The sequence below is a fragment of the Flavobacterium ardleyense genome, from assembly GCF_033547075.1.
Classification (GTDB): domain Bacteria; phylum Bacteroidota; class Bacteroidia; order Flavobacteriales; family Flavobacteriaceae; genus Flavobacterium; species Flavobacterium ardleyense_A.
In genome coordinates, this window is sequence record NZ_CP137891.1 from 2479873 (window position 1) to 2595215 (window position 115343).

88 protein-coding genes and 3 tRNA genes (2 of these 91 only partly in view) are annotated in these 115343 nt (G+C 35.2%); 45 read left to right on the forward strand and 46 right to left on the reverse strand.

Annotated elements, in window-relative coordinates:
• On the reverse strand, positions 1-1439 hold the 5' portion of the coding sequence (gene cls / locus SBO79_RS10765; RefSeq protein WP_318640403.1) for a cardiolipin synthase. 16 nt of this gene lie to the left of the window's left edge; the window shows 1439 of its 1455 coding nt (coding positions 1-1439); the start codon lies at positions 1437-1439; the stop codon falls past the left edge of the window.
• 126 nt (positions 1440-1565) lie between these two features.
• Between cls and SBO79_RS10770 the strand changes: the two genes are divergently transcribed.
• Both SBO79_RS10770 and SBO79_RS10775 read left to right on the forward strand, forming a co-directional pair.
• On the forward strand, positions 1566-2486 hold the full coding sequence (locus SBO79_RS10770) for a ketopantoate reductase family protein (protein WP_318640404.1): 921 nt from the start codon (positions 1566-1568) through the stop codon (positions 2484-2486).
• Positions 2487-2736: 250 nt separating this feature from the next.
• Positions 2737-3198, forward strand: coding sequence for a DUF6265 family protein (locus SBO79_RS10775; RefSeq protein WP_318640405.1), 462 nt, complete (start codon positions 2737-2739; stop codon positions 3196-3198).
• Between the two features lie 427 nt (positions 3199-3625).
• Here the strand turns inward: SBO79_RS10775 and SBO79_RS10780 are convergent, their stop codons facing one another.
• The 3 genes from SBO79_RS10780 to SBO79_RS10790 form a co-directional block, all read right to left on the reverse strand.
• Positions 3626-3865: a hypothetical protein gene (locus SBO79_RS10780; protein WP_318640406.1), complete on the reverse strand. Its 240-nt coding sequence runs from the start codon at positions 3863-3865 to the stop codon at positions 3626-3628.
• Between the two features lie 164 nt (positions 3866-4029).
• Entirely contained in the window at positions 4030-4614 is a 585-nt protein-coding gene (locus SBO79_RS10785; protein ID WP_318640407.1) for an RsmD family RNA methyltransferase, read from the reverse strand.
• Positions 4611-5429: a DUF3822 family protein gene (locus SBO79_RS10790; protein ID WP_318640408.1), complete on the reverse strand. Its 819-nt coding sequence runs from the start codon at positions 5427-5429 to the stop codon at positions 4611-4613. Before SBO79_RS10790 ends, SBO79_RS10785 begins: the two co-directional genes overlap by 4 nt.
• A 159-nt stretch (positions 5430-5588) precedes the next feature.
• Here SBO79_RS10790 and SBO79_RS10795 point away from each other — a divergent pair, with 159 nt between their 5' ends.
• Entirely contained in the window at positions 5589-7010 is a 1422-nt protein-coding gene (locus tag SBO79_RS10795) for an ATP-dependent DNA helicase (protein WP_318643503.1), read from the forward strand.
• 59 nt (positions 7011-7069) lie between these two features.
• A complete protein-coding gene (kdsB, locus tag SBO79_RS10800; protein ID WP_318640409.1) occupies positions 7070-7810 on the forward strand; it encodes a 3-deoxy-manno-octulosonate cytidylyltransferase in 741 nt (246 codons plus the stop codon).
• Between the two features lie 63 nt (positions 7811-7873).
• Here kdsB and pheT read toward each other — a convergent pair whose 3' ends face one another.
• From pheT to recG, 5 genes are all read right to left on the reverse strand, one after another.
• Positions 7874-10294, reverse strand: a complete 2421-nt coding sequence (gene pheT, locus SBO79_RS10805) for a phenylalanine--tRNA ligase subunit beta (protein ID WP_318640410.1) — start codon at positions 10292-10294, stop codon at positions 7874-7876.
• A gap of 100 nt (positions 10295-10394) precedes the next feature.
• The gene (locus SBO79_RS10810; protein WP_318640411.1) at positions 10395-11705 is read right to left on the reverse strand and encodes a TolC family protein; all 1311 of its coding nucleotides are present in this window, start codon (positions 11703-11705) and stop codon (positions 10395-10397) included.
• A 4-nt stretch (positions 11706-11709) separates the two neighbouring features.
• On the reverse strand, positions 11710-14796 hold the full coding sequence (locus tag SBO79_RS10815) for an efflux RND transporter permease subunit (RefSeq protein ID WP_318640412.1): 3087 nt from the start codon (positions 14794-14796) through the stop codon (positions 11710-11712).
• A 43-nt stretch (positions 14797-14839) separates the two neighbouring features.
• Positions 14840-15892, reverse strand: coding sequence for an efflux RND transporter periplasmic adaptor subunit (locus tag SBO79_RS10820; protein ID WP_318640413.1), 1053 nt, complete (start codon positions 15890-15892; stop codon positions 14840-14842).
• A 206-nt stretch (positions 15893-16098) separates the two neighbouring features.
• The gene (gene recG, locus SBO79_RS10825) at positions 16099-18201 is read right to left on the reverse strand and encodes an ATP-dependent DNA helicase RecG (RefSeq protein ID WP_318640414.1); all 2103 of its coding nucleotides are present in this window, start codon (positions 18199-18201) and stop codon (positions 16099-16101) included.
• A gap of 129 nt (positions 18202-18330) precedes the next feature.
• On the opposite strand from recG, the gene SBO79_RS10830 reads away from it, so the two are divergent.
• Entirely contained in the window at positions 18331-20388 is a 2058-nt protein-coding gene (locus SBO79_RS10830) for a M1 family metallopeptidase (RefSeq protein ID WP_318640415.1), read from the forward strand.
• Here the strand turns inward: SBO79_RS10830 and SBO79_RS10835 are convergent, their stop codons facing one another.
• Positions 20389-20913: a DUF7935 family protein gene (locus SBO79_RS10835; protein ID WP_318640416.1), complete on the reverse strand. Its 525-nt coding sequence runs from the start codon at positions 20911-20913 to the stop codon at positions 20389-20391.
• 104 nt (positions 20914-21017) lie between these two features.
• Between SBO79_RS10835 and SBO79_RS10840 the strand changes: the two genes are divergently transcribed.
• Positions 21018-23336 (forward strand): ATP-dependent helicase, encoded by a 2319-nt coding sequence (locus SBO79_RS10840; RefSeq protein ID WP_318640417.1) that lies wholly within the window; start codon positions 21018-21020, stop codon positions 23334-23336.
• Positions 23337-23355: 19 nt separating this feature from the next.
• Positions 23356-23979 carry an L-threonylcarbamoyladenylate synthase gene (locus tag SBO79_RS10845; RefSeq protein WP_318640418.1) on the forward strand — a complete coding sequence of 208 codons (624 nt, stop codon included), beginning with the start codon at positions 23356-23358 and terminating at the stop codon, positions 23977-23979.
• Positions 23980-24379: 400 nt separating this feature from the next.
• On the opposite strand, the gene SBO79_RS10850 is transcribed toward SBO79_RS10845, so the two are convergent.
• The gene (locus SBO79_RS10850; protein ID WP_318640419.1) at positions 24380-25633 is read right to left on the reverse strand and encodes an OmpA family protein; all 1254 of its coding nucleotides are present in this window, start codon (positions 25631-25633) and stop codon (positions 24380-24382) included.
• Positions 25634-25755: 122 nt separating this feature from the next.
• Here SBO79_RS10850 and SBO79_RS10855 point away from each other — a divergent pair, with 122 nt between their 5' ends.
• The gene (locus SBO79_RS10855; RefSeq protein ID WP_318640420.1) at positions 25756-26169 is read left to right on the forward strand and encodes an NUDIX domain-containing protein; all 414 of its coding nucleotides are present in this window, start codon (positions 25756-25758) and stop codon (positions 26167-26169) included.
• A gap of 55 nt (positions 26170-26224) precedes the next feature.
• Here the strand turns inward: SBO79_RS10855 and SBO79_RS10860 are convergent, their stop codons facing one another.
• On the reverse strand, positions 26225-26506 hold the full coding sequence (locus SBO79_RS10860) for a DUF3817 domain-containing protein (RefSeq protein ID WP_318640421.1): 282 nt from the start codon (positions 26504-26506) through the stop codon (positions 26225-26227).
• Between the two features lie 111 nt (positions 26507-26617).
• On the opposite strand from SBO79_RS10860, the gene SBO79_RS10865 reads away from it, so the two are divergent.
• The 6 genes from SBO79_RS10865 (at position 26618) to SBO79_RS10890 (ending at position 35285) form a co-directional block, all read left to right on the forward strand.
• Entirely contained in the window at positions 26618-27151 is a 534-nt protein-coding gene (locus SBO79_RS10865) for a DUF6155 family protein (protein WP_318640422.1), read from the forward strand.
• Positions 27152-27336: 185 nt separating this feature from the next.
• Positions 27337-28881, forward strand: coding sequence for a DEAD/DEAH box helicase (locus SBO79_RS10870; protein ID WP_318640423.1), 1545 nt, complete (start codon positions 27337-27339; stop codon positions 28879-28881).
• Between the two features lie 9 nt (positions 28882-28890).
• Positions 28891-29277, forward strand: coding sequence for a hypothetical protein (locus tag SBO79_RS10875; RefSeq protein WP_318640424.1), 387 nt, complete (start codon positions 28891-28893; stop codon positions 29275-29277).
• Positions 29278-30426: 1149 nt separating this feature from the next.
• Positions 30427-32334 (forward strand): DUF294 nucleotidyltransferase-like domain-containing protein, encoded by a 1908-nt coding sequence (locus SBO79_RS10880; protein WP_318640425.1) that lies wholly within the window; start codon positions 30427-30429, stop codon positions 32332-32334.
• 1 nt (position 32335) lies between these two features.
• The gene (locus SBO79_RS10885) at positions 32336-32932 is read left to right on the forward strand and encodes a 3'-5' exonuclease family protein (protein WP_318640426.1); all 597 of its coding nucleotides are present in this window, start codon (positions 32336-32338) and stop codon (positions 32930-32932) included.
• A 769-nt stretch (positions 32933-33701) separates the two neighbouring features.
• Complete coding sequence (locus tag SBO79_RS10890; RefSeq protein ID WP_318640427.1) at positions 33702-35285, forward strand: FMN-binding glutamate synthase family protein; 1584 nt, start codon at positions 33702-33704, stop codon at positions 35283-35285.
• A gap of 210 nt (positions 35286-35495) precedes the next feature.
• Here the strand turns inward: SBO79_RS10890 and SBO79_RS10895 are convergent, their stop codons facing one another.
• The 8 genes from SBO79_RS10895 to SBO79_RS10930 all read right to left on the reverse strand — a co-directional run bounded on the left by SBO79_RS10895 (position 35496) and on the right by SBO79_RS10930 (position 44952).
• Positions 35496-35924: a protease complex subunit PrcB family protein gene (locus SBO79_RS10895; RefSeq protein WP_318640428.1), complete on the reverse strand. Its 429-nt coding sequence runs from the start codon at positions 35922-35924 to the stop codon at positions 35496-35498.
• Complete coding sequence (gene bshA / locus SBO79_RS10900) at positions 35921-37054, reverse strand: N-acetyl-alpha-D-glucosaminyl L-malate synthase BshA (RefSeq protein ID WP_318640429.1); 1134 nt, start codon at positions 37052-37054, stop codon at positions 35921-35923. The genes SBO79_RS10895 and bshA overlap by 4 nt, the downstream gene beginning before the upstream one ends.
• Before the next feature lie 59 nt (positions 37055-37113).
• Positions 37114-40026: a serine hydrolase domain-containing protein gene (locus SBO79_RS10905; protein WP_318640430.1), complete on the reverse strand. Its 2913-nt coding sequence runs from the start codon at positions 40024-40026 to the stop codon at positions 37114-37116.
• A gap of 18 nt (positions 40027-40044) precedes the next feature.
• Complete coding sequence (locus tag SBO79_RS10910) at positions 40045-40527, reverse strand: ABC transporter ATPase (protein WP_318640431.1); 483 nt, start codon at positions 40525-40527, stop codon at positions 40045-40047.
• Positions 40528-40559: 32 nt separating this feature from the next.
• Positions 40560-41351, reverse strand: a complete 792-nt coding sequence (locus tag SBO79_RS10915; RefSeq protein WP_318640432.1) for a (Fe-S)-binding protein — start codon at positions 41349-41351, stop codon at positions 40560-40562.
• A gap of 71 nt (positions 41352-41422) precedes the next feature.
• On the reverse strand, positions 41423-42751 hold the full coding sequence (locus SBO79_RS10920) for a 4Fe-4S dicluster domain-containing protein (protein WP_318640433.1): 1329 nt from the start codon (positions 42749-42751) through the stop codon (positions 41423-41425).
• Positions 42752-42759: 8 nt separating this feature from the next.
• Positions 42760-43743, reverse strand: coding sequence for an MlaD family protein (locus SBO79_RS10925; protein WP_318640434.1), 984 nt, complete (start codon positions 43741-43743; stop codon positions 42760-42762).
• A gap of 57 nt (positions 43744-43800) precedes the next feature.
• On the reverse strand, positions 43801-44952 hold the full coding sequence (locus tag SBO79_RS10930) for an N-acetylmuramoyl-L-alanine amidase family protein (protein WP_318640435.1): 1152 nt from the start codon (positions 44950-44952) through the stop codon (positions 43801-43803).
• 134 nt (positions 44953-45086) lie between these two features.
• On the opposite strand from SBO79_RS10930, the gene SBO79_RS10935 reads away from it, so the two are divergent.
• Together SBO79_RS10935 and SBO79_RS10940 are read left to right on the forward strand one after the other, a co-directional pair.
• Complete coding sequence (locus tag SBO79_RS10935) at positions 45087-47753, forward strand: putative LPS assembly protein LptD (protein ID WP_318640436.1); 2667 nt, start codon at positions 45087-45089, stop codon at positions 47751-47753.
• A 22-nt stretch (positions 47754-47775) separates the two neighbouring features.
• On the forward strand, positions 47776-48156 hold the full coding sequence (locus SBO79_RS10940; protein WP_318640437.1) for a Rid family detoxifying hydrolase: 381 nt from the start codon (positions 47776-47778) through the stop codon (positions 48154-48156).
• 217 nt (positions 48157-48373) lie between these two features.
• Here the strand turns inward: SBO79_RS10940 and SBO79_RS10945 are convergent, their stop codons facing one another.
• From SBO79_RS10945 to SBO79_RS10960, 4 genes are all read right to left on the reverse strand, one after another.
• Positions 48374-49225: an N-acetylglucosamine kinase gene (locus SBO79_RS10945; RefSeq protein ID WP_318640438.1), complete on the reverse strand. Its 852-nt coding sequence runs from the start codon at positions 49223-49225 to the stop codon at positions 48374-48376.
• Between the two features lie 200 nt (positions 49226-49425).
• Positions 49426-50430, reverse strand: a complete 1005-nt coding sequence (gene gap, locus SBO79_RS10950) for a type I glyceraldehyde-3-phosphate dehydrogenase (RefSeq protein ID WP_318640439.1) — start codon at positions 50428-50430, stop codon at positions 49426-49428.
• A gap of 32 nt (positions 50431-50462) precedes the next feature.
• Positions 50463-51449, reverse strand: a complete 987-nt coding sequence (gene pfkA, locus SBO79_RS10955) for a 6-phosphofructokinase (RefSeq protein ID WP_318640440.1) — start codon at positions 51447-51449, stop codon at positions 50463-50465.
• Between the two features lie 114 nt (positions 51450-51563).
• Positions 51564-56168 carry a translocation/assembly module TamB domain-containing protein gene (locus tag SBO79_RS10960; RefSeq protein WP_318640441.1) on the reverse strand — a complete coding sequence of 1535 codons (4605 nt, stop codon included), beginning with the start codon at positions 56166-56168 and terminating at the stop codon, positions 51564-51566.
• Here SBO79_RS10960 and tsaD point away from each other — a divergent pair.
• The 6 genes from tsaD to SBO79_RS10990 are packed head-to-tail and all read left to right on the forward strand — an operon-like array spanning position 56116 to position 61343.
• The gene (gene tsaD, locus SBO79_RS10965) at positions 56116-57138 is read left to right on the forward strand and encodes a tRNA (adenosine(37)-N6)-threonylcarbamoyltransferase complex transferase subunit TsaD (RefSeq protein ID WP_318640442.1); all 1023 of its coding nucleotides are present in this window, start codon (positions 56116-56118) and stop codon (positions 57136-57138) included. The two genes, SBO79_RS10960 and tsaD, sit on opposite strands and share 53 nt — an antisense overlap.
• A 1-nt stretch (position 57139) precedes the next feature.
• Positions 57140-57844, forward strand: coding sequence for a 16S rRNA (uracil(1498)-N(3))-methyltransferase (locus tag SBO79_RS10970; protein ID WP_318640443.1), 705 nt, complete (start codon positions 57140-57142; stop codon positions 57842-57844).
• 7 nt (positions 57845-57851) lie between these two features.
• Positions 57852-58493, forward strand: coding sequence for a DUF4159 domain-containing protein (locus SBO79_RS10975; protein WP_318640444.1), 642 nt, complete (start codon positions 57852-57854; stop codon positions 58491-58493).
• Positions 58494-58497: 4 nt separating this feature from the next.
• On the forward strand, positions 58498-59586 hold the full coding sequence (locus tag SBO79_RS10980) for an AI-2E family transporter (protein ID WP_318640445.1): 1089 nt from the start codon (positions 58498-58500) through the stop codon (positions 59584-59586).
• 3 nt (positions 59587-59589) lie between these two features.
• Positions 59590-60774, forward strand: a complete 1185-nt coding sequence (locus SBO79_RS10985; protein ID WP_318640446.1) for a THUMP-like domain-containing protein — start codon at positions 59590-59592, stop codon at positions 60772-60774.
• Positions 60774-61343, forward strand: coding sequence for a hypothetical protein (locus SBO79_RS10990; RefSeq protein ID WP_318640447.1), 570 nt, complete (start codon positions 60774-60776; stop codon positions 61341-61343). Before SBO79_RS10985 ends, SBO79_RS10990 begins: the two co-directional genes overlap by 1 nt.
• On the opposite strand, the gene SBO79_RS10995 is transcribed toward SBO79_RS10990, so the two are convergent.
• Positions 61340-61999, reverse strand: coding sequence for a M15 family metallopeptidase (locus SBO79_RS10995; protein ID WP_318640448.1), 660 nt, complete (start codon positions 61997-61999; stop codon positions 61340-61342). The genes SBO79_RS10990 and SBO79_RS10995 overlap by 4 nt on opposite strands.
• Positions 62000-62239: 240 nt before the next feature.
• Between SBO79_RS10995 and SBO79_RS11000 the strand changes: the two genes are divergently transcribed.
• The 5 genes from SBO79_RS11000 to SBO79_RS11020 all read left to right on the forward strand — a co-directional run bounded on the left by SBO79_RS11000 (position 62240) and on the right by SBO79_RS11020 (position 64428).
• Positions 62240-62329, forward strand: a tRNA-Ser gene (locus SBO79_RS11000).
• Between the two features lie 55 nt (positions 62330-62384).
• Positions 62385-62462: transfer RNA gene (locus SBO79_RS11005), tRNA-Pro, on the forward strand.
• Between the two features lie 28 nt (positions 62463-62490).
• Positions 62491-62564 (forward strand) — tRNA-Arg (locus tag SBO79_RS11010).
• A gap of 615 nt (positions 62565-63179) precedes the next feature.
• Entirely contained in the window at positions 63180-63809 is a 630-nt protein-coding gene (locus tag SBO79_RS11015) for a YqaA family protein (protein ID WP_318640449.1), read from the forward strand.
• A 4-nt stretch (positions 63810-63813) separates the two neighbouring features.
• Positions 63814-64428: a YqaA family protein gene (locus SBO79_RS11020; protein ID WP_318640450.1), complete on the forward strand. Its 615-nt coding sequence runs from the start codon at positions 63814-63816 to the stop codon at positions 64426-64428.
• 389 nt (positions 64429-64817) lie between these two features.
• On the opposite strand, the gene SBO79_RS11025 is transcribed toward SBO79_RS11020, so the two are convergent.
• The 3 genes from SBO79_RS11025 to SBO79_RS11035 form a co-directional block, all read right to left on the reverse strand.
• Positions 64818-65225 carry an SPFH domain-containing protein gene (locus SBO79_RS11025; protein ID WP_318640451.1) on the reverse strand — a complete coding sequence of 136 codons (408 nt, stop codon included), beginning with the start codon at positions 65223-65225 and terminating at the stop codon, positions 64818-64820.
• Positions 65226-65812: 587 nt separating this feature from the next.
• Positions 65813-66892 (reverse strand): baeRF3 domain-containing protein, encoded by a 1080-nt coding sequence (locus SBO79_RS11030; protein WP_318640452.1) that lies wholly within the window; start codon positions 66890-66892, stop codon positions 65813-65815.
• Between the two features lie 480 nt (positions 66893-67372).
• Positions 67373-67843: a hypothetical protein gene (locus SBO79_RS11035; RefSeq protein ID WP_318640453.1), complete on the reverse strand. Its 471-nt coding sequence runs from the start codon at positions 67841-67843 to the stop codon at positions 67373-67375.
• A 900-nt stretch (positions 67844-68743) separates the two neighbouring features.
• Here SBO79_RS11035 and SBO79_RS11040 point away from each other — a divergent pair.
• Positions 68744-69553 carry an alpha/beta fold hydrolase gene (locus SBO79_RS11040; protein WP_318640454.1) on the forward strand — a complete coding sequence of 270 codons (810 nt, stop codon included), beginning with the start codon at positions 68744-68746 and terminating at the stop codon, positions 69551-69553.
• Between the two features lie 94 nt (positions 69554-69647).
• Positions 69648-70766 (forward strand): sensor histidine kinase, encoded by a 1119-nt coding sequence (locus SBO79_RS11045; RefSeq protein WP_318640455.1) that lies wholly within the window; start codon positions 69648-69650, stop codon positions 70764-70766.
• A gap of 103 nt (positions 70767-70869) precedes the next feature.
• Here the strand turns inward: SBO79_RS11045 and SBO79_RS11050 are convergent, their stop codons facing one another.
• The 7 genes from SBO79_RS11050 to SBO79_RS11080 form a co-directional block, all read right to left on the reverse strand.
• Positions 70870-71421: a hypothetical protein gene (locus SBO79_RS11050; RefSeq protein WP_318640456.1), complete on the reverse strand. Its 552-nt coding sequence runs from the start codon at positions 71419-71421 to the stop codon at positions 70870-70872.
• Between the two features lie 375 nt (positions 71422-71796).
• Entirely contained in the window at positions 71797-72663 is an 867-nt protein-coding gene (locus tag SBO79_RS11055; protein ID WP_318640457.1) for an aldo/keto reductase, read from the reverse strand.
• Between the two features lie 107 nt (positions 72664-72770).
• Entirely contained in the window at positions 72771-73814 is a 1044-nt protein-coding gene (locus SBO79_RS11060) for a flavin monoamine oxidase family protein (protein ID WP_318640458.1), read from the reverse strand.
• A gap of 68 nt (positions 73815-73882) precedes the next feature.
• Complete coding sequence (locus tag SBO79_RS11065) at positions 73883-77617, reverse strand: AAA family ATPase (RefSeq protein ID WP_318640459.1); 3735 nt, start codon at positions 77615-77617, stop codon at positions 73883-73885.
• Positions 77618-77701: 84 nt separating this feature from the next.
• A complete protein-coding gene (locus SBO79_RS11070; RefSeq protein ID WP_318640460.1) occupies positions 77702-78934 on the reverse strand; it encodes an exonuclease SbcCD subunit D in 1233 nt (410 codons plus the stop codon).
• A 179-nt stretch (positions 78935-79113) separates the two neighbouring features.
• Positions 79114-80301 carry a hypothetical protein gene (locus tag SBO79_RS11075; RefSeq protein WP_318640461.1) on the reverse strand — a complete coding sequence of 396 codons (1188 nt, stop codon included), beginning with the start codon at positions 80299-80301 and terminating at the stop codon, positions 79114-79116.
• A 202-nt stretch (positions 80302-80503) separates the two neighbouring features.
• Complete coding sequence (locus tag SBO79_RS11080) at positions 80504-81109, reverse strand: hypothetical protein (RefSeq protein WP_318640462.1); 606 nt, start codon at positions 81107-81109, stop codon at positions 80504-80506.
• 458 nt (positions 81110-81567) lie between these two features.
• On the opposite strand from SBO79_RS11080, the gene SBO79_RS11085 reads away from it, so the two are divergent.
• Both SBO79_RS11085 and SBO79_RS11090 read left to right on the forward strand, forming a co-directional pair.
• The gene (locus SBO79_RS11085) at positions 81568-82749 is read left to right on the forward strand and encodes an acetyl-CoA C-acyltransferase (protein ID WP_318640463.1); all 1182 of its coding nucleotides are present in this window, start codon (positions 81568-81570) and stop codon (positions 82747-82749) included.
• Positions 82750-82766: 17 nt separating this feature from the next.
• Positions 82767-83534, forward strand: a complete 768-nt coding sequence (locus SBO79_RS11090) for a C40 family peptidase (RefSeq protein ID WP_318640464.1) — start codon at positions 82767-82769, stop codon at positions 83532-83534.
• Between the two features lie 53 nt (positions 83535-83587).
• Here SBO79_RS11090 and SBO79_RS11095 read toward each other — a convergent pair whose 3' ends face one another.
• Together SBO79_RS11095 and gyrA are read right to left on the reverse strand one after the other, a co-directional pair.
• Positions 83588-84922 carry a tetratricopeptide repeat protein gene (locus SBO79_RS11095; protein ID WP_318640465.1) on the reverse strand — a complete coding sequence of 445 codons (1335 nt, stop codon included), beginning with the start codon at positions 84920-84922 and terminating at the stop codon, positions 83588-83590.
• Between the two features lie 22 nt (positions 84923-84944).
• Positions 84945-87572, reverse strand: a complete 2628-nt coding sequence (gene gyrA, locus SBO79_RS11100; RefSeq protein WP_318640466.1) for a DNA gyrase subunit A — start codon at positions 87570-87572, stop codon at positions 84945-84947.
• A gap of 715 nt (positions 87573-88287) precedes the next feature.
• Between gyrA and SBO79_RS11105 the strand changes: the two genes are divergently transcribed.
• The gene (locus SBO79_RS11105) at positions 88288-90831 is read left to right on the forward strand and encodes an ATP-dependent Clp protease ATP-binding subunit (protein ID WP_318640467.1); all 2544 of its coding nucleotides are present in this window, start codon (positions 88288-88290) and stop codon (positions 90829-90831) included.
• A gap of 131 nt (positions 90832-90962) precedes the next feature.
• Here SBO79_RS11105 and hutH read toward each other — a convergent pair whose 3' ends face one another.
• From hutH to SBO79_RS11120, 3 genes are all read right to left on the reverse strand, one after another.
• Entirely contained in the window at positions 90963-92471 is a 1509-nt protein-coding gene (hutH, locus tag SBO79_RS11110) for a histidine ammonia-lyase (RefSeq protein WP_318640468.1), read from the reverse strand.
• 102 nt (positions 92472-92573) lie between these two features.
• A complete protein-coding gene (locus SBO79_RS11115; protein ID WP_318640469.1) occupies positions 92574-92966 on the reverse strand; it encodes a DUF3037 domain-containing protein in 393 nt (130 codons plus the stop codon).
• Entirely contained in the window at positions 92944-93738 is a 795-nt protein-coding gene (locus SBO79_RS11120) for a HipA family kinase (RefSeq protein ID WP_318640470.1), read from the reverse strand. The genes SBO79_RS11115 and SBO79_RS11120 overlap by 23 nt, the downstream gene beginning before the upstream one ends.
• A gap of 241 nt (positions 93739-93979) precedes the next feature.
• On the opposite strand from SBO79_RS11120, the gene gcvT reads away from it, so the two are divergent.
• Both gcvT and SBO79_RS11130 read left to right on the forward strand, forming a co-directional pair.
• Complete coding sequence (gene gcvT / locus SBO79_RS11125; protein WP_318640471.1) at positions 93980-95062, forward strand: glycine cleavage system aminomethyltransferase GcvT; 1083 nt, start codon at positions 93980-93982, stop codon at positions 95060-95062.
• 37 nt (positions 95063-95099) lie between these two features.
• Positions 95100-95810, forward strand: coding sequence for a YebC/PmpR family DNA-binding transcriptional regulator (locus SBO79_RS11130; RefSeq protein WP_318640472.1), 711 nt, complete (start codon positions 95100-95102; stop codon positions 95808-95810).
• A 137-nt stretch (positions 95811-95947) separates the two neighbouring features.
• Here the strand turns inward: SBO79_RS11130 and SBO79_RS11135 are convergent, their stop codons facing one another.
• From SBO79_RS11135 to SBO79_RS11155, 5 genes are all read right to left on the reverse strand, one after another.
• Positions 95948-96724, reverse strand: coding sequence for an META domain-containing protein (locus SBO79_RS11135; RefSeq protein WP_318640473.1), 777 nt, complete (start codon positions 96722-96724; stop codon positions 95948-95950).
• A 72-nt stretch (positions 96725-96796) separates the two neighbouring features.
• The gene (locus SBO79_RS11140; protein WP_318640474.1) at positions 96797-98824 is read right to left on the reverse strand and encodes a hypothetical protein; all 2028 of its coding nucleotides are present in this window, start codon (positions 98822-98824) and stop codon (positions 96797-96799) included.
• Positions 98825-98876: 52 nt separating this feature from the next.
• The gene (gene fabG, locus SBO79_RS11145) at positions 98877-99623 is read right to left on the reverse strand and encodes a 3-oxoacyl-[acyl-carrier-protein] reductase (RefSeq protein WP_318640475.1); all 747 of its coding nucleotides are present in this window, start codon (positions 99621-99623) and stop codon (positions 98877-98879) included.
• 137 nt (positions 99624-99760) lie between these two features.
• Complete coding sequence (locus tag SBO79_RS11150; RefSeq protein ID WP_318640476.1) at positions 99761-100846, reverse strand: endonuclease/exonuclease/phosphatase family protein; 1086 nt, start codon at positions 100844-100846, stop codon at positions 99761-99763.
• 510 nt (positions 100847-101356) lie between these two features.
• Positions 101357-103060 carry a mechanosensitive ion channel family protein gene (locus tag SBO79_RS11155; protein ID WP_318640477.1) on the reverse strand — a complete coding sequence of 568 codons (1704 nt, stop codon included), beginning with the start codon at positions 103058-103060 and terminating at the stop codon, positions 101357-101359.
• A gap of 450 nt (positions 103061-103510) precedes the next feature.
• On the opposite strand from SBO79_RS11155, the gene SBO79_RS11160 reads away from it, so the two are divergent.
• The 11 genes from SBO79_RS11160 to trpA all read left to right on the forward strand — a co-directional run bounded on the left by SBO79_RS11160 (position 103511) and on the right by trpA (position 115226).
• Positions 103511-104155 (forward strand): hypothetical protein, encoded by a 645-nt coding sequence (locus SBO79_RS11160; protein WP_318640478.1) that lies wholly within the window; start codon positions 103511-103513, stop codon positions 104153-104155.
• Positions 104156-104727: 572 nt separating this feature from the next.
• Complete coding sequence (locus tag SBO79_RS11165; RefSeq protein WP_318640479.1) at positions 104728-106830, forward strand: outer membrane beta-barrel protein; 2103 nt, start codon at positions 104728-104730, stop codon at positions 106828-106830.
• 691 nt (positions 106831-107521) lie between these two features.
• The gene (locus tag SBO79_RS11170) at positions 107522-108922 is read left to right on the forward strand and encodes an anthranilate synthase component I family protein (RefSeq protein ID WP_318640480.1); all 1401 of its coding nucleotides are present in this window, start codon (positions 107522-107524) and stop codon (positions 108920-108922) included.
• A gap of 11 nt (positions 108923-108933) precedes the next feature.
• Positions 108934-109500, forward strand: a complete 567-nt coding sequence (locus tag SBO79_RS11175; protein ID WP_318640481.1) for an anthranilate synthase component II — start codon at positions 108934-108936, stop codon at positions 109498-109500.
• A 181-nt stretch (positions 109501-109681) separates the two neighbouring features.
• Positions 109682-110671: an anthranilate phosphoribosyltransferase gene (trpD, locus tag SBO79_RS11180; protein ID WP_318640482.1), complete on the forward strand. Its 990-nt coding sequence runs from the start codon at positions 109682-109684 to the stop codon at positions 110669-110671.
• A gap of 40 nt (positions 110672-110711) precedes the next feature.
• Positions 110712-111500: an indole-3-glycerol phosphate synthase TrpC gene (gene trpC / locus SBO79_RS11185; protein WP_318640483.1), complete on the forward strand. Its 789-nt coding sequence runs from the start codon at positions 110712-110714 to the stop codon at positions 111498-111500.
• A 9-nt stretch (positions 111501-111509) separates the two neighbouring features.
• On the forward strand, positions 111510-112154 hold the full coding sequence (locus tag SBO79_RS11190) for a phosphoribosylanthranilate isomerase (protein WP_318640484.1): 645 nt from the start codon (positions 111510-111512) through the stop codon (positions 112152-112154).
• Positions 112155-112174: 20 nt separating this feature from the next.
• The gene (trpB, locus tag SBO79_RS11195) at positions 112175-113356 is read left to right on the forward strand and encodes a tryptophan synthase subunit beta (RefSeq protein WP_318640485.1); all 1182 of its coding nucleotides are present in this window, start codon (positions 112175-112177) and stop codon (positions 113354-113356) included.
• A gap of 13 nt (positions 113357-113369) precedes the next feature.
• Complete coding sequence (locus tag SBO79_RS11200; protein ID WP_318640486.1) at positions 113370-113513, forward strand: hypothetical protein; 144 nt, start codon at positions 113370-113372, stop codon at positions 113511-113513.
• A 243-nt stretch (positions 113514-113756) separates the two neighbouring features.
• Entirely contained in the window at positions 113757-114152 is a 396-nt protein-coding gene (locus tag SBO79_RS11205) for a four helix bundle protein (protein ID WP_318640487.1), read from the forward strand.
• 309 nt (positions 114153-114461) lie between these two features.
• Positions 114462-115226 (forward strand): tryptophan synthase subunit alpha, encoded by a 765-nt coding sequence (trpA, locus tag SBO79_RS11210; protein ID WP_318640488.1) that lies wholly within the window; start codon positions 114462-114464, stop codon positions 115224-115226.
• A gap of 17 nt (positions 115227-115243) precedes the next feature.
• Here trpA and SBO79_RS11215 read toward each other — a convergent pair whose 3' ends face one another.
• Positions 115244-115343, reverse strand: the end of a protein-coding gene (locus tag SBO79_RS11215) for a YchJ family protein (protein ID WP_318640489.1). Its footprint extends 275 nt past the window's final position; 100 of the gene's 375 nt are visible here — the last part of the coding sequence; the start codon falls outside the window, past its right edge; it ends in the stop codon at positions 115244-115246.

Genomic DNA, 115343 nt, shown 5'->3' on the forward strand with positions numbered 1-115343 from the left:
AATAATCGAGCAGTTTGCTCTAATAATCCTTGCCATTTTCCTCTCTCGTTCCATCTTTGCACATCAATTTTTTCTGAATTAAGCAGATCTTGGTAAAAGATATCAGTCATTTTATTTGCTATTTCACTATCGAAAATAACTGCATTTACTTCGAAATTAAGTTCAAAACTGCGCTGATCCATATTGGCAGTTCCAACGATAGAAACCTGTTTGTCAATAACCATTGTTTTGGCATGTAGAAATCCTTTTTGATATAAATAAATTTCAACCCCGGCATCCAACAATATTCCGTAATAGGAACTAGCAGCTAAATTTACAATTTTAGAATCTGAGATTCCCGGTACTAGAAGTTTTACAGAAACTCCACTCAAAGCAGCCGTTATTAACGCATTCTTTATAGAATTTCCTGGAATAAAATAAGGACTGGCGATTAACAATTCTTCTTTGGCCAACTGAATTGTTTGCAAAAGTGAAAACATCACCGATGGTCGGTCAGAATCTGGGCCACTACCAACAATTTGAACTAATTTATTTGAATTAATTCCAACTGGAATATTCTTTGGAAAAAACTCGTCGTTTGGTTGCAATTGCTGTTTTGCACAAAAATTCCAATCACACAAAAACAAGTACTGCAAATAATGAACACCCGCCCCGCTAATTTTTAAATGCATATCTCTCCAGTAAAGTCCGGGATTATTCGAGTCATTACTATATTTATCACTAACGTTTATACCACCCACAAAACCTTTTGATCCATCAACAACGATAATTTTTCGGTGATTTCGATAATTTAATCTATTGGCTAACACCAAGATACGAACTTTAGAAAATGCAAACGCTTCTACACCGTTTTCACGAAGGTTTTTCACCATTCTTTTGCGGAGGGTGCTGCTCCCAAAATCGTCGTAAATGAAACGTACTTTTACACCCTTTGCCGCTCTTTCAATTAAAATTTCCTCAATTTGCTTTCCTATTATATCGTCTTCGTAAATGTAATATTCAATATGAATATGATATTTTGCATTTAGTAAAACATCAAGCACCGCGGGAAATTTTTGCTCACCATTTACAAGTATTTCCACCTCGTTATTCTCCGTCAATGGACTAAGAGTATCATTTAGTATTAGAGTAGAAAGAGGTTTTTTATCACCAAGTAATTCCTGATAATTACGGACAACTTTTTCTGAATAATTAAAAACTTCAATTCTTGTCTGTTCCAACAAATCCTCATCACGCGTTAGTTTTTTACTAAACATCTTTCGCTTGCTATAATTGATCCCAATGGAAAAATAAAAAATTATTCCAAAAATCGGTGCAATCAAGACTAGAAGCAAGTATGCGATTGTTTTAGTGTTATTTTGAGTATCGTAAATGATTCTCATACAAACTAATAGTAGAATAATTATGTAAATTATTTGAAGGACCAGAATCCATTCCATAGCTTAAAATTTATACTTCGTGAAGTTACTATACAGCGAGCAAAAATGAATGATTTATTTATAAAAATAAGTAAATTGCTCTCTCGATTGAATTGTATCTTTGTAAATAGCATAAAAAATTATAAGATGAAAACTAGAATAGGAATATTAGGTCTTGGTGGAGTTGGCGGTTACTTCGGTGGACTTTTAGCGAAAGCGTATAAAGACTCAGATAAAATAGAAATTATTTTTATCGCTCGTGGTGAGACCATGGAGAATATCAAAAAATCTGGCTTAGTAATCGAAACTGACAAAGATACTTTTACTGCTTTTCCAAGCGTTGTTACGGATAATCCCAAGGAAATTGGTCGATTGGATTATCTAATTTGCGCTACCAAAACATACGATATCGAGGAATCTCTGTCACCTTTACAGAAATGTATCAATGAGGATACCATGATTTTGCCACTCTATAATGGTGTTGATGCTGGCGAAAGAATTGCAGATATTTTCAAGGATAGCGAAGTCTTGATGGGTTGCGTATATATAGTTGCGTTCATTGAATCTAAAGGAAAAATAAAGAAAGTTGGCCCTAATGAGCAGCTATTTTTTGGCTCCGATGTTGCTTCGTGGAAGAAGATGCAGAAGCTTGAAAAGATTCTAAAAGATGCCGAAATTCACGCGTTTCTTACCGACGAAATTGACAATACCATTTGGATGAAGTTCATTTTCATTTCTGCCTTGGCTTCAACAACGAGCTTTCTGAACAAAAACATTGGCGAAATACTGACTTCTGATGATCATAAACAGTTTTTTGTAGATCTTGTAGAAGAAGTTGCGATGATTGCGGCGGTCAAAGGCATCGATGTACCGCTTGATATTGCTGAGAAGATGCTTGCAAAATTGGCCAAAAGTCCGCAAGATAATACATCTTCAATGCATCGAGATTATCTAAAAGGCAATCAGACAGAGTACAAGTCTCTAGTGCAAAAAGTTGTGGAAGAAGGTGAGAATTACGAAGTTGAAACTCCAAATTATAGAAAAGTTATTGAAAAGATAAATAAGTAAAATTGGCATTTTTTTTATTTGGGCGTGTCCCTGCGGGCCAGGCTTTCCGCTCCCAATCTTTCTTGTAGCTTTTGCTACGCAAAGCCACAAGAAAGGATTTGCTTCGCCAGTTCGCTTCGCTCGGGTCCACTTCAAATGAAATTCATCGAATACCTATGAAAAATATTAACCAATGAGATAATCCTTCACGCAAAAGACGTCTTCGACTGAATTTATCATTTTTAAATAACCACTTTAAAAATTGACAAATATGAAAAAATTGATGATTCTACTAGTATTTGCTTTCTGTTCCTGCATTCCAAAAGCAGAGAAAAACGATCAGCTAAATGATCAAAATTTCGATTATTTAATAGGAAGCTGGATTCGTACAAATGAAAAACCCGATAGGAATACTTTCGAAAACTGGAAAAAACTAGGTCCAACGGAATATCAAGGAATTGGATTTACAATCAAAGATAAAGACACCATTTGGCAAGAAGATGTCATTCTTTCAAAAACCAATACTGATTGGAACTTTTCTGTCAATCAAAAAGGAGAAGCATCTCAGACAGTTTTTAAACTTTCCAAAATTTCAAAAGATGGATTTACCTGCGAAAATCAAGAAAATGATTTTCCGAAAATCATCTGCTACAAAATAGATGGCGAACTGCTGAAAGCAGAAATCGAAGGTGGCGATATGAAAATTCCTTTTGAATTTGAGAAACTTAAATAGGAGTAGTCCACAATAAGCATTATTTCACAAACAGCAAAAAGCCATTTCGAAAGAAATGGCTTTTTGGGCATTATTAATTTCTCAAAAGTATTGTTGACCGTAAGATTAATTTTAAAAGCTATTGGAAGACGCAACTTAAAAAAATTTATTTAATTTTTCTGGATTTTGTCGATGTGAGAAAAGTGATATAATTTAAATCGAATCTCCTTTAACTCTATAGTATAGAGTATTGTGTTTTGCTATTACTGCACGTCTCAGGTTTTGATTAGAAATAGCAATTTGAAAAATAGTTGGGTTGTCAGTTATTAATTTAATAACTTTTTCGAGCTCTTTAGAGAATTTAGATATTTCCTTTTAACTCCAATTTTCTTCGAGATAAAAAATTATCCTTTTTAACTCAGCTAAAGCAGAATGAGACCAAAGTATTTTATAACCACTTTTCATAAATCTTTTTTACTTCTGAATGCGCTGTAAGTTTTCCATTATTAGCATCCTCAATACCTAAATCTATAGAGTTTTGTTCATTCCTTGAAATTAAAAAGTTATCTGAGTCGATTTCTTTTTCCTTTAATTCTATTAATTTGTCGATAACTGCAAAATCGTTAATTCTAGAAATCCACTCGATTAATACTAGTTTTTTACTATCTATACTCATAACATTTTTCATAGTAATTAATTTATTTTTCTAATTAAAACTTTCCAATTACCATTTCTCTTAAAGGTATTTAATTATTTTAGTTCCACAAAGAACAAAAAGCCATTTCGAGAGAAATGGCTTTTAATATTTATATAAGTAAGAGACTTTAACGCGACTCTATTTATTTCGATTATTTAGCTTTTTTCAATTTTTTCGCTTGCTTCAGCTTCTTCAATTTCTTCCTCAAAATTGAAGAAGCTGAAGATTGATCCTCCATAACTTTTCATAAACGAGAAGTGAGGCAAATGATCAAGCTTGGTAAATTTTGAATGTTCGATAACCAACATTCCTTCCTCCGAAAGGCTATTCTTTTCGAAAACTAAATTGACAATTGCTTCAAATGTTTTTTGTTCAAATCCATAAGGTGGATCAGCAAATATCAGGGAATATGAATTTGTATTGCGCTCTAAATATTTAATCACATCGCTTTTTACTGCGGCAATTGGGAAATCATATAGTTTGGCAGTTTCTTTTATAAACTTCACGCAACCCATATCTCCATCGACACAAGTAATATTTTTCACTCCACGAGATGCAAATTCATAACTGATATTTCCTGTGCCCGCAAAAAGGTCTAGAACTTTTAGATCTTCAAATTCGTAATGATTGTTCAACACATTAAAAAGTGCTTCCTTACTCATATCGGTTGTTGGACGGACAGGTAGGTTTTTGGGAGCAGTAATTCGTCTCCCTTTATATTTTCCAGAAATAATTCTCACGAGTTAAATAGAATAAAATGTTTCAAATTCTCTGCGGTAGAGTATTGTTGTTTGGTCATTCGCGCAGGCAAATCAAGTAAGCCAACATTGCGAACATAAGTGTAGGCGATTTTAAAAATTGGATCTTCTTCGTCAATCGAACCGAGGAAGTGTAAATTCACTACTTCTGGATTTAGCGAAAGCTGCTCTAAACAAAATAATAAATAGTAGCAGAAATCCTCTTTGGTTTTATAATCATAAGAATTGGCAAGCAATAACTTCTGATCTCTGCAAATTACCAGCTCAAAACTTTCAGAACCAATATGCGCAAAAACTTCGGTTTGACCCGCTGTATCTGATAATTTCAATAAATTTTCGACAAGAACGGTATTGCTGTTTTTATAAAAAAAACTTTCAAAATGATCCAATAGGAAATTATTGATATTTACATAAGGAATATAAACATTGCTAAGTTCAGCTTTCTCAATCGAATCAAAATCAATCAAATCACTCGAAAAAACTTTGGTATTATATTGCAGGTAAGATCCAGCAATTTCGGGATCAAATAGGGCAGTAGGCACAAAAGTGTTCAGATTATTATCGTGAATAACCAATACATCTTCGTAAGCCTTGCTCAGCTGAATATCTTCGACAAAAGCCTTCCAATAAAAATCTTCTGTACGAAAAGTTCTAGAAGCCGCTTCAAACGAAACTTCTTTAAGAAATAGGACTTCACCTGTCAATTTGTCAAAGCAACAGTATGAGAATCCCTTTAAGGAAACCTGCAAAACCAGCCTTTTCGAATTTTTAGATAAAGTATTTATAGTCTCAGACATTGATAAAAATTGATGTGAGCAAACTTACAATAATTTTTGCTTATTGCTAAGGCGCTTTTCAATCAAAATACCAGTAATTAGAATTTTAAAACCATAATTACAAATAGAATTTCTGCCATTTCCACGCTATCTTTACAGTTGATTTTAGAATTTATAATGATGAACTCCGCCGCTTTTTACGCCCAACTATCTAGAAATTTCCCATTTGCTCCAACCGAAAAACAAGACCTTTTTTTTAAGATGGCTGCCGTTTTCCTGACTGACAAATCAGACGACAGCATTTTTGTATTAAAAGGATACGCAGGAACCGGAAAAACTTCGGTCATTGCAACTATCGTAAATAGCTTATTAGAAATAAATAAAAAATATATTTTGCTAGCACCAACCGGACGTGCGGCGAAAGTAATCGCAAATTATTCAGAAAAGCCAGCTTCTACAATTCACAAGAAAATCTATTTCCCAAAAAAAGGGCAGGGTGGAGGCGTGAATTTTACCAATCAAATAAATAAGCATACCAATACCGTTTTTATCGTCGACGAGGCTTCGATGATTTCGGATATGTCCACAGATGGAAAAATGGACAGTTCTTCACTATTGGATGATTTGATCAGTTATATTTATAATGGAAAAAATTGCAGCCTACTATTATTAGGAGATACCGCACAGCTTCCGCCAATAAATATGGATATCAGTCCGGCGCTAAATACCGATACTCTTGGAATGCATTACAATAAGGAGGTTTTTACGATAGAACTTGACGAGGTAATGCGACAAGAAGAAGATTCGGGAATTTTATTTAATGCAACCGAGCTTCGAGAATTATTAAAATCCGATTTTATTCCAGATTTTCAGTTCTATGTAAAGAAGTTCAAAGACATCATCAGACTTCAGGATGGTTATGATATCGAAGATGCAATCAATTCGGCTTACAGTAATTATAGTATTGAAGACACCGCCTTTATCGTTCGTTCTAATAAGCGAGCAAATCAATACAACGAGCAAATCCGTACTAGAATTCTTGGTAAAGAAAGCGAACTTTCTACTGGAGATTTTTTGATGGTGGTCAAAAATAATTATTTCTGGCTTAAAGAAACTGACGAAGCTGGATTTGTAGCAAATGGTGATATTATCGAAATTCTTGAATTATTTTCGATTCAGGAACTTTACGGTTTCAAATTCGCAAAAGTCAAAATCCGAATGGTTGATTATCCAAATCAGATTCCGCTAGAAACAATTTTACTGCTCGATACTTTGACCAGCGAATCGCCATCGTTAACCTACGAACAATCGAATAAACTTTATCAAGAAGTAATGTTGGACTATGAACACGAACCTAGCAAATATAAGAAATTTCAAAAAGTAAAAGAAAATCCTTTCTTTAATGCGCTTCAAGTGAAGTTTTCTTATGCGATAACCTGTCATAAATCTCAGGGTGGACAATGGAATACGGTCTTTATCGAACAGCCTTATTTACCTGACGGAATTACAAGAGACTATATCCGATGGCTTTATACCGCGGTCACGAGAGCAAAAGATAAACTATATTTGATAGGATTTAAAGATGAAAGTTTCGCCGGTTAATTTCCCGAAAAAAATTTAAAAACCAATTATATTAGCCAATTCAAACCAAAAACATTCTAATGAAAATTATAGCAATAATCCCCGCACGATACGCATCTACAAGATTTCCCGCCAAACTAATGCACGATCTTGAAGGAAAATCAGTAATTCTTCGGACTTACGAAGCTGCGAAAAACACCAATCTTTTTGACGAAGTTTTTGTAGCAACAGATTCAGCGGAAATCTTTGACGAAATCGTGAATAATGGTGGAAAAGCGGTTATGAGTCAACTAAAGCACGAATCGGGAAGCGATCGAATTGCCGAAGCAGTTGCTGGAATCGAAGCAGACATCGTAGTAAATGTGCAAGGAGACGAGCCATTTATCGATAAAGAATCTCTTGAAAGACTTTTAGAGGTTTTTAAAAATGACGAAAAACATCATATCGATTTAGCATCATTAATGCTAGAAATAAAGGACGAAGAAAAAATCGCAAATCCTAATCACGTAAAAGTCGTGGTAGACCAAAGTGGATTTGCATTGTATTTTTCTAGATCGGTAATTCCGTACGCTAGAGAGAAAAATGTTGGTGTTAGATATTGGCAACATATTGGAGTCTATGCCTTTAGAAAAGCTGCTTTATTAGATTTCTGCAACCTTCCACAAATGTCTCTTGAAGCTTCAGAAAAGTTAGAGCAATTGCGCTATTTAGAATTTGGAAAAAGAATTAAAATGGTAGAAACTGACAAATTAAGTATCGGAATTGACACTGAGGAAGATCTTATAAATGCTAGACTTCTTTGGAAGAAACTACATTCTTAACTTTCAATTTAAAGCAAAAAAAAACCGATTTCAATTGAGATCGGTTTTTTTATAATTCTATTTTTATCGCTGAATTGCGCCTAATTCCGTCTCGAGATTTGTCATAATCTTCGACATCACTTTGTCAATTTGAACGTCAGTTAACGTTTTCGAATTGTCTTGCATTACAAAACTAACTGCGTATGATTTCTTACCTTCTGGTAACTTGTCTCCTTCATAAACATCAAAAAGATTAATGTTTTTCAGCAATGACTTCTCTGTAAGTTTCGCTACTCTGTAAACATTTTCAAAAGTTTGATCTTTGTCCAATAGAAGCGCAAGGTCTCGTCTCATTTCAGGATATTTTGCAATTTCTGCGAACTTCACTTTGTTTGAAACTAATTTATGAACCGCTTGCCAATTGAAATCTGCAAAAAGAACTTCTTGTTTTATGTCGAAATGTTTCAAGATGCTTTTCTTAACCGTTCCAAATTCAACTAAACATTCGCTTCCTATATAAAGAGCAATTCCTTCGCCAAAAATATCCGCTTTTACGGGTTGTGTTTTATGCTTTTCGATTCCTAATCTAGAAAGAACACTCTCTACATATCCTTTAAATAAGAAAAAATCAGATTTCGCAGAAGGCACCGTCCAAGATTCATCAAAGCGATTACCTGTTTCGATAAGAGTGAAATGTTTGATTTCGTCGTGTCCGCCTTCAACTTTGTGATAGGTTTTTCCGAATTCAAATAATCTTAAATCTAAGTTTCTTCGGTTGATATTAAACGACACTGCTTCAAGACTAGAAAACAAAAGTGATTGTCTCATAACCGCAAGATCTGCGCTTAAAGGATTAAGCATTTTTACAGTATTCTCTTCATTAACAGTTTCAGATAAACCTACGTAATCAGCTGTAGTTAAAGAGTTTGCCATAATCTCATTAAAACCTAATGAAACTAGTTGGTTGCTAATTATATTTTGAACTTTATAATCTTCTGTTCGAGCCGAATAACTTACAGTCGCATTAAATTTCTTTGAAAATCCAATATTGTTATATCCGTAAACTCTCAAAATTTCTTCGATTACATCAATTTCACGAGTTACATCAACGCGATATGCCGGAACAACAAGTCCTAAACCAGCATCAGACATTGTGTTTACTTTGATATCTAATGATACCAAAATTTTCTTGATAGTTTCTTTTGAAATTTCCTGCCCAATAATTTTTGCCGCTTTCGCGAAATGAAGAAAGACTGGAGAATCTTCGATCTTTCTTGGGAAGAAATCAACAATATCAGATGTGATTTCGCCACCCGCAACTTCTTGAATTAATAAAGCCGCACGTTTAAGAGCATAAGCTGTAATATTTGAATCGATACCACGCTCAAATCTAAAAGAAGCATCCGTAGATATTGAATGTCTTTTTGCACTCTTACGAATAGAAATAGGATTAAAATAAGCACTTTCTAAGAAAATAGCATTAGTAGTTTCTGAAACTCCTGAATGCTTTCCGCCTAATATTCCAGCTAAAGCAATTGGACCTTTTTCATCACAGATCATCAAATCTTCGGCATGCAAGGTGCGTTCAACATCATCAAGAGTGGTAAATTTTGTACCAGCTTCAACATTTTTTACTTTGATTTTGCCCGTAATACGGTTTGCATCAAAAGCATGTAAAGGTTGACCTAAATCGTGTAGTACATAATTTGTAGCGTCGACAATATTATTTTTTGGTGTAATTCCAATTGATTTTAATCTGTTCTGCAACCATTCTGGAGAAGGACCAACAGTAATTCCCGAAATTGTAACGCCACAATATCTTGGAGCAAGTTTCGCATCCTGAACATCCACATCAATTTTAAGTGTACGTTTGTCAACTTTAAATTTACTTACCGAAGGAGTGATAAGTTCAACCGAAATATTACGTTGTAAAAGTCCCGCTTTAAGATCCCTGGCAACACCCATATGACTCATTGCATCGGCTCTATTTGGCGTTAAGCCAATTTCAAATACCTCATCATTTTCTATATGGAAAATTTGCGCTGCTGGAGTTCCTGGTACAATACTTTCGTCAAGTACCATAATTCCGTCGTGACCTGTACCAAGACCTAATTCGTCTTCGGCGCAAATCATTCCGTGGCTTTCTTGATCACGAATTTTTCCTTTTTTAATTTGGAAACCAACACCATCTTTATCGTACAAAGTTGTCCCGATGGTTGCAACAGGAACAATTTGGCCTTGAGCCACATTATTTGCACCACAAACAATCTGAACTGGTATTCCGTTACCTAAATCAACCGTAGTTACTTTTAGTCTATCGGCATTTGGATGTTGCTCACAGGTAAGAACACGTCCGGCAACAACGCCTTCAAGACCACCTTTTACAGTTTGAAATTTTTCGACAACTTCTACTTCGAGACCTAAATCTGTCAGTAATGCAGATGTTTCAGCCGAATTTTCTTCTATTTTGATAAACTGTTTTAGCCAGTTGTAAGATATTTTCATTGTGCTAGTAAATTTTTGCAGTCGCAAAGATAAGTATTGTTAACCAAAAGCCATAAAGAATAGGTCGGTTAATCTTGACTTTTAATTAGTAACTTTTAAACTAAAGGCTAAGATTTCCAGCCAAAGCTTTAAGATCTATTTCCGACATTTTAGCTTGGTATTGCGCCTCGGCAAGACGCAATTGTGCGTTGGTATAATTGAGTTGTGCTGTCCTTAATTCCAAAGTATTGATGGTTCCGATTTTATATTTAACTAAAGTAATATCCAAATTTTCCTTCGCAATAGCTTCATTTTTTGTTTCTAATTCAATCAATCGTAGGTTGGTTAAATAAGTTTCGTACGCAGTAGTCAGAGAAGTTTCAAGATTTTTCTGTTGCTTTTTAATATTGATTTCAGCGTTGTCTATTTGCAATTCGGCAACGTGACGTTTTCGCCTTTGGTTAAAGCCATCAAATAAATTTATCGAAGCACTAAAACCGTAATTTAGTCCATCGGTTGATGATTGGGAAGTAAATCCAAGACTTGACTCTGATTCTCCAAAATTATAACCAGTGTTTACAGCAATAGTAGGGTAGTAGTTGCTCTTTACTTTACGCAATTCAAGTTCGGCAATCTGCTTGACAAGTCTTTGTGAAATAATTTCTGGATTTTCTTTTGAAGCCAAATCTAAAAGTGGCAATAATTGAAGATCTTCATCTACTTGGACCACGTCGGTTACAATAAATTCAGCTGAAACTTCTCGAGCCAGTAATTCATTAAGTCTATATCGGGTATTTTTGTAATATTCTACTTGTCGAAGTTGAGCCGAAATATCCGAATTTAAATCTACTTCGGCATTAAGCACTTCCAATTTTGCAGCTTTCCCGATAGTGAACCGATTTTTGGCAGTCGCTAGCCGCTGCTGCGAAATAACAATACTGCTATCCAAAGCTTTTACTTGCTGCTGCTGCTGTACCATTTCCATATAAAGCGTCATAACATCTGTAACCCGATTTAAAATAGTAAGTTTCAGCTGGGCTTGACCCAAATTTTCTACCGCTTTCAATTGATCGTACTGTGCAAACATATTAAATCCATCAAAAATGGTCCAACCCAAATTTACTCCATAGGTCAGATTACTACTATGAGCATTTTTCTCTCGCAAAACTGCACCTTCGCTCCGCGTTTGTTCAATATTTTGAATATTATAATTATTGGTAATTGACGCATCAACTTTTGGTAAAAAACCAGAATTTCCCCAAGTAGCATTCTCTTGATCTATTTTGAGTTCGTTGGCAGCAATTGCGATATCGTAATTATTTTTAAGGGCAATTTCCACTGCTTCTTCAATTGTCAAAATCGTTTGAGCGTAGGTGGAAATAGAGATAGAAAAAAGAATCCCTATTGTATAAATGCAATTTCTAATTTTCATAAAATTATTTTTCATATTCTTCAATATTGTCAAATTCTGGTCTGTGCTTCCTCTCTCTTGACCACATCAGGTAAATTGAAGGAATAATAAATAGGGTTAGAATTAATGAGAATATCGTTCCTCCAACAATTACAACTCCCATTCCGACACGGCTATTGGAAGCAGCGCCAAACGATAAAGCAATTGGTAGAGCTCCTAGCGCAATGGTTAAACTTGTCATCAATATTGGTCTCAAACGAGCTTCTGAAGCTTGTAAAATTGCTTCCAACTTCGGTTTTCCTTCTTCGCGAAGCTGATTGGCAAATTCGACAATTAAAATTCCATTCTTCGTCACAAGTCCTATCAACATAATAGTTCCAATTTGGCTAAAAATATTCCAACTTTGATCGAATAACCAAAGTGAAAACAGCGCTCCTGCAACGGCCATCGGCACAGTTAAAATGATAAGAAGTGGGTCTATAAAACTTTCGAATTGAGCCGAAAGCAACAAAAATATTAAAACTAAGGCCAAACCAAATGCGAATAAAGTATTGGAACTACTTTCTACAAAATCTCGAGATTCTCCACTTAAATCGGTTGTAAATGTTTCGTCCAAAACCTTCTCCTTAATTTGTTCCATTGCGTCAATACCGTCGCTAATACTACGTCCAGGTGCAAGTCCAGCAGAAACCGTTGCCGACATATATCTGTTGTTATGATAAAGCTGCGGTGGACTACTTTGTTCAGTAACTTTCACCACATTATCAAGTTGAATCAGGGCTCCTTTGTCATTCTTTACAAACATTGATTTTAGATCCATCGGTTCGCTTCGGTCTTTCTGATCAAATTGACCCATTACTTGATACTGCTTTCCATTCATCATAAAGTAACCAAAACGCTGACCACTCAACGAAAGTTGTAAAGTTTGAGCTATATCAATTACCGAAATACCTAAGCTTTCTGCTTTCTCTCTATCAATTGTAACATATAGTTCAGGCTTGTTGAATTTTAAATTCACATCAACATTGGAGAAAGTTGCATTGTTTTCGGCTTCAGCCATAAACAAAGGAATTTTCTCTTCTAATTTTTCAAAATTTTGAGCTTGAATAATATATTGAATTGGCATTCCGCCCCGTCTTCCCACCGAAATGGTTGGTGACTGAGACACAAAAGTTCGCGCGCCAGTAAAATTTCTAGTTAATCCGGTTAAGCTATTAGCAATTTCGTCTTGAGATCGCTCCCTTTCTGATGCATCTACCAAGGCGATTCGAGCACGACCACTATTTACAGAAGAAGATCCCCATCCTGGCGAGGTGATTATTAAACTTACTTTTTTCTCCGGCACCGAATCGTTAATTAACTCTGTAAGTTCAGTCATAAAACGGTCCATATAATCATATGTAGCACCTTCGGGCGCGGTAACGTTTAGACCTATAAAACTTCGGTCATCATAAGGAGCAGTTTCTTTTTTTAGCAAACTAAAAAACAAAGCAATCATCCCAAAACACACAATTAGAATTGGAAAGCTGATCCATTTTCTACGTGTAAAAGACTCTAAAGCACTAGCATATCCTTTATTTAATCTCTGGAAATAAGGTTCAGTCGCTATATAAAATTTAGATTGTTTCTGTACGCCGCCTTTCATCAAATATGCATTTAGCATTGGAGTTAAAGTCAATGATACAAAAGCCGAAATTAGTACTGCGGCTCCGATGACGACTCCAAACTCTCTAAACAATCGACCCACAAAACCTTCTAAAAAGATTACTGGTAAAAACACCGCAGCCAAGGTTACAGAAATAGAAATTACCGCAAAGAAAATTTCGTTGGATCCTTTGATGGCGGCTTCGATGGGCGTCATTCCTTCTTCAATCTTTTTATAAATATTCTCGGTGACCACAATTCCGTCATCGACCACAAGTCCTGTAGCCAATACAATTGCTAATAATGTCAATACATTAATAGAAAATCCGAAGAGATACATGATAAAGAATGTAGCAATCAGCGACACTGGAATGTCAATTAAAGGTCGGAATGCTATGGACCAATTCCTAAAAAACATAAAAATCACCAAGACCACAAGTGTAATCGAAATGAGTAATGTTTCAGCCACTTCGGTAACGGCTCGCTTTACAAATAAGGTATTGTCAATAGCGATATTTAATTTAAAATCTTTAGGTAAATCCTTTTGAAGTTGATCATACCTTTCATAAAAGGCATCAGCAATTTCCAAATAATTAGTTCCAGGTTGCGGAATAATTGCCATACCAATCATTGGCTGTCCCGAATCACTAAGTTTTGTTTCTAAATTTTCAGCTTCCAAAACAGCACGTCCAACATCGCCGAGTTTTACAACTTTTCCATTTTCAGAAAGAATAATTATATCGTTAAATTCTTCTTCGGTAGAAAGATTTCCGATTGTTTTGACAGTCAGTTCGGTATTGGCGCCGGTTAATTTGCCAGAAGGCAGTTCCACATTTTGTTTATTTAAGGCAGCGCGGACTTCGCCTACTGTAACTCCATAGGAATTTAGCTTTTGCGGATCAAGCCATAAACGCATAGCATATTTTCGCATTCCCCAAATTTGCACACTACTTACTCCAGGTATTGTTTGCAAACGCTGTGCAATCACATTATCAGCATAATCTGAAAGTTCTAAAGTATTTTTGGTATCACTCTGAACAGTCATCGTGATAATCGCATCACCATCTGCATCAGCTTTTGAAACAACGGGCGGTGCATCAATATCCTGCGGTAAACTTCTAATTGCTTGGGACACCTTGTCTCGCACGTCATTAGCCGCAGCTTCTAGATCTTTTCCTAAATTAAATTCGATCTGAATACTGCTCGAACCTTGATTACTAGACGAACTGATATTTCGAATTCCATCAATTGAGTTAATAGCTTTCTCGAGAGGTTCGGTAATTTGCGATTCGATAATATCGGCATTAGCGCCAGTGTAATTAGTACGGACCGAAATCATCGCCGGATCAATAGAGGGGAATTCTCGCACACCAAGATAGGTGTAGCCAATAATACCAAATAAAACCAAAGTTAAATTCATAACAATAGTTAATACTGGTCTTTTTATACTTAAAGTGGATAAACTCATTATATTGGGAAGTACTTAATTTTTAAATGTAAAACTGAAATTCTTAGAGTTTAACTCTCACTGGCATTCCATCCTGCAAAGTCATCACGCCACTGGTCAAAATAGTATCGCCTGCGGTCAAACCATCGGTAATAAGAATTTCCTTGGCGGTTCTAGAACCGGTTTGCACAATTACTTCTTTTGCTTTTCCGTCTTTTACAACAAACATTTTCTTACCGTTTTGAATAGGAATCAAAACTTCAGTTGGAACTAATAAAGCATCACTTACAATTTGCAGCGGCAAAGTAATACTGGCAAAACTTCCCGTTAGCAACTTACCATCTTTGTTTTCTGAAAGACCTCGAATTTTAAGCGTTCTGGTAGCAACATCAATTTCTGGCTCTTTTGCGTAAATTTTGGCGCTATACTTTCCGTCATTATTAGAAGTGGTAAAAGAAAATGTATCTCCGATTATAATTTGAGAAGCATATTTTTCTGGCACCGAAAAAGTAATTTTCACTTGACTATCATTTACCAAAGTTGCAATTGGAGTTGCAGGAGTTACATAAGTTCCTTTTGAAATATATCTTAAACCGATTTTTCCGTCAAACGGTGCTCTTACGGTTGCTTTTGCCAACTGCGCTTGTATAAGTTGGGTTCGTGACTGAGCTGATCTAAAATCGGCACTTGCAATATCATACTCTTCTTGGCTAATTGCTTCTTTTTCTAGTAGAAGTTTTGCGCGACGCTCATTTTCTGACGAAAGCCCTTGCGCAGTTTTAATTTGTGCCAACTGTGCTCTTAATTCGAGATCATTAACTCTAAATAATATTTGACCTTTTTTGACACTTTTGCCTTCTTCAAAGTTGATTGCTTCTACAATTCCAGAAATCTCACTGCGAATATCAACTTGCTCATTGGCTTCGATTGAACCAGACAAAGTAAGACTTGTAGCAAAATCTGAACCTTGAACAACCTTCCCGGCAAATTCTGCAACTGATCTTTTAGCAGGACCTTTTTGAGATTTTTCTTTTTCTGAATTAGAACTTACTCTATAGACGATTAATCCTATTAGACTCACTGCTAATAGTGCGAAAATGATGTTTCTAAACTTCATATTTTTGGGTAATGAAAATGTTTTTTTTGAATATAATGTACGAATAGCAAAACTAACGGATATAAAGAGGAAGACATAAAGCCCTTAACAGTTTTTAACTATTTATGGTGTTAAAACTTAGCTATAGACTGTGAATTAAATTTTAATTATGTCATTATCCTAAAATAAAATGCATTTCGACTAAAATTAAACTTGAAAAACTTTAATTAACTAATATAATTCCAAATGTTTTTCCTCTTCGAATGCTCCGTAAAAACCCTCAAAATCATTTGATGTTCTGGTTTCTGCAATTTGGAATCAGCTTTTAACAATGCGGTGGCATATTCTCTCGCGGTCATCAAAATATCACGGTCTTTGACTAAATCGGCAATTTGAAGATTTAGAACACCACTTTGTTGGGTTCCCATCAAGTTTCCAGGTCCTCGAAGTTTGAGATCAACCTCGGCAATTTCGAAACCGTCATTACTATTGACCATTGTTTCCATTCGGATTTTACTGTCGTTGCTCAGTTTACTTCCTGTCATCAGAATACAATAACTCTGATCAGCGCCACGACCCACGCGTCCTCTAAGTTGGTGCAATTGTGACAGTCCAAAACGTTCGGCACTTTCTATAATCATTACACTCGCATTGGGAACATTTACTCCGACTTCAATTACAGTGGTCGCAACCATAATATCGGTTTTTCCATCTACAAAACGCTTCATCTCAAAAGCCTTTTCGTCAGGTTTCAATTTTCCGTGAACCACCGAAATGGCATACTGCGGAAGTGGAAAATCTCTAGAAATGTTTTCAAATCCATCCATCAAATCTTTGTAGTCCAGAGTTTCGCTTTCGTTTATTAGCGGATAGACTACATATATTTGTCGACCAAGGGCAATTTCGTCCCGTATAAATTTCCAAACTTTTAAGCGATTACTATCAAAACGATGAACCGTTTGAATGGGTTTTCGGCCGGGCGGTAGCTCGTCAATTACCGATACATCTAGGTCCCCGTAGAGACTCATTGCTAGAGTTCTTGGAATTGGGGTGGCAGTCATTACCAAAATATGCGGGGGAATCGTATTCTTTTTCCACAATCTGGAACGTTGCTCGACGCCAAAACGGTGCTGCTCATCAATAATGGCAAGTCCAAGGTTTTTGAACTTCACTTTATCTTCGAGTAATGCGTGTGTTCCAATGATGATTTGCAGACTTCCATCTTCCAATGCCGAATGTATAATCCTTCGTTCCTTAATTTTCTTGGAGCCGGTAAGCAGCATCACTTTTATTCCCATCGGCTCGGCCAAAGCTGAAATTCCTTCAAAATGCTGCTGCGCCAGAATTTCGGTTGGTGCCATCAAACAAGCTTGAAAACCATTATCCAATGCTAGAAGCATAGTCAGAAAAGCCACAATTGTTTTTCCTGAACCCACATCTCCCTGCAACAGACGATTCATTTGCGCAGGATTGGCCAAGTCAGAGCGTATTTCTTTCAACACCTTTTTCTGCGCATTTGTTAGGTCAAAAGGCAGATGATTGTGATAAAAGTCATTGAAGTATTCACCAACTTTTTCAAAAGCAAAACCCGCAATTTTTTCTTTTCGAACTAGATTATTGGTTATTAACTGTAGCTGAATATAAAAAAGCTCCTCAAATTTTAATCGGAATCTCGCTTTAGCTAATAAATTAGAATCCTTTGGAAAATGAATATTAATCAGCGCATCCTTTTTGGAAATTAGCTTCAATTGTTCCATAATAGATGTAGGAAGAGTTTCTGAGAAATCTTGATGAACTTCAGAAAATAATTGCTGCATCAGTTTTCCCACAACTTTATTGGTAATGCCACGACCGCTCATTTTATCTGTTGATGGATAAATTGGCCTCATTGCAAAACGAACGTTTTGCTGGTGCTCTTCCAATAACTCGATTTCAGGATGTGGCATACTTACTTTTCCATTAAAGAAATTACATTTGCCAAAAATCACCATCGGCTCATTGACCTTGAGCGATTCTTTAATCCATTTATGGCCTTGAAACCAGACAAGATCCATTTGAGAAGTATCGTCGGCAAAAGTTGCAACGAGCATTTTTCGGCTCTTTTGCTCAACAGTTTTAATATGAACAATCTTGCCAACAATTTGCATTTCGGTATTACTATCAACAAGCTCATTAATTTTGTAATATCGAGAACGATCTAAATAACGAAGTGGATAAAGGTTGAGCAAATCTTGGTATTTGTGTATACCAAGCTCTTTACGAAAAATTTCGCCTTTATTAGGACCAACGCCTTTTAGATATTCGATGGGTGTTTGTAAAAGCTTGCTCATACTGCAATTATTGAAACTATAGAAGTGTTGCGAATATAGACAAATAATAAAAATCTAGAAAACGCATTTTTGCTTTCCAGCATTTTTTCGATCGAAGTAGTATCTTTGACTTTTAGTTTTCTTCAAATTATGAAATATATTCTTTTAATTTTTTCGGTAATTGCATTTGGTCAACAAACTAAATCTGTAGACTTTTTGACTGCTAATGGCAATTTGGAACTAGATTTTAATCAAAAAAGCGTCAGTGGAACGGCGATTTATACTTTTAATGTTTTTCAGAAGATAGATTCCATTAAGATAGACGCTATTTCTATGGAATTTTCAGAAGTAAAAATTAACGGAAAAAAAGTTGGATTTACTCAAAATAAAAGAAACTTAGCTTTATATGAAGGATTTAAAAAAGGAAAAAACAATTTGACTTTTACTTATAAGGCAACTCCGAAACAGACACTTTATTTCACTGGAATAGGTGAGGAGCGGCAAATTTGGACACAGGGACAAGGAAAATATACGAGTCATTGGTTTCCAAGTTTTGATGATGTGAATGAGAAAATGATTTTTGGATTGACAATTTCTACCAAAGATGATTTCGCTATTTTGTCCAACGGAATTTTGCAGCAGCGAATTGAAAAAGATGGATTATATACCGCGAAGTATCAAATGACAAAACCTATGAGCTCCTATTTACTGGCTTTGGTAATCGGAAATTTCAAGAAAACCGCTGAGAAATCCAGTAGTGGAATTTCGATTGAAAATTATTTATCGGCAGAAGATTCCGATAAATATTCGAGCACTTACGCAAATAGTAAACAGATGTTTGATTTTCTCGAAAGGGAAATTGGAGTTCCCTATCCTTGGGAAATTTACCGTCAAGTGCCAATTAAAGATTTTCTTTATGGTGGAATGGAAAACACAACCCTAACTACTTTTACCCAAGATTATGTTGTGGATAAAATAGGCCATAATGATAAGAATTATGATAATGTGAGCGCCCACGAATTGGCACATCAATGGTTTGGCGATTATGTAACTGCAGCTTCGGGCGAGCATCATTGGCTTCAGGAAGGATTTGCAACTTATTATGCTTTGCTTGCCGAAAAAGATCTTTATGGCGATGATTACTTCAATTGGGAACTTTATGAAATGGCCGAACGACTGAAGATAGCTTCCGCTAAAGACACAATTCCATTGATGAATGCTTCGGCGAGTTCACTCACTTTTTACCAAAAAGGCGCTTGGGCTCTACATATTCTAAAACGTGAAGTAGGCGATATAGCTTTCGCGAAAGCAGTAAAAAACTATCTAACAAAATATGCCTTTTCGGACGTGAAAACCGATGATTTCTTAGCTGAAATTCGAAAAGTATCTTCGTATGACACAGAGAAATTCAAAAGAGAATGGTTGCAATCTTCAGGATTTGATAGTCAAAAAGCAATAACAATTTTAAAAGAGAATGTGTTTTTGCATCAGTATTTTGATGTATTAGCTAAAACCGAAATTCCTTTTGAAGAAAAAATGAAAGAGTATTTGGAAATTTTAAATTCCAACGCAAATCCATATATCAAAGAAGAGATTCTAATGCAGTTAACAGCGATTCCATTTGAAGATAAAAAGCAATTCTTAGAAGTTGCAATGGATTCAAAAAATCTAAAAGTGCGTCAATCGGTGGCAAAATCACTAGATAAAATCACAACCATTTTCTACGACAAGTATTTGACTTTGTTAGATGATGAATCGTATATCACGCAAGAAATTGCATTGAATATGTTATGGTCGCAATTTGCTGAAAAACGAGTAGATTTATTAGAAAAAACCAGAGGAAGAATTGGTTTCAACGATAGAAATTTGGAAATTCAATGGTTAACTTTGGCATTAATAACTCCTAATTTCGAAGAAGCAAACAAAGCAGCTTTTTATGACCGACTTCAAACTCTTAGTAGATCTCCTTATGAAAGTCCGGTTCGGATAAATGCGATTACAAATTTATTATATCTCAATAAAAACGATACAAATGTGCTGAAATTATTAGTTGAGCCACTACTACATCATAAGTGGCAATTTCAGAAATTTGCTCGTGATAAGATTCGAGCTTTCAGCAAGGAAGAGAAATACAAAACGTTTTTCAACTCGCTCGTGCCTGATCTACCTTTAACGGAAGCAAAAGAACTAGAGCGAGTTTTAAACTAATTATCCTAGCAAAGTTTGTACTTCACTTCTGACATATGCCAATGCCGTACTGCTTGGAGTAGGATTGTCAAAAAGATCTTTTAACATTTGAGATCTTAAATCATTTGCATCTTTTACTTCAGGCTCAAGGTTGGTTCTTCGTAACATTTGGATAGTCGCATTCTTTGCCGTAACCACGATTGACCAACATTTTTCGGACAAATAAACTTGTTGCGTGAGATTATGCTCAAACTCTTGCTCGATTTGGGCAATTATATATTCTTCGTAATTTTTCTTATCCTCCGAAAGTGGTGCAACTCTAACCAACATTTTTGATGGGTCAATTCTCTCAAGAAATAGGGTCACTCTTTCATAAGCCTGAAGCCTTAATGGCAAAGTGTCTTTCTGAATGTCTTGGTGAAGTAAATATCTACGTCTACCTTCCTCGTTATCAGTGTGAAGTTTGAAAAAGTAATAAGCAACAGCCGCAGTTACAATTGAAGGAATCGTGTATGCGAGAATTTCGAAAATCTTGTGTAAGTCCATAATAAAAATTTAAATCTCAAAAATAGGATTAAATTGATAATTCCACCTTAAATAATTGTAATAAACTTCTAGTAGTCTTATTTTTGAACAAATAATAAATTTCGATGCAAAAATATATAAGCCAGCTAAATGAAGCGCAGCAACAGCCGGTATTACATAAAGACGGCCCAATGATTATTATCGCTGGCGCTGGATCTGGAAAAACTCGTGTACTTACCATCAGAATTGCGTATCTGATGAGTTTGGGTGTAGATCCATTTAATATCTTGGCTTTGACCTTTACAAATAAAGCGGCCAAAGAAATGAAAAAACGTATTTCTGATATCGTGGGAAGTACTGATGCCAAGAATTTATGGATGGGAACTTTTCACTCTGTGTTTGCACGAATACTTCGATCTGAGGCAGATAAAATTGGATATCCCACCAACTTTACCATTTACGACAGTCAAGATTCTGTTCGTTTGATTGGTGGAATTATCAAAGAAATGCAGCTCGATAAAGATATTTACAAACCAAAACAAATTTTTAGCCGAATTTCCTCTTTCAAAAATGGACTAATTACTGTAAAAGCTTACTTTAATAATCCTGAATTGATGGAACAAGATGCAATGAGCAAGAAACCGCGTTTGGGAGAGATTTATAAAAATTATGTCGATCGTTGTTTTAAAGCGGGAGCAATGGATTTTGATGATTTACTGCTTAAAACCAACGAACTTTTGAATATGTTTCCTGAGGTATTGGCGAAGTATCAGCAACGATTTAAATATATTTTGGTTGATGAGTATCAAGATACAAATCACTCACAGTATTTAATTGTAAGAGCACTTTCTGATAGGTTTCAGAATATTTGCGTGGTAGGAGATGACGCACAAAGTATTTACGCTTTCCGCGGTGCGAATATCAATAATATTTTGAATTTTCAGAAAGATTACGAGAACGTAAAGACATATAGATTAGAGCAAAACTACAGATCATCTAAAAATATCGTTGAAGCAGCAAATTCAATTATCGAAAAAAACAAAACTAAGCTTGACAAGATCGTGTGGACTGCAAATGATTCCGGCGCACCGATTAAAGTGCACAGAAGTTTGACCGATGCCGAAGAAGGTCGATTTGTAGCATCAACTATTTGGGAAGAAAAGATGCAAAATCAACTTAACAATGGACAGTTTGCAATTTTATACCGAACAAATGCACAATCGCGTGCAATGGAAGATGCTTTGCGTAAAAGAGATATTCCGTACAGAATTTACGGCGGCTTGTCATTTTACCAAAGAAAGGAAATTAAAGATGTGCTTTACTATCTGCGATTAATTATCAATCCAAAAGATGAAGAAGCATTATTGCGTGTGATTAATTATCCAACTAGAGGAATTGGAGATACAACGGTCGAGAAATTGACTATTGCAGCAAATCACTACAATCGCTCTATTTTTGAAGTGATGCAGAATATCGATAAAATTGATTTAAAATTGAATGCTTCAACCAGAACAAAGTTGAAGGATTTTACGATAATGATTCAGAGTTTTCAGGTTATAAATGAAAACCAGGACGCATTTTACTTAGCCGATCACGTTGCCAAAAAGACTGGATTAATTCAGGAATTAAAGAAAGACGCGACGCCCGAAGGAATTGCTAGAATAGAAAATATTGAAGAATTACTAAATGGTATTAGAGATTTTACCGAAGGTCAAAAGGAGGTTGATGGAGCGAGAGGAGCAATGTCGGAATTTATGGAAGATGTTGCGCTGGCAACCGATTTAGACAAAGATACTGGCGATGATGACCGAGTTGCTTTGATGACCATTCACTTAGCAAAAGGTCTTGAATTTCCACATGTTTTCATTGTAGGTCTTGAAGAGGATCTTTTTCCGAGTGCGATGAGTATGAGTACGAGAAGTGAACTCGAGGAAGAACGAAGATTATTTTACGTAGCATTGACCAGAGCAGAAAATCAAGCTTATCTTACGTATGCACAATCAAGATACCGTTGGGGGAAATTAACAGATTGTGAACCTTCAAGGTTTATTGATGAAATTGACAATCAATATTTAGAATATATTACTCCAAAAGAATCCAGCTACAGGTTCAAACCGTTGGTTGATAATGATATTTTTGGCGACGTTGACAAATCGAAATTCAGGCTTGCCAAACCAGCAAATACTCCACCACCAAAGAAATTTAGCGATGAGCCGACAAATGTTCGAAAGCTAAAGCCTTTGAGTAGTGGATCACCACAGGGAGCGACATTGTTTGATAATGGACTTTCGGCAGGAACAAGCGTGATGCACGAACGTTTTGGAAAAGGTCAAATTGTTAATCTTGAAGGTAGCGGAGCAGATAAGAAAGCTGAAATACGATTTGAAGTTGGAGGGTTGAAAAAATTACTGTTGCGTTTTGCAAAATTGCAAATTTTAGATTAATAATTTAAAAATTTATGTTATGGGTAAGTTTATAAAAATTTATGAAGACAAGCCAAATGAGGCTGCAATTGATAGTGTGGTGAAAGTACTTCGTGATGGCGGACTTATCATATATCCAACCGACACGGTTTACGGTCTTGGTTGTGACATTACCAACACCAAAGCATTGGAGAGGATTGCAAAAATTAAAGGAATTAAGCTCGACAAGGCAAATTTCTCTTTTGTATGTCACGATTTGAGCAATATTTCGGATTATGTTAAGCAGATTGATACACCTACTTTTAAATTATTGAAACGTCTTTTGCCGGGTCCTTATACATTCATTCTGCCGGGAAATAATAATTTGCCGAAAGAGTTTAAAAAGAAAACTACAGTTGGAATTCGGGTACCGGATAATGCGATAGCTTTAGAAATTGTAAAAAAATTAGGAAATCCAATAGTTTCTACTTCAATATATGATGAAGATGAAGTTTTAGAATATAGTACAGATCCTGAGTTAATCTTTGAAAAATGGCAGAATATTGTCGACTTAGTAATCGATGGCGGTTATGGCGACAATCAAGCCTCAACCATTGTTGATTTGTCCCAAGGTGGCGATCCAATTATTGTTCGAGAAGGAAAAGGAAGTATAGAGAATATTTAAAGTTTTATGTTTGTTTAGTCCTAAATTGGATACAAACTATTAGACAAAATTATTTAATTAATGCACCTGCAAAATTATTTGTAGGTGTTTTTTTTTAGATAAATAGTGTCAAAGTAATGCATAATTATCAAATTGTATTATTGCCTAGGCAGCGTATATTTGGATAGATGTCTGAAAATAGAACCGAACTGACGAAGTATTGATGCAGATTCTTCTATATGAATGCGCAGTACTACGAATGGAAATCATCTACAACGGACAGTCTGAAGTAAGCGAACCGAAATGTTCTATGTATACAAGAAAGATCTGGAAGCAGTCTGTCTAAAAAAATACTACGAAACCATAGGACATAAAAAAACCGCCTCGATTTGAGGCGGTTTAAGAATATTTAAACTTTGAACTAGTTGATAGTGAAAATTACTTTTCTTACAAGTTTTCTAGCCGCTGCTGAATTCTTGTCAACTGAATTATCTTCACCTTTTGGAGAGATAGTTAATCTAGAACCGTCAATACCAGCTTTAACTAATACATCTTTAACTGCCGCAGCACGTTTTTCAGATATTGTATTATTAATTGCATTAGATCCAATTTCGTCAGCGTAACCAGAAACAGTCATCGATGAATTAGGATTTAACTTCAAGTAATTTAATATAAAGTTAATGTTTCTTGTTGAAGATTCAGTTGGAGTAGATCTATTAAAATCAAAGAATACAGCGATATAACCGTCATTAATTAATTTCTTAACAACTTCATTATCTGCAGCCGCACCAGAACCATTGTTGATTCTCTGATCAATATATGTTTCTAAGTCATCTGCAATTCCATTATTATTTTGGTCAATTGCACGACCTTTAGAATCAACTACCGCTCCTGCAGTTGTATTGTTTTCTTGATCTAAGTAGTCAGGCACACCATCAGCATCGCTATCAACCAACATAGATTCTACATTTCCAAGTCTTTCCTCCAATGCTTTAAGCTTGTCATCTGCAAGATCAGCGTTTGTTGTCCAATCAGCATGTTTCGCATGTTTTCCTAAGTAGAATGCAATACCTAAAGTAGCATTATATAAAGTACCATCAAATCCGCGAATTTCTGGATTAGGTGTTGTACCGTCCCAAGTATTTTTATCCTGTCCTGTGTTATTTAGCATAGAAAAATCTGCATTTAAAGCAATTCTTTCAGATAACTTAAGTTGTCCAGTTAAACCAACTATAAAATTCATTGTATTATCAGATTTCTCAAATCGATCTCCATCTAATTGAGCATAACCAACTCCTGTATGAAACTGAACATTAAAGTTCTTAGTCCATGATTCAAAATCCATAATACGACCAAGATTTACAACTCCTTGAAGATTTGCATTCATGTATTCTGTTTCGAAAGGAATGCTTTCGTCATTACCCTTCATCTTGTCATATCCAACTTGAAGTCTTAGACCAAATTTTGGATTAAACATATATCGAACACCTAAATCAACATGCAAAGGCGCAATATCTGTATAAAATCCGTCTGCTAAAGGATTGTTCGCTTTTGTTAGTCCACCGTTAGCCTCAATAGAGAATTTGTTGTAGTCCTTTGCTGATTTCTCTTCCTCTTGCGCGTTAGCTACAAACCCTAGAGAAAGCATTGCTAATAATAGTAAATGTTTTTTCATGAAAATTAAAGTTAGTTCTTAGTACTTTTTGAGAGCAAAGATAGTATATTTTAGTTAAAATTAAAGTTTTTAATACATTATTACTATTTTTGAACCAACTTTTTTTAGCAAACAAATTACTAATGAAATATACGTCCAAAATCTTTGTGACAGTCGATGTAGTTGTCTTAGACTCCACAAAAAACACTATACTTCTCATCCAGAGAAAAAATGATCCATTTAAAGGAATGTGGGCCTTACCGGGCGGTTTTGTCGATGAAAATGAAGATTTGGAAGTTGCTGCCCATCGGGAGCTTTTGGAAGAAACCTCGGTAAAGGTGACCCAATTATTTCAAATTGGAGCATATGGCAAACCCGGACGAGACCCACGTCAACATACTGTTTCTATCGCTTTTGCAGGAATAGCTGAAGAAGCTGTTAAAGTACAAGCAGCTGATGACGCTAGCGACGCAAAATGGTTTGACAAAAACAATTTACCCGACTTGGCCTTTGATCACCTAGAAATAATAACTGATACATGCAAAATAATGGAATAAAAAAAATCGCCAAGAGTACTATATCCTAGCGATTTGGTTGTCTTAAATTAAATTTTTAAGAAGTCCTCGGAAAATATTTCCTTTCCATATAAAAGGTTCCAAAAGGAATAATCGAAGCTAATGAAATAAAGCCATACTTTTTCCAACTCCACGATTCTTCAAATTTAAGCATAGTGGCTACTATCATATAGCCTACAAACAAAACTCCGTGAGCCATACCCACATGTTTGACCAAAAAAGGGTCGCCAAACATATATTTCATAGGCATTGCTACAAATAATAAAAGTAACATTGATACACCTTCTAATAAAGCTAAAATCTTAAAAAATTTGATCATCTCAGGAAAATTTAAATATATTTTTTTTATTATAAACGCAAAAGTACAAATAAAAGGTAGGTTATTTGCAACGGATAAAGGAACTTCCTAAAACTTAACAGTTTGTATAATATGAGTAAACGAGATTTAAAGAAATATTTGGAATCGTTAGATAAGGAGCAAATTGCTGAACAATTTTTGGAACTTTATAGCAAGTTTCCTGAAGTCAAGGTGTACTATAATTTTATTTTTAACCCCAATGAGGACAAACTGCTGCAAGAAGCTAAAATTAAAATTTCGGCTGAATATTTTCCCATCAAGACAAAAAAAGCAAAATTAAGACGATCGACCGCCCAAAAAATAATCAAACATTTTTTTATGTTGGGGGTGGAACCTCATATTACGGCCGAAGTAATGTTATATAATATTACCGTAGCACAAAAATATACAGCAAAGAAAGAGATTTATTATAGTAGCTTTTATAAGAGCATTCTAAACTCATTTGAGCAATGTCTTAATTATTGCATCTCCAACGGTATTTTACCACATTTCAGAACGCAGTTATTACAGGTAGTTGAAATAGCAGAAAAACAAAAGTGGCCCAATAAGACAGAATTTAGAAATACTGTGGTTATAATCGAAGAGGAGGAGAGTACAAATTTTTAACTACTCAAACGATTTAACGCCTTTTAATAATTCAGCTTTCGTGAATAACATATATTCTTAAGATTTGTTTCTGAGGGTTAAAACCTTCATTTCTTAAGGAATAATAATATTAACGAGAAATATAGAGACAAACCCTTTTTTTCAGCGTACTTTTGCAAAATTGAAACCCCCACTAAAAATCAATTATGCCTGAATTTGAAATCGAAGAAAAGGGATTAAAATCCGTGAACGTTGTTGAGGAACGAAAAGAATTATATGATTATCAGCAATCGGATATTGACGCTATTTTTGATCGACTTGAAAATGCAAAACCAAATTTTCACTTATTATATCAACTGCCTACTGGTGGTGGAAAAACAGTTATATTTTCAGAAATTGTAAGAAGATATCTAAAAAATAACGATAAGAAAGTTGTCGTGCTCACGCACCGTATTGAACTTTGTAAGCAGACGTCAAAGATGTTGAAAGGCTTTGATGTGAAAAATAAAATCATAAATAGCAAAGTAAAAGAACTCCCTGACCAAGACGAATACTCTTGCTTTGTAGCGATGGTCGAAACTTTGAAAAATCGAATCAATGATGAGAAACTTCAACTTGACAATGTAGGTTTGGTTATTATTGATGAGGCTCATTACAATTCTTTCAGAAAACTATTAAGTTCTTTTACCAATGCATTTATCTTAGGAGTGACTGCCACGCCTTTAAGTTCGAATGTAAAACTTCCAATGAATGAAAATTATGATGAGCTAGTTGTAGGTGATACTATAAAATCTCTGATTACTAATGGTTTTTTGGCAAAAGCCACTACGTACAGCTATGATGTGGGATTGACGTCACTAAAAGTTGGTATTAATGGTGACTATACTGTTAAATCTTCGGACGAGCTGTACTCTAATATGGCAATGCAGGAAAAGCTTTTGCATGCTTATACCGAGAAGTCTCTAGGCAAGAAGACACTTATTTTTAATAATGGAATCAACACTTCACTCTATGTCTACGAAACTTTTAAGGAAGCAGGATATCCAATCAGACACTTAGATAATACAAGTACTGCCGACGAACGCAAAGATATTTTAACATGGTTTAAAAAAACGCCAGATGCCATTTTGACCTCTGTCGGGATATTAACCACCGGTTTTGACGAACCGACAGTGGAGACAATAATTCTCAATAGAGCTACTAAGTCGCTAACACTTTACTTCCAAATGATTGGTCGTGGATCAAGAAAATTGGCAAACAAAAACAACTTTACGATTATAGATTTAGGTAATAACGCGGCACGTTTTGGACTTTGGGATCAGTCAATTGACTGGCAGCATATCTTCAAGCAACCGGAATTTTATCTAGACAATCTAAGAGATGACACAGAAATAGAGACTCATTTTAAATATGTTATGCCTGCAGAACTTCGCGCAAAGTTTGCAAAAACTGCCGATGTAGATTTTGACGTCGATGAGCATCACAAAGATATCATTGCTAATAATTTACGATCAAAAGTAGTATTAGAACGTTCTCTAGAGCAGCATGCAAATATGTGTATTGACAATTCCGAAGAACTAGTTGACGCCAAAAAGCTAGCAAAAGAACTTGAAGGTGATGTTGAGTGGCGAATGAAAAAATATGCATCGTGCTTGAGCCACTGCAGTAAAAATTATAAAGAGTGGCTAATTGAAGATTATAATATCAAATTGATGCTTTTAATAGGCAAGAAGTTTAGAGCAAGTCTGTAAAAAATATTTATGCAAATAACCGAGTTTAAAAATCAGTCATTTTACTACAGCATTTTAGCGCTATTAACATGTCTTATACTTTATAATTGTTATGTGATCCTGACTTTTCAAGAAACTTGGGGATTTATACCAATTTTAATTCAAGCTGCAATCATCGGAATGATTATTACGAAACACAAGTTCGCAAAAATCATTCTGAAGATTTGGGCAATAGTATTCTTACTAATTGGATCTGCTCTGCAGATTATTTTGCAAGGAATTGAAGACGTTATGAATGAAAGCGAAATTGATCTGGTTTTTTATACTGTGGCAGCGATTAATTTAATTGTTGGCTCTGTAGTAATCTATTTTACAAATCAAACTGTGATTGTCCGAAACGCAGATTCGCAATTATAGATAGATTATTATCCTCTAATCTACTTCAGTTAATTTGAATCATAATTTATATTATGTAAAATAGAAAAAGTAAAACATGCTTCCTTCATTTAATATTTAATTCTCCAAATCGTTTTATTCTTCTCAAATGTTCGGTTTTAATCTACCGTAACTATTATTTATGTTGACAATTGTATTGTTGCATGTTCGCGAAATTTACACTGTGCAATAAAGATTTGTAGATTACCCAATACCGCATCATTCTGTGATCAAAATGTTTCCAAAATTGGTCATCATAATTATGTTTTAATATTTGTGATTAAATGCTTTCGCGAAATTTACACAATACAATAAAGATTTGTAGATTACCCATAACGCTTTATTCTGTGCTCAAAATGTTTGCAAAAATGGTTAATTATAATTACATTCTAATTTTTGAGACTTTGAACGCTTTCGCGAAATTTACACCTTACAATAAAGATTTGTAGATTACGCAATAACGCATCATTTTGTGATCAAAATGTTTGCAAAATTGGTCAATGATATTTATGTTCTAATATTTGTGTTTTTAAATGCTTTCGCGAAATTTACACAATGCAGTAAAATTTTGTAGATTACCCAATGACGTATCATTGTATGATCAGAACGGTTGCAAAATTGATCAATTAAAATTACGTTCTAATTTTTGAGACTTTGAACGCTTTCGCGAAATAGTTACAGTACCATGAACATCCAGCGTTTTTGTAAACATCTCATCCTAATTAATTCTGAAAATAGCGTAGGTTATTTTGAAACATAGTAGAAGTTTGTTTTCTCGAAGTCGTAATACTGCGCGAAGGATGGGAACGGCATCCTTTGCTGCCACCGAAAATGCGTAGGCTAACAATTACTTCTCTAGCAGCAAAGATATAGTGGACAGCCTGACCCGAGCTACCGAAATTTTCTATGTTAAAATAAAGATTCTGCGAGGGTCGCGCCCAAAAAAAGGCGTCAATAAACATTTTAATATCTAGATTTAATATACTTATTATTAGTATTTTACCATAATTTAAAATCCATCAATTACTTTAAAAGTAAAAACTTATCGTTAAATTTTTTGATGTACCTCAATCTTTATTGTTTACGTCCTATATATAGTATATTTTTACTAAGCATTTTGACAAATCAGGTATGAACACAGTTGGACTTCGCTTAGCCGAAATACTTAAAATTTATCCGCCATTTAACACGTTAACTATTGATGAGATTCGGTATATCATCAACGGAAGTTTTGTTATTAATATTGAGAAAAATAAATCCGTGTTTAACATCAATGATTTTCTTCACGACAATTTTTATATGCTTGCCTCTGGTGCTATTAACCTGAATATTCTTGTCGAGGGCGAAGAAACGATGATTAATAAAGTGGCGCCGGGAGGAATATTTGGACTTAGACCACTTTTTGAAAAAAGCAATTACCTTCTCAATGCAATTGCGCGCGAAGAAAGCATTTTGTTTGCTATTCCGGTCAGCATCTTCAGACCTTTTATGGATTCGAGTACAGATGTTATGGAGTTTGTAAAACAACGTTTTAATGCCAATACCATTTCTGTGAGCAGCAGCTCTACGCAGGGATCTGATGGCGTTGTGACAAGTAATTACGACAATCGGAAGAGTGAAATTCAATATTTTCAAAATCTCAGTTACAACAAATCGCCACTTCAATGTCCTATTAGTGCTACTGCAATTGAGGTTGCAAGAGCTATGACTGATAATATGACTGACCATATAATTGTATCTCAAAACAATTTGCCCATTGGTATTGTTACTGATGCGGATATTCGTAGTAAAATTGCGACAGGTAGATATCCTCTAGATATAGCTGTAAAAAACATTATGGCTACTGTAATAACTGTTGTCGAAAATACTTCTTTGGCTGAAGCGCAACTGTCGATAATTTCGACTTCTGCCACTCATTTATGTGTCACCAAAGATGGTTCAAATACTTCGGAAATTGTTGGAAGTATTTCGCAGCGCGACTTGATTATTGCTCAGGCCAATAATCCTGGCATTATAATTAAAGAAATAAATAAAGCTAGAGATAATCGCGAATTAAAACAGCTAAGAGGAAAGCTGGCCGATCTGATTCAGAATTCGCTGGCAAAAAATATTCCCATGTCTCACATAAATGCAATTTCTGGAGAAGTGACCATCGCACTAATTAAAAGATGTGTAGAACATGCAATTCTTGAAATGGGATCAGCTCCTACTCCATTTGCTTGGCTGAGTATTGGAAGTCAGGGCCGGAAAGAACAGTTGCTTCTAACCGATCAGAATAGCATTCTAATTTTTCAGAATGTTGGTGCAGATCAGTATCGCAGTGTAAAAGATTACTTTATACGTCTTGCTCGTAAGGTGGCAGTAAGTCTTGAAGAAATAGGTTTTCCAAAATCTCCTCATGGTTACAGTGCTAGCAATCTTTTATGGTCAAAATCTTTGGAAGAATGGCAAAAAATGTACAGTTTATGGATGTTGAATCCGGGTAAAAGTAAAGAAGCTAGTACTATTTTCTTTGACTACGAACTAGTTTTTGGCGATGCTAATTTAGAAGAGCAGCTTACAGATACAATATTTTCAAATCTAAAAAATAACAATTCGTTTTTTGATTATCTTGGCAATGATGCCCTCCGTAAGCCTCCTGCATTTGGATTTTTCAAAAAATTTAATGTTGAAGAGGAAGGTATTCATAAAGGAAAGTTTGATATTAAATCTAGAGGATTGCTGCCTTTTATAGAGGCTACGCGCCTTCTTACTTTAAGTCAAAATATTCGAGGGGTGAATAATACTTACCTTCGATTGAAAGAACTTGCTGTGGTGGATAAGAAAAACGCAGAAATTTATCATCGTTGTGCTGAAGCGTTTATTGTTATTTCGAAATTTCGGGCTCAAGAAGGATTTAAGCACGATAATAATGGGCAATACATTGACCTTGATTCTTGGTCTAAGAGTGATCGAGAAAAATTAAAAGCAGCTCTGACCACTTTTAAAGAGCTCGAAGAATTGATTAAAGACAATTTTAAACTAACGCAATTTTCATAATATGCTTGACTGGTTAAAACATATAAGTAAAGAATATCCTGAATTTTGGAAAAAGTATCTCTCGAAATTTGATACTAAACCTAGCAATTTTATCATTCTTCACACCATCAAATCAGGAAGTAACCCTTTGGAGGATGTTATTTTTTCCTTTGGAGCAATTGTAGTTTCAAAAAATCGAATCGTATTGTCAGAAACTTTTGAGAATATGATTTTACAATATAAATATACGCATGACAAAGGACTTTCTAATGACTTTTTGATTAATACAAAATTGACCAAAATGTCGGAAGAACAAGCCTTTGAAAAATTCATAGAATTTATTGGAAATGCCACAATAGTTGGCTACAAAATCCATCATGATTTTGAATTAATCAACGAGGTTCTAGAAAAGATGCACTGTGGAAGACTTAAAAATGATGCGCTTGATATCGAAATTATGTACAAAAAATGGAAAGAATCGACAGAGCGAACAGTCGCGAATGAAGATATTTTTCTAGATTTTAAAATACCAGTACCGCCATTAGATTCGGCACTTGAGCAAGCGTACGCAAATGCATTAGTATTTTTAAAATTAAAAGCAAGACTCAACATTCAGTAGATACTAAGCTTTGATCATCACCTGACATAATTTTTATTTACAATATTTTAAATGTATTAATAGAGAATTAGAGTAAATGTACAGTCTATACCGTTATCTATAAAATATTATAAATATGACTTTATATAATCAGTATTAAGCTATACTCTATCATAATTCGTATCATCAACCCGAATAACTTAGGCTAGCAATTTCTTGATTTGTAGCAGACTACCTTAAAAAATAAAATAAATTTCCCGAATTTCTTTTAGCACTATATATTCCCATTAATTCGGGATAAGTAAACTGTATTTATATAAATTTAGTAATCATTTTCTCAAGTATTCCTCCCAGATAATTGCCAGCATAATTATCTATACATCGTTTGAACCCTCTATATTTTGTTTAAGAAATGTTTAACCGAGTTAAACAAGCTTTTTTTAAAATGCCTCCTAAAACGTACCTATTTATCCTAAAGTTTGTTATAAATTTGCGTTCTGAAATGCCAGTAAATAAAGACGCTGTATAGCTAGAATATTTAAAACATTTTAGATGAAGTTATAGACTAAACTAGCGTCAAAGCACTAAGCTAATTTTTGAGATTGGTAGAATTGAACTAGGATGCGAGCTAATATATTAAAGACCTACTGACAGGCACACAGTTTGCAAGTGGTGGAAGTTTGCTAATTAGTCGATAATTTTGGACATAGATTAAAGTTTTAAGAATGTATTTTTTAATAAAGTTTTATCCAACAAATAAAACTACGTAGTTTCATATAAATTAATTATAATGAGAAAAGTTTTTGTAATTTTTAGTACTACTTCCATAGCTGTAATTGCTATCATGACTTATATCAACTGGAAAGCTGCCTTTCTGTTGTTGATATTTTTGCCATTGATTATCATGGGATTGTACGATATGTATCAATCAAAAAAGACTATCCGTCGTAATTTTCCGCTATTAGGTCGTCTTAGATATTTACTAGAATCAATAGGTCCAGAAATAAGGCAATACTTTGTTGAAACAGATTTGGATGGAAAACCATTCAATCGTTTAGAAAGAAGTCTTATCTACCAAAGAAGTAAAAAAGAAACAGATTCTAATCCATTTGGTACACAGTTAGACGTATATAAAGTAGGATATCAGTGGATTAACCATAGTATCAAGGCAATACCTTTTACAGATGTAGATACAAATCCTCGCATCAGAATTGGATCGTCTCAATGTACAAAACCTTACGATGCTAGTTTGTATAATATCAGCGCGATGAGTTTTGGATCCCTAAGTAAGAATGCCATTTTGGCACTTAATGATGGCGCAAAGCAAGGAGGTTTCTTCCATAATACTGGTGAAGGTGGAATTTCTCCCTATCACTTATTGAAAGGTGGAGATCTTGTGTGGAATATTGGTACAGGTTATTTTTCGTGTCGTGACGACGATGGAAATTTCTCTCCAGAGCATTACGCACAAAGAGCTACTCTTGACAATGTAAAAATGGTAGAAATAAAATTTTCGCAAGGTGCAAAACCTGGCCACGGTGGAATTTTACCTAAAGAAAAAGTTACAGATGAGATTGCAGCAATCCGTCTTGTAAAAAGAGGAATAGATATTATCTCTCCTCCTTCACACTCAGCTTTTAAAACTCCATTAGAATTGATGGACTTTATCAAAGTATTGCGTGAAGGTTCTGGTGGAAAACCAGTTGGAATGAAAATTTGTATTGGAAACAAGTCAGAATTTATTTCTATCTGTAAAGCAATGGTACAAACTGGAACTTATATTGACTACGTTAGTGTTGATGGTGGTGAAGGTGGAACAGGTGCAGCGCCGCAAGAGTACTCAGATCACGTAGGGATGCCTTTGAGAGATTCACTCGCATTTGTCTACGATTGTCTCCACGGCTTTGGCCTTAAAGATCAAGTAAAAATTATTTGTAGTGGTAAAATTATCACTGGCTTTGATATCATTAAAACATTGTCTACTGGAGCTGACCTTTGTAATTCGGCGCGAGGAATGATGTTTGCACTCGGATGTATTCAAGCATTAGAATGTCATACAAATACATGTCCTACTGGAATTGCTACACAAAATCCTAAGTTGGTAAAAGGACTAGTTCCTGGAGATAAAAGTGTGAGAGTTGCAAGATTCCAACACGAGACAGTAAAAAGCGCAATGGAGCTTATGGCTTCAGCAGGAATCGCGCATCCTGATGATGTAGATCGTAGTGTGGTGAGTATGCGTGTTGATAGGACCAAAATTCAGACTTTTGCAGAGACATATCCAGATCTTGAGAAAGGATGTCTTCTTAACGAAGATACAGTACCAAAAGACTTCTTAGTGTATTGGAAAAAAGCGACAGCAGAAAGTTTTTAATAAACTAGCATAATTAAAAAAGTCCGATTTGAATTTTCAAATCGGACTTTTTTAATGATTTATTTTTACAATACTCTACAAGAGACATCGTCTGTAGAATATGTCATTGAAGTTTTTCCTGAGATCTTCTGGAACTCATCATTGCCAGAGTACTGCCTCTAACTAGCATTGACGTTCGGGTCGAAGGGGTTCGCAAAAAAAGAGAAAACCTTACTTAATTTCGATTTTCTTTTTAGAGTTAATCTTAACAATTGCAAAAGGATAAGTCATCACAGACGCCGTCATCGCTCCTTTTTGGGGAGAATTTTCCTTTACGGTCAGGATAATTTTGTCAGCTTCCTCAACCACAGAATCTACGCCTATTGAGTATCCAGCAGATGTCTTTTCGCCCATATTGAGAATTACAAAATTTGCAGTTTTTATGTCGTCTTCGTTAATTTTTTTGCGCAAATCTGGATCACCCAAAAGCATCGTAATTTCATTAGCTTCAGATAGAATTTCGTAAAATTGGATGTCAGCTCCATCTTGATCGCTTTGCAATAACACCTCGTAAAGCGGATGCTTCGAATCTTTTTGATTTTTTTGCGACGAGCAGGCTACGATAAAAATACCACTTAATAATATAGCTACTTTTTTCATAATTCTTTATTTAAAACTTTTTTGTAAAGATCTTCGTATAAAGGTAATATGTTTATAATATCAAAAGTCTTGGCGATTTTTAGTGCATTTGCCTTAAATTGAGCAAGAGTAACTTCGTCTTCTAAAATTGACAGTGCATTTGCAGCCATTGAATCTACGTCCCCTACCGGACTCAAAAAACCCGAAATTCCATCAATATTCACTTCCGGCAGACCTCCCGAATTACTAGAAATAACTGGAACACTCCAAGCCATCGCTTCTAATGCAGCAAGTCCGAAGCTTTCTGTTTCTGATGGAAGTAAAAATAAATCGGTATAACTTAAGATTTGATCTACTTCGTTACTATTTCCCAGAAAGAGAACTTTATCTAAAATACCTAACTTACGACACAATTCTTCGGCCGCCGCTTTTTCAGGACCATCACCAACCATCAATAATTTGGCAGGTATTTTTTCTTGAATTTTTGCAAAAATCTTGACAACATCTGGTATTCTTTTTACTTTTCGAAAATTACTTACGTGCGTAATAATGCGCTCACTACTTTTTGCAATGGCAGAGCGCATGCAAGGAATCGTAGGGTCGTTGATGTTATTATTGAGTTCAATAAAATTGGGAATAACGTGAATCTCTTTCGTGATGTTGAACAAGTCGTAGGTTTGCTGCTTCAAACTTTCAGACACAGAAGTAACCACATCCGACTTGTTAATGCTAAAGCATACCGCTGGTTTGTAAAAAGGATGATTTCCTACCAGAGTTATATCTGTCCCGTGCAACGTTGTAACCATCGGAATTTCGATTCCTTCATCCTTTAACATTTGCTTTGCCATGTAACCAGCATATGCGTGCGGAATAGCATAGTGTACATGTAGAATTTCAATATCATACAATTTTACCATATCAACCAGTTTGCTGGACAAGGCCAACTCATAAGGTTGATAATGAAACAAAGGGTATTCCGGAACATTCACCTCGTGATAATGAACATTAGGTCCTAGCAGAGCCAATCGTACCGGCTGACTGTAGGTAATAAAATGTACTTCGTGTCCTCTTTTTGCAAGTTCTAAACCTAATTCAGTTGCTACTACGCCACTCCCTCCAAATGTTGGATAACATACAATTGCTATTTTCATGTGCTTCTATTCAAAAATTAAAATGTCAAACTATTTTTTACAAAATAAGTTCGAAATTTTTAGTTGTGTATAATTATAGACTGTTGTATAATCTTCTGTATGTCTTCGCGAATATTTTCTCTACTGAGATTATTTACTTCTGAGTTTGGAAATGTTCTATTGGAAAGAAAAATGTACACAATGTCAGTTACAGGATCTGCCCAAACCATTGTACCGGTAAAGCCTGTGTGACCAAAACTTTCGGTAGAAACGCAATTGCAGGTCGGACCTGAATCGCCAGGAAACTGAGGTTTATCAAAGCCAAGTCCACGACGATTACGCATATCTGCATAAATCTGTTTGTTAAAAGTGTCGAAAGTCTTTTCTGAAAAGAATTGGTGATTTCCATAATTTCCTTTCTGTAAATACATCTGCATTAACTTGGCAAGGTCCATTGAATTTGAAAATAATCCTGCATGACCACCAACTCCACCTTCCATGGCAGCTTCCATATCATGCACATAACCCTGAATAGTTTGATGCCTGTAGTAAGTATCATTTTCGGTTGGAGGAATTCTACTCATATCAAACTTTTGTAGCGGATTGAATAGTGTATTGTTCATTCCTAAAATTTTATAGAATTTCTCGTCACTCAATTTATCCAAGGATTTTCCGCTTCTTTGCTCCAAATAGTTTTTAAGTATAATAAATGCAAAATCGCTGTATTTGTATTTATTGTCGCCAGTTAGAGGACTATCGGCGATAAATTTTAAAATAGTATCTCTATAATCATTTCTAATGTACAAATTTTCGGCAACTTGCATGGCAAAGTCAGCTGAGTAACTATGCTTGTAATATTTATCTAGTGGCATTCCCTTATCATCCAAAGTCTTTTTATAGAAAGGCATCCACGCCTGTAAACCAGCCGAATGTGTTAATAAACGTTTTAAATCTATATTAGATTTATTCGTCTTTTTTAGTTGTGGCAACATATCCCCTAACTTGCTATCTGCAGTCAAAACATTGGTATCAAATAGTTGAATAATATTGGGAAGAGTTGCTGCAACTTTCGTAACTGATGCAACATCATAAATATCATCGTTTGTCACTTTAATTGATCTATCGTAAGTATGAGTTCCGTACGATTTTTGAAAAATTACTTTACCACGTCTCGCCACCAATATCTGTGCACCAGGTGTCATCTTTTTGTCAATTGCTTTTTGTGCAATCTGATCAATTTTTGATAAAACGGTTGAGCTCATTCCAACATTTTCCGGAGCGGTAAATCCAAGTCTGTTTAATTTTTTTGTGGTCAAACCATCATTAACTGCAAAAATTTTATTTATAGAAACTGGCAACTTCCCCTTAGCTTCAATTGCTCCAAAAATTAATTGGGCAGATACAATTTGCGATATATCTGTGTTTTGATACGAGATAATAATTGCATCGATATTGGAAAAATTTTTAATGGGCATCAAGGAATATGGTTTTGCGAAAATATCTAAGATTACCGAATTTGATTTTGCAATTGCATCAAGCGTGGCTATCTCAGAATTTTTAAAATCATGTTTTTTCCAAGCACCATCAGCTTTATGAAAGCCAATAATTACCTTAGTAAAATCTTTTAGGCGCAGCAGTAACGTATCAATATTTTTTTCGTCAATTTCAGTTACTTCGGTATACTTTTTTAAAGTCTCTACAAATGGACTTTGATTATCATCACCCAATTTTACATAAGCAATGCGTTCGTTTTCCAATTTCTCTATCGGCAGAATGCTTTTATTATTTTTTATGACTGTTACTGCATTTTCGTACAATTCATATTGAAGAGCTTCATTTTTTAGATTGTTTAAATCATTAAAAAGATTGTTGGTGTTAATGGGATGATAGTGATCAAGACCTACTTTATATTTGTATTTTAATATTTTTTTTACAGAATGTTCCAAGCGCTCTTCGGTTAAGATAGAATCTTGATAGGCTACACAAATTTTCTCCAGTGCCAAAGGAACATCTTCTGCGAATAATAAAATATCATTCCCAGCTAATAAAGCTTCTAAATCTATGTCTCCTGGCTGTTTAAAATTTGATGCACCTTTCATATTTAGCGCATCCGTAAAGATCAGACCTTTAAAGCCTAATTCTTTTTGCAACACATTCGTTACCACGTTGTAAGAAAGCGAAGTTGGGTAATTTTCTCGTGGTTCCAGAGCGGGAACTTGCAAATGCGCTACCATGACCGAAGCAAGACCTTCCTTAAAAAGTTTTTTGTACGGATAAAACTCGGTGCTTTCGAGCCTCTCTTTGGTAAATTTTACCACCGGCAATGTATAATGCGAATCAACCGAAGTATCACCATGGCCTGGAAAATGTTTTCCGGTAGCAAATACGCCTTGTCGTTGAATTCCCCGCATAAGTGCCGAAGCCCTTTTAGTGACATTTACTTTATCTTCACCAAAAGATCGAGTTCCAATAATTGGATTCAGGGGATTAGTATTAATATCAAGAACAGGAGCAAAATTAAAATGTACACCCATTCTTTTGCTTTCTGCGCCATAAGCATCACCCACTTTAGTAATGAGATCTAAATTTTGAATCGCACCCAAAGTCATATTCCACGGAAATCTCGCCACAGAATCCAATCTCATAGACAACCCCCATTCTGCGTCAATTCCAACAAATAATGGAACTTTTGACAAAGACTGATATCGATTTGTAAGATTTGCTTGTCTAACCGGTCCGCCTTGAAAAAATATCACGCCACCAATTTTATAATTCTTTACCAGTCGTGCAATTCGATTTTCGTGAACGGTATCTTTATTGGAGTAAGCGGCAATCATGAAGAGTTGCCCGATACGTTCGTCCAAGGTCATTTGATTATATAAACTGTCTACCCAAATGGTTTCGGGTGTTCTCTTTTGTTGTGGAACTTTTACGCGAAGCTGCGCAAAAGAATATTGCACTACAAATAGTAATGCTATTAATAAGATGCGCATATTTTAGTAAGTTTTTTTTTAAAAGAATCTGCTGTGCCAGCTGTCAATTGCCGGCACTTCCCAGTATTCATTAAATTCGCCAAGATCATTGACCAAATTATTAAATACTATTGTATTACCGGAAACCGACTTTTCTTTAGCCATTTTTTTAAATTCAGCCAATGATTTGTGTGCTATGTGATCTCCAGACTTAAAGGTCACATTCATCTTGTCCAGCAAATCCACGTCATATTTTTTCTCCAATTCTTGTATAAATCGTACTGAATCGTCAATCGAGCAACCCGTGGCAGCTTGAACTTCCTGATTTACCGCAAGGACGATAAATCTATTATATTTTAACTGATAAGAAGCTTCAAGGCTCACGCCATGTGCACTCCAACCTTCGAGGTAATTTTTTAGATCTTTCTCGATTTCTGCAAATTCTTCATCAGAAAATTTTCGATTAGATTGGTAGATCCAAACCTTAGATTCTTCGGGGAGATTTTCAAATGGAACGTACATAAGTATAATTTTTTAGTAATTTGCGCTAACTTCTATAGGTCAGCTGCATTTGCAATAAGTTCGGCAATGTCCATAATCTTGACATCTTGTTCTTTATTTTTAGCCTTTACACCATCAGTAAGCATTGTAGTACAGAAAGGACATCCTGCAGCAATAATTTCTGGCTGAAGATCTAATGCTTCCTCTGTGCGTTCAATATTAACTTCTTTATTTCCTGGCTCGGCATCTTTAAACATTTGCGCACCTCCTGCTCCACAACAAAGACCGTTTTTCTTTGATCGTTTCATCTCGACCAATTCAGCATCCAATTTCATAATCAAATCTCGAGGAGCTTCATAGACATTATTTGCACGCCCTAAGTAACATGGATCATGAAAAGTAATTTTTTTTCCTTTAAACTGTCCACCTTCAATAGTCAGTCTTCCATCATCGAGTAATGATTTAAGAAATTCGGTATGATGCACAATTTCGTAAGTACCACCTAGTTCAGGGTATTCATTTTTTATAGTATTAAAACAATGGGGGCATGCTGTAACAATTTTCTTAGCTTCATATGCATTCAACACTTCAATGTTCATCATTGCTTGCATTTGAAACAAGAACTCGTTTCCCGCACGTTTCGCTGGATCTCCAGTACAACTTTCTTCTGTACCTAATACAGCAAACGACACATTTGATCTATTAAGTATTTTTACAAATGCTTTCGTTATCTTTTTAGCACGATCATCGAAGCTTCCCATACAACCCACCCAAAATAATACTTCGGGCTGTTTTCCGGCGGCAAGCATTTCGGCCATTGTAGGCACTATTAATTTTTCTGACATTGTAATATTTTTATAGTCCAGCAAATTGAATTGCCATACTTTTTTAAATTTTTTGCGAGAGAAATTTTACTTTACTCGTCTTTCCAATTTAATCTATCTTGCTGATTGTAAGCCCAAGCTGCACCGTTATTTTCAATTGTAGAAAACATCGTATTAATTGGCGCTGGAGCTGCACTTTGCTCCATGACAAGAAACTGCCTCATATCCATAATAATTGATAATGGATTAATGTTTACTGGGCACTCTTCAACGCAAGCATTACAAGATGTGCACGCCCATAATTCTTCGGGAGTAATATAATCGTTGAGAAGCGTTTTATTATCTGGAACAAAAACTCCTTTATTTGCGTCTATATTTTTTCCCACTTCCTGTAATCTGTCCCTTGTATCCATCATTATCTTACGAGGAGACAATTTTTTGCCTGTCATATTTGCTGGACAAGCGTCTGTACATCTTCCGCACTCTGTACAAGTATAAGCGTTTAATAGTTGAACCCAGTTAAGATCTTGAACATCACTTGCACCAAATTTTGCAGGAGCTTCTACAACTGTATCAGCGGGAGGCGCTGCAAATGGATCAATGCTTGGATCCATCATCATTTTAACTTCAGCAGTGACGGCAGCGGAGTTTTTAAATTTTCCAAGAGGCTCTAAATTTGCAAAATACGTATTTGGAAATGCAAGAAGTATGTGAAGATGTTTTGAATAGTAGAGGTAATTCATAAAGATTAAAATTCCGGTAATATGTGCCCACCAAAAAGTTCTTTCTAAAAGTATCACCATACTTACGCTTAATCCATCAAATAGTGGCGCTATAAATTGACTAATGGGAAAAGATCCAACTTGTCTGTAGTGCTCTAAATCCTTAAATTGTAGATGATAATCGGCTGCATTCATTAATAAAAATAAAGACATCAAAACAATTTCAAAATATAGAATATAATTGGCATCATCATGAGGCCAGCCTTTTAGATCTGAGTGAATAAATCTTTTTAGCTTTATGATATTTCGTCTTACTAAAAAAATGATTACAGATACAAGGACAAGCACAGCGAGAATTTCAAATGATGCTATGAGAAAATTATAAGCCATCCCCATTGAGCCAAAAATTCTGTGCGTTCCGAAAATTCCATCAATGATAATTTCCAGAAGTTCTATATTAATTATAATAAAACCTAGATACACTATAATGTGAAGCAAACCAGCAACAGGTTTTTTTACCATCTTTTGTTGACCTAAGGCAATTAGTGCCATATTTGCCCATCGCGCCGCGGGATTATCACTTCGGTTAATATCCTGACCGAGTTTGATATTACGAATGATTTTCTTGACACTCATAGCGAAAAACCCAAAGCCACAAGCAAGTAGAATAACAAAAAGTATATTATCTAAGTATGCCATTATCAGAATTAATTATTTGTTATTGTATCAATTTCTACTTCTACCTTTTCCTCTTCAGGTAATGGCTTATATTCTTTCGCTTTTTTTCCAAAAAGTGAAAAATGCACATATCGTTTTGGGTTGCGTTTTAGGTCGCTCAATAATTGCTCAAGTTCACGAGAAGCTCCTTCAAGATTATCATAAACTTTCTCGTCCTTCATCAGTTTACCCAAAGTACCTTTTCCTGATTCAACGTCTGTCATAAGACTATTTACTTTAGCTAATGAGTTCTCTAGTGAGCGGACTGACTTATTAAAATTAATTTTGGAAAGAGAATCCGAAACTTTTGCGAGGTTTTTTGAGGTATGATCAAAATTGGAAACTGCATTTCCTATCTTACTTCTATTTTCTGCTAGCATCGCATTTACACTCTGACTTGCACCCTTAAATTCTAAAAGTGTAGCATTTAAATTGGCCATACTAGCCTTGAAATGAGCTTTGGTTGCAGGGTCCAATAATGTATTAATATTTACAAGTACTGAATCTGCGCTTACCACAGCCTTTTCTATTTTATCTTGAAGAGGAGATAATCTATCGCCAACTAAAGATGTAAGACCAGGCACAACGCCGCTCGCTAAGTAATCTCCACTACTAACAAGGGTTGTATCATCAAGATTTGGAACAATTTGAATTTGCTTTCCACCAATCAATCCTGGTTCGTAGATATTTACCACGCTAGTTTTAGCAATTGGAAAATCACTATCTATCTGCATTTCTATTACTAACTTGCCCGTATTGTTGTCGAGCACAATCGATCGTACTTTTCCAATTACAAAGCCATTAATAGTCACTGGAGCTGAAACTACAAGACCTTCTACATTATCGTATTTGGCATATAACAATTTATGATTTGACAGCAAATCACGTCCTTGTAGAAAGCTATAACCCCAAATAAATAATAAAATGGAACTTATAACCAATATTGCTGTTTTTATTTCTCTAGTTAATTTCAATGGTAGATTTTTTTTTTATTTGACAAATTTAGAACAATAAATTAAATAATGGATTCCTTATTTCATTGCTTCTTGCACCGTGACTTTTTTACCGTCCTTGTATGCAATTACAAATGCCGTTGTGTAGCCCTTTTCTTTAGCTTGTGCTAATAATACTTTGGCTTCTTCATAAGAATCTGCTTCTCCATACATATATCTGTACAGATTATTAACTGGCTCCATTGATATTTGATTCAATCCTTTAAAATTATACGGAGTAGTTTCGAGTTTTGTTCCACTTACAGCTAGTTGAATTTTAAAAACAACTCCTTTTGTACTTGCTGGCGCAGCGACAGGCTTTGGCTCAGCTTTTGTCTCAGCAACCTCCTTTACTGGTTGCCTTGTAGCTGGTTTACTTTCAATTTTTTGTGATGGTCTTACTTCTTCCACCACCGCTCCAGATCCGTAATAAGCTTTCTTGTAATTCACAATCGCCGAAGCAATTGCCTCTGCAACATCATCTTGGCCCCCATCTGAATCTAGATATTTACCTTCGGCATCATTCGAAATAAAACCCATTTCAACCAAAACTCTTGGCATATAGGCTTTGTGCAAAACAAGAAACTGAGCTTGCTTTACTCCGCGATTTTTCCTTTTTAGATTGTCAGTAAAATTATCTTGTATTTTTGAAGCAAGATCAATACTGTTTAAGAGGTACTCTTCTTGCATTAAAGTCATCCCAATTAATGTCTCAGGCGATTTTGGGTCATACCCTTCATATTTTTCCTTATAGTCAGGTTCCAAAGTAACAACTTGGTTTTCCTTTTTTGCTGCTTCTAAATTCGATGCGTTTTTCGTAACTCCCATGACAAACGTTTCTGTACCAAAAGCAGAAGTATTGCTTGTTGCATTGCAGTGAATAGAGACAAATATATTTGCATCAGCTTTATTAGCGATATTTGTACGCTCAATAAGTTCAATAAAAACGTCTGTTTTACGAGTGTAAATAACTTCGATCGATTTATCTTTTTCTAAAATTTTCCCTACTTTTTGCACAACCGCTAAAGCGATGTTTTTTTCAATGTGGCCATTGTATAATGCACCATAATCCTTCCCGCCGTGTCCGGCATCAAGGACAACTTTAAATTTTGATGACTGTGCATTGGCATTGCTTCCAGCTGCAAAAACTATAAATAAGAAAGCTAATTGAATTTTATTTTTGATAGACATAGAAAGTAAAAGTTAATTTAATTGAGAACCCTCGATTATAAAAATATATTTTGATTATTTTTGGACAAAAATAATCTGTAAGTTTGACACTCCAAAAACTACACCATACTTTTACAAAAATAGCATTTAAACCTTTGCACACAAACTTATTTAATATCGTTTTATTAGCATTTTTCCTAACAATAGGTTCTGCAAAAATGTACGCTCAAGAAACAAGAACGCAAAAGCTTGATGCTCCTGCAATACAAAAGACTGATAGTAAAGTTATTGAAGTAAAACTTGGTACTGTAACCGATTCTATCAAAAAAGATACACTAAAACCTGCCAAGACTTTCTTAGATGGAAAAATAAAGTATAAAGCAGAAGATTATACTACAATTGATCAGAAAAAGAAGTTACTGACACTCTATAATAAGGCTGAGCTTTATTATAAAGACATCGAACTGACCGCCGGAAAAATCGTCATGAATTATGAGAAAGACGAAATCTATGCGGGAAGAATAAAAGATTCGACCGGAAAACTCACACAAAATCCCGTTTTTAAGCAAGGAGCAAATGTCGTAACTCCCGATTCAATCCGATTTAACTTTAAAACAAAAAAGGCACTCGTCTATAATAGCCGAACAAATCAAGGCGACTTTAATATAAAAGCTGCAGTTACAAAAAAAGAAAGTGACTCCGTTTACTATATGCAGAATGCGATTTTTACTACCGCAAAAGATATTGATAACCCAGAATATTATTTTCAAACTAGAAAAGTAAAATTAGTACCGGGCAAAAAAGTTGTAGTTGGTTTTACAAATATGGTCATTGCAGATGTCCCAACTCCACTTGCGCTGCCCTTTGCGTTTTTTCCAATGTCTGAGAAAAGTACTTCAGGAATTTTAATACCTTCCTACGGAGACTCGCAAGAACGTGGATTCTCTCTACAAAATTTAGGTTATTATTTTGCCTTAGGCGATCATTATGATTTGGCCGTTCTGGCAGATTATTATACCAATGGTAGTTATGGATTGCGCGCAGAAACAAATTATGCCAAGAGGTATGCCTTTAGCGGAATATTTAATGTGCGTTTTGAGAATTTGATTAGCAGTGAGCGTGGATTTCCAGATTATTCAAAAGGTACTATTTATAATGTGCAGTGGTCGCATATGAAAGATTTAAAATCCAATCCTAGTAGCCGCTTTATGGCATCGGTCAATTTGGGAAGTAGTAAATATTTTCAACAATCAATCAATCAAGCCAATGTTGGATCGCCGCTAAATAATACATTAAGTTCATCTGTTAATTATAGCAAAACTTTTAATACATTACCGCAGGTTAATATGTCTTTAACCGCGACCCATCAACAAAATACGCAGACTGAACAAATTGACATGACCTTGCCTACGTTTCAGTTAAGTGTCGACAGAATTTTCCCATTTGCTCCGAAGGACGGCATCAAAAAAGGGTTTTTTAAAAATATAAACTTACAATATAGCGCAAATGCTAGAAATAGTATATCTACAAATGACTCCTTGTTTTTTACCAAGCAGATGTTTAAAGATGCAAATGTTGGTATGCAGCATAATATTCCATTAAGCACGAATTTTAAACTTCTAAAACATTTTAGTGCCACATCAACTTTTAATTATCAAGAAACCTGGACTTTAAATACTATAAATAAGATTTATGATCCTTTTGAAAATAAGGTTGTCACTGAAAGAGTGAATGGTTTTGACGCCTTTAGAACCTATTCATTGTCCCAAACTTTAGCGACAGTTATTTATGGAACATTTAATTTTAATGCTGATAGTAATATTCAAGCCATCAGGCATGTCATGAAACCGTCTCTTACTTATAGTTATGCTCCTAGTTATGACCAGTATTATGACGAATATGACTATGATGGAACAGGTACTGATTTCAGAAAGTTTTCAAGATTTGAAGGAAGTACGTACGGGGCGCCTGGAAACAATATGTCAAGTCAAATTAGTTATAATTTAACTAATACTTTCGAGGCAAAAGTAAAAGATAAAGATCCGACAAAGACCACTCCTAGAAAGATTTCTTTACTAAATAGTCTCAGCTTTAGAGGTAGTTACAATGTTGCTGCCGATACACTTGCTTGGTCACCGCTGAGCGTTTCGGGCGGAACAACGCTGCTGAAAGACAAGATGCAGGTTAACTTTGGAGCAACTTTAGATCCATATGCTATTGATAATGGTGGCCGGAAGTTGAATACTTTTAATATTGATAATGGTGGAAGTTTATTCAGGATGACAAGCGCTAATTTTTCTATGGGCTATTCGTTGTCAAGTCGCGATGCTAGCAAAACTAAAAAAGATAATAACGATCAAGGCTTTAGAAATGGTGGACGACGAGATGATCTTTTTGGTACTAATGTAGATTTAAATGACACTCGAAAAAGTCAATTTGACGACGACGAAGATACCGAAGAAAAGATCACTAGTTTCTTTAATTCAGATCTGCCGTGGGATTTAACTTTTGCTTACTCACTTACTTACGGAAATAGAAGCCGCGAGAATAAAATTGTCAGCAATTCATTAATGGTTTCGGTTAATACTGATTTAACACCAAAATGGAAAGTAGGAGTCTCAACTGGATATGATTTTGTACAAAAAGGTGTCACACTAACTCAATTTCGATTTGAACGTGATTTATTGAGTTGGCGTATGGATTTTAATTGGTCGCCAATTGGGGAATACGCGTATTGGGGATTTTTTATCGGAATTAAATCGGGAGTTTTAAGTGACATCAAGTGGGAGAAAAGAAATCAGCCTAACCGAATCTTACAATAGTAATTGAATTAAATATATAAATATGAAAAAAATTATTCAAACCAACGATGCCCCTTCACCTATCGGACCTTATAATCAGGCGGTTCAGGTTGGAAATATTGTTTATACTTCAGGACAAGTTGCTTTAAATCCTGCGACGGGAAATCTGGAAATGGAAAGTATTGAAACTGAAACAGAGCAGGTGATGCAAAATCTAAAAGCGGTGCTTACAGCGGCAAATACAAACTTTGAAAATGTGGTAAAAACTACTATTTTCATCACGGACATGGCAAACTTTTCAAAAATCAATGCAGTGTACGGAAAGTATTTTGATGAAGCAACGGCTCCTGCGCGCGAAACTGTACAAGTTGCGGGTTTGCCAAGAGGCGTAAATATCGAAATTTCGATGATGGCAATTGTTTAAAAACTTCTATTCAAGATATATAGATATGGGTATGCAATAGTATACCCATATTTTTTTTGAAAATTTGATGCTGCTATCCACTTTATCATTGCCTTCTTAATAAAAAAAACTAGCTTTTACTAGGCAAGTTCGACTTGTATGAATGTAACTTCGTTAAACTTATGTCATTTGCGCTTTAGACTATCTACCTTGGGGATTTATAAACTAGCGCTTCATCCTATACATTTTCTATATGATGTCTGATTAAGCCATCTATTGGTCTGCGATATACTTCTCCTAATTCTAGATTGTGCCTATGCAAAACAAGTTCTAATTCATCTTTAAGATAGAACGCAATAGATCCTACGAAGTGCAGAGGTACTTCTCTAAAGTTGTCATATTGTTTGATGTAATTTTCCAAAAATGACTCGATGTTCTCGAGAATCATATTTTGCAAGTAAGGATGCTCTTTATTTTCTATCAGAAATTTGGCATAAGTTGCCAGATATGCATTTGGATTGGCCTCTTTGTATAAGTTATGTTTGACTGAATCGGCATCGAGATCATATTCCTCAGCCAAAATTACGGCTAAGTTGGAAGGCATTTTATTAAAGTAATAGGAGCGAATTAATTGTCTACCAAAGAAGTTTCCGCTGCAATCGTCCATTGCGATATAGCCGAGAGATTGTACTTTTTGATGTACTTCTTGGCCGTCATAATAACTGCAATTGGAACCTGTGCCGAGAATGCTTACAATTGCTTTCTCATCCAATCCACAAGTGGCGTAGATTGCTGCATAGGTATCTTCGTGAACCGATACTACTGCATTGGCAAAATATTTTTCTAGAATTTGAGCTAAGAATTTCTTCATCCTATCAGTACCGCAGCCTGCGCCGTAGAAGAAAAGATGAGAAACTTTTTCTCTATTCTGCGAGATATCAAAACGTTCGTTGATTCGGCTTAGAATTGATTCTTGGTTTAAAATTTCGGGATTTAATCCGAGGGTTTGAGTGGTGAAAATTACAGTTCCCGAATTGTCAATTGCAATCCAATCAGCTTTGGTTGATCCGCTGTCGACGATTAATTTCATAATAGTTTTTTGAAACAAAAATTGGTAATAAAAACGTGAATCCCTAGCCCCGATAGAAACGGAAATCCCGGCATTGCCATTTGCCTTCTTGTAGCAGTGGCGGTACAGAGCGACCAACGGAAGCTCCTGTCCCGCCATCTGCTACGGCAAATAGCAATGCCGGATTGTAGAGAATAGCGGGATAAAGCTCCTAAGAAAATTTATTTTAATTTGGAAATCAGCACTGCCAAATCGATCATTTTGGCCGAAAAACCGTATTCGTTATCGTACCAAGAAATGATTTTGAAAAATGTAGAATTCAGTTCAATTCCCGCCTTGGCATCGATGATCGATGTGCGCGGATCGGAGACAAAATCCTGTGATACTACAAGATCTTCGGTATAGCCCAAAATTCCTTTGTAATTGGTTTCTGATGCTTTTTTGAGCACTTGCATTATTTGATCGTAGGAAGTTTCCTTGGCCAATTTTACGGTTAAATCTACTGCCGAAACATCCAAAACCGGTACTCTCATTGCCATTCCAGTCAATTTGCCTTTTAGTTCAGGAATTACTTTTCCCACCGCAATTGCAGCGCCAGTAGAAGCTGGTATAATATTATTTAAGGCAGATCGGCCACCGCGAAAATCTTTTTTGGAGGCGCCATCTACGCAGAGTTGCGATGCTGTAACGGCGTGAATTGTAGTCATTAAACCTTCGACAATTCCGAACTCGTCGTTCAGGATTTTTGCCAATGGTGCCAAGCAGTTTGTGGTGCAAGATGCGTTGGACACCACAGTATCTTCGGCTTTTGCATCCTGATGATTAACGCCCATTACAAACATAGGTGCATCCTTTGAAGCGGCAGAAATAACCACTTTTTTGGCTCCACCTGTAATATGCGCCGCGGCGGATTCCTTAGTGGTGAAAAGTCCAGTACATTCCATAACAATTTCTGCACCTACTTGGTCCCACTTCAATAGCGTAGGGTCTTTTTCAGTCGTAGTTCTAATATATTTGTCATCGATGTATAACTTATCGTCTTTAACTTCTACTTTATGATTAAAACGGCCGTGAACAGAATCGTATTTTAATAAATATGCGAGGTGATCTACCGCCAAAAGATCATTGATAGCAACTACTTCGGCATCATTACGATCAAAGGTTTCACGTAAAACAAGCCGACCGATTCTTCCAAAACCATTTATTCCTAATTGAACTTTTGCCATAATTTTTATTTTTTTTATTTAAATATAATATTTTATGTGGACATAATATCTGAGACCCTCAATAATTCCATATCCACTTTTGTACTTCCTTTGATGGCTTTCTCTAAGGGCACTAATTCTATTTGATCATTGCGTAGGCCAACCATAAAGTTAGATTTGCCTTCCATTAGTGATTCTACAGCTTTTACTCCAAACCTGCTTGCCAAAACTCTATCAAAACAAGATGGTGCGCCACCTCTTTGCATATGCCCTAAAACGGAAACTCGGACGTCGTATTCGCTTAGGTTTTCTTCGACATACTCTTTAAGTTCGAACACGGTTTTTCCTATTTTGCCACCTTCGGATATTACGACAATGCTAGAAGATTTGCCCGATTCTTTACTGCGGCGAAGCGACTCTAAAAGTCTCTCTACCCCCAAATTTTCTTCGGGAATCAGTATCTCCTCTGCTCCTGCTCCAATTCCTGCATTTAAGGCGATGTGACCACAATCTCTGCCCATCACTTCGACCAAGAAAAGGCGGTTATGAGAACTTGCGGTATCGCGAATTTTGTCAATAACTTCGACCACGGTGTTTAGTGCGGTGTCATATCCTAATGTGTGTGTAGTGCCAAAAATATCATTGTCAATCGTTCCAGGAATTGCAATAATTGGAATATTAGTTTCTTTGTGCAAAGTAGTTGCACCTTTAAAACTTCCATCGCCTCCAATGACAACAAGTGCATCAATGTTGGCGTCCTTTAAATGTTGGTAAGCCTTTTCACGACCTTCTTTTTCCATAAATTCTTTACATCGCGCTGACTTGAGCATTGTGCCCCCTTTGTTGATGATGTTGTTTACAGATCGTGGTCCTAATTCTATAAAATCACCTTCTAAAAGTCCTTGAAAGCCTCTGTAAATTCCTTGACATTGTAGTCCATGATAAGCACAAGTTCGCACTACTGCACGAATTGCAGCATTCATTCCAGGTGAGTCACCGCCTGAGGTTAGAACGCCAATTTTTTTAATTTTCTTATCCATCTAATTTTTTGAATATAGTGTAAATTTACTAAACATCTTAATGCTACAGTAAAGTGCTAATGTAATATTACTACTAAAAAGTTTAATAATTCTAAAATTACCGAAGCAATTATCTTATTCTTCGGGCGGGCGCGATTCGTGGTTGGGTTTTACTGTATCTGCTTTTTTCTTTTTCTTCTTATCAGTACTAAAGTTGATGTAATCTGGATTGATTTCTGAATCCTGTATATCATCTACGGTAGTTGGAGCTTGTTCGAGCTTGATATTTTTGAAAATTTTATTTACCAGTTGTTTAAAAGTATTAAAATCAACTTCGTATGTGATACCAATTCCCTGCGTATAAGCAATTCCTTCTCCTATATAGCTAATGTCATTTTCTCTGTTAAATACCCGCAGATTCATTGATCCATCTGCATTTACTCTATACAAAATTTCCACATCGCCTACTATGGCAGTTTCGTTAATTCCGCCTACGGGAACCCCTACTTTTCCGTTGATACTAATCCTATCATTTAAATGGGTAGAGACAGCAAAACCAAAGCGACCATCCGTTTCTATTCCCGGTCGTTTGTCGGCGGAGACATAATCAATGCCCACTACGAATTTTCCTTCTTCGTCTTGAAAAATATCATTGAATAATCCACTCGCACGCTCAAAGAAGTTACCAGCAAAATCTGACTGACTTACGCCTTCTGGACTCAAAAAACCACCGCTCGAAAGCAGGTATAAAGCTTGAGTTTGTCGCGTATCTCTATCGTTTAATTTATATTCTATTTCTGATTTTAGAACCGAACTTACAGTTGGAAACTCAATTTGGAAATCGGGCTCGGGATTGCTTAAGCTACCTCGAATGCCCACCAACACTTCCACTGGAATTTTTTTGTTGAAGGAGGCATTTTCTAATAAAACAGCTGGATTTGCGGTGGTCTTGTATACAGCCTCAAGGTTTAGTACCGCCCGCATCGGATCGCCTTCCCAAACAATCGAACCGCCTTTTTTAACATTAAACTTCTTGTCAATTAGTCCACCGTATTTAAAATTGTACACACCTTCATACGCTTGGAAATCTCCCCACATATTAAATTTCCCTAAAGTATTAATCTTAAATAATAGTGAGCCAAACCCTTTTCCACGGATTCCGTGTCCTGTGTTTTTATCCAAAATCACTTCAACTTCTGCATCTGGCGTTATATCAAAATCAAATTCTAATTCAAGTCCATTGTAGTCTCTGTTGGTTACGACAATACCGTGATCGTTATTGTATTTTTCTTGTGGAGACAGGAAATGAATATAACTATTTGACCCTACTGCTTCTGAATTATTTATAGGAATTTTGAAATTTGTACCTTTTTCAGATTTAGCATTTACTTTAATAAATAATGCGTTAGTAGGACCCGAAATGGTTGCCACTCCATCAATAAATGCTGTTCCGTAATACGCTGCATCATCACTATCACCGGTATCTAATGCTAATAATCTACTAGATTTAATTTCTAAATCTAATTTCCAATCGTCAAATTTATTATGTCTTACTCTACCATTTAAGAACCCTACGGTATTGTATTTTGTATCTTTTATAATAGAATTTCGAATAATAAACGAAGATTCAGTAACATCAACGATTGACTTTTTGTCGAGTTCATAATTTACATTCAAATATGGAATTGTTAAACCTGCATCATCTAGAAATAATCGACCATTTATTTCGGGATCGTCAAGATTACCTTCTATTCTAGCAGTACCCGAGACTAAACCTCTAATATCTGTAATGACCTCGCCTCCTAGCGAACTCAATATTCCTAAATTAAATTCGGCAAAACGCAAATCTATATCCGCTGAAGTTTTTGAATCTTTTACCTCAAAACTTCCATCAGCCTTAAATGACTGCACAAAATCATTATCAATCGTAGATTTTACATAAAACTTTTGGAAGGTTTTATCGCCGCTAACATCGAGAAGCATTCTTCCTAAAGCAATATCGTTTATTTTTAGACTGTCAATACTTAACGACGAGGTGGGCTTGAAAACGTCCTTATTTTGGATAAAGTTAATTTCACCATTTAGACTACCTTCAACTTTTAGGTTACTCAATTCGGGCGTTATCCTATACAAATCTATATCTTGGAAGGTCAGATTTAGATCTTTCTTAGTTGTCCCCGACAGGGTTCCATCTAAAACCACCTGCTGATTTTCGTGCGACAAAACAATATTATCCAAAGCAAAATCCTTTAAAGCTTTATCAAAAACTATCTTGTTGTGTTCATTGTCATTTTCGTTGAGATACCACAAATAATCCTTGAATTTCATTTCACTTTTTGCGAAACCAATTATACTGTTTTTAGCTTTATCAATTGTATGATATAAATTCAGATTATAATAATCTTGTTCTTGATCTCCTCCTTTAAATTCTGTTCGTACAAATAGCGTGTCTCTAGCGGTGACATTTAGCAACTGAAAATCAGCTATCTTATAACGAGATGTTTTTATACTATCAATTGCGATATAGGCATTATAAAGTGGATTTTTGTTATCAATCTTTAAGGAGACCTGATCAATTATATTATCAAAAAGATCAATCTTTGGTGAATTAAAATTTAATTTAAAATCATCGTTGTCAGAATTTATACTTCCATCCACAGTTGTATTGGTAGAGAGTGAGATTCCGGGATTAAAAAGTTCAATAATTTTATTATAAATAGTAAAATTGAAATTTAGAAACTGCCCTTTTTTAACTTTATTAGGAACGTAGTTGGCATACAAACTTCCTAATGAATTTTCGACCATTTTGCGGAGTTGACCAAATTCATATTTTCCAACCATTTTCCCCGAAATTATATCTGGGGAGTTTATTGTAATAGTTCGCACTTTATTTGCTTCGAAAAAAGATTCGATAACAAAATCATTGAATAGAAAAGTGTCATAGTTATTTTGATAAGAGGCTTCAGAAATATTGATTGTACCCTGCATATCGTCAATTGTGTTACCAATGACATTCATATTAACATCACCTTTAATAATTGCAATTGAATCACCCTTCACAAAATTCAATTTGGTAAGATTGGCATAATCGATTTTAGTGTGAAAATCAAACATCATATCCCTTCGACCGAGATTTACAGCACCATCAAAGTCCATAAACAAGTTAGGATCATTTATAAAAAACTCTCCGGTAAAAACAGGCTTCTTATAATTTCCGTTGACGATAATATTTTTATAATTATAATCATTGTAGCGCAGGCTATAAATATCTCCAGTGAATTTAGTGTCAAGATATTGCTCAGTAAATCCTTTCCCATCTACATCTACATTAAGTGTAACTCTGCCAATATCTGTCCTGTCAAGAACTTTTCCAAGATCGACATTTTCTAAAATTATATTGCCTGAATAGGATGCATTATCAATATTGTTGATGTTATTCATTTTGAGATTAGACTGCACATTTCCTAGAGCAGTGCTCATATAAATATCCGCATTAATATAAGTCGTAGTTATTTCGGCATCACCCCGAACATTAAAACGTCCAATTTTAGCAAGAGTTGATGGCAATTTCTTACCAAGAATGTTAGGAAGTAGATCAGTTAAATTTTTATAATCTGAAATAACTCTATCAAATGAACCTTTCATATAAAAGTCTTGCCCAGTCTGTCCAAATAGATTTTTGAAGTTTACATCTCCTACAATTTCCGAAACGGCACCTTCTCGCAGTTGCAGGTTCTTGACGCTAAAGTCATTTAAAGTTCCCTTTATATCCGCTACAATATCAAATTTTCTATCTGCTCCAAGTTCTTTGTAAAAATATGCGATATCATTGGTGGCTATTGAAGCGTTGTTTATTGCGATGTCAAATTTAACTTTGTTATTAAAATCGGCAAAATCCGTACGAATATAGCGTAAGGCGACATCCCCATCAAAGTTGGAATCTTCGGTAAAGAATTTTAGTTTGTTGAGTAAGATATTTGATTTAGTGTAGGTGAAATCTGTAGTGAAATCGCTCACATACAACCCTCTAAAATCCCGAAATCCCATTCTATTAATAAACATCGTGACATCAGGACCGTGAACTTTTAGCCTATTCATTGTCGCGTCAATTCTAGTAAAATCAACACTTTTGGGCACTTCGAGGTTGTTATCTATCAGTACGAAGCGACTGTTAGTAAGATAAACATTTTTTGCGGTAAGCAGAAACTTTTTTGATGGATCGCCTGTAGGCTCGGTATCAAATGCAGCGATAAAGAGATCTAGATTCGAGTCTTTTTCGTCTTTATAGATTTTCATATTTAGAAGTAATCCATCTGCTCGAATATCTCCAAAAAATAAATCACCATTATAAAGTTTTTTAAAACTTAAAATATTGGTCTGAATTTTCTTAGCATAAATCAAAGTATCTTGGTGATGATCTCGAATAAATACTTGCTGTAATTTTACGGTACCAAAAATCGTTACCTTTATTCGCTCAACATTAATATCTGTTTTAAAGTCCTGATTAAGCTTTTCAGTTAGATATTGCGCTAGTTTTGTTTGCACTGCGGGTAGTGAAATCGCGATAGCGAGTACCAATAAAAGTAGAATAAGTCCGAGTAGTGAACGTAATACTATTTTTTTAAATTTTTTGATACTTATTAATGTTTTAAATTTGTCCAAATATAATTCAAAAAACCAAGCATTTATGCCTGATTCGGTAGTTTTTATTCTAGCAATTGAAAGTTCTTGTGACGACACAGCAGCGTCTGTGATGGAAAACGATAAAGTACTATCAAATGTTGTCGCAAATCAGCTGATTCATCAGCAATATGGTGGTGTCGTACCAGAATTAGCTTCCAGAGCGCATCAACAAAACATTGTTCCAGTGGTAGATGTTGCACTCAAAAAGGCGGGAATTTCTAGAGAGCAACTTTCTGCAATTGCATTTACTCAAGGTCCTGGATTGATGGGGTCTCTTCTAGTTGGTAGTTCATTTGCCAAATCAATGGCGTTTGCACTTGGAATTCCGTTAATTGCAGTTAACCATATGCAAGCACATATTTTGGCACATTTTATTGATGAGGATTCAATGGAAAAACCGGATTTTCCATTTTTAGCCCTTACAATTAGTGGTGGTCACACCCAAATTGTTCAGGTTACTGATTATTTTGACATGAAAGTAATTGGCACCACAACAGATGATGCGGTGGGGGAAGCTTTTGATAAAACTGCTAAAATTTTAGGTCTTCCCTACCCTGGTGGACCGTTGATTGATAAGTATGCTCAATTAGGAAATTGCAAAGCATACCAATTTACAAAACCAAGAATAGACGGTCTCGATTTTAGTTTTTCAGGTTTAAAGACTCAAATTTTATATTTTGTTCAAAAGCAAGTAAAAGAAAATCCAAATTTTATTGCCAATAATATCAATGATATTTGCGCTTCTGTACAACACACAATTGTAACAATTTTGATGGACAAATTGAAACTTGCGGTTGCTCAGACTGGCATAAACAGCATTGCAATCGGTGGCGGTGTTTCGGCAAATAGCGGTATTAGATTGGCCTTAATAAACGCTCGAAAAGAGTTAGGATGGAAGACTTTTATTCCAAAATTTGAATACACAACAGACAATGCCGCGATGATTGGCATCGTAGGATATCATAAATATTTAGAAAATGATTTTGAGAATGCTTCAGTAGTTTCAAAATCTAGAACCACATTTTAATATGCAATTATTTTACAATTCTTCTTTGAGCAAACATGATTTGGGATTCACATTTGATCGCGAGGAGAGCAAACATATAGTTAAAGTTTTACGTAAATCGGATGGAGACAAGTTATTTGTTACCAACGGAATAGGAGATTTATTTACTACCGAAGTTGTTTTGGCCTCGGAAAATAAATGCCAGGTAAAAATCGTTAACGTTGAGCATTTTGAAAGGAGAAAACAATACCTACATCTGGCCGTTGCTCCCACAAAAATGAATGACCGTTACGAATGGTTTTTAGAAAAAGCTACTGAAATTGGCGTAGATGAAATTACTCCCATAATCTGTGATCATTCAGAAAGAAAAAATATTAAATTGGAAAGATTTCAAAAGATAGTGCAGTCTGCGAGTAAGCAATCTTTGCAATATTATTCTCCAATTGTCAATGAGGCAATTTTGTTAAAAGATTTTTTAAAGCAAAAGCACACAGGACAAATTTTTATAGCTCATTGCGAAGATGGCAAGAAGAATACTTTAAAGGAAAGCATCAAACCTGACGGTAAAATTGTAATTTTAATTGGTCCAGAAGGCGATTTTTCTCCTAATGAAATAAAGATTTCGCTTGAAAATGGTTTCATGCCCGTATCGCTAGGACAAACAAGATTAAGGACGGAAACCGCCGCAATTGTTGCCTGCACATGTGTCGCATTTTGCAATGAATAAAATGAAAATGAAAAAATTAGTTACGATTTTAATGTTTCTGTGTTTTCTTACCTCTAAGGGGCAGGAAATTGCTTTATTAAAATATGGCGGCGGCGGCGATTGGTATGCAAATCCCACATCACTACCAAATCTTATTAAGTATTGCAATCAAAATATAAAAACGACTCTCAAATCTAAACCTGTTACGGTCACGCCATCTAGTTCCGAAATTTTTTTATATCCTTACGTTCATCTAACTGGACATGGAAATGTTGTATTTACCGAAAGTGATATTCAAAACTTAAGAAGTTATCTTCTAGGAGGTGGATTTTTGCATGTTGACGATAATTATGGAATGGATAAGTACATTCGCAGAGAAATTAAAAAATTATTTCCACAACATGCGCTGATTGAAGTTCCATCCACTCATGCAATTTTTCAAAAGCCTAATTCATTTCCTCGCGGATTGCCAAAAATTCACGAGCATGACGGCAAAGCGCCGCAAGCATTTGGAGTTTTTATTGATGGTAGAATGGTTTTACTATATACCTACGAAACAGATTTAGGCGATGGTTGGGAAGATCCCGAAGTGAATAATGATCCTGCTGAACTACGAGAGAAAGCACTAAAGATGGGTGCAAATATTATCTATTATATTTTTAATAATTAAAATTATGAGATCAAATACTATTGCAATAGGTTTGGTAAAAGCGGTGGGAATATTGGTCGCTTTTGCTATTATATTATATTTACTTTACATGATAAAGGCAGTATTAATTTACCTTTTGGTAGCCTTAATACTCACGCTATTAGGAAGTCCAATTCTGCGATTTCTTAAAAGAAGATTTAAATTTCCCAACACTTTAGCGTCAGCAGCGGTTTTGTTATTATTTGTGCTAATTATGGCGGGATTTATTATGATGTTTGTACCACTAATTATTTCGCAAGGACAAAATTTAGCGGTTTTAAATGCTGCGCAAATTGAACAAAATTTGATAACATTGTATAATCAATTTCTAACTTTTTTAGAAAGTCATAATATTGATTCGCAGAAATTAATCAAAGAATCTGACATCACTTCCTCACTAAGTTTTGCGTTTATACCTGCATTTTTTAACAGTTTTTTAGGAATTCTAGGAAATTTAGGAATGGCATTAGCTTCAATTTTCTTCATAACATTTTTCTTTTTAAAGGATAGGATGCTTTTTGAAAGAGGTGCTCGAAAGTTGCTCCCGGACAGTCATGAAGAAAAGATTTTAAATTCATTAGAAAAAATCAATCATTTGCTTTCTCGATACTTTATTGGCCTATTAATGCAGCTAAGTGTGATCTTTGTTCTATATATGATTGTATTATTTATATTTGATGTAGAAAATGCCGTAGTGATTGCATTTCTATGTGCCGTGCTGAATATTATCCCGTATGTAGGGCCACTTTTGGCTAGTATTATTGCAGCTTTATTAACGATGTTAAGCAATTTAGGAGGCGACTTTTCATCGGATATTTTGCCAACCACGATATATGTTTTAATCGGATTTTCGCTAGTGCAGGTGATAGATAATAATTTTTCATCTCCTATGATATTTTCAAATAGTGTAAAATCGCATCCTCTTGAAATATTTTTAGTAATATTGATTGCAGGCTTTATGTCTGGTATTTTAGGAATGATTGTGGCAGTTCCGGTTTATACAATTTTGAAGGTCATTGGAAAGGAATTTTTTCCAGAGAATACTTTAGTACGGTTGCTAACCAAAGACATTTAAGTTTTGAGTTTACAATTATTAAATCCTGCCATTCAGGAGTATATAAATAGTAATTTAACTTCGGATATCAGTACGATGGCACTGTCCAAGAATCCATTTGAGGGAGAAGATTTCAAAGAAATTCTCAATCAGATTGCCGCGAAAGCTAAAGCAAAGGATAAGCTTCCTACTTGGTATTCTACCAGAAACATTCTCTATCCATCAAAGATTTCGGTCGAGCAAACATCTTCAGAAATTACTGCAGAATATAAATCGTCTTTGGTTTCGGGGGATTCTTTAATAGATCTTTCGGGAGGTTTTGGAGTTGACGATTTCTACTTTTCGCAGAAGTTTGATAAAGTTGTTCATTGCGAAATGCAAGAGGAATTATCCGCAGTTGTCGCCCACAATTTTAAGATGCTTAACGCTAATAATATTCAGTGTACGATTGGCGATAGCACTCAGTTGCTTAAAAATTTCGATCAGAAATGGGACTGCATTTATGTCGATCCTTCCCGCCGGAACGAAACTAAAGGAAAGGTTTTTATGCTTGCAGACTGCTCTCCAAACGTTAGTGAACTACTGCCGCTTTATTTATCTTATAGCAATACGATTCTAATAAAGACTGCGCCAATTTTGGATATTACAGCGGCGATGCTTGAGCTCAAGTACGTGAAAGAAATTCATCTGGTCGCCGTCAATAACGAGATGAAGGAAATATTATTTTTGATAGAAAATGGGTTTAATGGCACACCAAAGGTTATTTGTGTAAATTTTACAAAAGTTGACTGTCAGAAGGTTGAATTTATTCTAAATTTAGATAGTCTGCCGTACTTCTCACTACCGAAGCAATATATTTATGAACCCAATTCGGCGATTATGAAATCGGGTGAGTACAATCAATTAAGTAATCAGCTAAATTTGCCCAAACTACATCAGAACTCACATCTTTATACCTCTGAAAATTTGCTAAAATTTCCAGGTCGAGGTTTTAGGGTGGATGAAGTGTTAGAATACAACAAATTGGGAATCTCAAAAGTTTCTGCTTTGAAAAAAGCCAATATTACAACTCGCAATTTCCCCTTAACCGTCGAAGAATTACGAAAAAGATTGAAATTGAAAGATGGTGGAAACTCCTATTGTTTCTTTACCACAAACATGAATAATGAAAAAATAATTTTAATTTGCAGCAAAACTCCAATTTTATAATGAAACAGCTTTTAGTATTTTTGTCTTTTTTCCTTACCTCTCTAGTTTTCGCTCAAGATCCTTGCGAAATTTCGGCTAACGTCACTGATTCGATTGGAACATATCAATCCACCAAACCATATTTGGTATATGAAAAAAATTTTGGTGAAGATAAGAGCTATCTGTATTTTTCGCTAGCAATTACAGATGGCACACCAACTTTAAATTTTCAGCATATTCGAAAAAGTAAAAGTTTTATGGTAGCCGATTGCTTCAATAGCGGTTCAAAACTATACTTGCAACTACAAAATGGAAAGGTAGTAACGATGGTTTATGCCGATGCGGGTGATTGTGGAACTGGAATACGATCAGAAGACGGATATAGTAACAGAGTTTTATCCGCAAATTTCTATTTTACCAAAGGCTCATTTGAAGATTTAAAAAAATCCCCGATTAATTTTATTAGAGTAAAATATGCATCTTCCAACACCAATTATATAATTAAATCAGCTTTAAAGTCAGAGCTTGACGGACTTTCGTACGAACCTGAATCCTATTTTCAGCGGCTGCTTACTTGCTTGAAACTCTAATCGCAGTTCCAGTTAAAGTTTGCGACATCGTCAATTAATTTATCATCCAAATTATAGTGCCACCATTCTGAAGAAAGCGGTGCAAATCCACTTTCGATCATTTTGTTTTTTAAATATAAACGGTTTTTCAAAATCTTATTGGAAAGCCGTTTGTAATTATGCCCAGCCTTTGGACTGAAAGAGTCAAAGGCAGTTCCCATATCGAGTTCGTTTCCGTCGCTATCTACAAGTGTCAAATCGACCGCTTTCCCTCGGTTATGAACGGAGCCTGTCTTTGGATTAGCGACGTAGCTAGGATTGTTGACAATTTTCCACATTTTCTTTTGCACATCGAGTGAACGGTAACAATCAAATAATTTAATTTTGTAACCATCTTTCGCCACCAATTCTGACGCAATGAGAAGAGCTTTAACGGTTTTTAATCGAAGATAGCACTCCGCACAATCGTAGACTACTTCTTTTAGAAAATTATCTGCAGTGGCATATTTTAGGTCGTAGATAAACTTATCAGTAAAATCTTTAAGATTCACAAATGTTGTATCGTTAACCTTTTTTGACGTCATTTCACATAAATCCGAATCTTTTTCTTGCGCAAATGCTGCAGTAGATAGTAGAATTAGAATAAGAGTGACGGCAGATTTCGAAATTGAATACATAAAAGATTATTTTATAGAAATAATTTATCGGTCGAAGTTAGTCTTTTTCCATGTGTTTTAAGATTGATTAAAGAAATTTAAAGTTTCTTAAAAAAATTAAAATTTCATATCGCTTTGATATTGAATAGCTTTGAAAAAACTTCGAAAATTTATCAAAAAAAAGCTGTGATAAACTTGTAATATATAAAGTAGTGCCCTACATTTGCAACCGCTTAGCAAGAGAGAAATTTCTGAAAAGCAGGAGAGTTGCCTGAGTGGCCGAAAGGACTTGTTTGCTAAACAAGCGTATGGGGAACTGTACCAAGGGTTCGAATCCCTTACTCTCCGCCACTTGTTTCTAATATAAATTCGACGTGAATTTTATTATATTATTAGAAATCATTTTCGGGGTGTAGCGTAGCCCGGTTATCGCGCCTGCTTTGGGAGCAGGAGGTCGCAGGTTCGAATCCTGCCACCCCGACCAAAACTTTTCCATAGGTTTTAAAACTAATGGAGGCATAGCTCAGCTGGATAGAGCACCTGCCTTCTAAGCAGGCGGTCGAAGGTTCGAATCCTTCTGCCTTCACAAAAACCCTCGTAATCTTTTGATTATGAGGGTTTTGTGTTTTTAGACTAATCGTAATACCGCCAACTACTTTTGCGATTTTTTTTTGTTAAATTCACCGAGAGCACTAGCAACTAGTAAGTACTCGGCTTGACCATCAGTTCTTAAATGCTCAAAATTTGAATTATAGCCCCGATGGGAACGGCATCCTTTTTCTTTTTCGCCTACCCTCTGTGGCAAATGCGAAAAAAGAAAAAGATACAGAGGACAGCGGGACAAATGGTGATAGAATATGTTATTTCTGCTCCCGAAAAAACACAGCGAAAATGTAATCTTGAACAAATTGCACTACCAATTTCAGTCATGCAAATTTCTTTAAAACATCGAGGCGATTTGGCAAATAATTTCGTGTTTAAATCGTACTTTTGCACCCATTAAAACTGTTCACTCATAAACAATTACTAATTCTGTAATTCGCAATACTAAATGGAGAGTAATTCTGTTTATAGATTGAAAATCTTTAAAGTGGTCAGCATCAAAAAAAGTATGCAGAAGCGTTAAAATTGGTATAGACTTTGACTTACACTTGGTTAAGTCACTCTGACAAGCATGTTTTTTTTTAAAATTATTGATGGTATGGAACAAAGCACTAGAACGATCCCAGCAAAATCTGTTACTAAAAAATTAGTTGTTCTTAACCGCTACTATAAAATCACGCAATTTTACTCGTTTTTAAAATCGACCGCGATTAAGGGCGGAATTGCGATTTTGATATTTGGGGCAATTTTAATAACTTTAGAATACTTCTTCTTAGATTTTGATAGTTTGCTTAACAGTCTTGTCGCAAATTACTCCCCTAGTATTATTTTGTCATTTTTTTTACTATCCGAAACTATTCTTGGTCTTGTACCTCCCGAGATTTTTATTGCTTGGGCGTCAAAATCGGCAACCCCTTGGACATTACTTTTCGCATTGGCAACAATGTCCTATATTGGCGGAATTATCGCTTATTTTATTGGAAATCGCTTATTTCTGATTCCTGCTGTAAAAAATCATATCGAAAATAAGATTGCCGGCCATATTACAAATCTGCGCCGCTGGGGTGGGGTTTTTGTGTTTATTGGCGCAATGCTGCCATTGCCGCATTCAATAGTGAGTCTGGCGTGCGGACTTATCAAGTATAATTTCAAACATTATCTAGTGTGGGCATTATTTAGATATGTGCGATTTGTTATTTATGCCTTAATTATTTTTCAAATTTTCTAATAGAATGAAGTGGATTCAGCAGTTGTACAATTGGGTTTTAAGTTGGGCCGAAACAAAATATGGAACAACGGTTCTATTTTTTCTAGCGTTTGTCGAATCGATTTTTTTTCCAATTCCACCAGACATTCTATTAATTGCTTTGGCTCTAGGCGCATCGCACAAAGCCTTTAGATATGCGCTAATTTGCACTTTAGGCTCTGTTTCGGGGGCTGTAATTGGCTATGCAATTGGAAACATGATGTGGTTAACTGCTGGTGGAGATTTTTCGCCATTTGCCAATATGTTCTTCAATAATATACCCGGATTTACAGTTGAACTTTACGAATCAATCAAAAATCTTTTTATACAGTACGATTTCTGGGTGATATTTACCGCTGGCTTCACTCCTATCCCTTACAAAGTTTTTACGATTAGTGCGGGTGCTTTCGATATCAATTTTGCTATGTTTATGGTAGCATCAATTATCAGTCGTGGTGCACGTTTCTTCATCATTGGATGGCTTATTTGGAAGTTTGGCCCAAGTATCAAAACTTTTATAGATAAATATTTTAATATGCTGGCATTGGCATTTACAATTTTTTTGATTGGCGGCTTTGCATTAATAAAGTTTGCGGTATAAGAATATGCAGTACTTGAAATAATTTAAAAAAATTGCGCAAATTGTTTGAGTAACCTCTTGATAACAGTTTATTAGAGGTGATTTCGAAATTACTATTATAAACCAAAAATTGATAATTTGAGCAAGAAAATAATTTTAATAACACTAATTGCCGTCTGGATTTTTTCACTAATTATCTTGATATTATCGCTCACTGACCTCTATAAAAATACTGTTTTGACAGAATATAGAGTAGTGATCGGTATAGCCTTTCTTGCCATTACTAGTTTTTTCAAGCCAATCTATACTGCTATTACTACTAAAAACTAGAAAGTTAAAGTTCTGAATGTCCAAAAGACAAATAGCCTACAACACGCAGGCTGTTCATATAATTTCAAAGTGCTATTTGACTATTTTGTTCTCGCTTCTAATATTGGCAAATTTGCCTCTGTTGGAATATAAACCTTACTACCACTGCTGTTTTTAATGGCGTCAATTTGTAGATATTTTAAATATTCGCTGTTCCCCTTCAAAGAGTTGCCAATAATTTGGTTGGCTTTCGCAATACCATAGGCTCTTTCAATTTCCGCTTGTGCTTCTGCCTTTGCAATTTTAATTCGAGCTTCTGCTTGCAAAGTTGCGCTTTCATTTTCGGCTTTTGCAGTTTCTATTAGCGCCTTTCGAGAACTTTGTGCCTCGATAAGTACCGACTTTCCATTGTTTTCGGCATCCTTAAATTTTTGAGTGCGGTTAAATTCCCAACAAGACGTCAATGAAAACGATAGTGCAATAACTGCAAATAAACTTAATTTTTTCATATATAATGTAAATAGTGCCTACTCTAATCAGTTTTCGGCGTGGCCTGTAAAATGTTATTTTCTTACTATTCTCAAAGAAACAAAATCTAAACCTCAATCTTATAATTTAACTTAGAAAGACTTTTGTAGATAAAATTGTTTTTAAAATTCCTATCATCTTTTTTTGGGCGCAACCATCGCCAGATTGCCTATCCTACCATAGAAGTTTGCGTTTGGCTCAGGTCGGGCTGTCCATTATATCTTTGCTGCCACACATTTTAGTTTTCATTATCGAACTTTCTACAGGCAGCAAAGGATGCCATTCCCATCCCTTGCGCGGGAAATTGTTTTCATAAATTATTTGGTGCTAGTCAAAATAGTTATCCTTTAATTCAGATCAGTGAAAAAACAGCGCTTTCTAAGCTCTTTTCATTGTATGAATATTAAACACTCTTCTGACAAAAATGCAGTAAGATAATCAGAATTTTCCATTATGAATTTGGCTTACAAAGTGCAAAATTAAAAAACCTCATTAACAGCCAACTGTCAATGAGGTTTTAAAAAAATGACATCTAATTTTAAAGTCTATTATATTATATTGATGGTAATTAATATCTAGTTTTGAGAACAATTTTACCTAAATTATCTAATTCTTCTTGGGCGGTAAAGTGCACAATTCCCTTTTTTGAAATTACTTCCCATGCGATATTACTTGTTATGTCATCAATTGCATTATCACTCTGGGCATTATCCAGCAAAGTAAAAGTTCGCTCATCATTCATAATTACAGCTTGTGAGAATTCTTGATTAACAATCAAAATATCTCCACGTCCATCAATAGCAGCTTGGTAGATTTCTTGCAAATCTGTCAACACTTGACCATTTGCAACCGCTTCCTGAATTGCTGCTATAGCTTCTGATCTTTTGTTTCTTTGTTGTTTTTGAACAATCTTCCAAGATTTCATTGCAATTTCATGCGTTTTCGTGTTGTTATAATCAATTGCATCATGACCTATGTAAACCTTAGGCACATCGGCAACTTCTTGAAGTTTATTCCAATTATCATTCTCAGCAATTACTACGCAGTTTAAATTTGTCGCATTATAGACTTTCACAACCGCCTTGTCTACTCTGTTTAAATACTCCTTCAAAAGATTATCTTGATATTCGGCATCACTCAACTTTATGCCTTTCTTATTTGAGTTTCGGTTTTCGCCAAATGGAAAGTCGTCATTTATAATTTCTTTTACAATAGAATCATTGGCTGCTTGATATAAGTGAACACCACTTTGCGAAAGCAGCAGAATCAAATAATTCTCGCTTCTTACATACGCTTTTATCAGCGATCTAAGTGCAAATGTTTCTGAAATTTGAACACCTTGATTATTTGTCGCCCATGCAGACTTGATGATATCCTTTGTGTCATTTGAGAGAAAAATATGTAGACTATCTAAGTTGTGATTATGATCAATTTCAGCTGATACACTTTCAATATTAGCTAATAATTTTGCAACATCTTTTTTTTCAGATTCGGCATTTATTCTATCTTTCGCCTCATCAAGTAAGTTTTTAAGTAAGATTGCGTCTAGTTTATTATCCGGATGCGTACGATGTGTATTTAATGAGATAGTTACACAAGGACTATTTTTTTCCGTTGCAAGTTTCTGCAATTGTTCTAATAATGTCATAGTTTTTAATAAATAAAATAAATTCCTACTCTATCGAATTTTCGGAAATCTTCCCTTTTCAATGTGAGGTCATTGCCAAAGTTAATAATTAGGTATTTTGTGGCAGAGATTCAAGCGATTGCTACTATCGTCAAGTGCTCAGACATTCATTTTTTAATATAGTGATAATAAGTACATTAACCTAATTTTTATAAGTAATTGTAAGTTATATCTGCTTAATGTACTACCTACTGATTTTAATGTGTGCTTAATCACTTTCTCTTCCTTATGAGTCAGCACATTCACAGGTCATGTTTTATGGGCCTTCGCCAAAAAACCATCAACGTAAAAACGTTAGTGTGAAAGAGAGGCAGGAAGTTGTTTTTCATCCGGTTAACTATAAGGGTATTTTAACTCCATTTGGATCGATAGCAATTTTGTAAAACATCGAAGAATATAATAGATGTGCTCCAAAACTGGAAGTTTTGAGAAAATTAATCATTAATTAATAGATCTATTACATTCAAATCTTTCCACAGCCTGCAAGTCCCTAGCAATTTTAGTTGTTAAACTTCGACAAAACTTTCTACGAGCAATTGTAAGGATTCCAAAAAAGAAAGGCATTCTTCCCAATAGTACAAATGGGTGATATTGAATATTATAGTACACTGTATTTTCACTCGGAATAATGCATATATTCAGAAATTTTAAGCCATTATGATCATCAGTTACTTGAATTCCAGTAGGATATACTTTATAATTCCAGTTTAAACTATCTAAAGTTTCCAAGATCATTTCTGAATTCCCAGCTTTGGAGAACTCGGTAGCAATAGATTTATAATTATCATCATTCCACTGACTATAAAGAATGCTAAGGACACAAATGACATAATAATAATATTCTAAGAATAGTAAATTGAGAATTTTCAGAATTATATATCCAACAGCAGCCATAATAATGAAGGTAATCAAACCCCCAAATATTATATCCCACCAATACTCCTTTCTTTTTTTTACTCTAAATGCCATAATCCTACCCAAATTGTACTTCGCATTTTATTGGCAAAGTATGTTTACAATAATCCTATCTTACCCACTTTGGATTCAAAGACTCATCTTCAATAACACAGACTATTATTTAAAAGTGAATCATTATAAAATGAACAATATAGTTTGTCCGATAATTTTAGGAGGGAATAGTGGTAGGAATGGGGGCGATTAAATTACAGATTGCGTTCTCATACACGCAAAATCGATAATTATTTTATAAAATCAGTTAAAAAATGAACAACACTTTCTGAATAATCAAATCTCATCTAGGACTTGGAACCATAGGTGCTTCTGGAATTCTGCTGCTAGTAGACTTTGACAATTCCAATCTTATTTAAATAAAATAAATCTTTTAAATATTTAAAGTAACTATCTGTCCCGTCCTTGCAAATACTAATGTAAGTCTATAGATGCTAATAATCAAATAATTAAGACAAAATATTTATAATTTTTACTAACAATTCAATAACAATGATGCTATATCTTGCTACTTTTATCATCGACCTAAGACAGATACGCTTCCTTCACAAGATGCAATAAACATACTATTCTCTGGACTTAAAGTAGACAAATATAAAGTTGAAACCTTCAGGTGTAAGCTAATTATTGCTTTAAACGCAGCAATTTTAAAATTTTATTGATTATCAACGAAGCGTAGTTCAATATCTTTAATTGGAATTAGTCAAGCAAAGAATTTTGGCGAAAGCCTAAAACATTCAGCTTGAGATTCTTCTTGAAGTGAACCTATATTTAACATTTACTAAAAATAAAATTTATTAATACATTACAAAAATTTGTACATTTATCCCCCAAATATTAGCTATGAGCAAAGAGGTATTACTTAGAAATAATGTTAAAGTTTTTGGCCAAGGAGATCAAGTTATGCTATTTGCCCACGGTTTTGGCTGTGATCAAAACATGTGGCGACTTGTTACTCCTGCCTTCCAAGAGCAATATAAAATTGTTCTTTTTGATTACGTAGGATGTGGTAAATCGGATAACGGGGCATATAATCCTGAGCGTTATTCTTCACTTAATGGGTATGCACAAGACATACTTGATATATGTGAGGAACTCCATCTACAAGATGTAATCTTTGTTGGGCACTCAGTAAGTTCTATGATTGGATTGCTGGCAGCGATTGATCAGCCAGATGTATTTTCGTCAATGATTTTTATTGGTCCCTCGCCACGTTATGTTAATGACATGGGATACATTGGCGGATTTTCAAAAGAAGATTTGGAAGGACTTCTAGATGTTATGGATAATAACTACATTGGTTGGGCAAACTTTTTGGCTCCGGTAGTAATGAAAAATCATGATCGTCCAGAACTTACCGCGGAACTTGAGGAAAGCTTCTGCTCTACCGATCCAGTGATTACGAGAAAATTTGCTCAAGTAACATTTTTTTCAGACAATCGTGATGATTTGTCAAAATTGACAATGCCTTGTTTAATTCTTCAATGTTCAGATGATGCACTCGCCCCAGATGCAGTGGGTGAATACACGCATCAAATGATTAAAGGTAGTACGTTCGAAAAAATGGAAGCTACGGGACATTGTCCTCATTTGAGTCATCCAGAAGAAACTATCACACTTATTCAGAAGTTTTTAAATCAGACCGTTTATTAGCCTGCACAACTCAGTTGATCAGAAATGGCGTGATATATACGATATCACGCCAAGCTGGCTATTTTCTTTTACATTTGACGGTGTGATTAAGAAAATGAATACTACTATGCAGTCTGATTTAGAGCTAGTTTTTGATACTAGTACAGTTGTCCGACTGGAAGATTTCTTGACTGTTGGTAGTAAAATATTTTTGCAGACGCACTTTGTACCACTTATAAAAATGCAAGGATTTGCCAAGGAAATTTTTCTAACTTTCCGATCAAAGGGTGGAATAGATTATCCTATACTTCTAAACGTTAAAAGACAAACAGACCACGACATTGATGAGGTCCATTGCAGTGGTATGATCATTTCTAATAGGAATCGCTTTGAAAAAGAATTGCTTACCGCAAAGAATGTTGCCGAAGAAGCACTTTCAAAAAATGAGGAATTGCAAAAAATTCGATTAGAACTTGAAGAGCACCAACGAGAATTGGAATTGCAGATCCGAACTTCGGCAGCATTGCACAGACAGAATCTCGAAATTTTTAAAGTAATTTCTCATGACTTGCAGGAACCATTGCGAAAATCGGTTTTATTTGCTGATTTAATAAAAAGCCAAAATACCGATTTACCTCTTTCTGCAACTGAAAAGCTGGACAGAATAATCGCATTTAATCAACATATGCGCGACATGGTTATGAGTCTTCAGCGTCTTGGCGAACTGGAAACCAGTAAAATAGTTCTGCAAAATATAGATTTTGAAAAACTGCTTAACGAAGCATTAACTCTTTCGGGAATTGCTAGCGAGACCGTAAAAATTGATTATCAAATTGGCTGTAAGAGTATTTATGGCGATGAAGTGCTGATAAAAACTATGTTTGTTGAGTTGTTTTTAAATGCGCTCAGATTTTGTAATTCTGAAAATGAATTTTGTATCATACAAATATCTACGGTCCTTGTCAAGCGTAATATTTTTATAGAATCATCCGAAAAGTATCGATATGAAGATTTTTTAAAGATCACATTTGCAGATAATGGTATCGGATTTAATGCAGACTCATCAAAAGTATTTCAAGTGTTTCAGCGAGGCGAGCAATTTGATAAAGTTAGTCCAGGATTGGCATATTGTCGACGAGTTGTTGAACTCCACTTTGGTACAATAATAGCAAAATCCATTACAGGTAAAGGTGCAGGATTTACAATCTTTCTTCCATATAAAGCAATTATCTAATTTCGTTTGTGGTAACTTAATTCAGTAAAACAGAAATTTCGAGAATTTATTCAGCAAAGTTTACTTCAATTAGAAGAATTTGGAATTAGATGTAATTATATTTTTATTCTTTTGATAAGCTGCTGATTTCTTCTTTGGATAATCTTTTAATAAATTCCCATTTAGAACCATTAAATTTTTCAGTAAAGCCTAAGTCTTCAAATATCACATATCTCATAACATCTTTTTGCTTAGCGGCATTTTCCTTAAATTTATTAAATTTAATTTCATCAATTTCAGTTTCTGTGAGCTTATCGCTGGTAACTTTTATGGAAAATTGCCCTGCACTCTTTTCCTGATTATTAAAGCGAAATATTGGTGAAATTACCTCAACGATACCCGGAGAGATAGCCTTTATAGTGTAGATGGAAGTAAAAGTAGTACTTGTTTGTCCATCATTTGTAGTTGTTGCCAACCTCTTTCTCGGGCCATCGATCAAAGTAAAATTTGTTCCTTTTAGAGGTGTTTCAGAATCTACAGTCGCTTTAACTTCAAAAATTAATGTTATGGTTTCATCAATTTTATATTGTTTTTTTTCGGTTCTAAAGGTAACATCTTGCGCGTAAACTGCGGTGCAAATAAAAAATATAAGGGCTGCGCTCATTATTGATTTCATAGTTTCTTTTTTCTAAAGTATGATTATCGGCAAGTTTTACTTAGCTGAGCTAAAATCAATTAGAGCAGAAAGCAATTCTATCAAATTCAAAATGAGGCAGATCAAATATAGAAAAATTAATTATAATTCATAATATTTTTAAAATTAATAACCTCCTTAAAAGCAAAAAAGGAAATTTTGGGAAGACTGTATCTAGACTTCTTCAAATGTAGGTAAGCCGTGCTTCGACCGAGGACAAATCGCCTTCTTGCTGAACTCGAGGTAAAAAACTAACTGTCTTACTTAAACTTCATCATATAGTAAGTTGAAGTCTTTTGGCGAAAGCCAGAAAATTCTAGATGCAAAAACACTAACTACAAAAAAAAGTCAGTGAATTTACAAATTATTGCTATTTGGCGATTCCGCTCGATCGGGCCATTCGTTTGGCAGCTCGCCACTAAAACCCATCTCTGGAAGAGTATCAATTTGCGTCATTTCATCTGCGGATAATTTGAAATCAAAGATGTTGATGTTTTCTTTAATTCGACTCAACTCTGTTGATTTTGGAATTACAATCACCTCTTTTTGAATAATCCAGCGAAGGCAAATCTGAGAAACCGACCTATTATGTCTAGCCGCAATATTTTCTAAAACTGCATTTCCAAAAACTTTTCCTCTTGCCATCGGCGACCAGGACTGCACTGCAATATCTTTTTGTTTGCAAAAATCAGTCAATTCGGGCTGCCAATATCCTGGATGAAATTCAATCTGATTCATAGCCGGAATACTATTGGCAGTCTGAAATAATGCATCCAAATGCTCTTGCCAAAAATTACTTACTCCAATTGATTTTATCAAACCATCAGCTTTTAATTCTTCCATGGCGCGCCAAGCATCGGCATTTGCCTTTTGCCAGTTGGTATAATTTTTAGCATTTGCTGGCCAATGAATTAAGTACATATCGATATAATCCAACCCTAATTTGTCCAACGATTCTTGAAACGCTATTTTGGCCTGATTATAACCAAGGTTTTCTCTCCACAGTTTTGTGGTAACGCATATTTCATTGCGGTCAATGCCGCTTTCTTTTATACCCTTGCCTACTGCCTCTTCATTTTTATAAACTGCGGCAGTGTCAAGTAGGCGATATCCATTTTTTAACGCATCGGCGACAGATTGCACAGCATCTTGTCCTAGTAATTTATACGTTCCGAAACCTACAAGGGGAATTTTATGACCGTCATTTAAAACTAAATCTTTCATATTATTTTTACGTTATAAAGTTATTTTACTGATACCTGATCTCACAGCTGATAAGGTATTAAATTTATAATAGATATTTTGTTAGCTATTTTATAAAATATTCAAATCTATAATCCTTCAAAAATCATATTGGCTGCAAAATTTCCAGCGGTAATAGCACCATCCATATAACCTGGAAATACCTCAGCCGATTCGGCACTTGAGATAAGTAGTCTATCATCAAAATATGATTTTCTAAAAATAGGATGTCCATTATTTTGATGTGGAAAAAGGAATGAATCTGAGTTTGCAAATGTAAACTGCTCTTTGCTCCAAATACATTCTTGGTAGTCAGTGAAGCTTAGAGCTGCATCCCCAAAAGTATTTTTAAGCTGCATTAAGACATTGTGCTTTCTATCTTCGTCAGTTAAATCCTTGTAAGCTGTACTCATAAAACCGCAGAGAGAGTATTTTGTCCTTTCATGATTTGAATGATCATAGAATTCGGTGATTGGTCCTGAATTGCTAAAAAAAGCTCCCGACTGACCCATTTCAAGCCAGAAAGGTTTTTCATAGCGCAGCGCTACTTTTATAGAATCTTCCATCCATGTGTGCGTTCCTTTTGCTACCGAAAATAACTCATGCGGTAAGGAAGGTTCAAACTGAATCTTTTTTGCCCATAATTTAGGTGGAAGTGCCAGTACCACTTTCGAGCCTTCAAAATCCTGATTTGCAGTAACTTTCACTGAATCTCTCTCGAAAAATATTCGTGATACGGTCTGATTTAGTAGAATGCTTTTAGAATCTAACTTAGAATATAATGCATTTATTAAAGCAGATGTTCCGCCTACAATTCTGTAGCTTGGCTCTTGTTGCGGGATTTCGATAGCTTTAGCTGGAGAATTTGGATCAGGCTGATAGAATGTTGTTCCAGTCATAAACTGTTCAAAATAATTTATCTTCAACTCATCCAAAAGTTCTCGAAGGTGCCTGTGCGAGCTATTAAACCAGGTCGCACCCATCTCTGTCGGACAATCATCGTTGCCGAATGTCGTATGAATTCTCCCTCCAATCCTAGATCTTGCTTCGAGGATTGTAAACGGAATTCCCCGTTGTTGTAAGCGAAAAGCAGTAACGAGCCCAGATAATCCGGCTCCTATTATTAGTATCATTATTTTGAATTCTTTTTATTACAATTATTATATTTTGATTGGTTTAGAGTGACGGCTCACCTTTTTTTTTAATAACCCACAATTTCGACTTTACTCCTACCGCTGGCTTTTTTGCTGACTTTTATCTGAACAGGAATTCTTTCGGTCATTTCCTGAACATGCGAAATTACTCCTACTTTCCGACCCTGATTGTGCAATCGTTCTAGCGCGTCCATTGCAATATTTAAAGTATTTGGATCTAATGAACCAAATCCTTCGTCGATAAATAGCGATTCGACCTTCATTTTGCTAGAAGATAACGATGCTAAACCAAGAGCCAAAGCCAATGAAACCATGAATGATTCACCGCCCGAAAGTGAATATACGGTGCGGATTTCGTCTCCCATATCCAAATCTACCACTTGCAATCCCAAGGTATTTGGAATTCGTTCTATTCTATAGCGATTGGTTAGCATTTTCAAATGTATGTTGGCATAACTTAGCAATACTTCCAAAGTATGCTCTTGAGCAATTTGTCTAAATTTCTTTCCGTCCGAAGATCCAATAACTTCATTTAATTTACTCCAATTATCTGTGATAGCGAACTGCGCCGAAATATCGTTGAGCAGATTTCCGATTTTTTGTTTATTCAACTGATCTTCCTGAAGCTTATAAGCAATACTAGCTTTCGCCTTACTATAATTATCATATTGAGTTTTCACAGAAAGAATCATCTCTTTTAGTTCATCAAGTAGTCTTTCTGAAGGTCTTTTGATTAAATGTCCTTCTACTATTTGAGTCCGTTCTAGTAGAATCGATCTTGCTTCTGTCTGCTCCTTCTCTACCTTATTTAGAGCAGTACGTTCTCCTGCAATCCAATCAGAATTTAAGTTGAGCAATTCATGCAACTCTACAATGGTAAGATTCTGCTGTGATTTTTGATTGTAATCCTCTAACCAATTCTGAATCTTTATACTCGTATTTTGACATTCGTTTTCCAATTTTGAAATGCTATTTGTAATTTCTTTAAACTGTGCTGTTGCAGCTGCCAATTCAATATTATTTTGACCCAACGAAGTTTTTAAGTTCTCAACAATTTTCTGTGATTCCTCAACTGAAGTTTGAAACTTAAGTTCCATTACTTCGGCAGATTGTCCTTCAAAAATCGCTTGACGTTCCTGTTTCAATTTTTCAAAATATGCTAGCTGGATCTGATACAAATCTGCCTTTTGCAAAAGATCCTCTTCTAAACTTTTTGCCTGTACTTGCAATTGGCTCAAAGTAGAAGTTGCAATCGAATGTTGGTTTTTACTTAATTCTAATTTTGCCGCAGTTGCTTTCCATTCTTCAGAAAAACGATTAATAGATGCCACAAATTCCGCTGGAGCTTTTTTCCAATTTAGAATCCAATCTTTGGTATCGAAATATATAGAAAGACTATTCTGTATTTCTAATAAAGCATTTTCTGCCGAATCCAACTGTTTTGAAATTCCGATCAGTTGCTCTTCATTTAGCGCTAAGCTGCTTTTGATTTCTTTAAGATCATTATCTTTTTTTGTATTAGAATCTTTTAATAATTCTAAGGCAGATTTATCTTTTTCAAGTTGAGCACGAGTGATTGTGTGCGAATTAATTTGCAACTGTAATTCCATGTGTTTGCTTTCTAAATACTGTTTTCTTTCCACAAACCAATTTGACAGTAGATCCTCTTCTATCGCTTCACATTCTTTTGAAACACTCAAGGCTGCCCATCGATTTTTTTTATTTTGGAGAAGTACGTCTTTATCAATAATGTCAGCTTCCTGTCTCGAAATTGTTTGACGTATTGTTTCGCATTCCTTCTCCAAGCTAATTTTCTGTCCAAACTGCGCTAAATAGTTTTTTTCGTGATTTTGATATTGCTGCTCTAACGATGTGAGAACTTTCTCGAGTTGAGGATTTCGACTAGCATATGGGTGTTCTTCACTTCCGCATACTGGACAAGGTTCATTATCTACCAAGGAATTTCTCAGAGTTTCCACATTTTCTGCAGATGCCAAGCGTGCTTTGTGTAGTAACTGCTCCGAAGTTTCTTTCACAATTCGACCTCTTTCTACTTGACGTTCTAACTGTTCTAGAAGGTCCGTTTTCTCAAATAGATCAATATGGTCATTGTTGTTCTTTTCGCATAGTTTATCAGAATCGACGCTTAAATTATATAAGACATTCCATTCAGCCTGCGCTTCTATAGTGTTGTTTAGAGATCTATCAACAGCATCTTTTTCTAAACTTAATCTCTCTATGGGAAATAGCAGTGCTTCTTTAAATTTAGCGTCGTAATTTTTTTTATCGTTTTGATAAATCAGCAAATCTTTCTCATAATCGGCTGTTTTCGAATCGATTTCTACTTTTAAAAGTGCAGTCTTTTCTTTTAAATTTTTCTGATCGGCATAAGATGATATTGTGTTAGCAAGTAATCTCTCAGCATCCGCGAATTTCGAAATAATTAAATCCTTATTTTCGGCAATTGATTTTTTGGAAATATGCTTCGTTTGCCAATCAAGCATAGCTGTAATGGATAAATCCAGTAACTCAATTTCGGTAATTTTTTGGGTTAACTGTTGTTGGTGATTTTCAAAATTTGTTTTTGCTTTTTGAGATTCTTCTTGAGCTGCCTTCTTCTGTATTTCACGTTCATGAATTAATGTGTCTAATTTTTTGGCTGTAGCCAAATTAGGAAGCGCCTCTTTCTGATTTTTTAGCGCGGTCAACAAATTCTCTTGATCCTTTACATATTGGGCATCCAATGATTTCTTTTGAGAATTTAAATATGAAATCTTCGCCTTAAGATTTTCTAAAATAGTTTTCTGTTCATTTAATTGCTTTTTATTGTAAAGTAAAGCATCATTCCACGATCGAGTCGTTTGTGCTTGTTCTACCTGATAAAGTTTCAATTTTCGAACTTCTGCAGCACTAACTGCACCGGTCGCTTTCTGCAAAATTTCTATTGCAAAAGCTTTATTTTTCTCTAATTCAGCATATTGCTCGTGCCAATTAATTTCTTTTGTAAGAGCATCAATTTCTAGCTTAATTTGGTCAATCTGAATTTCCAAAACAGATTGTTCCTGCTTAATTGCGTCAATTTCTTCATCTGTTAGGGTTATAATTCCCTCTCTACGAAAATTTAAATCCCGAAGAACTTGTTCTTCGCTGCGATATTTTTCGAAAATTTTCTTGGAAATCTCTGAATATATGTGTGTCCCTGTTAGTTTTTCTAGCAATGATGATTTCTCGTCTTTATTGGCTTTCATAAACGCAGTAAAATCGCCTTGTGCCAGTAAGACTGAACGTGTAAATTGTTCGAAATTTAATCCTACCAAACGCTCTATCTCCTTGTAAGTCTCAACCTTTTTTCCTGGCAAATCGAGTCCAGAAGAGATGTTTTTCAAGGCTATAGTATCGGCTTGCAAACCGCCATCGGCTTTATTTCTAGCTCGACGTACGCTCCAGGTTGAGCGGTAATTTTGTCCGTCAGTTCCAACGAAATCTACTTCGGCAAAGCCATCGGCAGTACCGTCACGTAAAATTCCTCTCACATCGCCCTGACTCATGGTACTTCCTTGCACGTCGTAAATTTCGATTCCCATCTCTTTGGCTTGAAGATAGCGCGGAGTTTTTCCGTAAAGGGCCAAACATAAAGCATCTAATAATGTCGATTTTCCTGCGCCGGTAGCGCCAGTAATAGCAAATATTCCCGCTGATGCCAAAGGTTCAGATGTAAAGTCAATTTCGGTTAGTCCTTCCAAAGAAGCTAAATTCTTAATTCGAATGGCGTTTATTTTCATCTGGAACTGATTGTCTTTTTTATTATTTAATTCTTTATAAGTATTTTTCTGCTTACGCAAAATTGATTCTCGCTACCATTTGCGTTAATTCTCTGCCTGGTTGACTTCTTCTAAGGTCTGTCGGAATAAGTCCATCAAGTGATCTGGTACTTCTGCATCATACTTGCTATGGTATGATTTTGAAAACACATCAATTGGTTTCAATTCGTTGAGAAGTTCTTGAGGGCTAGATTCTTCCGGATTTGATTTAGATTTTGAATAATGCTGCTGAATACGCGCCAATCTGACATTTTTAAATTTTAGAACTTCGTCAATTTTATGTCGCAGCGCAGGCTCTGGCTCTTCCAAAAGTACTTGCACTTCTAGATATGGTGCTGGAAAATCGTCATTTTTTTCGGGAAGTTGATTTAACTGCTCCAATACTTTCTCCAAAAGTTCGGCCTTTAAGGGGATTCGCAATAGCGGAATTGTTACAGGAATTTCGACTGTTTTTAGCGAAGTAATTTCATTTTCTAACTCGAAAATGAAAACCTGATGTTTGTAGTTTCTCTCAGAAAACGACATTGGTAGCGGACTTCCCGAATAGCGAATGTGTTCTTTACCGCCAATACGTTGCGCCTTGTGAATATGACCCAACGCAACATATTTAATATCATCGTGAAAAGCTGTTGCAGCAACACATTCAACGCCACCCATAATTGGTCTTTCGGATATATCCATATCCAACACTTCGGCGTGCTGTGTGTGCAAATGTCCCATTGCAATAATATTCTGATCATCTTGCTTAATTTTCTGGGCATACTCAAAAGCTTCGTTGTATAGAGCGGTAACACCTTCGGCATACGGACTTGTTGAATTGGCAATATTTGGATAATCGCCAATTCGCAAAAACGGAATAGCCAGACACCAGGTTTTTATTTCACCGAATTTGTTTCGCAACGGAATGGTCAACTTCTCATAATCGACACTGCCATCACTATTTTTTTCGATAGTTCCAATAATGTGAATGTTAGAAGATTCTAATAGAGGTTTGGGTGCTTCTAGTCGAGAAGCCGAATCGTGATTTCCAGCCGTAATAACAATTTGTAAATCGGAATTTTCCTTTGTGGCCTTTTGCAGGAAAGTATAAAACATTCTGATTGAAGCTGCCGCCGGATTAGAAATATCAAATATATCACCGCTGACAAGCAAAACGTCTATTTTCTCTTCCTTGATTGTTTCTAAAAGCCAATCTAAAAATTGTTGGTGTTCAAAGTTTCTATCGTATTCGTGGAAGAGTTGTCCTAAATGCCAGTCAGCGGTGTGAAGTATTTTCATTAGATGGATTTTCTAACGTAAAGGTAGCAATCTTTGTTTGTGTTAGAAAGAGCTTAGAAAGACTTTGAGACTATTTTTACTTGGATTCTAATTCTTAATATTTGGTCATTTTTTAAAAAAGATTACTAATAATTTAATTAGAGTCCACTTCCATTTACCTAAAATAAATTGATGAGGAATTATTTTGAACTTTTAAACTTAATTTCATACCACGATATATCAAATAAGCCTTTTTTATATAAAATTGAAACCTGATCGTTTATTTCCATATTTTTAAATTCATCCTTTGTCACAGAGACTTCTTTAGCTTCCTTTTGTTCTCCCCAAGACGTTAATTTTACACTGTAGGTTGAACTACTGCTATATCCCTGAATAAATTTTTTATCTGTTATTGTAGAAGTAAATAAATTGGGAATTGATCTATCATATAAACAGTTTATAATAACAACTGTACTAAAAGAGTAGGCAAACATTGCAACACAATACGTAAATAATGTGAAGTATTGTTTTGCTTTATCATTCTTCAACGTTTTATCATCGATAATTAAAATCACAACATAAGTTGCTGCAATTAACAGAGAAGGTATCCATACATTAGAATAATTAAAGATTTTATAATCCTGTAAAGTTCTAATTAATAAACCCACACTTGGGGAAATTATTGAAAGCATTATAGTTGGGTGACCGCTTTTAGTTCGAGCATCAAATAGTAGTAATCCTTTAAAATATTTTAAAATAATCAAGCAGAGAATTGGAAATAAGATTGATGAAATAATCACTAACTCGTATGGTTTAGGATAAGCGACGAGCCATATCAGGAGCCATATTCCTGTAATATTTAAAGCTACAGCAACTTTTTTAGCACGTTTCAAATTATTATTTCTTTCCACTACTGTCCAGCCATAATCAACATCGCTTAAAATTTTTTTATTTTCCTCGGCAGCATCTGCGATATCCAAATTTTGGAAATTTTTGGACGCCCAATCTAAAATTTCTTTATAATTGTCAAATAGGGAAGAAATTTTAATTCGACTCTTGCAATTCTTGGACTCAAAAAAAATATATTGTTCCCTGATTCTAAAACCTACAATCTCCTTATAGAGTAACTGCTTTTCAGAAAAATTGCGCGCTACGGTTATTCTATCTTTGGAAATTGCAAATTTTGCTGTAAAAGCATTAAATATTTCGATTACTAACGTTATGGCTAAAAATATAGAAACTCCTAAAACAATATTAAAAATGTTCCAGTCAGTTTCGTTCGGTTTTTCCAATAGCATCTTAAATACAAAGTAAAAAAAACAGACTAATGCAACAGCGACAATGCAGATAAATATCTTGTAATATAAAGGGAAACGGAATTCTGTCAAGCTTCGAGATTTAAATTCTAAATAATTGCAAGGTTTTAAAATAGGATATATATTCTAAAATAGTTTTCAACTCATCGTAAGTATAAGCTTTATATTATAATCCCAATTGTTTGACGTTTTCTTCGACGGTTGTTGTTAATTATAAAAAGTGGGTTGCATTACTATAGATATTATACTTGTAAAAGTAATTCTTTTTACAATTTCAGGAAATCCAAGTTTCTTCAACTTTGCTAATAATCCACTTTCCTTCTGATTTTTTAAGATAAACTAAATACCCTAGTCCGCATTTGTCGCCACAAGAATAGCTTACGTCAATTGTACCCGTTTCTTTTTTGTCGTCAAATTTGATACTAGAAAACGACATTACACCCGCAAATTTGGCATAACTTTTCTTCCATCCGGTATATTTTAAATCTGCATCTCTAGGCTGCTCACTAAGATGTTTAAAGATAAATTTTAAAGTATTATATTTACTTAAGTTAGTTTCTTCATTTATCAAACCTTCGTTCTCAATAGCGATTACGAGATTTATAGTATCACTTTTTAAAGCTAATCTCTTGACTTCACATTCTAAATCTCTCTGATATTGGCCAATTGTATCGAAACCTTTCCATCTGCCATTTTTGTCATACAGCATTTCTCCTTTTTCTGGAAAGCAGGTATATAATCTCTGATCTCTATAAGTTGAGTCAACTATCGTTATGAACAATTCGTCAAAGACTTTCTGTTCAAATTCCTCTGTACTAAGATTGCTTATACAACCGCAGAACAATAGTAGTAAGATAGTGATAGATACAATTTTCTTCATAGAAAGATTTATAAATGCGGCCCGAAATGGATATTATTTAATAATTATAGTTATTTCTTGCAAAGATTATGATACCACAAATTATAAATAGAATTTTTACCAATATACGGATATTAGCAAGATTTTTATTTTTGTAATTAAAATTATAACCTCTTGATTTACTGAATTACAAACAAGAGGTTATTTCTACTTTCTTTAATACAAAGAATAATCAATTCTAGCAGAAGTACTTCAACCAAAGCACAAATCCCCTTCTTTCCCCACGCCTGATAATCTACGATCTGCCTTGCTTTCCATTGATCATCTAGTAAGTTGAAGTCTTTTGGCGAAAGCCTACTCCTTATTATAGTTGAAAATGAGCAGAAAATTGATTTTAATTGCAATTATAGGACTCAATAAGATTTTCTGTTTTGCTTAAAAATCAGTAAATTCGCAGCTACTAAATAAAAAAACACATAATGAATACTAAGAAAATAGTTATCGTATCGGCTGCACGTACGCCAATTGGAAGTTTTATGGGTGCTTTATCTACTGTTCCTGCTCCGCAATTGGGTGCTACGGCAATAAAAGGTGCGCTTGACAAAATTAATCTTGACTACGCAAAAGTGGATGAGGTAATTATGGGAAATGTTGTTCAGGCTGGTGTTGGTCAAGCTCCTGCTAGACAAGCGGCTCTGCTTGCTGGTCTTAGCAAAGAGGTTGCTGCAACGACTGTAAACAAAGTTTGTGCTTCTGGTATGAAAGCAATTATGCAGGGTGCTCAAGCAATTAAAGCGGGAGATGCTGAAATTGTTGTTGCTGGTGGAATGGAAAACATGAGCATGATTCCTCACTATATGCACTTGCGAAATGCTACTAAATTTGGTCCTGCTACAATGATTGACGGGCTTCAAAAAGATGGTCTTGTAGATGCTTACGATAATAATGCAATGGGAGTTTGTGCTGATGCTTGTGCTACAGAATATAATTTCTCTCGTGAAGATCAAGATAATTTTGCGGTTGAATCTTATACAAGATCTGCAAATGCTTGGGATGCTGGAAAATTTGACGAAGAAGTTGTTGCTGTTTCAGTACCTCAACGTAAAGGTGACCCGATTATGGTGACTAAAGATGAAGAATATACCAATGTGAAATTGGATAAAATTCCTTCGCTAAGAGGTGCGTTTTCAAAAGATGGAACAGTTACGGCGGCAAATGCTTCGACTATTAATGATGGTGCTGCTGCGGTAGTGCTTATGAGTGAAGAAAAAGCAAACGAACTTGGATTATCAATTCTAGCTTATATCACTGGATATGCGGACGCGGCTCAAGAGCCAAATAAATTTACAACTTCGCCGTCTTTAGCTTTGCCAAAAGCATTAGATAAAGCTGGCGTTGCAATTACAGATGTAGACTATTTTGAATTCAACGAGGCGTTTGCGGTAGTTGGATTGGCTAATGCTAAAATATTGGATTTAGACCTTGCTAAAGTTAACGTAAACGGTGGAGCGGTTTCTCTTGGTCATCCTCTAGGATGTTCTGGTGCTAGAATCGTGGTTACTTTGTTGAACGTTTTGAAACAAAATAATGCAAAAACTGGTGCTGCAGCTATCTGTAATGGTGGTGGTGGTGCATCTGCAATTGTTCTTGAAAGAGCCTAAAATCAAAAATTACCTAAATGTTTGGTATTTCAAAACTGGCCATTATTCCGCTTCGTGCCGAATCTAGTCATAGAAGCGAAATTGTTTCGCAACTCTTATTTGGAGAACACTTTCAGATTCTGGAAGTGTCTCCCAATAAAGAATGGCATAGAATAAAAAATCAATTTGATGGTTATGAAGGTTGGATTGATTCAAAACAGTCTACTGAAATTTCGGAAGAGGATTTTGTAAATCTTTCTGCCCAACCTCGAATTTTAACCACAGATTTGATTGAATATGTTTCATCAAAAGATCATTTATTAACTACTGTTCCACTTGGATCGTCTCTTAATTTTTTGAGTATAGATTCAGTCAATAAAGAACAATTTGTTTTTGAAGGCGAGTCGGTTAATGAAATTCAAGACAAAGCTAAACTTATTGATACAGCATTTCTTTATTTGAATACTCCCTATTTATGGGGTGGCAGAACTCCTTTTGGAATTGATTGTTCTGGATTTACGCAAATGGTGTATAAATTAAATGGTTTTAAGCTAGAACGCGATGCCTCGCAGCAAGCATTGCAAGGAGAACCATTAAGTTTTATTGAAGAAAGTGAAGCTGGTGATTTGGCATTTTTTGATAATGACGAAGGTGTGATTACGCATGTGGGAATCATCATGGAAGACAATTACATTATTCACTCAAGCGGAAAAGTCCGAATTGACAGACTGGACCATTTGGGGATTTTTAATCCAGAAACGCAACGACATACACACAAGCTCAGGGTAATAAAAAAGTATATATAAAAAAAAACGTCTCGAAAATTTCGAGACGTTTTTGTTTTTAAGCGATAGCAACGTTATTCTTTCACTTTTGCTTTAAGTTCTTTGTATTTTGCCGTCATTTCAAGGTAATTGTAAACCGTCATAAGGTTATAAATTACGTTTTGATTTTCAGGTTCAATTGCATAGGCTTTTTCAAGAAGAGGTAATAATCCTTTGAAAGTTGCAGCTCTCTCTGCTTTAAAGGCTTCATATTTTTTATTATCGGCAGCAGATGTTCCAAGTTTATTCATCTTTTCTACAACCAATTTGTCCTCTTTAAATTTTATTGCAGCGATGTTTACGTATGCATTTGCATATTCAGGATTGATAGAAACAGCTTTTCTAAAATACTGTTCGGCTTCAGTTAAATTATCAGCATCAAATGCAATTACTCCCAGGTTATAGACTAGATCTGCATCATTAGGATTTTTTTCAAGCAATTGATTTACAACTTTCTTGTAACCATCATAATCCTTAAGTTGCAAATAAAGATCAGCTTCTGTAAGCATTAATGACTCATCATTAGGATTTTCGATTTTTGCATCAGCAATTGCCTTTTTTGCCTCTTCAATCTTACCTTGCTGCACAAGAATTAAAGCAACATTTTTGTAAATCTCTCCTCTTTTTGATGGCTCTTTCTGATCACGAGGTTGGTCGTGAGTTTTAAAAGTAATCATCTTATTTCTCATGTCCTTTGTAGCAAAGGACTCTTCTTTTTCTGTTGCAATATTTCTTGCTAGAAAATTTGTTTTTTCTCCAGAGTATTTCAAATCTTTCAATTCGTTATAATACTTTAAAGCTAAATCATAATCATTAGCTGTAATTGCATAAGTTGAAGCATAATACAAATTATCTTGATCTTTCTTATCTAGTTGGTAAGACGAATACAAAGCTTTTGCTGCTTCTGAATACTTTTTGTCATTACCTAAAGCAATAGCATAATTAAGAATTGCGGTTGACAACATAGGCTTTAACTTTTCAATATCTTTTGAATGAACTGCTTTTCCAGAAGTCTTTTCAAATTCTGTAACGGCATTCATACTGCTTACCATTGCTTCTAGTTTCGCCTGAGAAAAAAATCTTTTTGCAATAGCATTTGAATTCTCACCCTTTGCTATCTCCACCGCAGAATTGTATTCCAACAACGGTGTAATATCATTGTAGAAATTTATATAAACTTTATCTGATGCATCTGCAGATCCAAGAAAGCCTTTTGCTGCAGTGGCGTTGCTCTTATATTCGCTTAATTGCTTCGCATCCGGAGCCTCTGTTTTATCTAAAATCTTTTTAAGAGATTTTAATTCATTTTTCTGCGCAAAAGTTACTCCCGAAATTAGAAGTGCGCCTGCAAGTATGACAACTTTTTTCATATTCTATTTTTATTTAAAATCTTTATTCTTCGTCTTCGTCTTCGTTATCTTGATCTTCGTCAGAATCATCTTCGTCCAATTCATCTTCGTCCAATTCATCTTCTTCTAACTCATCTTCATCAGCAATATCATCAGAAATCGATGGCTTTACAATTTCACCGTTTTCATCAATTTCAGCAGCTTGTTCAATTGCCGCTTCTATTTCTTCTTCATCCTCGCGAATAACTTTTGTAACTGCCGCAATAGAGTCTGTTCCTTTAATATTAATAAGTCGAACTCCTTGTGTTGCTCTTCCCATCACTCTCAAGTCTGAAACTTCCATACGAATGGTAAGACCTGATTTATTGATAATCATCAAATCATCATTATCCGTAACAGCGTTGATAGATATAAGACTACCTGTTTTTTCAGTAATATTCAAAGTCTTAACTCCTTTCCCACCTCTATTGGTAATACGGTAATCATCTAAAGAAGATCTCTTTCCATATCCGTTTTCTGATACGACAAGAATTTCGCTTGACATATCGTTTACAGAAATCATACCAATACATTCATCTTGCTCGTTTTGAAGCGTAATTCCACGAACTCCAGAAGCTGAACGTCCCATTGGGCGCGTTTTTCCTTCTTCAAATCGAACCATCTTACCAGATTTTACTGCTAATAAAACTTGGCTTTCCCCATTGGTAAGTTTTGCTTCTAAAAGTTCATCATCTTCACGGATAGTAATCGCGTTAATACCATTTACTCTAGGTCTAGAATATTGCTCTAGCAAAGTCTTCTTAACCTGACCTTTTTTAGTAGCCATAATCACATAGTGACTATTGATGTAATCTTGGTCTTTAAGATCCTGAGTACAGATAAAAGCTTTCACCTTGTCATCACTTTCGATATTTACCAGATTCTGTATTGCTCTACCTTTACTAGTTTTTGATCCTTCTGGAATTTCATAAACTCTCATCCAGAAACATTTTCCTTTTTGAGTAAAGAACATCATATATTGGTGGTTAGTTGCCACAAATAAATGCTCTAAGAAATCTTGATCACGTGTTGCCACTCCTTTTTGTCCTACTCCACCTCTATTTTGAGTTTTGTATTCGCTAAGGTTTGTACGTTTGATATATCCTGCATGCGAAATTGTGATTACAACATTCTCATCCGCAATAAGGTCTTCAATACTCACATCTCCACCAGCATACTCGATGATAGAACGACGAGCATCTCCGTATTTTTCTTTAATTTCGAGAAGCTCTTCTTTAATAAGTTCCATTCTCAATTCTTTGCTAGCAAGCAATGCTTTCAAACGTTCGATTACTTTCATAATCTCGTCATACTCTGCACGTAATTTGTCTTGCTCAAGACCAGTCAATTGACGAAGTCTCATCTCGACAATCGCACGAGCTTGAATTTCTGAAAGTTGGAATCTTTCGATTAATTTCCCTCTTGCTTCTTCTCCATCTTTCGATGCACGAATCAATTTTATCACTTCATCGATATTATCTGATGCAATAATTAATCCTTCGAGAATATGCGCTCTTTCTTCTGCTTTTCTTAATTCGAAAATTGTCCTTCTTGTCACAACATCATGTCGATGTTCAACAAAATAGTGAATCATATCCTTCAGATTCAACATTTGCGGACGACCGTTAACTAGTGCAATATTGTTTACACTAAACGATGCTTGAAGCTGTGTATACTTATAAAGAGTATTCAATACCACATTTGGCACTGCATCTCTCTTTAATATATAGACGATTCTCATACCATTTCTATCCGATTCATCACGGATGTTGGCAATACCATCTATTTTTTTATCATTTACAAGATCGGCTGTTTTCTTAATCATATCAGCCTTATTCACCTGATACGGAATTTCAGTTACGATTATGCACTCACGTCCATCCACTTCTTCAAAACCAACTTTTGCACGCATCATTACACGTCCACGTCCAGTTTTAAAGGCTTCACGCACGCCATCATATCCGTAGATAATTCCCCCGGTTGGGAAATCTGGCGCTTTGATGTGATTTATAAGTTCGTCAATTTCGATATCATTATTATCGATGTACGCCATTGTACCATCAATAACTTCGGATAAATTGTGAGGAGGCATATTGGTTGCCATACCTACCGCAATTCCAGAAGCACCATTAATCAAGAGATTTGGTACTCTCGTAGGCATTACTTTTGGTTCGTAAAGTGTATCATCAAAATTTAGTTGAAAATCGACTGTTTCCTTATCGATATCAGCCAAAATCTCTTCGGAAATTTTGCGCATTCTAGCTTCGGTGTATCGCATTGCAGCAGGACTATCCCCATCTACAGAACCAAAGTTACCTTGACCATCAACTAATAGGTAACGTAAACTCCATTCCTGGGCCATACGTACCATTGCATCATAAACGGATGTATCACCGTGAGGGTGGTACTTTCCTAATACTTCTCCAACAATTCTGGCAGATTTTTTATGAGCTCTATTGGAAAAAAGTCCCAAATCATACATTCCGTAGAGAACTCTTCTATGCACCGGCTTGAGTCCGTCCCTAACATCTGGAAGTGCTCGCGATACAATTACCGACATCGAGTAATCGATGTAAGCTGATTTCATTTCATCCTCAATATTTATCGGAATTAACTTACCTGCGTCAGCCATATTTATCTATTAAATTATAATTATAATGTTAAAAAAAAATTTACGCTAATGTACAGATTTTTTTCTTATTTTATGGGTGAAAAGTCGTCTTTTTTAAGCTGTATTTTGCTTATGAAAGATGTGACCTTGTATTTGAAATTTAAAGATTGAAAGATTGAAAAATTTAAAGATTTAAATATTAGGTAACAATGAAATAGTTCTCAGGATTATAATGTTGGTTGGTAAGTGATTCTTTATTTCGGTCAAGCCGAAAAACCAATGATTTTTTGACAACCTGTGGAATTACATTTCCAACAGAAGACTTTTTGTTCCATCTCCGCCACTGCCGAAGCTATTATTTTCAAAAACAAACTTCAAGACTTTGTCAGAAATTACAAATAATGCTAGGTCATTTTACTGAAAATCGCTTCATCTATTCAAGTCTCTATTTTAATATCTAAAAACTCTAGAAATCTATGAGCCTTCCAATCTTTGTATCCTTCTATCGTCAATTTTTTTCACTTACTTTAATAATTCTATTTTTTAGATTTGATTTAATTCTTAAACCCTTAAATTTATTAACAAAAACATAGCGTAATAAGTTGATAATATTATCCTAATAAGGTTTTTTATTCCCTTTTAATTTTGTCAATTAGCTGACAAGTATTTACTGTTGGTAGGGTTTTTGCACTTTATGCAGTAATTAAATAACAAATTAATAATTCCCTTAACAGATATGGACGATAATTTTTCACCAAGAGTAAAAGATGTCATTACCTATAGTAAAGAAGAAGCACTACGATTAGGGCACGACTTTATAGGGACAGAGCATCTTATGCTAGGAATTTTGAGAGATGGTAACGGAAAAGCAATCAATATATTAAATAATTTATCGATAGATTTAGATTTTTTACGTAGAAAAGTTGAAATTCTAAGCCCAGCAAATCCAACAGTTAGCATCGGAAACGATAAGAAAAACTTGCACCTAACTAGACAAGCTGAACGTGCGTTAAAAACAACTTTCCTCGAAGCAAAAGTTTTTCAGAGCACTTCTATTAGTACAGCGCATTTATTGCTTTGTATTCTTAGAAATGAGAATGATCCAACAACCAAACTGCTCAATAAGATGAAAATCGACTATGATGCAGCCAAAGAACAATATATAAATATGACGCCAAACAATGATGATTTCCTAGACAATCTGCCTCGTGCTGAGTCATTTAATGATGATTCAGGACAAGATGACAGTTTAAAAGAAGGTACGTTCGCCAGTCCTGCCAATAAATCCAATAAGAAATCTAAAACTCCGGTACTAGATAATTTTGGTAGAGATTTAACAGAAATGGCTGAGGAGGGGAAACTTGATCCTGTTGTAGGTCGTGAAAAAGAAATTGAAAGAGTATCGCAGATCCTGAGCAGACGTAAGAAAAATAACCCTTTGCTAATTGGTGAACCTGGAGTGGGGAAATCTGCAATTGCAGAAGGTCTTGCTCTAAGAATTATCCAAAAGAAAGTGAGCAGAATACTTTTCGGAAAACGTGTTGTAACTCTAGACTTGGCCAGCTTGGTTGCCGGAACTAAATATAGAGGACAGTTTGAAGAGCGCATGAAAGCGGTGATGAATGAACTTGAGAAGAATGATGATATTATTCTTTTTATTGACGAAATTCATACTATCGTGGGTGCAGGTGGTGCAACGGGGTCACTTGATGCTTCAAATATGTTTAAACCTGCTCTTGCAAGAGGAGAAATACAATGTATTGGTGCAACGACTCTTGATGAGTACAGACAGTATATTGAGAAAGACGGTGCATTAGAAAGACGATTCCAAAAAGTTATTGTGGAACCAACTAATATTGAGGAAACAATTGAAATCTTGAATAATATCAAGGATAAATATGAAGAACACCACAGCGTTACCTACACTCCCGAAGCGATTGAAGCTTGTGTAAAATTGACTAGTAGGTATATGAGTGATCGTTTCCTTCCAGACAAAGCTATTGATGCTTTGGATGAAGCAGGATCGAGAGTGCATATTACAAATATTGATGTGCCAAAACAGATTGTAGATCTTGAAGCGCAATTAGATGATGTTCGAGCACTTAAGAATACTGTGGTTAAGAAACAGAAATATGAAGAAGCAGCAAAACTTCGTGATGATGAAAAACGCATTGAAGCTGAATTAGCCGAAGCACAGAAAAAATGGGACGAAGATTCGAAAAATAATCGAATTGAAGTTACCGAAGATAATGTTGCCGATGTAGTTTCGATGATGTCTGGAATTCCGGTAAATAGAATTGCGCAAACAGAAAGTAATAAACTTGCAAAATTACCAGAACTTATAGAAAGCAAGGTAATTGGACAGAAAGAAGCAGTATTAAAAATTGCTAGATCTATCCAAAGAAACCGTGCTGGACTTAAAGATCCAAACAGACCAATTGGGTCGTTTATCTTCTTAGGACAGACTGGAGTTGGTAAAACGCAACTTGCAAAAGTTCTAGCGAAAGAATTATTTGATTCAGAAGACGCTCTTATCAGAATTGATATGAGTGAGTATATGGAGAAATTTGCAATCTCGAGACTTGTAGGAGCACCTCCTGGATACGTAGGATACGAAGAAGGTGGACAACTTACTGAGAAAGTAAGAAGAAAACCATATTGTGTAGTACTTCTAGATGAGATTGAAAAAGCGCATCCAGACGTATTTAATATGCTGTTGCAAGTATTAGATGATGGATATTTAACCGATAGCTTAGGACGTAAAATTGACTTTAAGAATACGATTATCATTATGACTTCAAACGTTGGAGCAAGACAACTTAAAGACTTTGGTCAAGGCGTTGGTTTTGGTACTTCTGCAAGAATTAGTCAGGCTGATGATAACTCAAAAAGTATTATCGAAAATGCACTTAAGAAAACATTTGCTCCTGAATTCTTAAATAGAATTGATGATGTAATTGTCTTTAATGCTCTGGAAAAAGAAGATATCAGTTTGATTATAGAAATCGAATTGAAAAAATTGTATGCTAGAATTAAAGAACTTGGATACATTCTTTCTATCTCTGACGAAGCAAAAGCATTTATTGCAGAGAAAGGTTTTGATAGACAATTTGGCGCAAGACCATTAAAAAGAGCTATTCAGAAATATGTTGAAGATGCCCTTGCCGAAGAAATCATTACTTCTAAAATTATAGTTGGAGATGAAATCTTTATGGATCTTGACAAAGATAAAAATGAATTAACAGTGGAAGTTCAAAAGAAAGAACAGCCAGCTGAATAAGGTTATAATTTGAACACGATTAAAGCAATCTGCAGAAATGTAGGTTGCTTTTTTTTTGCAGTAAGCTTTCGCTAAAATAAAAAAAAAGACCTGCAATTTGCAGGTCTTTTTGTATAGATTTAGTCTTTAAATTACTTCATAAGATCTTCTTCGATCTGAATTGTTTGAAGGAATTTTACCGTATTGATAATATCGTAATGCAATATTCTATCATCTTCTACAAGAGAAACTTCTGAACGATAAGTTTTAAGAATCATTTCGATAAACGGACTTGATTTTAATGGACTTCTAAAAGATAAAGCTTGAGAAGCATTCATTAGTTCAATTGCAAGAATTGTTTCAAGGTTGTTCACCACCTGAAGTGCTTTTACAGCTGCATTCGCACCCATACTCACATGATCTTCTTGTCCGTTGCTCGATACAATGCTGTCCACACTTGCAGGGCTGCAAAACTGTTTGTTTTGACTTGCGATACTTGCCGCAGTATATTGAGGAATCATAAATCCTGAATTCAATCCTGGATTACTTACCAAGAATGCTGGTAAACCACGAAGACCCGAAATCAGTTGATACGTTCTTCTTTCAGAAATACTTCCTAATTCTGATAAAGCAATTGCAAGAAAATCCAAGGCTAAAGCTAAAGGCTGACCGTGGAAATTTCCTCCAGAAATAATTTCGTCAGATTCTCTAAAGATATTTGGGTTATCCGTCACCGAATTTATTTCTGTTTTAAAGACTTTAGTCACGTAATCGATCGCATCTTTTGAGGCACCGTGAACTTGCGGCATACATCTAAAAGAATATGGATCTTGGACGTGCTGTTTTTTCTGTTCTATTATTTCACTCTCATCCAAAAATTCAAGTACTCGTTGAGCCGTTACAATTTGACCTTTATGAGGACGTATCATGTGAATTAGCTCGTTAAAAGGTTCTTTGCGGCCATCAAACCCTTCAAGAGACATTGTACCAATTAAGTCTGCCCAATACGAAAGTTTATTCGCTTTAAGTAAAATATAAGTTCCGTAAGCGCTCATAAATTGAGTACCATTAAGCAATGCCAATCCTTCCTTTGACTGAAGCTTTATTGTTTCCCATCCAAATTCGGTTAATACCTCCGAAGCGTGCACTCTTGCACCTTTATAATTCACTTCTCCTTCACCAATTAGAGGTAATGAAAGATGAGCAAGCGGTGCCAAATCTCCAGAAGCTCCAAGTGAACCCTGAGTATAAACCACCGGCAAAATATCATTGTTATAAAAATCAATCAATCTTTGAACAGTTACCATCTGAACGCCAGAGTGTCCGTAGCATAACGACTGAATTTTTAAGAGAAGCATAATCTTAACTATCTCTTCAGGAACTTCAGATCCTGTACCACAAGCGTGCGATTTTACTAAGTTTTCTTGAAGTTTAGAAAGATCTTCTTTTTCAATTTTAATATTATAAAGTGATCCAAATCCAGTGTTGATACCATAAATAGCGTCATCATTGGTTGCCATCTTATTATCAAGATAATCACGGCATTTTTGAATATTTATCTTGGATTCTTCAGAAAATTCTAATGTTAAACCTTCGGTAATAATTTGTTGTACTTTACCAAGAGACAGCATTTCGCTGCTTATGTAATGACAGTTGTCCATAGTTTTTGTATTGAGCGGTAAAATTCCGCAAATTGACGCAAATAAGCAAGCAATTTAGCGATAAGCTTTTAAGGCAGATTAGTAGCGATTCTTATCTAGTTGTTATTCTTCCATTTGCGAGACCAACTGCGCATAGATTCTATCAAATGTTTTTTCCAGATCAGCACACATACCAGGATGCGGTCTTGAGGTCTGAATCATACTGCTGCGCATTGCGGTAAGCCATCTAAAACGTGACGGCAGGTCAAAAGTTGCCACAAGTCCAGCATCTTTATCGGCATTTGCAATTTGCTGAAAAGCTAAAAGATTTCTTTTTATAAAATCAACATCAATCGTAGCAAAAGCTTTGAGACGGTTTTCATCTACTTCGAAAGCTACTTTTATAAATTTCTTGTGCTTGCAAAATAATATCAACCCTACGTTCAAGAATTCCTCCCTTTCTACATTTGGCAATAGCCTAATGATAGCATATTCATATAAGTTTTTCTCTTGCATTTTTTGCTTCATTTAGGAATATTTCTGAATTTGAAAGTCTTTTCGATAAAAAATTGAAGTAGATTTCTCTGAGTTGCTCAGGCGAATAATCGCCATCCTCCCATAAAAGCCATTCTTCGGGAATTAGATTTACGATGTTTTTGATCGTATCATCTGTGAGAATTTCTCTGAAAAAACTATTAATGTCATCAAGTTTTGAAGCTTGCTTTAATAGTACGTGGTCTTTTATCAAAGCAAATGGTGTAATTGCTGCTTGCTCCCAATTGGTAAATGAATGATGAAAATACAAGCAAGCGCCGTGATCAATAAGCCACAACTCTTTCTTCCACATCAACATATTGGTATTTTTTGCAGTTCGGTCCACATTTGTTATAAATGCGTCAAGCCATACAATTTTACTGGCCATTAGCGAATCCACTTCAGTAACAGCAGGATCAAAAGTCATTGCTTGCGACAGAAAATGCAACCCGAGATTTCGACCGTGACTTCCTCTAAGCAAATCTTGAATTTCCTCGTCAGCTTCAGTTCGCCCAAAAGCCTCGTCAAGGTCAAGAAATACCAATTCGGGTATTGGAAGACCTAGTGCTTGTGCAATCTTCCCTCCTATTAGTTCGGCAATCAGCGCCTTAACTCCGTGACCGGCGCCTTTAAATTTAAGTACATATTTATAGGTGTCATCGGCTTCTACAAGTGCAGGAAGCGATCCTCCCTCTCGCAAGGGTTGCATATAGCGGACAACTTCTTGCTCACGTAGTTTTTCTACGGTTTCCATAGGCATATAATATCAATTAAAGATTCACAAAATTACGAAGAACAGAATAAGCTTCGGGACTTTTAGAGCATTAAAGTTATTGCGAGCTTTGGTCTTTTGGCGAAAGCCTAAAAATCATCAATTTTGCCCAGATTTTCACTTTCTAATACCTTATGCTACAACACGCTACAAAGTGGTTTGCCAAAATGTTGTTACGACCAAAAAAAAGCAATAAATTAGCGCCTTTAAAACACAACTTCAAATGAAAAATACTCCGCTTACGCAAATACACGAACAACTAGGTGCAAAAATGCTTCCTTTTGCAGGTTATAATATGCCTATTCAATATGAAGGGGTGAATGCTGAACACGAAACAGTGCGTACTGCAGTTGGTGTTTTTGATGTTTCGCACATGGGTGAATTTATTATTTCTGGTCCAAATGCGCTTAATTTGATTCAATCAGTTTGTACAAATGACGCTTCGACAATTGAAATTGGAAAAGCTCAGTACACCTGTATGACAAATAATGAGAGTGGAATTATCGATGATTTGATTATCTATAGACTTGCTGACCAAGAATATTTGCTTGTTGTAAATGCTTCAAATATTGATAAAGATTGGGCGTGGATAGAAAAGCACAATACTGTTGGTGCCGAAATGACCAACATTTCTGACACTATGGCGCTATTAGCAATTCAGGGTCCAAAAGCAATTGAAGCAATGCAAAGTCTTACTGCCGTGAATCTTGCGGGAATTAAAAATTACAGTTTTGAAGTTGCAGAATTTGCAGGTGTTCAGGACGTCATTATTTCAGCTACTGGATATACAGGATCTGGAGGATTTGAAATTTACTGTAAAAACGAAGATGCTGTAGCGATATGGAATAAAGTTTTTGAAGCGGGAGCATCTTTTGGCATTAAGCCAATCGGTCTTGCGGCCAGAGATACTTTGCGTCTAGAAATGGGTTTCTGTCTTTACGGAAATGATATCAATGACACTACAAATCCAATTGAAGCTGGTTTAGGATGGATTACTAAATTCACAAAAGAGTTTACAAACTCCGAACATATCAAAACAATTAAGCAAGTTGGCGTTTCTAGAAAACTTGTTGGTTTTGAAATGACTGAGAGAGGAATTCCAAGACACGATTACGAAATCGTTGATAAAGACGGTAATGCAATTGGAATAGTAACATCTGGAACAATGGCGCCTTCGCTAAATAAAGGTATTGGTTTAGGATACGTTAGCATTGATAATAGCGCTGTAGATAGTGAAATCTTTATCAGAATTCGCAAAAATGATGTAGCAGCCAAAGTTGTGAAAACACCATTTTACAAAAAATAAAACAAACTGAGTTTTCATATTTAATAAAACAACTCTTATGGGAAGAGCATTTGAATTTAGAAAAGGTAGAAAAATGAAGCGTTGGTCAGCGATGGCAAAAGCTTTTACTAGAATTGGAAAAGACATTGTGATGGCCGTTAAGGAAGGTGGTCCAAATCCTGATGCCAATTCACGCCTGAGAGCCGTAATTCAGAATTCGAAGGCTGCAAATATGCCTAAAGAGAATGTGGAGAGAGCAATTAAGAAAGCAACCGACAAAGATACCGCAAATTACAAAGAAGTACTTTTTGAAGGATATGCTCCTCACGGAATCGCGATTTTAATTGAAACTGCTACTGATAACAATAACAGAACGGTGGCAAATATTAGAAGTTACTTCAATAAATGCAATGGTTCGCTAGGAACTCAAGGCTCTGTGGAATTTATGTTTGATCATATTTGCAATTTTAGAATTGCCAATACTGGTTTGGATATCGAAGAATTAGAATTAGAACTAATTGATTTTGGAGTTGAAGAAATTTTTGAAGATGAAGACGGAATTTTAATTTACGCTTCATTCGAAAGTTTTGGAACTTTGCAAAAAGAATTAGAACACCGAGGTTTTGAGATTTTATCGTCAGGGTTTGATAGAATTCCGCAAGTTACAAAAGAACTTACCGAAGCTGAAGTTGCCGATGTAGAAAAACTTCTCGAGAAAATTGAAGAAGATGACGACGTACAGAACGTGTACCATACCATGCAAGAGTAGATAAAATGTAGAAACCGTTTCGGATTTTAAAACGGTTTTATATTTGATCTTCTATTTTTATAAAAAAAGCAGCTACAAAGATTTTTGTAGCTGCTTTTTTGTAAAGATGGAATAATGATTTTTGCTAGTAGGTGCTCTTAATTTTTTCGAAAAGTTGCTATCGGTACATATGTTGGATCCGTTAAAATCAAAGTGTCTCCATCAAATTTATAGGCACCTACTTTTGCTAAGACATTTATAAAATCTTGCTCTTTATTGCCAGGTTCACATAGCATCTTTGTAGATGCTATATCTAATAGTTGCAATCTATTCTCTGTATTTGATTTCATTACTCCATTGATTTGATTGCAACCTGCAAAAGCAGTAAACATGTTTTTCTCACTTAGGAATTCAATATAAAGACTATTTTGAGAGTTCTTTTCTGAAATTTCCTCACCTCTTAATGTTTTCAGCATCCATTTGCTGTTTAGTTTAGAATCAGCAAAATATTGACCACAACCATAATACTCTTTAACCTCTCCAGCATCCGCATCTATTAAAGATACATTTGCCTTATAAGAATAGCGTTGTTCACTCATTCCATCTGAGCATTCTCCTGGTTTTACATCTATGGTTAACATGTGAGTTTTATTGGTATAGGTAAGCTTCATGTTTTCATAAAGAATATCATTATTATCATTTGGAAAAATTATACCTTTTTCATTTCCTAGCTCAGAGAACTTTACCTCTTTTTCAGAAATTTCGATACTCCAAAATGGCTCGGTACCAACTGCTTTAAAATACGGAACTCCACTTGTATTTGCTACTGCTGTATGTTCTAATGTAGTTTTTTCAACAATTTCTTTTTGACTTTTGCATGATGACAATCCTGCAAAAGAGATTACTGACAATAAGATTATACTTCTTAATTTCATAGTATCATTATTAATAAAGATTATTTAATATTTTTTTTTAGTTCTAGTAAAAGTATAAAATTTGATTAGACTTTAGAGCATTCCATAATATTTTCGAAGCAGCCATTCAGCGCTAAGACAAAATGCCGCGATTATTAACAGCCAAATCCAATCAATTAACGACCCTTTTTTGGTGCTTTCTTTTTCTATACTTTGAAAATTCTTGTCATTGAGCAGTTGATCAAGCGCCTCATCTACTTGGCTAGAAAGAAAAATTGAACCTGAAGTTGCATCTGCGAGTTGCTTTAATTTTTGATAATCTGGATTTACGAATTGCTTTTCAATATCAAATTCAATTATTTCTATTTTGCTAGTATAAGTGGCATTTGAATTTTTCTCTTTTACAATCAGTTTGTAATTTCCGGCCGAAAGTCCGTTGAGATTTACCTGAAAGTCGGTATCATTCTTTAAAAAATCTAGCAATTTAATTTTTCCAGTTTTCGAGTCTTGTAGTGACATGGTAAGTTTAGCATCAGGATCGGGCTGATAATTTTTGTCAAAATATTGAGCAGAGATAATAATATCATCGCTAGAATTATAGAAATTCTCGTGGGTTACCACTAGTGATTTACGAGAATTATCCGACATCAAATATTGAATTGTTTTGTCGAAGAAATTATCGAATTCTTCAAAACTTTTGGTTGCATCGTGACTTTTTAATCTCCATTTCCAAATCCCCTCTCCCAACAAATAACCTACTCTCTGTCCATCAATATCACTAAATGCGAGCATAGGCGATCCTGTTGATAGATTATTGATTTTTGAATCCAACAGAACAGTAACATTATTAGAAGTCGTGATTTTTCCATATGGCATTTGCAATGGTGGGAAATAATCCGTTTTTAAATCCTTTGTGTTAAATAGATTAAAAGACGAATTTACTGCGGGCAAATATTCTTCAACTTGATTGCTAACTTTAAATGCTAAGTCCGTTTGCAGTGAATTTAGAAAATTATAATCACTAGAGTTTCCTGCAATTACCAAGTAATTTTGTTTTCTGGCTTTCGCCAAATTCATAATGTCTTTGAAATTTGCATTTGGTTGATAGAGAATTAGTAGATTATAATCTGCCGCACTTTGGAAGTTTTTCGGTGAAATTATGGCAACATTGCGCTGTGCATTGTTCAATATACTTCTTTTAATAGCAGCAATGTCTGGATGATTAATATCTGAAATAATCGCAATTTCTGATTTCTGATCGATTACGTCAACCAGAAAATCCTTGCTGTTATTGTAGGTGTTTTTTTCGGTCTCCGCCGAAGTTACCGTTGCTTTGTAATTATTTAACCCGATTTTGTCTGCGGGAAGCAGGAAATTTACAATCTCAACATTTTTTGAATTTGAAAGGGAGATTTGCTGTGTACTGATAACTTTTGAATCCCGCGATATCGAAACCTTTGCTTCTACCCTCTTATTTCCATTGTAATTCACAAAGATTTCAACAGGAAATTTATTTTTGTGATAGGCATATTTGTTCGCGTTAATTCGATCGATTTTCAAATCGAAAACCGAGGTTGTATCTCCCAAAATAATTGGCAATACCTTGTTTCTATTGCCGAACGAATAGATGTAATCACTTCCTTCTGTCTGATTCCCATCGGTGAGCAACAGTGTAACAATTGAAGAATTTCGATAGACTTTTGATAATTGGGTTCCTATTTGAGAAATATTAGTCTGCTTGCCCTGAAAATTTAAAGAGTCCAGAATATTTAAGTCCCTATCGAACTGGTATTGTTTAATTTCGAACTTTTTGGCTAAGTCCGAGTTTTCTAAAATTTTATTTAAAGTTGCTTCGGCTTCACTTTTTGAACTCAGCATGTTAATGGACGAAGAATTATCCACCGCAACAATCAGTGCTGGTTTTTCTACTTGATACGATTTCTTTATTACCGAAGGATTTATCAGCAGTGCGAGAATACAAAATATCGCTATAGAACGCAAAAAAGCTAAAAGTAAATTCGCTTTGGATTTACTTTTAGCTTTAAAGAAATACTGAAAATAAGACAGCGCAACCGCCGCAAATCCCGATAGGATTAAAAGTATTACAGTATTTATTGTCATTTATTCTGGGTTGTATTCAAAAAATTTTATTTTTAAAAATTAAATTGTGCGACTATGTCAACATTCCGCCGTCAACATTCATTACTTGCCCTGTAACATAAGCGCTCATATCTGAAGCAAAAAACAGGCATGCATTAGCAACGTCTTCTGTTGTTCCACCTCTCTTTAATGGAATACTTTGACGCCATCCTGCTACCGTATCTTCGTTAAGATTTGCCGTCATTTCGGTCTCGATAAATCCAGGAGCGATTGCATTACAGCGAATATTTCTAGATCCAAGTTCCAATGCGACAGATTTTGTAAAACCAATTACACCTGCTTTAGATGCTGCATAATTTGCTTGTCCAGCGTTTCCTTTAACTCCCACAACCGAGCTCATATTGATAATAGATCCCGAGCGTTGTTTCAAGAAAGTTTTCTGAATTGCTTTTGTCATATTAAAAACTGACTTTAAGTTAACATCTATAACTTTATCAAAATCAGCTTCTGACATACGCATCAATAAATTATCTTTGGTAATTCCAGCATTGTTGATTAAGATATCTACAGATCCGAAATCAGTCAATACGTCATCTACAAGTTTTTGAGCTTCGTCAAAGTTTGCTGCGTTTGATTGGTATCCTTTTGCTTTAATTCCTAGAGTTTCCAAATGCTTCTCTAGCTCTTGTGCCGAAGCTACAGAGCTGCTATATGTAAATGCAACATTTGCTCCGTGTGCAGCAAATACTTCTGCGATTCCTTTTCCTATTCCGCGACTTCCTCCAGTAATTATTGCTGTTTTTCCGTTAAGTAATTTCATATAAAGTAAATTCTAAAATTTGATTAGCTCGAAAGACAAATATAACCTATTTGTTCATTTTATAAAATTCTGAGAAGTATTAAATAGCGCAATTCATTTAAGATGCTTTATTACGAGATCTCTTGTATTGTAGTAGATTATTCAGTTGCTACTTGCGGTCTCTCGCTCTGCTCTGCAATGCCATCTTCTATCATTTCTTCTACTTCCTGCTCCTCTTCCTTCTCCAACGTTTCTACTTCGTCTTCTTGAATATCCTCAGTTTTGTTAATATAGAATTTAGAAAATAGTGGCAGGTGATCACTACCAATATTTCGCAAAGTTTTGAAATCTTCGATAAAGATTTCAGTCGAATGAAAAAACAAATCTATTGGAAAACGCAACACCCAATATCTAGCATGATAGGTCGAAACAAATCCACGACCAATCCTTGGATCGATTAATTCGGAAGTTTTTCTAAATAGAATTGACGATTTTGCCCAGGCAACATTATTAAAGTCGCCAACAACAATTGTTGCTCCTTTGGTTTCTAAAACCTTTTTACCCAAAGCGAGAAGTTCGCCATCTCGCTCCTTGCTTGTATCTTCTTCTGTAGGACTTGGTGGTGGTGGATGAACTCCAAAAAAAGTAAAATCAAAGCCATCATCAGTTATTACAGACGCCTCGATACTAGGAAGATCGTCTGAAATTAGATAGTTAACCTTAATTGACTTTACTTCGAATCTTGTGTAGAAGTGAATTCCGTAAGTATTTTCGAGAGGAACTTTTTTAAAATTAGGATAATCCTTTTCGATTGCAGTTAGTGCATCATCCCACGCTTGATTTGATTCCATTGTGAGCAAAATGTCTGGCTTGACTTCCAACACTAAATCCACTAGATTTTGATATTGCTCATTAAACTGATACACATTTACAGAAATTACTGAGACCGTATCCGAGTGTTTTTGAACATTATCCTTTACACGTTTTCTATATATTGGAGTGTACGGAATTAATAGCATTAAGTGATGCGCGATGAAGATTGAATGAATGCCTATAGAGATCCAAAAAAGCAAATCTTTGTTTTCTACAAATAATAAACCAATCATAATAGCTATCAATTGAAGAAACATCACTTGAATTCGACCAATTTCTGGAACTCGAAATATCCAATGTTGATGCGGAATAAAAGGCAAAGCTGATGCTAGAATAAATAATGCCGAAAGTATGTAGTAGGTTAATAGCATATCTTATTATATAGCAGCTTGAAAAAAATTTAAATTATGTATTGGTTTCTTATCAAAGCTAAATTTACATTATTGAATTTAAAGTGCAAGCTAGATATAAAAAAATTCTTGCAATTATTTTTGTGATGCTAAGCTGAGTTTAAAGCGCACTTTATAGAAATGTACATTAGGAGTTCCTATAATTAGTTCTTAAAACATCAATACTCCATCTTATAAAATCTTTCAACTAATAAAATGCTGATCACGCTAGCACAAATTTTAAAAAAATCTACTCAACACTAACCCTTTAAGTGCAAACAGAATTTATAATTTTTAATTTCTTTAATGACGCCCTCCCGCAGCAGGGATGGGAACGGCATCCTTTGCTGCTACCCTGAATTTCTCATTTAACCAAAAATATTCTAGCAGCAAAGATACAGAGGACAGCCCGGTGATGCCGGTAGGAACGCTCCGGCAGCAGCTGCCATAAAAATTACAATAGCTCTTTAAAAACAGCTTGTACACCTACTACTATTTTTGAATATTAGTATAATTTGTAGGAATGGTCACCGCATTTCCGTCGCGCTCGGCACGATAATGAGGGGATAAAATTTCGATTCCATCCTCATTGAATGTATCTAGAATATTGGAAAATAATTGAGAGTGAATGCTGGCCTGCATATTAGCACCGCGGGTGTAGCCATAAACTTCGTAGCCCACATAAAAATCTTCCAGACCAGTCTGAAGTACAAAAGGCTTTGGATCTTTTAGAAATTGTGGTGTGCGATCGGCAGCTTCGAGCAGCGCTTTATGTACGTCCTTCCACGGTACATCGTAACCTATCGTTACGGCAGCCGATAAAACAAGGCCTTGATTTAGGCTTTCCATTGAATAATTGATGGTATGATTGCTCATTACTGTTGAATTTGGGATGGAAATTATCTCGTTGAGAGGCGTCTTAAGCCTAGTAACTAATAACGATTTCTCGATAACATCACCCGAAACATCGCCAATTTTTACCCGATCGCCAATTTTAAACAGTCGCATATAGGTGAGCACCAATCCAGCAATCATATTGGACAAAGAACCCGCAGACCCAAAAGTAAAAAGAAACCCTAAAAATACCGAAACTCCTTTAAATATTGGTGAATCGCTGCCCGGAAGGTATGGGAAAATTACCACAACCATAAAAGCCAAAACCATTATTCGCAAAATTTGAAAGGTCGGATTTGCCCAGTCTGGATAAAATCCTGATATTTTAAGATTTCCGCTTTCTACTTCATATTTTAAAAATTTTAAAGCCCTCATCACATATTTGAACGCAATTAAAATAACAATAATCGTAATTAAATTTGGCAAATAGTTCCACAACGAAAATGCGATTTTTTTGACTGGGGTTAAGATATATCCAAATAAGGTCTCGGCAAAATGACGTGTCCACGGAAAAATTCCAAATAAAATAGGCAACGCAACCGAAATCAGGATTAGAATCAAAATCCATTTTATCAACTTATTTAAAGCTAACAAAGTATTGACTTGGCGACGAGAATCAAATAATTCGTAGTCTTTAATCTTGATACCTTTTATGCGGACATCCTGTTGTTTTTCTATTTGATTTGCAGAATATTTAAAAAGTTTGCCTGTATAAAAAATGATTAATCCTAGCACCACCAAAACTAAAATAGCCAATGCAAATTCTTTTGCCAAGGTAATTAGACTGGTTTCAGCTTTGTACTTCTTTAGAGCTGTCTGAATTATTTCTCTGTATTTCTCTGCTAATTCCTTGGTTGTAGCATCATTCCACAACGCATCATTTTCTGAAATTGTTAAAATAATTCGATCACCATTTAAAATATCGACACTCGACTCATTGTGTACAAGACTTAGAGAATCGGCAGCGACATTAAAAGATTCGGATAATTTTTGAATACGATCAGAAACTGCAACTGCGCGGTCGTGCGCGGTAAAACTTCCAGAGTTGTTATAAATTGTGAATAAAGTGTCCTTAAAAAATCCTATAACAGGATATCCGGTTGCCGCTGATCGTCTTGAATCTATCGCTAATTTCTTCTGGACAAGCCGAATACTGTCCTTAATCCTGAGAGTGTTGAGTTGGTTTTGAAGTGATTTTTTCTCCAGATTATCGGTGGTATTTAATCCGCGGATTTTTTCTTCGAGTCGCACTTTTTCTATAGAGTCGCTGGCTCGCTGGCTTTGCGCCGCAAGTACAATCATTTTATACTCAGTTAAAGCGCTATTATTTATTGAGTCAATTTTTTTGTCCTGTGCAGAAATCGCAATCGAAAAAAAACAATTTAAAGCTATCAAAAAAGGAAGTATTCTCATATAGTTCTGTCGGAAGAAGGCTTGCATTCTCCTACTGACAAATATATATGAAAGATTGTACTATTTAAAAATGAAGAAATATTTTTACAAAAAAAACATTAATTCCTAAAATTATGAATCTACTCACATTACTTTTGTTCCCGACCATCACATTGTGATTACAATATATTAAGCAGCGCATCTAAGCTATCCGGAGTGACGAGATTCTCATCCCACAATTCAGACATGACTGAGAACCTTGTCGATTACTTTTGGCAGATCAACTAGAATTTTAGAAACTACACTTTGGTTTTTTGCCAATAAAATTATTGTACATACATTTAACCACAAATAAAAAAAATGAAAACATCTCTAGCTCGTCTACTTTCAATAGGATTATTAATAATTATGACTTCTATTTTCACAGCTTGCGGCATATCTGCCATGCAAGAATCTAGCATAAACTTTAGAGAGCACACTGCTGTAAATGGTCGCGTTGTAGGATCGGTTACATTTGTAAATACTAAGCCCTCTCATAGAAATTATTGGCTGCGATTGTCGTCAAAAAGTACCGATAAAAAGATTGCTAGACGAAATTCCACATCGGTCGTTTTTTCAGCCAATGGACTTCCTAAAGAATTTGTGGGCGAATTGGAGCGCGGTCAAACCTATTTATTTACCGAAGAAATGATGGTAGGCGATTATGATGTGTCTGCAATGGTGTTTATTCGCCCAATAGGAATGGGTACAGAGTATATAACCTATTCGGGCTTTTCAATTCCGTTCTCGGTGCAAAAAGGAAAGATTACCTACATTGGAAATATCATAGTGGATGAAAGTATCATGGGTCAAGATTCGTTTATTAGCTATAAAAACATGTATGATCGCGACATCAATGCCATGCGAAAAACCTATCCCGAAGTAGTGTGGACTCGCGCCCTGAATGATACAACTAGAAAAATTGAATTCAATGAGATTTTTACTTTAGAGAAAACAACAGAATAAAAATTCGAATTTCATAGAAATTATCGTTTTTATTTGGGCGCAACCCGTCGCCAGAACGCATCTCTTTCTGTTTGAGCAGTAAGGTGGCTTGGGTCGGGTCGTCCACTATATCTTTGCTGCCACAACTATCTCTCTTAATCAGATAATTTTCGTTGGCAGCAAAGGATGCCGTTCCCACCCCTTGCGCAAAACCTATCAAAATAACTATCTCATCTAAAAAAGATCTTTGGTCCTGCAAAATTTTTATAATTGTGGGAATTTGGGTAGCAAATCTTTTCTTTATACTGCTTTGTTTGTGAAATGATTCAATAATACCAGCTAAATAATCCCATTTTAGTTCATTTTTTCGAATGCGTCTACAAAATTAACTTCAAGGTCAACCTGCTTCGTCAAACCAAATTCTCTAAATGAAATATGGTTTGAGAAATCAATGTGTAAGACTAAATAAGAATACTATAAAATTTAATAAATCTTTTTTGAATTGACAAAAATCTACAGAATTTTACCTCGAATTCAATGTAATTTTTCGTAATATTGAGGTCAGTTGCTAACCAAAAGTTCTGTCAAAAAAAATGAAGTTATCCTTTACGTATCTTGTTCCGTTATTCTTCTGTATGACAGAAGTTAATGCGCAGAAAACCAATTCAAACGACACGATAAAAACCACGCAATTAGACGAAGTTGTATTAGTAACTAAAAAAAAAGCGGTTGAACAAAAGGCTGACAGAACAGTTTTTGATTTCTCCGAACAGTCACATCTGAACTCTGGCTCATTAATGGAAGGATTAAAAAAGCTTCCTGGACTAATTATTTCGGACGTTGCCGGTGCTTTGTACCAAGGGAAGCCACTAGAAGTGTATCTAGATGGTAGACCACTAAATATCTATTCAAACGAACTAAACTCTTATTTAGAAGGTATGCCAGCAAACGCTGTAGAAAGAGTTGAAATTATCACTCAACCTGGCGCAGAATTTCCAGCTACTTCTGGAGGTGCAATTATTAATATTATTACATCCAAAAATGCAAAAAGATATTTGAGTGCTACCTATTCAAATGGTTACAGTTTTACAAATTATGAGCAAGCGAGACACCGATTTAATAACAGTCTTCTGCTTAGTGCCAAAAACAACCTTTTTGGATGGCAATTTCAAGCTGGCCAAAATTATTCTGAAAGCTTGCAGACTACCGCATTTTACACTCCAACACTTCTCCTTTCTGCCAACAAATCTGAAAGAATTAATCGCACCTATTTTATAAAATCAGGTTTAAAATTTGATTTGGGAAACGATCGATTATTAGTGAATTATGATTTTACCTCTGGTTTAAATGGCCGTTTGGTGGATGCTGTGGGTTATAATTTTGCTAATGTCGATAGAAGCAATACCGATGTGCAACGACATGATGTAATGCTTACCTATCAAAAACGTTTTAAGGATCTGACTAAAAAACTGGATTTTCGTGCTAATTATAACAATAATCAAGATAATTTTAATCTGAGAGCAATTCCAAGTGGAACGGTCAGTTTGCTAAATGACTACAAGCAGAATTTCTACCAATTTAAAACTGATTATTCACAACAACTGCAATTTTTAACCGACACTAAATGGAGTTCGGGACTTCTCGCAGATAAGCTAGATTTTGTCACTAAAAGTTTTGGGATAGAAAACCTAAATTACGAGCGGACTACTCTGGCCGTCTACACTGAATTTCAAACAAAACATAAGGACTTTGAATTCATTCTCGGCGCAAGACTTGAATCCTACAATATCGAAGGCAAAACCGACATTGGTACTTTAACACCATTTGATTTAACGCGATTTTTCCCGAATGCTTCGGTCCAATATAATTTGATGCCGCAAGTGTACCTTAATACCAATTACAATAGAAAGATTAGCCTTCCTAACACCTCAGCGCTTAATCCAAACAATACAAGTTATCAAAATCCTAACGTTGATTTTTCTGGAAATCCAAATTTGCAACCAACCATATATGATAATTACGAAGTAAGAGTTAGTGCTTTCGAATACTTTTTTATTGGGTATTCTATTAGTGATGCCAATAATAAAATTGTAGATCGTATTATTTCAACCCCTACCGGAGCAGCGAGTGTATCCCAAAATATTCCGAAATTAAAAGTTCGAAACGTCAATTTAGGAGTTCCTATTCCTTATATGCTCTTTACAAAAGGTCTAAAAGAGACATTAAAATTTAATTTCAATCCAGACGATATCAATTTTATGTACATCTATGTCGGAAATCAGAGGCATATTTTGCAGGAAATTGAGTCCAAGTCTTTTTGGGTATACAACATTATGTCGCAAGTAGTACTGCCTTCAAAGATTAAATTTACAGTTAATTACAATGCAACTAGTACCGGAGGTAACTATCAGTATTATGCAATACGTGAGCAACTTAGCGAATCATTAGATATTACGTTTGCCAAAAAATTTATCTCAGATAATCTATCGGTTTCAATTTACGCAAATGACATTCTGAACACTAGTAAACAAGGTTTGGACGCTATAGGTACCAACTTAATGTATGATAGTAAATACGATACTAGAAGATTCGGTTTTTCGTTAAATTATAAAATTCCGACTAAAAATAAATTGGCAAAAGAACAAGGGAATATTTTGAATGAAGGAGAAAAAGGAGAAGACACTCTTTTGAAATAATCTTTAATTTTTGGGCGCACCCTTCGCCAATCACTATTCGTTATATAGAAATTTTTTGGAGGCTCAGGTCAGGCTGTCCATTATATCTTTGCTGCCAGAAAAATGTCAATAATTTAGAAATAGTATTTTGGCAGCAAAGGATGCCATTCCCATCCCTTGCGCAAACGAGGAAATCCAAATATTTTCTGGAAACCTTTGCGACTGACAACTGAGGAAGGCCAACATATTTATCTAATAATTACAACAAAACTTTTGCCTAATAGTAAAGCAACTTCCAATATGATCTACAACTTGGATTGCTTTTGTAAAATATTTTACCTTAAATCTCGCACAGTTTCTTAATTATATTTCGATTGATTGTTTTCCGTAATCTTCTAAATATCAGCTTATAATTTTTATTTTTTGCGTTTGAATAAATTATAAGAATGCTTAAAAATTGAAAGGCACAAAATTTTTTTTTAAAAAAAATCTATAAAATTGAAAATCGTAACGGATTTCCTTTCTACATTTGCTTCAAATAAAAAACATGTACACTCTTTTAAACAATACTTGGTGGTGGAAAAAATTTACGTCAGTCGTCGTGAACTAAGTCCCCTATAGTATTATTTGAAATCAAAATACAAAAAGGCTTGTCATTACGACAAGCCTTTTTTTTTGTGCCCAAAAATTAAAAATCTTTTAAAAATTCAAAATGAAAAAGTTCATTTTAAAAACTAAATACAGACAAATCCTAGCCGACACAATTACTCCGGTAAGTGTTTATCTGAAGATACGTGATAAGTTTCCGAATAGCATTTTGCTAGAAAGTAGTGATTACCACGCAAACGATAATAGCTTTTCGTATATCTGCTGCAATCCAATTGCTTCTATCAAAATTGAAAATGAAGTGATTAGTACAAAATTTCCTGATGGAACTTCTGATGATGTTGCGATAGTAGAAGCCACTAATGTCGCAGAAACTGTTGAAACTTTTTCAAATAATTTTCAGGTTGACACCAACGAATTTAAATTCATTAACAATGGACTTTTTGGATATATCTCCTACGATGCCGTGAAGTACTTTGAAAAACTAAATATTTCTAAGAAAGATTCTCGCACAAGTATTCCAGAAATGCAATACCACATTTATCAGAATATTATTGCGATCAATCATTTCAAAAATGAAGCGTATATTTTTTGCCACAGCCTAGATGGCAGAGATAATACTGATGAAATAGAGCAACTTTTGCAATCGCGAAATATTTCGACTTACAAATTTAAAAAGGACGAAAAAGGATTTTCAAATCTTACGGATGCTGAATTTAAGCAAAACGTAGCAATTGCTAAAAAACATTGTATGCGAGGCGATGTTTTTCAATTAGTTCTGTCAAGACGTTTTACCCAAGCTTTTAAAGGTGATGAGTTTAATGTTTACAGAGCTTTAAGAAGCATCAACCCTTCACCCTACTTATTTTTCTTTGATTATGGAGATTTCAAAATTTTTGGATCATCTCCCGAAGCACAATTAATTATCAAAGATCGATTAGCCGAAATTCATCCTATTGCAGGAACATTTAAACGTACTGGCAATGACGAACAAGATGCTATTCTAGCCAAAAAATTGTCCGAAGATCAAAAAGAAAATAGTGAGCACGTAATGTTGGTCGATTTGGCTAGAAACGATTTAAGTCGCAACGGACGTAATGCGCAAATTGAAAAATATCGAGAAGTACAATTCTTCTCTCACGTAATTCATCTAGTTTCCAAGGTAACTGCACTTTTGCACACGCAGGCTTCAACAATGAAAGTTGTTGGAGATACTTTTCCTGCTGGCACTTTGAGCGGCGCACCTAAACACCGCGCGATGCAACTCATTGATCAGTACGAAAAGACCAATCGAAATTTCTACGGAGGTGCAATTGGATTTATGGATTTTGAAGGAAATTTTAACCACGCCATTATGATTAGAACTTTTCTAAGTAAAAATCATCAACTTCATTCTCAAGCGGGCGCTGGAATAGTAGCAAGTTCTGACGAAGAACTCGAGATGCAAGAAGTTTACAATAAACTGAGAGCACTGAACAAAGCGGTCGAAATGGCAGAAACAATTTAATAATTGAACTTATGAAAAAAGTATTGGTAATAGATAATTACGACAGTTTTACATACAATCTCGTTCATTATTTAGAAGAAATGAATCACGAAGTGACCGTTTTTCGAAATGATGAGTTTGACATCGACGAAGTTCAAAATTTTGATAAAATAGTATTATCGCCAGGACCAGGAATTCCAGATGAGGCTGGATTGCTAAAAGAAGTCATAGAAAAATATGCAGCGACCAAAAGTATTTTGGGTGTTTGCCTAGGGCAGCAAGCAATTGCAGAAGTTTTTGGAGGCACGCTTCTAAATCTTGATCGAGTGTATCACGGAATTTCAACCAAAATTGAAGTGGTTGTTGATGATGAAGTATTGTTTCAAAATTTAGAAACACAATTTGAAGTTGGCCGTTACCATTCGTGGATTGTCGAAAACCCATTGCCTGCAGTTTTACAAATCACATCTATTGACGATGATGGTCAAATTATGTCGCTTAGACACAGAAAATTTGATGTCCGCGGAGTTCAATTTCATCCAGAAAGCGTGCTGACGCCAAATGGAAAACAGATGTTGCGTAATTGGCTTAATGAGTAGCCTTTAGCTGACAGCTATTCTTTTAGCTTTTAGCTTATAGCTATCAACTAATAGCTTTTAGCTCTTATACTTATCGCAAAAAATTAAACTGTAAACTGCAAACTATAAGTTGTCAACTGCAAACTGTCAACTGCAGACTGTCAACTGTCAACTGTAAACTGTAAACCGTAAACTTAAAAAAATGAAAACTATATTAAACCGACTTATAAATCACGAAGTTCTAGATAAACAAGAGGCAAAAAATGTCTTGATAAATATTTCTAAGGGAAACTATAACAGCAATCAGATTGCATCCTTCCTCACCGTATATATGATGCGAACAGTTACAATTGAAGAGTTGGAAGGTTTCCGTGATGCCCTTCTCGAAATGTGTGTTCGAATCGACTTGTCAGATTTTAATACAATTGATCTTTGCGGAACTGGAGGCGACGGAAAGGATACTTTCAACATTTCGACCTTGTCTGCCTTTGTAGTTGCAGGTGCAGAAATAAAAGTTGCAAAGCACGGAAATTACGGGGTTTCTTCTATTTCGGGTTCGAGTAATGTTTTGGAAATGCTAGGTGTGAAATTTAGTAGCAACAACGAACAATTAAAACGAAGTCTAGACCACGCAGGAATTTGTGTGATGCACGCACCTCTTTTTCATCCCGCGCTAAAAAATGTCGGTCAAATTCGGAAAGATTTGGCTATAAAAACATTCTTTAATATGCTTGGCCCGATGGTAAATCCGTCATTTCCGAAAAATCAGTTGGTTGGAGTTTTTAATTTAGAAATTGCTCGTATGTATGCTTATCTCTATCAAAATAGTGAGGTGAACTTCGCAATCCTACATTCTATGGACGGCTATGACGAAATCTCATTAACTGGACCAACAAAAATAATTAAGAATAACCAAGAAGGAATTTTTGAACCAGCACACTTTGGACTTTCAGTTTTAAACCAAAATGCAATAAAAGGAGGGAATACTGTTGATGAATCTGCCAAAATATTTTACGATATTATTAGCGGCAATGGCACTCAGGCTCAGCAAGACGTTGTGTGCGCAAATGCAGCAATCGCAATTGCTACAGTAGAAAATTGTACTGAGCAAGAAGGTTTTGAAAGAGCAAGAAGAAGTCTTCTATCTGGAAATGCCAAAAAATCATTAGAGCGATTAATCGAGATGAATTAAAAAGTGGAACTCCTAGAGAGAAACTCAATAATCAAACAATATGAATATCCTACAACAAATAGTATCTGATAAAAAACGTGAAATCATCCTAAAGAAATCTGTGGTATCGGTTGCACAACTAGAAGCTTCTGATTTGTTTCGGACGACAACAATTTCCTTAAAAAAAAGTTTACAAAAATCAAAATATGGAATTATTGCGGAACATAAACGCCGTTCTCCTTCCAAGGCGATTATCAATCAAAGTCTGTCTCTCGAAGAAGTTGTTTGTGGGTATGAAAAAGCAAAAGTTGGTGGAATTTCAGTTTTAACCGATTCAAAATATTTCGGAGGATCGTTGGAAGATTTGGTTTTAGCCAGAGCAAGGGTCAGAATTCCAATTTTAAGAAAAGAGTTTATAATTGACGAATATCAAATTCTTGAAGCTAAAGCAAATGGCGCCGATGCAATATTGTTAATTGCTTCAATTCTCACGAAAGCGGAAATTAAAACACTTTCTGAATTTGCCAAAGCAATTGGATTGGAAGTTCTTTTAGAAGTTCACAATCAGGAAGAATTAGAAAAGTGTTTGATGCCAAGCCTCGATATGATTGGCGTAAACAACCGTAATCTCGACACTTTTGAAGTCAATTTAAATACTAGCCGAGAACTGGCGACGTTGATTCCAACTGAATTCTTGAAAATATCCGAAAGCGGAATTTCTTCGGCAAAAGATGTGATCGAATTAGAAACTTTCGGATTTAAAGGATTCTTGATGGGTGAAAACTTTATGAAAACAGCAAATCCGGGAGAAGCTGCGAAAAGGTTTATTTCAGATTTAAACGCTCAATAATTTATTAAAATGAATAAAGAAATTTCTAAAGCATCTGCAGCAATCAAAATCTGTGGAATGACCGAAACCACTAATATAATTGAAGTTGCAAATTTGTTACCCGACTATATGGGATTCATTTTTCATGAAAAATCAAGTCGGAATTTTAAAGGAACAATTCCAAAACTGCCTTCGTCAATTAAGAAATCAGGCGTATTTGTGGCAGAAAAAATCGATGGTATTTTAGAAAAAATTGCTCTTCACGATCTGCAAGCGGTACAGTTGCACGGAGAAGAATCTGCTGAATTTTGCAAAGATTTGAGAAATCAACTGACTGCGAAAATTGAGATTATAAAAGTGTTCTCGGTTGGACACGATTTCGATTTTGAGATTTTAAAAGATTTCGAAAACTGCTGCGATTATTTTCTATTTGATACCAAAGGAAAACAAGCTGGAGGAAATGGATTTAGCTTCGATTGGGAAATTTTAGAAAAATATCCTTCTCAGAAACCATTCTTTTTAAGCGGCGGTATAGGATTAGAAGAAATTAACAAGGTTAAGAAATTACTAAAATCAGAATTACCCATCTACGGAATCGATTTTAATAGTAAACTCGAAAGGTCAGCTGGAATTAAAAATATAAAACTCTGTCAAGAAGTACTTGCAAGTTTTTAGAAACTACTAAATAAAAAGTTATGTCATATAATGTAAATGAAAAAGGATATTACGGAGATTTTGGAGGTGCCTTTATCCCCGAAATGTTGTACCCGAACGTGGAAGAATTAAGATCAAAATATTTAGAATTAACCGCCGATATCGAATTCCAAGCAGAATTTGATGCTTTGTTAAAGGATTATGTAGGCCGCCCTACTCCACTCTATTTTGCAGAAAATTTATCCAAGAAATACAATACAAAGATTTACTTAAAGAGAGAAGATCTTTGTCACACAGGAGCGCATAAAATCAATAATACAATTGGTCAAATTCTCTTAGCGAAACGACTTGGAAAAACCCGAATCATTGCCGAAACAGGCGCTGGACAGCACGGAGTTGCCACAGCTACAGTTTGTGCGCTTATGGGTTTGGAATGTATCGTATTTATGGGTGAAGTTGATATTAAACGTCAAGCACCAAATGTAGCGCGAATGAAAATGCTCGGTGCCGAAGTCAGACCCGCAACTTCTGGTTCAAAAACTCTCAAAGATGCCACAAATGAAGCAATTCGAGATTGGATTAATAATCCCGAGGATACTTATTACATTATTGGATCTGTGGTCGGACCGCATCCCTATCCTGATATGGTAGCACGTTTTCAAAGTGTAATCTCCAAAGAAATCAAAGCGCAACTTTTAGAAAAAGAGAATCGTGAAAATCCCGACTATATGATTGCCTGTGTTGGTGGCGGAAGCAATGCTGCAGGAGCTTATTATCATTATCTAGACAATTTAGACGTCAAAATAATCGCAGTTGAAGCCGCAGGTCTCGGAGTTGATTCTGGCGAAAGTGCCGCAACTTCAGCTTTGGGGAAAGTTGGAATTATTCACGGAAGTAAAACACTTTTAATGCAATCTGTCGATGGGCAAATTACCGAACCTTATTCCATTTCGGCAGGATTGGATTATCCTGGCGTTGGACCAATGCACGCCAATTTATTCGCCACTGGCAGGGCACAATTCATCTCAATTACCGATGCTCAAGCTATGGAAGCTGGACTGCAATTATCAAAAATGGAAGGAATTATCCCCGCAATCGAAAGTGCGCACGCTTTTGCGGCACTAGATCAGCTGACTTTTAAACCAAGCGATGTTGTAGTTATTAATCTTTCTGGACGTGGGGATAAAGACCTTAGTACTTATGTGGAGTATTTTGGGTTTTAGAGAAGTACGAAGTATGAATTACGAAGTACGAGGTATGAATTACGAAGTACGAGGTACGAATTACGAAGTACGAGGTATGAATTACGAAGTACGAGGTACGAATTACGAAGTACGAGGTACGAGGTATGAATTACGAAGTACGAGGTACGAGGTATGATTTACGAAGTACGAGGTACGAGGTGTGAATTATGAGGGACGAATTAGGTATTAGAATTTGGAATATATTATTTGAGTAATCTTAGATTAGTTATTTAAGTAGAATTAGGATTGAGTACGCTTACTTATGACTTTTTGGAGGAAATAGCTACTTTGACAAAAATTTTTACAAATTGTGTTTCAATCACGCAATTTCTACAATAAAAGCTTAGTTTTAATTAACAAAAAAATTAAATTCAAATAGTTGACAATCAATGACTTAAATATTTTGATGAGAGAAATAATGCTAAAGGGAACGAAAGTATTTGCCATTGATTGTTGGAAGCTTTGCAGCAAATTACCAAAAACTCGCGAATACAACGCATACGTAAATCAACTAATTCGATGTTCGAGTTCAGTTGCGGCCAATTATCGTGCATCACAAAGAGCAAAATCTGCTGCGGACTTTATTTATAAATTGAAAATAGTTGAAGAAGAAGCGGATGAGAGTCAATTCTTTCTAGAATTACTTACTGAATTCACCTCAGAAGAAATCCCATTTTTGCAGCTTGATTTAAAAAACTTATGTCAACAAGCCAATGAAATTGTTGCCATAATAGTATCATCTATAAAAACCGTTAAGCAAAGAAACCCCAAGTGATTTGAGAATAACGATATATGAATTACAAATTACTTGAAGTTTATTTCAGAACATAAAGTAAATTTTCCATATTGTCAGTCAATTTCAAAATTGCTATTCAAGCTTCTTCAACCATAAAATGAAACGACATTTATCTAATTTTATTTTTTTTAGTCCTATTAACTACATCATTAATCAATTATCGTAAATCAATTATCGTAAATCCTATCTCATAAGTAGTAAATCCTATAACAAACTTCACAAATCGTAAATCCAACTTCGTAAATCCAACTTCGTAAATCGTAAATCAATAATCGTAAATTATAAACAATGAACCGTATTAATAAAAAAATCTCTGAAAAAGAAAATCTTCTTTCTATATACTTCACTGCTGGTTATCCATCAAAAAATGACACCGTAAAAATCATTCAAACACTTGAAAAAAACGGCGTAGATATGATTGAAATCGGTCTTCCTTTCAGTGATCCGCTCGCAGATGGTCCGACCATACAAGCTAGTTCAACTCAAGCCTTACAAAACGGAATGACCACCGAAATCCTTTTCGAACAGCTAAAGGATATCAGAAAATCGGTCCATATTCCGCTATTGATAATGGGGTATTTTAATCCAATTCTTCAATTTGGTGTCGAAAAATTTTGCCAGAAATGTGCTGAAGTAGGAATTGATGGACTCATAATTCCCGATCTGCCTGTCGATATATTTGCTGAAGAGTATAAGAAAATCTTTGATAAGTACGGAATTATAAATATTTTCCTCATCACACCACAAACTTCTGACGAGCGTATTCAATTCATAGACAATGCTTCAGAAGGGTTTATTTACACAGTTAGTACGTCAAGCGTGACTGGTGCCAGTTCGGGATTTGGGAAATTACAGATTGATTATTTCAAAAGAATCGAAAATATGAAACTTAGAAACCCGCAAATTGTAGGATTCGGAATTTCTGATTTGGAAACTTTTAATCAAGCGACTCAATTTGCAAAAGGTGGAATAATCGGAAGTGCATTTATAAAATTTCTTACCGAAAATGGAGTCGAAGAAATTGGCGAATTTATACAGCAATTTAGAAAATAAAAGACTTAATTATCAATCTAGAAGAAAATTCCATCCACATAAAACCAAGATCCATCTTCAAAAATGAAGGTGGATTTCTCGTGGTGAACTTCATCGCCTAGCAAACCGTTCGAGTAA

Coding starts and splice junctions, on each gene's coding strand:
- SBO79_RS10770 (WP_318640404.1), top strand. CDS start 1,566: ATGAAAACTAGAATAGGAATATTAGGTCTTGGTGGAGTTGGCGGTTAC.
- SBO79_RS10775 (WP_318640405.1), top strand. CDS start 2,737: ATGAAAAAATTGATGATTCTACTAGTATTTGCTTTCTGTTCCTGCATT.
- SBO79_RS10780 (WP_318640406.1), bottom strand. CDS start 3,865: ATGAAAAATGTTATGAGTATAGATAGTAAAAAACTAGTATTAATCGAG.
- SBO79_RS10790 (WP_318640408.1), bottom strand. CDS start 5,429: ATGTCTGAGACTATAAATACTTTATCTAAAAATTCGAAAAGGCTGGTT.
- SBO79_RS10795 (WP_318643503.1), top strand. CDS start 5,589: ATGAACTCCGCCGCTTTTTACGCCCAACTATCTAGAAATTTCCCATTT.
- kdsB (WP_318640409.1), top strand. CDS start 7,070: ATGAAAATTATAGCAATAATCCCCGCACGATACGCATCTACAAGATTT.
- pheT (WP_318640410.1), bottom strand. CDS start 10,294: ATGAAAATATCTTACAACTGGCTAAAACAGTTTATCAAAATAGAAGAA.
- SBO79_RS10810 (WP_318640411.1), bottom strand. CDS start 11,705: ATGAAAATTAGAAATTGCATTTATACAATAGGGATTCTTTTTTCTATC.
- SBO79_RS10815 (WP_318640412.1), bottom strand. CDS start 14,796: ATGAGTTTATCCACTTTAAGTATAAAAAGACCAGTATTAACTATTGTT.
- SBO79_RS10820 (WP_318640413.1), bottom strand. CDS start 15,892: ATGAAGTTTAGAAACATCATTTTCGCACTATTAGCAGTGAGTCTAATA.
- recG (WP_318640414.1), bottom strand. CDS start 18,201: ATGAGCAAGCTTTTACAAACACCCATCGAATATCTAAAAGGCGTTGGT.
- SBO79_RS10830 (WP_318640415.1), top strand. CDS start 18,331: ATGAAATATATTCTTTTAATTTTTTCGGTAATTGCATTTGGTCAACAA.
- SBO79_RS10835 (WP_318640416.1), bottom strand. CDS start 20,913: ATGGACTTACACAAGATTTTCGAAATTCTCGCATACACGATTCCTTCA.
- SBO79_RS10840 (WP_318640417.1), top strand. CDS start 21,018: ATGCAAAAATATATAAGCCAGCTAAATGAAGCGCAGCAACAGCCGGTA.
- SBO79_RS10845 (WP_318640418.1), top strand. CDS start 23,356: ATGGGTAAGTTTATAAAAATTTATGAAGACAAGCCAAATGAGGCTGCA.
- SBO79_RS10850 (WP_318640419.1), bottom strand. CDS start 25,633: ATGAAAAAACATTTACTATTATTAGCAATGCTTTCTCTAGGGTTTGTA.
- SBO79_RS10855 (WP_318640420.1), top strand. CDS start 25,756: ATGAAATATACGTCCAAAATCTTTGTGACAGTCGATGTAGTTGTCTTA.
- SBO79_RS10860 (WP_318640421.1), bottom strand. CDS start 26,506: ATGATCAAATTTTTTAAGATTTTAGCTTTATTAGAAGGTGTATCAATG.
- SBO79_RS10865 (WP_318640422.1), top strand. CDS start 26,618: ATGAGTAAACGAGATTTAAAGAAATATTTGGAATCGTTAGATAAGGAG.
- SBO79_RS10870 (WP_318640423.1), top strand. CDS start 27,337: ATGCCTGAATTTGAAATCGAAGAAAAGGGATTAAAATCCGTGAACGTT.
- SBO79_RS10875 (WP_318640424.1), top strand. CDS start 28,891: ATGCAAATAACCGAGTTTAAAAATCAGTCATTTTACTACAGCATTTTA.
- SBO79_RS10880 (WP_318640425.1), top strand. CDS start 30,427: ATGAACACAGTTGGACTTCGCTTAGCCGAAATACTTAAAATTTATCCG.
- SBO79_RS10885 (WP_318640426.1), top strand. CDS start 32,336: ATGCTTGACTGGTTAAAACATATAAGTAAAGAATATCCTGAATTTTGG.
- SBO79_RS10890 (WP_318640427.1), top strand. CDS start 33,702: ATGAGAAAAGTTTTTGTAATTTTTAGTACTACTTCCATAGCTGTAATT.
- SBO79_RS10895 (WP_318640428.1), bottom strand. CDS start 35,924: ATGAAAAAAGTAGCTATATTATTAAGTGGTATTTTTATCGTAGCCTGC.
- bshA (WP_318640429.1), bottom strand. CDS start 37,054: ATGAAAATAGCAATTGTATGTTATCCAACATTTGGAGGGAGTGGCGTA.
- SBO79_RS10905 (WP_318640430.1), bottom strand. CDS start 40,026: ATGCGCATCTTATTAATAGCATTACTATTTGTAGTGCAATATTCTTTT.
- SBO79_RS10910 (WP_318640431.1), bottom strand. CDS start 40,527: ATGTACGTTCCATTTGAAAATCTCCCCGAAGAATCTAAGGTTTGGATC.
- SBO79_RS10915 (WP_318640432.1), bottom strand. CDS start 41,351: ATGTCAGAAAAATTAATAGTGCCTACAATGGCCGAAATGCTTGCCGCC.
- SBO79_RS10920 (WP_318640433.1), bottom strand. CDS start 42,751: ATGGCATACTTAGATAATATACTTTTTGTTATTCTACTTGCTTGTGGC.
- SBO79_RS10930 (WP_318640435.1), bottom strand. CDS start 44,952: ATGTCTATCAAAAATAAAATTCAATTAGCTTTCTTATTTATAGTTTTT.
- SBO79_RS10940 (WP_318640437.1), top strand. CDS start 47,776: ATGAAAAAAATTATTCAAACCAACGATGCCCCTTCACCTATCGGACCT.
- SBO79_RS10945 (WP_318640438.1), bottom strand. CDS start 49,225: ATGAAATTAATCGTCGACAGCGGATCAACCAAAGCTGATTGGATTGCA.
- gap (WP_318640439.1), bottom strand. CDS start 50,430: ATGGCAAAAGTTCAATTAGGAATAAATGGTTTTGGAAGAATCGGTCGG.
- pfkA (WP_318640440.1), bottom strand. CDS start 51,449: ATGGATAAGAAAATTAAAAAAATTGGCGTTCTAACCTCAGGCGGTGAC.
- tsaD (WP_318640442.1), top strand. CDS start 56,116: ATGCCTGATTCGGTAGTTTTTATTCTAGCAATTGAAAGTTCTTGTGAC.
- SBO79_RS10970 (WP_318640443.1), top strand. CDS start 57,140: ATGCAATTATTTTACAATTCTTCTTTGAGCAAACATGATTTGGGATTC.
- SBO79_RS10975 (WP_318640444.1), top strand. CDS start 57,852: ATGAAAAAATTAGTTACGATTTTAATGTTTCTGTGTTTTCTTACCTCT.
- SBO79_RS10980 (WP_318640445.1), top strand. CDS start 58,498: ATGAGATCAAATACTATTGCAATAGGTTTGGTAAAAGCGGTGGGAATA.
- SBO79_RS10990 (WP_318640447.1), top strand. CDS start 60,774: ATGAAACAGCTTTTAGTATTTTTGTCTTTTTTCCTTACCTCTCTAGTT.
- SBO79_RS10995 (WP_318640448.1), bottom strand. CDS start 61,999: ATGTATTCAATTTCGAAATCTGCCGTCACTCTTATTCTAATTCTACTA.
- SBO79_RS11015 (WP_318640449.1), top strand. CDS start 63,180: ATGGAACAAAGCACTAGAACGATCCCAGCAAAATCTGTTACTAAAAAA.
- SBO79_RS11020 (WP_318640450.1), top strand. CDS start 63,814: ATGAAGTGGATTCAGCAGTTGTACAATTGGGTTTTAAGTTGGGCCGAA.
- SBO79_RS11025 (WP_318640451.1), bottom strand. CDS start 65,225: ATGAAAAAATTAAGTTTATTTGCAGTTATTGCACTATCGTTTTCATTG.
- SBO79_RS11030 (WP_318640452.1), bottom strand. CDS start 66,892: ATGACATTATTAGAACAATTGCAGAAACTTGCAACGGAAAAAAATAGT.
- SBO79_RS11040 (WP_318640454.1), top strand. CDS start 68,744: ATGAGCAAAGAGGTATTACTTAGAAATAATGTTAAAGTTTTTGGCCAA.
- SBO79_RS11045 (WP_318640455.1), top strand. CDS start 69,648: ATGAATACTACTATGCAGTCTGATTTAGAGCTAGTTTTTGATACTAGT.
- SBO79_RS11050 (WP_318640456.1), bottom strand. CDS start 71,421: ATGAAATCAATAATGAGCGCAGCCCTTATATTTTTTATTTGCACCGCA.
- SBO79_RS11055 (WP_318640457.1), bottom strand. CDS start 72,663: ATGAAAGATTTAGTTTTAAATGACGGTCATAAAATTCCCCTTGTAGGT.
- SBO79_RS11060 (WP_318640458.1), bottom strand. CDS start 73,814: ATGATACTAATAATAGGAGCCGGATTATCTGGGCTCGTTACTGCTTTT.
- SBO79_RS11065 (WP_318640459.1), bottom strand. CDS start 77,617: ATGAAAATAAACGCCATTCGAATTAAGAATTTAGCTTCTTTGGAAGGA.
- SBO79_RS11070 (WP_318640460.1), bottom strand. CDS start 78,934: ATGAAAATACTTCACACCGCTGACTGGCATTTAGGACAACTCTTCCAC.
- SBO79_RS11080 (WP_318640462.1), bottom strand. CDS start 81,109: ATGAAGAAAATTGTATCTATCACTATCTTACTACTATTGTTCTGCGGT.
- SBO79_RS11085 (WP_318640463.1), top strand. CDS start 81,568: ATGAATACTAAGAAAATAGTTATCGTATCGGCTGCACGTACGCCAATT.
- SBO79_RS11090 (WP_318640464.1), top strand. CDS start 82,767: ATGTTTGGTATTTCAAAACTGGCCATTATTCCGCTTCGTGCCGAATCT.
- SBO79_RS11095 (WP_318640465.1), bottom strand. CDS start 84,922: ATGAAAAAAGTTGTCATACTTGCAGGCGCACTTCTAATTTCGGGAGTA.
- gyrA (WP_318640466.1), bottom strand. CDS start 87,572: ATGGCTGACGCAGGTAAGTTAATTCCGATAAATATTGAGGATGAAATG.
- SBO79_RS11105 (WP_318640467.1), top strand. CDS start 88,288: ATGGACGATAATTTTTCACCAAGAGTAAAAGATGTCATTACCTATAGT.
- hutH (WP_318640468.1), bottom strand. CDS start 92,471: ATGGACAACTGTCATTACATAAGCAGCGAAATGCTGTCTCTTGGTAAA.
- SBO79_RS11115 (WP_318640469.1), bottom strand. CDS start 92,966: ATGCAAGAGAAAAACTTATATGAATATGCTATCATTAGGCTATTGCCA.
- SBO79_RS11120 (WP_318640470.1), bottom strand. CDS start 93,738: ATGGAAACCGTAGAAAAACTACGTGAGCAAGAAGTTGTCCGCTATATG.
- gcvT (WP_318640471.1), top strand. CDS start 93,980: ATGAAAAATACTCCGCTTACGCAAATACACGAACAACTAGGTGCAAAA.
- SBO79_RS11130 (WP_318640472.1), top strand. CDS start 95,100: ATGGGAAGAGCATTTGAATTTAGAAAAGGTAGAAAAATGAAGCGTTGG.
- SBO79_RS11135 (WP_318640473.1), bottom strand. CDS start 96,724: ATGAAATTAAGAAGTATAATCTTATTGTCAGTAATCTCTTTTGCAGGA.
- SBO79_RS11140 (WP_318640474.1), bottom strand. CDS start 98,824: ATGACAATAAATACTGTAATACTTTTAATCCTATCGGGATTTGCGGCG.
- fabG (WP_318640475.1), bottom strand. CDS start 99,623: ATGAAATTACTTAACGGAAAAACAGCAATAATTACTGGAGGAAGTCGC.
- SBO79_RS11150 (WP_318640476.1), bottom strand. CDS start 100,846: ATGCTATTAACCTACTACATACTTTCGGCATTATTTATTCTAGCATCA.
- SBO79_RS11155 (WP_318640477.1), bottom strand. CDS start 103,060: ATGATTGTACTTGCGGCGCAAAGCCAGCGAGCCAGCGACTCTATAGAA.
- SBO79_RS11160 (WP_318640478.1), top strand. CDS start 103,511: ATGAAAACATCTCTAGCTCGTCTACTTTCAATAGGATTATTAATAATT.
- SBO79_RS11165 (WP_318640479.1), top strand. CDS start 104,728: ATGAAGTTATCCTTTACGTATCTTGTTCCGTTATTCTTCTGTATGACA.
- SBO79_RS11170 (WP_318640480.1), top strand. CDS start 107,522: ATGAAAAAGTTCATTTTAAAAACTAAATACAGACAAATCCTAGCCGAC.
- SBO79_RS11175 (WP_318640481.1), top strand. CDS start 108,934: ATGAAAAAAGTATTGGTAATAGATAATTACGACAGTTTTACATACAAT.
- trpD (WP_318640482.1), top strand. CDS start 109,682: ATGAAAACTATATTAAACCGACTTATAAATCACGAAGTTCTAGATAAA.
- trpC (WP_318640483.1), top strand. CDS start 110,712: ATGAATATCCTACAACAAATAGTATCTGATAAAAAACGTGAAATCATC.
- SBO79_RS11190 (WP_318640484.1), top strand. CDS start 111,510: ATGAATAAAGAAATTTCTAAAGCATCTGCAGCAATCAAAATCTGTGGA.
- trpB (WP_318640485.1), top strand. CDS start 112,175: ATGTCATATAATGTAAATGAAAAAGGATATTACGGAGATTTTGGAGGT.
- SBO79_RS11200 (WP_318640486.1), top strand. CDS start 113,370: ATGAATTACGAAGTACGAGGTATGAATTACGAAGTACGAGGTACGAAT.
- trpA (WP_318640488.1), top strand. CDS start 114,462: ATGAACCGTATTAATAAAAAAATCTCTGAAAAAGAAAATCTTCTTTCT.